The organism is Ramlibacter sp. Leaf400 (assembly GCF_001424545.1).
GTDB lineage: Bacteria > Pseudomonadota > Gammaproteobacteria > Burkholderiales > Burkholderiaceae_C > Ramlibacter.
Genome location: NZ_LMQL01000001.1, coordinates 222,694 through 330,409, shown reverse-complemented (window position 1 = coordinate 330,409; position 107,716 = coordinate 222,694). Strand labels below are relative to the sequence as shown.

Below are 107,716 nucleotides of genomic sequence, written 5' to 3'. Positions count from 1 at the left end.
GCCTCGCGCGCGGTGAGCTTGAAGGCCAGGCTCATGGCCTCGATCACGGCCGCATCGGACACCTCGCGCATCACGATCAGCCAGTCGCCGCCCTCCTCGTCCTGCCCGATCTGCTGGTGCAGGCGGAAGTTCAGGCGCCGCGCGCCCAGTTCGGCGGTGAACCGGGGCGGCTCGACCTGCTGCAACGCCAGCACGAGGTGCCGCCGCAGCCAGTCCACCACCGGCTGCGGCGCCAGCGGGCCGCTGCTGCCGTAGTACGCCTGCAGCAGCTCGCGCGCCAGCGGCGTCTGCCACAGCAGCCGGCCATCGCCCGCGCGCACAGCGATGCTGGCGTAGCCGAAGGCGTCGAGCGCGTTGCGCGTCTGGCGCGCCTGCCGGGCGCCCTGCATGTGCACGTTCATGCGGGCCAGAACTTCCTTGGGCTTGATCGGCTTGGTGACGTAGTCGACCCCGCCCGCGTCCAGCGCCGCCACCAGGTGCTCGGTCTCGGTGAGCCCCGTCATGAAGATGATCGGGATGTGCGCCGTGCGCGGCGTCGCCTTCAGCCGCCGGGCCACCTCGAAGCCGTCCATGCCCGGCATCATCGCGTCGAGCAGCACGATGTCGGGCAGCGCCTGTTCGGCACGCGCGAGTGCCGCGGCGCCACTGGTGGCCACCAGCACGGTGTAGCCGGACTCGTCCAGCGCATCGTGCAGCACCGCCAGGTTGTCGGGCACGTCGTCGACCACCAGCACCACGTCGCTGTTGGCGCGGTCCAGGGCCTGGTGCAGCGCTTCCTGCGTCACCGCGTGGCCTCCCCGGCGATCTGCCGCCCCAGCGCCTCGAACTGGAAGCCCTGGGCGAGTTGCCGCGCGGCGCGGCAGAAGGCGGCGGTGGCCGGCTGCGCGGCCTCGATCTCGTCGAGCTTGTTCAGCACGCCGCGCGGATAGCCCAGCTGCACCAGCTGCACCAGCGCCTCCAGCGAGCCCGCGTCGGGACGCGCCCCGGAGGGGGCGAAGACCGCCGGCGCGGGTGGCGTCGCCACCGGCTCGCCGTAGGTCCAGCGCAGGGCCAGCGATCGCTGCAGCCAGTCCAGCAGTTCGACGTGGCGCACGGGCTTGAGGATGAAGTCCTCCGGCCGGATGCCGGCGTCGTTCTCCAGCCCCTTGTCGAAGGCGTTGGCCGACACGATGGCCACCTTGGCGCGGAACCCGGACAGGCGCCGCGCCCGGCGCAGCGTCTCCCAGCCGTCGATGCCCGGCATGGCGAGGTCCATCAGCACCGCATCGGGCGCCAGGCCCGCGGCCAGCAGGTCCAGCGCGTCGTGGCCGCTGGCGGCGGTGCGCAGCTCGAAGCCCAGGGGCTCGAGCAGCTGCACCAGCAGCTCGCGGTCGGCCTCCTCGTTGTCCACCACCAGCAGGCGTCGGCGCGGGCCCTCGTAGCCGCGCGGCCGCGCCGGCGCCACGGCCTGCAGCGCCGGGCCGTGCACCTGCGGCAGGAAGAGGTGCACGACGAAGGTGGAGCCGCGCCCCGGCTCGCTGCCCACCGAGAGCTGGCCGCCCATCAGGTCGGTCAGCATCTTGGCGATGGTCAGGCCCAGGCCGGCGCCGGGCGCGGACTCGGTGGCGCCCTCGCCGCGCGCGAACGGCTCGAACACCTTGGCGATCTCGGCGGCCGACATGCCGGGACCGGTGTCCGCGATCTCCACGTGCGCCATCTCGCGCGCATAGCGCACGCGCAGCGACACGCGGCCCTCGGCGGTGAACTTCACCGCGTTGCCCAGCAGGTTGATCAGGATCTGGCGCACCCGCTTCTCGTCCGCCCGCACGACCTCGGGGATCGCCCCTTCCACGTCGAAGCGGAAGCCCAGGCCCTTGGCCGCGGCCTGCAGCTCGAACAGGCCGGCCATCTCGTGCACGCAGTCGGCGAAGCGCATGGGCTTGGCGCTCAGCGTGAGCTTGCCCGCCTCGATGCGCGCGATGTCCAGCGTGCCCTCGATCAGCGACAGCAGGTGCTCGCCGCCGCGCCGGATCACGTTGACGGCCTGGCGGCGGTGGGGAGGCAGCGCCGCGTCCTCGCCCATCAGCTGGGCGTAGCCCAGGATGCTGTTGAGCGGCGTGCGCAGCTCGTGGCTGATGGCGCTGATGTAGCGGCTCTTGGCCTGGTTGGCCTGCTCCGCCGCGCGGCGCGCCTCGTCGGCCGCGCGCTTGGCCTCCTGCAGCGCCTGGTCGGTCTGGCGGTGCGACTCGATCTCGCGCACCAGCAGGTGGGTCTGGCGGTTCGATTCCTCCTGCGCCACCTGCCGGCTCTTGTGCGCCAGCACCAGCCACCACGACACGATGCCGGCGATCACCAGCAGCGCGAAGTAGGCCTTGAGCAGGCCGCCGCCCAGCGCCTCGCGCGCGGTGTCCACCGCGTCCGGCAACAGCGCCTCCAGCGTGCGCAGCTCCTGGTGGTAGAGCAGGCCGAACACCGCGGCCAGCAGCGGCACGATCACCGTCATCAGCAGCAGGAAGTGGCCCAGGCCGGTGTCCAGGTAAGGCCAGACGCGCCGCGGCAGCACGGCGCGCAGCGCGGCGGACCACTGGGCGGCCAGCCGCGCCTCGGGCTTGCAGGCGTCGCCGCAGCGCGCGTCCAGCGTGCAGCACAGCGAGCAGATGCAGCCCTGGTAGGCCGGGCAGTGCGCCATGTCGGGCGCCTCGTATTCCTGCTCGCAGATCACGCAGCGCTGCAGCGTGGCGCCGTCCACGGGACGTGCCTCCGCCTTGCGCGCCAGGTAGTAGCGGCCGCGAGTGGCCCAGGCGATGGCCGGTGCGGCCGCGAAGGCCACGCCCATCGCGATCAGGGCGGAGAAGGCCTGCGCCAGCGTGCCGAAGGCACCCAGCCAGGCGGCGATGGACGCGGTGGACGCCAGCGCCATCGCGCCCACGCCCACCGGGTTGATGTCGTACAGGTAGGCGCGGCGGAACTCGATGCCGCGCGGCGACAGACCCAGCGGCTTGTTGACCACCAGGTCGGCGACCACGGCCATGATCCAGGCGATGGCGATGTTGGAGTACAGGCCCAGCACGTCGCCCAGCGCCTGGAAAACGTTCATCTCCATCAGCATGAAGGCGATCAGCGTGTTGAACACCACCCACACCACGCGGCCCGGGTGGCTGTGGGTGACGCGCGAGAAGAAGTTGGACCAGGCCAGCGAGCCCGCGTAGGCGTTGGTGACGTTGATCTTGAGCTGGGAGATCACCACGAAGATGGCGGTGGCCGCGACGGCCCAGCCGAAGTGGGGGAACACGTACTCGTAGGCCGCCAGGTACATCTGGTTGGGATCGACCGCGCGCTCGGCCGGCACCATGTGGCTGATCGCCAGCCAGGCGAGCAGGGCGCCGCCCAGCATCTTGAGCACGCCCAGCACCACCCAGCCCGGCCCGCCGGCCAGCACGCCCAGCCACCAGCCGGTGCGGCGCCCCGGTTCTGCGCGCGGCATGAAGCGCAGGTAGTCGGCCTGCTCGCCCATCTGCGTGATCAGGGCCACGCCCACGGTGAGCGCCGCACCGAAAGCGTGCAATTCGAAGCCTCCGGACGGGTTCTTCTCCCCGACGTAGTGCACGACGCCCGAAAACGCCCCAGGATCGCGCGCCAGCACGTACGCGAAAGGCACCACCAGCATCACCAGCCAGACCGGCTGGGTCCAGGCCTGCAACCGGCTGATGGCCGAGATGCCATGGGTGACCAGCGGGATCACGACCAGCGCGCACACCAGGTAGCCCCAGCTGGGCGGGATGCCGAGCGCCAGCTCCAGGGCATAGGCCATCACCGCCGCTTCCAGCGCGAAGAAGATGAAGGTGAACGAGGCGTAGATCAGCGAAGTGACCGTGGAGCCCATGTAGCCGAAGCCCGCGCCCCGCGTGAGCAGGTCCATGTCGATGCTGTAGCGGGCTGCATAGACGCTGATCGGCAGGCCGGCCAGGAAGATGATGAGCCCGGTGGCGACGATGGCCCAGAAGGCGTTGAGGAAGCCGTACTGCACCAGCAGCGTGGCGCCCACCGCTTCCAGGATGAGGAACGAGGCGGCGCCGAAGGCGGTGTTGGCCACGCGGAAGGCCGGCCACTTGCGAAAGCGCTGCGGCGTGTAGCGCAGCGCGTAGTCCTCCATGGTCTCGCGGGCCACCCAGCTGTTGTAGTCGCGCCGGACCTTCACCACCCGCTGGGGGGGATCGGCCGGCAGGATGGGGATGACCTCGCTCACGGGGCTGCTGTGCAAGCGCCGTGCCGGGGCCCGTTCCGGGGTAGCCCGGCAGGCACGGGGCTTGCACTAACATGGTTCGCACCATGGAACTCACCCCCCGCGAGAAAGACAAGCTGCTGGTCTTCACGGCCGCCCTGCTGGCCGAACGCCGCAAGGCGCGGGGGCTCAAGCTCAACTATCCGGAAGCCGTCGCGCTGATCTCGGCGGCCGTGATGGAAGGCGCGCGCGACGGCCGCACCGTGGCGCAGCTGATGTCGGAGGGCCGCGCGGTCCTCACCCGCGCCGACGTGATGGAAGGGGTTGCCGAGATGATCCCCGACATCCAAGTCGAAGCCACCTTCCCCGACGGCACCAAGCTCGTGACGGTGCACCAGCCGATCGTCTGAAGAACAAGGAGAAACGATGATCAAGTCCCGCGCCGCCGCCCTGCTGCTGTGCGCCCCCGCCGCCTGGGCGCACGAAGGCCACGGCCTGCCCGGCTCGCACTGGCACGCCAGCGACGCCTTTGGCCTGCTGCTGGTGGGCGGCCTGGGCGCGCTGGTGATCTACTGGCTCTTCGGCGGCAAGTGATGGCCGTGGTCCCGGGCGAACTGATCACCGAAGACGGCGAGCACGAGCTCAACCCCGGCCGCCGCACGCTGACCCTGGTGGTGCGCAACACCGCCGACCGGCCGATCCAGGTGGGCTCGCACTACCACTTCGCCGAGACCAACGGCGCGCTCGATTTCGACCGCACCGCCGCGCGCGGCATGCGGCTGAACATCGCCTCCGGCACGGCCGTGCGCTTCGAGCCCGGGCAGCAGCGCACGGTGGAACTGGTCGACTATTCCGGCGCGCGGGCCGTCTACGGCTTCCGCGCCCAGGTGCAAGGGAAGCTCTGAACATGGCGAAGATCGGGCGCCGCGCCTACGCGGAGATGTTCGGCCCCACCACCGGCGACCGCGTGCGCCTGGCCGACACCGACCTTGTGATCGAGGTCGAGGACGACTACACGCTGCGCGCCGGCGGCTACGGCGAGGAAGTGAAGTTCGGCGGCGGCAAGACCATCCGCGACGGCATGGCCCAAAGCCAGCAGACGCGCGCGCAGGGGGCGATGGACTGCGTGCTGACCAACGCGCTGATCCTGGACCACTGGGGCATCGTGAAGGCCGACATCGGCCTCAAGGACGGCCGCATCGCCGCCATCGGCAAGGCCGGCAATCCCGACACGCAGCCCGGCGTGGACATCGTCATCGGCGCGGGCACCGAGATCATCAGCTGCGAAGGCAGCATCGTCACCGCCGGCGGCATCGACAGCCACATCCACTTCATCTGCCCGCAGCAGATCGAGGAGGCGCTGGCCTCGGGCATCACCACCATGTTCGGCGGCGGCACCGGGCCGGCCACGGGCACCTTCGCCACCACCTGCACGCCCGGGCCCTGGAACATCGAGCGCATGCTGCAGGCGGCGGAAGCCTTCCCGATGAACCTGGGCTTCATGGGCAAGGGCAACGCCAGCCAGCACGCGCCGCTGCGCGAGCAGATCGACGCCGGCGCCATCGGCCTGAAGCTGCACGAGGACTGGGGCACCACGCCCAGCGCCATCGACACCTGCCTGGACGTGGCCGACGAGACCGACACCCAGGTGGCGATCCACAGCGACACGCTCAACGAATCGGGCTTCGTGGAGAACACGATCGCGGCCACCAAGGGCCGCTCGATCTGCGCCTTCCACACCGAGGGCGCGGGCGGCGGCCACGCGCCGGACATCCTGCGCGTGGTGGGCGAGGCCAACTTCCTGCCTTCGTCCACCAACCCCACCATGCCGTACACGGTGAACACGCTGGACGAGCACGTGGACATGCTGATGGTGTGCCACCACCTGGACCCGGCGATCGCCGAGGACCTGGCCTTCGCCGAGAGCCGGATCCGCAAGGAGACCATCGCGGCCGAGGACATCCTGCACGACCTGGGCGCGATCAGCATGTTCAGCTCGGACTCCCAGGCCATGGGCCGGGTGGGCGAGGTGATCCTGCGGTGCTGGCAGACCGCGCACAAGATGAAGCTGCAGCGGGGCAAGCTGCCGGCCGACGCCGAGCGCCACGACAACGCGCGCGCCAAGCGCTACGTCGCCAAGTACACGATCAACCCCGCCATCGCGCACGGCATCAGCCACGAGGTGGGCAGCCTGGAGCCGGGCAAGTGGGCCGACCTGGTGGTGTGGAAGCCGGCGTTCTTCGGCGTCAAGCCTTCGCTGATCGTCAAGGGCGGCAGCATCGCGATGGCTGCGATGGGCGATCCCAACGCCTCCATCCCCACGCCGCAGCCGGTGCACTACCGGCCGATGTTCGGCGCGTTCGGCGCGGCACTGGGCAAGGGCTCAATCACCTTCGTCTCCAAGTCGGCGCTGGCCGCGGGCGTGGGCCAGCGCTACGGTCTGGCCAAGCAGCTGTCGGCCGTGCAGTCGATCCGGCAGGTGCGCAAGCACCACCTGGTGCACAACGACTACCTGCCCCAGATGGAGATCGACCCGCAGACCTACGCCGTGCGGGCCGACGGCCAGCTGCTGACCTGCGAGCCGGCCAGCGTGCTGCCGATGGCGCAGCGATACTTCCTGTTCTGATGATCACCGTTTCCAAATGCCTGGCCGGCGGCCGGGGCCTGGCGCCTGCGCTGGTGCGCCGCGCCGCCACCGTGGAACTCGACTGGGACGTGCGGCAGAAGAGCCGCTTCGAGGCCACCGACTCCGGCGGACGCAGGCTCGGCGTGTTCCTGCCTCGCGGCACCGTGGTGCGCGGTGGCGACGTGCTGGTGGCCGAGGATGGCTCGCTGGTGCGCGTGGTGGCCGCGCCGCAGCCGGTGCTGAGGATCACGCACTGCTCCGCGCACGGCACGGCCTTCGACCTGACCCGGGCGGCCTACCACCTGGGCAACCGCCACGTGGCGATCGAGCTGAAGCCCGACCACCTGAAGATCGAGCCCGACCACGTGCTGGCCGACATGCTGCGCGGCATGCACCTGATCGTGGCGCAGGTGTCGGAGCCGTTCGAGCCGGAGGGCGGGGCGTACTCGGGCGGGCACGGTGGCCACGGCCACTCGCACGCCGAGGGACACGACCACGCGCACGAGCCGCACGATCACGAAGGCCACGGCCATGGACAGGACCACGGGCATTCGCACTGACGCCGCGCTGCTGCGGCTGATCTGGCTGGCGTCGCCCGCGCTGCCGGTGGGCGGGTTCTCCTACTCCGAGGGCCTGGAGGCCGCGGTCGAGGCGGAACTGGTCCGCGACGAAGCGAGCGCAGCGCACTGGCTGGTCGAGCAGCTTCACCTGGCGCTGGCCGAAGCCGACCTGGCCGTCGTCGCGCAGGCCGTGCCCGCCTTCCGCGCGGGCGACGCTGTGCGCGTGGCGGAACTCGACCGCTGGGTGCGCCGCACGCGCGAGACCAGCGAGATGCGCCTGCAGTCCGAACAGATGGGCCGCTCGCTGGGCGACTGGTCGCGCTCGCTGGAGGCGCAGCCGTCCGCGCGCGAGCACTTCACCTACCCCGTCGCCTTCGCCTGCGCCGCCGCGCCGCTGCAGGCTCCCGTGCACGACATCGTGCTCACCTTCGCTTTCGGCTGGGCCGAGAACATGATGCAGGCGGCGATCAAGGCCGTGCCCCTGGGCCAGGCCGCCGGGCAGCGCATCCTGCAGCGGTTGGCCGAGGAGATCCCGGCTGCCGCCGAGCACGCGATGCGCCTGTCCGACGACGACCGCCAGGCCTTCGCGCCGCGCCTGGCCATCCTGTCGGCGCAGCACGAAGCCCAGTATTCACGACTGTTCCGATCATGAGCACACTTCACCACATCCCCGACCGCACGAAGAAACTGCCGCCGCTGCGCGTGGGCATCGGGGGCCCGGTGGGCTCCGGCAAGACCACGCTGCTGGAGATGCTGTGCAAGGCCATGCGCGAGCGCTGGGACCTGGTGGCGATCACCAATGACATCTACACCAAGGAAGACCAGCGACTGCTGACCGTGAGCGGTGCGCTTCCGGCCGAACGCATCATGGGCGTGGAGACTGGCGGCTGCCCGCACACCGCGATCCGCGAGGATGCGTCGATCAACCTGGAGGCCATCGACCGCATGCTGGGCGAGTTCCCCGATGCCGACATCGTCTTCGTGGAGAGCGGTGGCGACAACCTGGCCGCCACCTTCAGCCCGGAGCTTTCGGACCTGACGATCTACGTCATCGACGTGGCCGCCGGCGAGAAGATCCCGCGCAAGGGCGGGCCGGGCATCACCAAGAGCGACCTGTTCGTGATCAACAAGACCGACCTGGCCCCGCACGTGGGGGCGGACCTTGCGGTGATGGAAGCGGACACCAAGCGCATGCGCAAGGACAAGCCGTTCGTGATGACCAACCTGAAGACGCGTGAGGGGCTGGACAGGGTGGTGAGCTTCATCGAGACGAAGGGGCTGCTGGGACAGGTCGGCTGAACGAAGGCTCGCAAGCAGCGAGCCGCTCTCAAGCGGCGGGCATCTGCCGCAGCCTTTGCGCACTGCCCTGCAGTCCCGCGAAGATGGGGTCCACGACGCGCTGGGGGAACCCTGCCGGCAGCTTCGCGTTCACCTCGTCGACCGCCGCGGCAACGCGTTCCAGGATGCCCTCGATCAGCGGTTCTGCGCTGGCGCCATACCCGCACTTGCGCGCCATGGCATTGAAGTGCCGGCGCTGGATGTCCTTCAGCAGGTAGTGCCTGTTCTTGGCCGACACCGCCATGGCCAGCTTCGACTTGTGCCACGTGAGCTGGTTGGGCCCGTTGCCGACGATCGGCCAGATCGACACGACGTCATAGACGGGCGTCAGCCGATAGCGCCCCTGGGGCAGCAGCTGGATGCTGAAGTTCTTGGCATGCCCGTCGGTGGCGGCCAGCATCCAGAACAGGATCTGGGCCTTCAGCAAGGTCGCGATGTCCTGCTCACCCCGCTCCGAGTTCGCAAGGATCCTGGCGATGTCAGGAAGGCCCGGGCCGCCTTCGGCCTCGTACTTGCGGGTGTGCGGCAGCCCGTGGACCTGGCAGAAGTCCTCTTGCGGCAATCTCATGATCCAGCGGCCGGACGAATGCAGCTGCCGGTCGAACCGCTCGACGCAGAGCACGCGCTGGCCCGCGAAGTCGAGCATCGATGCGTTCGCCACGGGCAGGCCGAAGGCCCGCAGGAGCTGCAGGCACAGCCACTCGTTCTCGACCGAGGTGGTCAGGTCGGCCTTCATGTGGCCCACCAGGCCGAGGGGGAGCTTCAGGATGTGGGTGGTCGGCGTGGATGCGCGCGGCATCTGCCAGCCACCGGCGTGCCACAAGAGGGCCGTCTTCTCCTGGGCGCCAGCGATGGAGATGCGGAACTCGCCCTCGGCGCCCTGCCCCGGAGCCGGCGGTGCCAGCATGCCCTGCAGGTGCGCGGCGATCGCTTCGCCGGACATCGGCGTGCCCCGGATGCGATCGAACCCCTTGGGGGAGTCCTCCAGCGGGAGGAGCTGGACGGCTCCGACGCAATCCCGGCCGATGGCCGACAGCAGGTCGAAGGGGTCGGTGGATCCGGTCTTGAACCTGCCTGCAACTCGCTTGCGCATGTCCGTGCTGTCCGGCAGCAGGTTGTCGAAGTAGTTCTGCACCACCTGGCCCCTGAGGGGCGCGTTGTCCACGCCGAAGGGGAGCGACAGCGACAGGGGGCGAACCCATTCGGATTCGCGCCAGGCCTCGTCGTACTGCAGTTCCATGTCGCCGCGGGCGGGGATGCGCCAGGTGGCGACCCGCACGCCATTGGCCCACACCGACAGTGCGCGCGCGTGCGATCTGCGGCCCACCCCTACCACTCCGCCTTGGCGGCTTTTGCGCCCTTGGCGGCCATGGCGACTTTGGCGCCTTCGGTGGCGGCCGGCTGAGGCTTGCGTTTCGCGTCGACCACCAGTTCCAGGCCAACGACCGCGCAAAGCCTCAGGAGCTGATCGGCCGTCAGGCGGCCCGGATCCAGCTCGATGGCAGAGATGCGCTTCTGGCTCAGGCCCAGGCGGGCGCCGACTTCGGCCTGCGTCAATTTCCGGGCCTTCCGCGCGGACTGCAGGAGCTGGCCGAGCTGCATGGTGGTCAGGAGAGGCGCCGGCATCGTTTACTCGTATTACGGGTAAACGTAGTTTAGTCGTATTACAAGTAAATTACCAATACCCGTATGACGAGTATCTTGCAGATGCTCGCGGACGCGAGCGGTGTGCTTCAGCCGCGGATGCGCAGCACCACGTTGCCCACCGGCTCCCCCGCCTCCACCGCCTCGTGCGCGGCGGCGATCTGCTCCAGCGGGAACACCGCGCCTATCGTGTGCGACAGGGCGTCGGCCTGCAGCAGCCGGCCGATTTCGGCGACCGCCGCCTCGCGGTCGGGCGGCAGCAGGTCGTACACCAGGAAGAAGAGGAACTGCAGCGATCCCCACAGCGCGGTGCGGAAGTCGATCGGCAGGTCGCCGCGCTGGTTGGAGCCGTAGCACACGAAGCGGCCGTGGGCCTTCAGCACGCCCTGCGGCAGCAGCTTCGCCGTGCTGGAGAAATCCATGTCGATGATGGCGTCCACGCCCGCGCCGGACGTGAGCGCCTTCACCCGCCCGGCCACGTCTTCGCGCTTGTAGTCGATCACGTGCGCGGCGCCGGCGTCACGTGCGTGCTCGCGCCGGCCGGGCGAGCCGGCGGTCGCCAGCACGGTCGCGCCGCGACCGCGCGCCAGTTGCGTGATGTAGTGGCCCACGGCGCTGCCGCCGCCCGTCACCAGCACCGTGCGCCCCTGCAGGTCGCCGGCCAGGCGCACCGCCTGCAGGGCGGTCAGCAGCGGGATGCCGAAGCAGGCCGCGGCCTCGAAGCCCACGTGCGCGGGCAGGGGCACGGCCTGCTGCTGGGCCAGCGCGATGTATTCGGCGGCCGTTCCCATCGGCCGCTGCCACTGGCCGTTCCACACCCACACGCGCTGGCCGATGCGCTCGCGCGGGACACCCTCGCCCACCTCGACGATGACGCCGGCGCCATCGCTGTGCGGGACGATGATCTTCGAGTCGAGCGGCCGGCCGACGCGTGACTTCACGTCCGAGGGGTTGACGCCCGAGGTGTGGAGCTCCACCAGGACCTCGCCGGCTTGCGGAGCGGGGCGGGGCAGCTCGCCGAGCTCCAGCACTTCACGGGCGGGGCCGAGTTTCGAGTACCAGGCGGCTTTCATGGGTTTCTCCGATTGCAGCGGGGGCTTGCGATTCTGGAGCGGCCGGGGGCCGAACGGCAGACGATCGCCGTTGGCGGAAGCGGTGAGATTCGAACTCACGGATGTCTTGCGACATCGCCGGTTTTCAAGACCGGTGCATTCAACCGCTCTGCCACGCTTCCGGAAGACCGGCATTCTAGAGGCGCGCGCGCCGCGCCACGGATGAGCTTGCGGTGGCGCGGCCGTGGGGCAAAATGTTTCCATGACCTACGGTGAACTTCTACAGCGCGCGCTCGGCCAGGGGATGGCCGTCGAACGCGCCCTGGAGTTCCTGCGGGGCAGCGGCGCGTCTCCCGCGGAGGCCGCCCGCGCGATCCAGGAGACGATAGGTGCCAGCGTCGACGAGGCGCGCGACCTGGTTGCGCGTACCCGGGCCTGGTCGGCGCCGCGCTCCGGCGTGCAGTTGCCCGGCCGGCCGCGCGAGGGATACGGCGCCATCGGCCAGCACGGCCGCTCGGGCCACGGCGCCGCCAGCGTGCTGCCGCATCTGGTGCGGCAGGCCCAGTCCCATGCGGGGTCGGGCAAGGGCGGCGGCCGCTAGTTCGCCTTCGGGCCGCGGTGCCCGTCAGCTGTCCAGGAACAGGCCCTGCAGGTCGCTGAGGAAGTCGAAGCCGCGCTCGGTCGGCTGCACCCAGCCGCCATCCACCAGCAGGAAGCCCTTGCGCTCGCCCTCCCCCAGCGCGCCCTGGATCGAGGACAGCGGCAAGCCCGTGCGCTCGAAGAAGGACTGCAGCGAAAAGCCCTGGCGCAGCCGCAGCGCATTGAGCATGAACTCGAACGGCAACTGCCGGCGCGGCACATCCTCTTCCTGCGCCACGGCGTTGCCGGCCAGGGCGTTGTCCATGTACAGGCGCGGCTCGCGAAAACGGATCTGCCGCACGACGCGGTGGGCGAAACTCAGCTTGCCGTGCGCGCCGGCGCCCAGCCCCAGGTAGTCGCCGAACTGCCAGTAGTTCAGGTTGTGGTGGCAGGCGTGCGCGGGCTTGGCATACGCCGAGACCTCGTAGCGCTCCAGCCCGGCGCCGCCCGTCATCTCGGTGATGCGGTCCAGCATCGCGTAGGCCAGGTCGTCGTCCGGCACCTTGGGCGGGAACTTGGCGAACACCGTGTTCGGCTCGATCGTCAGGTGATAGACCGACAGGTGCGGCGGCAGCAGCGCGAGCGCCTGCGTCAGGTCCTGCTCCAGCATGGCCAGGTCCTGGCCCGGCAGGGCGTACATCAGGTCCAGGTTGAAGGTGTCGAAGGCCAGTGCCGCCTCTTCCGCCGCGGCGATGGCCTGGCGGCTGTCGTGCACCCGACCCAGGGCCCGCAGGTGGCGGTCGTCGAAGCTCTGGACGCCGATGGACAGCCGCGTGACGCCGGCATCGCGGAAGGCGCGGAAGCGGTCCTTCTCGAAGGTGCCGGGATTCGCCTCCAGCGTGATCTCGCAGCCCGGCTCCAGCTTGAGCCGCGCGCGCAGGCCGGCGATCAGCGACTCGATCGCCTTGGGCGAGAACAGGCTGGGCGTGCCGCCACCGATGAAGATGCTGTGCACCGTGCGGCCCCACACCAGCGGCAGCGAGGCTTCCAGGTCGGCCATCACGGCGTCGAGATAACGCTGCTCGGGGATCTCGCCCTTGGACTCGTGCGAGTTGAAGTCGCAGTAGGGGCACTTGCGCAGGCACCAGGGCAGGTGCACGTACACCGACAGCGGCGGCAGCGCCGGCAGCTGCAGCAGCCCGGGCCGCATGTAGTGGGCCGGATCGGGTCGGGTCGCGTTCACAGCCAGCGCTCCCGCATCAGCTGCACCATCTGCCGGGCGGCCTGGCCGCGGTGGCTGTTCGCGTTCTTCACCTCGGGCGGCAGCTGCGCGAAGGTCTTGCCGAAGGCCGGGATGTACATCACCGGATCGAAGCCGAAGCCATGCTCGCCGGCCGGCTCGAGCGCGATCTCTCCGACCGCGCGGCCGACCGCGATCAGCGGCTCGGGGTCCTGCGGCGACCGCACGGCCACCAGCGTGCTCACCAGCGCGGCGCGGCGCTCCTGCAGGCCGCGCATCTGTTCCAGCAGCGCCTTGACGTTGTTGTCGTCACCCTTCTCGTAGCCGAACTGCGTGGCGTAGTAGGCCGTGTCCACGCCGGGCAGGCCGCCAAAGGCGTCGACGCACAGGCCCGCGTCGTCGGCCAGGGCCGGCAGGCCGCTGTGCTGAGCGGCATGGCGCGCCTTGGCCAGGGCGTTCTCGACGAAGGTGCGGAACGGCTCCTCGGCTTCGCCCACGCCCAGGTCGGCCTGCCGCACCAGCTCGATGCCCAGCGGCGCGAGCATGGCCTGCAGCTCCGCCAGCTTGCCGCGGTTGTTGGACGCCAGGACGATGCGCGACACCTGCAAGGCCGGCTCCTCAGGACGCCAGGGGCTGCTGCAGTGCGCGGCCCTGGAGTTCGACCAGTTCGGCGATGCCCTTCTCGGCCAGGCGCAGCAGCTGGTCCATCTCGGTGCGGGTGAAGGCCACGCCTTCGGCCGTGCCCTGCACTTCCACGTAGTGGCCGGCACCGGTCATCACGACGTTCATGTCGGTGTCGCAGCCGACGTCCTCCACGTACTCCAGGTCCAGCAGCGGCGTGCCCTGCACGATGCCCACCGAGATCGCGGCCACGGGCCCGGTGATGGGCGATGCGGCCAGCTTGCCGATCGACATCAACTGATGGACGGCATCCTGCGCCGCGACGAAGGCGCCGGTGATGGCGGCGGTGCGCGTGCCGCCATCGGCCTGCAGCACGTCGCAATCGAGGTGGATCGTGCGCTCGCCCAGCGCCTTGAGATCGAACACCGCCCGCAGCGAGCGACCGATCAGGCGCTGGATCTCCTGGGTGCGGCCGCTCTGCTTGCCGCGCGCGGCCTCGCGGTCGCCGCGGGTGTGGGTGGCGCGCGGCAGCATGCCGTACTCGGCCGTGACCCAGCCTTCGCCGCTGCCCCGCTTGTGCGGAGGCACCTTGTCCTCCACCGAGGCGGTGCACAGCACGCGCGTGAGGCCGAACTCGATGAGGACGGAGCCCTCGGCGTGGATGGTGAAGCCGCGCGTGATGCGCACGGGGCGAAGCTGGTCGGCGGCGCGGCCGCCGCTGCGGATGAATTGCATGGGGAAGGGGCTAGGGACTAGGGGCTGGGGACTAGGGGAAAAACAGATTCAGGCCGGCGGCCGGGAACACCCGATTTTCGGCTGTTTCCCTAGCCCCCAGCCCCTCGCCCCTAGCCCCTGGTTTTCTGCGCGGCCGAGCGCTTGATCGCCTCGTTGATCTCGGCGATCGAGCGCTCGATGGCGTCGTCGTCCAGGTCGTCGATCAGCGTGTCCATCACGCCGGCCTGGATGGTGGAGGCGAACACGCCGTCGGAGATGCTGTCGGTGGACACGCCGTGGGTGGACTCGAACGCGTCGGGCGTCTCCCACTCCAGCGCGATCACGGTGACGTTGTCGCAGGTGGCGCCGCCGTTTCGAAGCGCGAGCTCCACCAGGTCGGGCGTGGCCTCGGACACCGGCTTGGCGCTGAGGTGGCGCACGATCTCGGCGTCTTCCACCGAGCTCCACAGGCCGTCGGAGCACAGCAGCAGCTTGTCGCCCTCCTGCAGCACCACCGGGCCCGTGATGTCGTACACCGGCTTGGTGGGGGAACCCAGGCAGGTGAAGAGGATGTTGCGGTTGATCCGCTCCGTCCTCATCATGGCCGCCGCGTGCTGCTCCAGGTAGGAGTGGTCGCGGGTGCGGGTGAGCAGCTCGCCGCCCCGCACCACGTACAGGCGCGAGTCGCCGCAGTGCACCCAGCAGGCCGAGTTGCCCTGCAGGACGGCCGCCACCAGCGTCGTGCGGGGCGTGTCCAGCATGCCCTTCTCGCCGGCGTAGCGGATGATCTGGTGGTGCGCCGCCATCAGCGCGCCGGAGAGGAACTCGGCGGGATCGCGCACCACCGGGCGCGCGTCGCGCTGGTAGAGGGCCGAGATGGTCTGCAGCGCGAGCTGCGCGGCCACTTCGCCTTCCGGGTGGCCGCCCATGCCGTCGGCCAGCACGAAGAGACCCGACTCCCGCGTGTAGCAGTAGCCCATGCGGTCTTCGTTCTTCTCGCGCGAGCCCTTGCGGCTGATCTGGAAGACCGAGAATTTCATCTGGAGGGCCCGGTTACTTCAGCTTGGCGCCGAAGTGGGTGGCCTTGCGGATGTTCTTCTTGGAGTCCGACACCATGTTGTCGAACTGCAGGCGCATCTTCTCGCCGACCGTGAGCTTGGTGTAGCGGCGCTCGCCCTCGCGGCTGAGCTCCTTTTGCAGCGCGAACACCGATTGCGGGCGCGACAGCGGGTCGAGCGACATGCACCACTCCACCACCTCGATCAGGTTGTCCGAGTACACGCCGCGCAGGCGCGAGAGGGCCAGCGCCAGGCGGTCCTTCTCCAGCCGCTGGGGCGCGTCGTTGGGCGGGTAGCCCTGCATGCAGGCGTAGATGCAGGCGCCGATGGCATAGATGTCGGTCCACGGGCCCATCGACGAATCGCGCCGGTACATCTCGGGCGCGGCGAAGCCGGGCGTGTACATCGGGCGGATGAAGTTGCCTTCCTTGGACAGCACTTCGCGCGCCGCGCCGAAGTCGATCATCACCGCCTTGTTGTCGTCGGTGATGAAGATGTTGGCCGGCTTGATGTCCAGGTGCAGCATCTTGTGCTGGTGCACGATGCGCAGGCCGCGCAGGATCTCGTCGAACAGCGAGCGGATGGTCGACTCGCGGAAGACCTTCTGCTTCTTCAGTTCGCGCGCGGTGATGATGAAGTCCTGCAGGGTCCCGCCCTCCAGGTAGTTCATCACCATGTAGACGGTCTCGTTCTCGCGGAAGAAGTTGAGCACGCTCACCACCGAGGCGTGCGAGATCTGCGCGAGCGAGCGGCCTTCCTCGAAGAAGCTCTTGAGGCCGAGGCGGTAGAGGGAGAGTTTCTCGGGCTGCACCTGCGGCAGCAGCTCGCCGGGGGCGCGGGTGGCCAGGGAAGCGGGCAGGTATTCCTTGATCGCGACCTGCTGGCCTTCGTTGTCGACGGCCAGGTACACCACCCCGAAACCACCGGCGGAGAGCTTTCGCACCACCCGGTAGCCGCCGATGACGGTATCCGGAGGCAGGGGCGCCGGCTTGACCTTTGACATAATTTGCAGTCTAGGGCGGCGTGCTCCGCCCCTTTATCCTCGCAATCCCGCAACTCCCCCCAAGTCGATGCCAGTTTACAGCATGACGGGCTACGCCACCGGCCAGCACAACCTGGCCCAGGCCGCGCCCGGACAAGACACCAAGGCTCTCCCACAGGGCCGCCTGGGGCTGGAGATCCGTTCGGTCAACAGCCGCTTCCTGGACCTCTCCTTCCGGCTCTCCGAGGAACTGCGCCAGCACGAACCCGCCCTGCGCGAACTGTTGCAGGGGCGCCTCAAACGCGGGAAGGTCGAACTGCGCGCCGGCCTGGAGTCCACGCAGTCCGACGCTGTCCGCGATCCCAATGCCCGCATGCTGCAGCGCCTGGCCAGCGTGCAGGACACGGTGCGCACCTGGCTGCCCGACGCGCGCTCCCTGAGCGTGGCCGACGTCCTTCGCCTGGGCGCCGCCGAGGAAGCGCCGCCGTCCGACCTGGGGCCTGCGCTGCAGGCGCTGGCCACGAAGGCGGTCGACGACCTTGTGGCCTCGCGCGAGCGCGAAGGCGCGCGCCTGGCCAAGATGCTGCTCGGACACCTGAAGCAGCTGGGCGAACTCGCCGAGCAGGCGCGGCCGCTGGTGCCGCAGCTGGTGGAGCAGCAGCGCACGCGCTTCCTGGAGCGCTGGAAGGAGGCCATGGGCCTGGCCGAGGGCGGCGCGTCGCCCGAAGCGGCGCAGGACCGCGCCCTCACCGAGGCCACCGCGTTCGCCATCCGCATCGACGTGGCGGAGGAACTCACCCGCCTGTCGGCCCACATCGAGGAAATCGAGCGCCTGATCAAGAAGGGCGGCGAGGCCGGCAAGCGGCTGGACTTCCTGATCCAGGAGCTGCACCGCGAGGCCAACACCCTAGGCTCGAAGTCGGCGGCGCTGGAGCTGACCCGCATTTCCGTCGACATGAAAGTCCTGATCGAGCAGATGCGCGAGCAGGTCCAGAACATCGAATGAACATGGCCCCCCACGTTCGCTCACTTCGTGTAGCTCTCTGCCCCCCGCCCAGGCCTCCCAGAGGCGGCTCGTCGGAGGCCTGACGATGGACTATCCCGGCAACCTTTTCGTCGTCGCCGCCCCCAGCGGCGCCGGCAAGTCCAGCCTGGTCAAGGCGCTGATGGAGCTGGATTCGCAGGTCCAGCCGTCGATCTCGCACACCACGCGGGCGCCCCGCGGCCAGGAAAAGCACGGCCGCGAGTACTTCTTCGTGTCGGAGCAGGAATTCGACGCCATGGTGCTGGCCGACGCATTCGTCGAGTGGGCCTTCGTGCACGGGCGGCGCTACGGCACCTCCAAGCGCGCCATCGAGGACCGCATCGCCCGGGGCGCCGACGTGATCCTGGAGATCGACTACCAGGGCGCGCTGCAGATCAAGCGCATCTTCGCCAACGCGGTGCTGGTGTTCATCCTGCCGCCGAGCTGGGAGGAGCTGCGCTCGCGGCTGGAGCGGCGCGGCGAGGACGCGCCCGAGGTGATCGAGTTGCGGCTGAAGAACGCGGCCGAGGAGCTGTCCAAGGCGCCGGAGTTCGACTTCGTTATAATCAACGAGCTTTTCGAACGAGCGCTTTTCGACCTCAAGGCCATCGTTCATGCCCAGCGGCTGAAGTTCTCCGCCCAGCGCCGCGCCCGGGCCGCGACCTTCAAGGCCCTCAACATTCCCTGACACGCGAGAGAGAACCCCATGGCCCGAATCACCGTCGAAGACTGCCTCGACAAGATCCCCAACCGATTCCAGCTGGTGCTGGCCGCGACCTACCGCGCCCGCATGCTGAGCCAAGGCCACGCGCCCAAGATCGAGAGCAAGAACAAGCCGGGCGTCACCGCCCTGCGCGAGATCGCCGACGGCAAGGTGGGCCTGGAGATGCTGAAGAAGGTGCCTGGCTAAGCGCCAGCTCGCCAGGCATCCCCGCGCAGCCGGGGATCCAGAACCTAATCAAGCACCGCGCCGCGGTGCTTTTTTGTTGGCTCGGGCAGCGAGCGCACGCTCACGGTACATTTGTGGGCATGAGTGCCGTGCTCCCTCCGGCCACCGGCAAGGGCCAGCGCCCGGCCCCGGTGGCCATGCCCAGCCCGGCGGCCGTCAATGCGGCAGCCGCGAGCTTTGCCGCGCTCACCGCCAGGCTCGACTACCTGGAGCCGGCCGAGATCGAACAGGTCCGCCAGGCCTACCGCTTCGCCGACGAGGCCCACCTGGGGCAGATCCGCGCCAGCGGCGAGCCCTACATCACGCACCCGATCGCCGTGGCCTCGCAGTGCGCGGAGTGGAAGCTGGACGCGCAGGCGCTCATGGCCGCCCTGCTGCACGACGCCATCGAGGACTGCGGCGTCACCAAGCCCCAGCTGATCGAGCGCTTCGGCGCGGCCGTGGCCGAACTGGTGGACGGCCTGACCAAGCTGGACAAGCTGCAATTCAACACGCGCGAGGAAGGCCAGGCCGAGTCCTTCCGCAAGATGCTGCTGGCGATGGCGCGCGACGTGCGCGTGATCCTGATCAAGCTGGCCGACCGCAGCCACAACATGCGCACGCTGGAAGACGTGCCCCGCGAGAAGTGGGGCCGCACCTCCCGCGAGACGCTGGACATCTACGCGCCCATCGCGCACCGCCTGGGCCTGAACCAGACCTACCGCGAGCTGCAGGAGCTGGCCTTCCGCTACCTCATGCCCTGGCGGCACGACGTGCTGGAAAAAGCCGTGGCCAAGGCGCGCAGCCGCCGCCGCGACCTGATCCAGAAGGTGCAGCGCGAGGTGGAGGCCGCCTTCGAGCAGGCCGGCATGAAGGTGCGCATCGCCGGGCGCGAGAAGACCCTCTACTCCATCTACCGCAAGATGGACGAGAAGCACCTGTCGTTCGCCCAGGTCACCGACATCTACGGCTTCCGTGTCGTCGTGCCGGCGGTGACCGACTGCTACACGGCGCTGGGCGTGCTGCACCAGATGTACAAGCCGGTGCCGGGCCGCTTCAAGGACCACATCGCCATCCCCAAGGTCAACGGCTACCAGTCGCTGCACACCACGCTGGTGGGCCCGTCGGGCGTGAGCGTGGAATTCCAGATGCGCACCGAGGCCATGCACGTGGTGGCCGAATCGGGCGTGGCCGCGCACTGGCTGTACAAGGCCAGCCACCCGGAGAGCGACTACGCCGAGCGCCTGGGCACCAAGTGGCTGCAGTCGCTGCTGGACATCCAGCACGAGACGCGCGACGCCGCCGAGTTCTGGGACCACGTCAAGATCGACCTGTTCCCCGACGCGGTCTACGTGTTCACGCCCAAGAGCCAGATCATGGCCATGCCGCGCGGCGCGACGGTGGTCGACTTCGCCTACGCGATCCACAGCAACGTCGGCGACCGCACCGTGGCCGCCAAGATCAACGGCGTGCAGGTGCCGCTGCGCACCGAGCTGAAGAACGGCGACGTGGTCGAAGTGGTCACGGCGCCCGTGTCCACGCCCAACCCGGCCTGGCTGGGGTTCGTGCGGACGGGGCGGGCCCGCTCCAAGATCCGCCACCACCTCAAGTCGCTGGCCCAGGCCGAGTCGCAGGAGCTGGGCGAGAAGCTGCTCACGCAGGCGCTGCGCGCCGAGGGCATCGAGCGGCTGCCGGCCGACGACGAGGGCCACCACGCGGTGTGGGAGAAGCTGCTGCGCTTCACCGGCAACAAGAGCCGCGCCGAGCTGCTGACCGACCTGGGCCTGGGCAAGCGCATCGCCGGCATCGTGGCCAAGCGCCTCATGACGCTGATGGCCGAACTGGGCGAGAAGCCCGACGCGCTGCTGATCACGCGCGAGCGCTACACGGCGCACGAGAACGTGTCGCAGGGCGCGGTGGTGCTGGACGGCAGCGAGAACGCCTCGGTGCAGTTCGCGGCCTGTTGCCGACCGGTGCCTGGCGACGGCATCGTGGGCTACCTGGGGCGCGGTGAAGGCCTGGTGGTCCACCTGGACGACTGCGCCGTGGCGCGCCGCCTGCAGCACAAGGATGCCGAGCGCTTCATCGGCGTGGAATGGGCCGACGAGCCGGTGCGGCCCTTCGAGACCACCGTGATGGTCACGGTGGCCAACACCAAGGGCGTGCTGGCCCGCGTGGCCTCCGCCCTGGCCAGCGTGGAGGCCGACATCACCCACGTGGACATGGACGAGGAAAGGGCGCAGGACGCCACCGACCTGCGCTTCATCGTCGCGGTGCGCGACCGCGCCCACCTGGACACCGTGATGCGCACGCTCAAGCGCACGCCTTCGGTGATGCGGGCCCAGCGCCTGCGCGCCGGCCACTCAGGCCACGGGCGCTGAAGCTTCGCCGGGCGCGGGATAGCGCACCTCGATCACCTCGATCTCCTGCGCGCCGGCCGGCGTGACCAGCCGCACCACGTCGCCTTCCTGCGCCTTGAGCAGCGCGCGGGCGATCGGCGAGATCCAGCTCACCTGCCCCTTGAGGCTGTCGGCCTCGTCGATGCCCACGATGGTGATGGTGCGCTCGTCGCCGGATGCCTCCGCGTAGGTGACGGTGGCGCCGAAGAACACCTGGCCGTGGCCATGGTGCAGCGTCGGGTCGGCCACTTCGGCGATTTCCAGCCGCTTGGTCAAGAACCGGATGCGGCGGTCGATCTCGCGCAGCCGCTTCTTGCCGTACAGGTAGTCGCCGTTCTCGGAGCGGTCGCCGTTGCTGGCCGCCCAGTGCACCACTTCCACGACCTTGGGCCGCTCGTCGTCGATCAGTTGCAGCAGCTCGGCGCGCAGCCGGGCATACCCCTGCGGCGTGATGTAGTTCCGCCCACCCGCCGGCAGTGCCGGGGGGGCTTCCTCGTCGTCTTCCGCGTCGGTTTCGCGGGTGAACGCCTTGCTCATGCCGCAAGGATAGTCCGCCCGCGCGCAAACGGCCGCTCGCGCGGGCGCTGCGATCCAACGCGACGAAAGCCCTTTCCTACAGGGGGCGCGGTGATCGCCTGACGAGCCGCAACTGCCCCGCTGCAAACAATCGACGGGTGATGAATCCAGCAGTAACGACTACGCGGCCGCGGCCGGTGGGGACCTTTTCATGAGCGTCGTCACCTCGTCCCAGGGCGTCGCGTCGGCGCAGGCCGGCTCCAGCCGCCGCCCGCGAACCCAGGCGGAGGCGGCGCGCTACGGCGTGCTGCGCCGGCTGGCGCCCGCGCTCAAGCACGACATGGTCGTCAACCTGCAGGCCGTGGCCATGATGGCCGAGGTGCTCAGCGCCCGGCTGGAGAAGGGCACGCCCTCCCCCGCCGACTTCGAAGCCAGCGTCAGCAAGATGAACCGGCTGGCTCGCGATGCGGTGATGACCTGCCTGAAGGTGGCCACCTGGATCTCGCCTTCCGAGGACGAAAGCGTGCGGCTGCGCGACGGCGTGGACGAGTGCGTCGGGCTGCTGCGCAGCAGCTTCAACTTCCGCGGCTTCTCGCTGGTCAACGAGGTGCCCGACAACGAATTCGAGGTGTCGCGGGTGGCCGTGCGGAACCTGGTGACGGCCTCGCTGCTCTCGCTGGCGGACGCTGCCCCCGGGCCCAGCGAGCTGGCCGCCGGCGCCGAGGTGTCGCCCGGCTTCGCGGTGGTCACGCTGCGGGTCACGCCCAAGCCGCGCGACGACGACGGCCTGGCGCCCGACGTCATCGCGTCGGAGCCCAACTACCGCGCGCTCGACTGGACCGACGTGCAGGCCCTGGCCATTGCCGAAGGCATCGAGCTGTTCCGCACCCAGGACCAGATCGTCATGCGCATCCCGCGCATGGTGGCCACCACGCCGCTGCAGATCGCGCCGCTCTGAGCGCCGCGCCGCCCACTGGCGTCAGGCCAGCGTGGCTTCCAGCACCGGCACCCGGTCCATGAAGGCCTCCAGCTCGTCGATGGGCAGCGGCTTGCAGAACAGGTAGCCCTGGTAGGAGTGGCAGCCCTGGCGCTCCAGGAAGGCGCGCTGCTCCTCGGTCTCCACCCCTTCGGCGATCACGTCCAGGTCCAGGCTGTGGGCCAGGTCGATCACGGTGCGGGCGATGGCGGCGTCGTTGGCGTCCGTGAGGATGTCCTTGACGAACTCGCGGTCGATCTTGAGCTGGTCCAGCGGCAGGCGCTTGAGGTAGGACAGCGACGAGTAGCCGATGCCGAAGTCGTCCAGCGACAGCGTCACGCCCATGTCCTTGAGGCTGCCCATCTTGGCGATGGTGACGTCGATGCCGTCGGCCAGCAGGCTCTCGGTGAGCTCCAGCTTGAGCTTGTGCGGCTGGACGCCGGACTGCTCGATGGCCTGCATCACCTCGTCGACGAACTCGGGGTGCCGAAACTGCTTGACGCTCACGTTCACCGCGATGCTCAGGTGGCGCCGGTCGGGCCGGTGCTCCCACTGCGCCAGCTGCGCGCAGGCGGTATCGAGCACCCAGCGGCCGATCGGGATGATGAGCGACGTCTCCTCCGCGGCCGGGATGAACTGGTCGGGCGGCACGGTGCCGCGCTGCGGATGCTGCCAGCGCAACAGGGCCTCGACGCCGGTCATCCGGCCGTCGGGGCCCACCTGAGGCTGGTAGTCGATCCGGAACTGGGTCTCGCGCCAGGCCTGGCGCAGGTCGGCCGCCAGCGCGGCATTGGCGCTGACCACCGCCTGCATCTCCGGATCGAAGAAGCAGACCGTGTTGCGGCCCGCGCCCTTGGCCTGGTACATGGCCAGGTCGGCCTGCTTGAGCAGTTCGCTCACCGTGCGGTCGCTTTTGCTGAACAGCGTCACGCCGATGCTGCAGGTGCTGTGGTGAAGGTAGCCCGGCAGCACGTAGGGCTCGCCCAGCGCCTGCAGGATGCGCTCGGCCACGGCGCGCGCGCCCTTGGCCGGGTCCAGCGGCTTGTCGCCGCGGTTCTCCAGCAGGATCACGAATTCGTCGCCGCCCAGGCGTGCCACCGTGTCGCCCTTGGCCACGCACGAGCGCAGCCGCTCGGCCACCAGCTGCAGCAGCAGGTCGCCCTTCTGGTGGCCCAGCGTGTCGTTGAGCACCTTGAAGTTGTCCAGGTCGATGAACATCAGCGCGCCTTCGCGCGGCCGCGCCGGGTCGGCCAGGGCCGCATGCAGCCGGTCCATCAGCAGCTGGCGGTTGGGCAGCTTGGTGAGCGCGTCGTAGAACGCCAGGTGCTGGATCTTCTCCTCGGCCAGCTTGCGCTCGGTCACGTCGCGGCCCACCGCCACCCAGTGGGTGAGCTTGCGCTGCTTGTCCCACACCGGGGAGACGTCCAGGTCGACCCAGAACGGCTCGCCGTTCTTCTTGTAGTTGATCAGGTCGACGCGTGCGGGGCGCCATTCCTCCAGCGCCGCGCGGATCTGGTCGAGCGCGCGCCGTTGCGTGTTGGGGCCTTGCAGCAGGCGCGGCGTGCGGCCGATCACCTCGTCGCGCGTGTAGCCGGTGCGGCGCTCGAAGGCTTCGTTGACGAACACGATGCGCGGTCCCGGCTCGCTGAAGGGGCCCGCCTCCGTGATGATCACGATGTCGTTCAGCCGGGCGATGCTGCCCTCCAGCAGGCGCAGCTGCTCCTGCGCCTTGCGGCGCTCGGTCACGTCGCGGATGTGGATGGCCATGCCGCCACCGAAGGGGAAGCCGCGCACCTCGAACCAGTGCGACTGGCGCGCATCGAGCTGCTCGAATTCGAGCTTCACGCTGCGTGCGAGGGCCGTGCGGAACTGCTCTTCCAGCCGCAGGCGCACGGTCTTCTGGAAGGAGTTCCAGAACCGCCGCCCGATCAGCTGGTCGCTGGGCACGCCCAGCATCTGCTCGGCCTGCTCGTTGAGGAAGGTGTACTGGCCGTTGCGGTCCACCGTGGCGAAGGCTTCACCGCTGCCCAGCGCAGCGCCCATGCGCAACAGCGTGCCGGGCCGCAGGCCCCGAGGCGCGATCTCCTGCAACGCGCCCTGCACCGCGACGATGCCGCCCTGCACGTCATGGACCGGCTGCCCGATGGAGCGCACCCAGGAGCGGCGGCCATCCCGCAGGAGGATCTGCGCCTCCTCGTCGAAGGGCGTGCCGTCCTCCACGCAGGCCTTGAGCAGCGCCTCCAGCTTGGGCCGGCACCCGGGCGAGTAATGGTGGAGCGGATCGTCCGCGGGAGGCGCATAGCCGGCTGGCGCACCATGCATTTCCGCGAGTTGGTCGGACCAGCTGAGTTCGCGGGCCTGCAGGTCCAGGCGCCAGACGCCGATGGAGGCTGCGCGCTCGAGCATGCGCACGACGCTTGCGTCGTCCTGCGTCGGTCGGTCAATGGGCATCGATGGGAGGGGCAGCTCTGCGGTCGGCAACATGGGGCGCTCTGATGTTAAGTCGCCCATCCAGTCCACCCGGTAGGCGCGGTCCTACCCGACGGCGCAGGCCAATGGCGCCTCACCACGCGGGTGCGGAAGAGCTCAGCAGTTGGGCGAGCTCCTCGGCGGGAACCGGCGGGCTGTAGAGGAAGCCTTGGGCCAGGTCGCAGCGCAGCGCGCGCAGGACGCGGGCCTGCTCCTGCGTCTCCACCCCTTCGGCCACCACGCGCAGCCGCAGGTTGCGGGCCAGGTTGACGCAGGTGCCGACGATGTCGCGGTAGGCCGAGTCGGTGCCGATCTTGCGGGTGAAGGCGCGGTCGATCTTCACCTCGTCCACCGGCAGCGTGACGAGGTAGGCGAGCGAGGAGTAGCCGGTGCCGAAGTCGTCGATCGCCACCGGCAGGCCCAATTCGCGCACCTGCGTGAGCACCTCGATGGCCCGTTCCAGGTTGCCGATCAGCACGCTCTCCGTGACCTCGATGGACAACGCGGCGGGGTTGCCGCCGATGGCGTCGAGCGCCTCGCGCAGGTGGCGCACCAGGTCGCCGTCGCGCAGCTGCGCGGCCGCCACGTTCACGGCTATGCGTGGCGCGGGCAGGCCGGCGTCGCGCCAGCGCCGCCAGTCGGCGACCGCGCGCTCCAGGATGCTTCGGCCCACGTCGCGGATCAGGCCGGTCGCCTCCAGCGCGGGAACGAACTCCGAGGGCGGCACCAGCCCGCGCTGCGGATGCACCCAGCGGATCAGCGCCTCAACGCCCTGGATGCGGCCGGTCGCGAGATCCACCTTGGGCTGGTAGTAGTTGACGAACTCGTCGTGGACGAGCGCGTTGCGCAGTTGCGGCTCGAGCCGGTAATGGGTGCTCGTGGTGGCGCAGTCCACCGACTTGTCGAAGAAGGCCGTGGGCTCGTCGCGCTCGATCGCCAGCTGCAGGGCGGCGTCGGCCGCGTTCACCACCTCGTCGAGGGTGGCGCCGTCGCGCGGATGGGCGGCAAAACCCAGGTGCACGGGGCAGACCAGGGTGAGGTCGTTCACCATGTACGGCGCCTGCAGCTGCGCGGCGATCAGCTGCGCCTTGAGGCGGAAGGACTCGGGCTCCATGTCCGGGAAGAAGAGCAGGAACAGGCCGCGCTTGATGCGGCCGATGAACGCCCCGCCGGCCGCGATGGCGCGCAGGCGGGCCGCGGTCTGCTGCACCAGCGAATCCGCCACCCGGAAGCCGTGCGCGGTGCTGATGTGCGTGAGCGCCTTGAGGCGCACGAAGCAGGCGATCCCGCTGCGCGGCTTGAGGGCCTCGAACTCCGACTCGAAATGCAGCCAGTTGGGCAGCCCGGTGAGGCGGTCGGTCTGCGTGGCCAGCCGCAACTGGCGGCGCAGGGACAGCTGGGTGCAGGCGGCGCGCGCGATGCGCTCCAGGGCCGTGCGTTGCGCATCGGTGAGCCGCCGCGGCACCTGGTCCATGACGCACAGCGTGCCGATCGCGCTGCCATCCCGGGTGCGCAGCGGCGCGCCGGCGTAGAAGCGCACCGGCAGGCCGTCGGGGCCGTGCAGGCCGGGAGAGAACCAGGCCACCCGCGACGTGTCGGGCACTTCCAGCACCGGTTCGGTCGCGAGGATGGCCCGCGCGCACAGCCCCGCGTTGCGACCCACCTCGGCCACCGGGATGCCCACGCGCGCGGTGTAGCGCTGGCGCGCGCCGTCCACGAAGCTCAGCGCGGCCATGGGCGCGCCGCAGGTCGCGGCGGCCAGCTCGACCAGGGCATCGAAGTCCGCGCAAGCCTCGCCGTCGAGGACCGAGTACTCGCGCAGGTCGGACAGCCGCTCGGTCTCGTCGTGCGGCAACGGTGGCGCGGCGTGGAGCATGGCCAGCTGGTCGGGAGAGAGCGGCTCGCCGCGCCGCACCAGCGGCGCGGCCCAGGCGAAGCGGCGCCAGGACTGTTCGGGCCCGGTGACGAGTTCCATCATGGTGTTTTCCCTCCGTCGGCGACGCCGCATCGGACTGCCGCCCGCCCGCTCAGCGCAAGCGGGGTAGCTGGACCGTACGTAAGCAAATCTTTCACGACGCATCGAATGTAAGAAGCACGTTTTCGCGAAGCCTGTCGGAGACGGCGAGGTGCGCCTGTAGGACAGCGTTGACTCGGCGGTGGATTCCACGCCACGCGGCTCACGGTTGAGCTTCTTAGAATTGCCGCATCTGCTGACCTCTTGGGGAAACGATCGATGAGCACGCAACTCGGCAGGGCCGCTGTGGCCCTGGCTTGGCTGATGGCCTGCGGGGTGGTCCTCGCCCAGCCTCAAGAAGAAACCGTCGTGGTGAAGCAGGCCACCGAACTGCGCGAGCAGCCCGGCGCGAGCCGAAGCCTCGCTGCGCTCCAGGCCGATTCATCGGTGACACGGATGGCCGACCGCCAGGGGCCGTGGGTGCGCGTGCGGACCACCGCGGGTCTCGTGGGCTGGGTGCACCTGTTCGATCTGGGAACGCCCGGCAGCGCGGCGGCCTCGTCGGGCGGCGCCTCGGGCCTGCTGCGCGGCGTGACAGGGCTCTTCGGCAAGCCGTCCCCGACCACCGTCTCGACCTCCGCCGTCGGCATCCGCGGTCTGGGTGCGCAGGACCTCGCCCAGGCGCAACCGGACACGGCTGCCGTCACGCGGATGGAAGCGCTGCGCGCCACCGAGCCGCAGGCGCGCCAGTTCGCCCGCGATGCGGGGCTGGCGCCGCAATCGGTCGACCCCCTTCCCGCGCCGCCGCGACCTGCGTCCGCAAACCCGGGAGCACAGCAATGAACCTGCGCCAACTCACCGTGGCTGCGGGCCTGGCCCTCACCCTGGCGCCCGTCGCCGCGCAGAACAACGCCCTGGGCGCCCTGAACTCCCTGCTGAACGCGACGCAGCCCGGCAAGGCTTCGGCCAACCCGCTGGGGGCGCTGCTCGCGCCCGCCCCGGCGCCCGCCGCAATGTCCCAGCCTGGCGCGGTCGACATCGTCGCGCTGCTGTCGCAGGACGCCCCGATCGACGAGGCCAAGGAGATCGAGATCGGCCGCCAGCTCGCGGCCGTGCTCCTGGGCAGCAAGCCCATGCATGCGGACGAGGCGCTGCAGCGCTACGTCAACCAGCTGGGCCGCTGGATCGGTCTGCAGTCGAGCCGGCCCCAACTGCCCTGGACCTTCACGGTGCTGGACGACCCCGGCTTCAACGCCTTCGCCGCGCCGGGCGGCTTCGTGTTCGTCACCCGCGGGCTGCTGGACCGGGTGGACGAGGCGGAACTCGCCGGCATCCTGGCCCACGAGATCACCCACGTCACCGAGCGTCACCACCTGCAGGCGCTGCGGCAGAAGGCGCGGGCGGGGGCATTCACGCAGCTGATCGGCTCGCAGATCCGCACGGGCAACGCGGTGGGATCGCTGGTGTCGCAGCAGGTGCTGTCTCTGGCCCGCAACCTGTATGCCAGCGGCCTGGACCAGCAGGACGAGTTCGACGCCGATCGCCAGGGCGTGGTGCTCGCCGCCCGGGCCGGCTTCGACCCCTACGGCCTGCCCGGCGTGCTGCAGCAACTGCGCACGCAGGCGCCGGACAACCCGCTGTTCGCCCTGTCGCTGTCCACCCACCCGCCGGCGCAGCACCGGCTGGACGCGCTCGCCCAGGCCATGGGCAGCCGCCTGGACGCCTTCACGGCCCGGCCGGTGGTCCGCATCGAGCAGCGGGTGGCGCGCCAGCAGCGCTGAGCGCGGAAACGGGGCGGGGAAGAGAAAAGGGTCAGGCCTCTGAGAGACCTGACCCTTTGTTTTTGGCGCGGCTGGCAGGATTCGAACCCACGACCCCTTGGTTCGTAGCCAAGTACTCTATCCAACTGAGCTACAGCCGCGAAGCCAGCGAGTATAGCAGGTCCGGAAGGACCCCCGCCGGGGTGGTAGGGCGTGCTGGACTTGAACCAGCGACCAAGGGATTATGAGTCCCCTGCTCTGACCAACTGAGCTAACGCCCCACGAGGGGAATTGTAGGGATCGGGGACTGGATCCCCGCTTGCGCGGGGATGACGGCAAATCTCACTTGTGGTGGCTCAGCGCGTTGCTCACCAGCTTGGCCGTGATGTCCACGATCTGGATCATCCGGTCGTAAGGCATGCGGGTGGGGCCGATCACGCCCAGGGTGCCGACGATCTGGCCGTCCACCTCATACGGCGAGCTGACGACGGACAGCTCCTCGAACGGCACGACCTGGCTTTCGCCGCCGATGAAGATGCGCACGCCCTCGGCCTGGCTGGAGATGTCCAGCAGGCGCATCAGCTGCGTCTTCTGCTCGAACAGCTCGAATGCCTTGCGCAGGTGCGTCATGTCGCTGGAGAAATCCGACACCTCCAGCAGGTTGCGCTCGCCGGAGATGACCACCTCGCCCTGAGCCTGCTCCAGGGCCTCCGAGCTGGCGTCCACCGCCGTGTGCATCAGCTGGACGATCTCGCCGCGCAACTGCTCGACCTCGGTCTTCAGGCGCTCGCGCACCTGCTCGATCGCAAGGCCCGCGTAGTGGGCATTCAGGAAGTTGGCGGCCTCGACCAGCTGCTGCTGGGTGTAGTCGCTGTCGGTGAACACCACCCGGTTCTGCACGTCGCCGTCCGGCGAGACGATGATGACCAGGTAGCGCCGCTCGGACAGCCGCAGGAATTCGATGTGGCGGAACACCGACGTGCGGCGCGGCGCCATCACCACGCCGACGAAGTGCGACAGGTTGGACAGCAGCTGGGCGGCGTTGGCGATCACGCGCTGCGGCTGGTCGGGCGGCAGGCTGGGCGCGGCCAGGTGCTCGCGCTGCGCGGTGAGCATGGTGTCCACGAACAGGCGGTAGCCGCGCGCGGTGGGGATGCGGCCGGCCGAGGTGTGCGGGCTGGCGATCAGCCCCAGGTCCTCGAGGTCCGACATCACGTTGCGGATGGTGGCGGGCGAGAGTTCCAGGCCCGACGCCCGCGACAGCGTGCGCGATCCCACCGGCTGCCCTTCGGCGATATAGCGCTCGACCAGAGCTTTCAACAACAACTTGGCACGGTCATCGAGCATGGTGCGGAGGCCTCCGATGAATTTTAATGATGTAATTTGCCTCGATGAGCACTCGGTTCCGCCAGGTTGCGCTGATAGGCAAGTACCACGCCGGCGGCGCGGCGGCTGCCAGCAGCCGTGCGGCGCTGGAGGACATTGCCCAGTTCCTGGTCTCCGAAGGCTGCGACGTGGCCATCGAGCATGACACGGCCAGCACCTGCGGGATCGTCGGTTACACGGTTCTTGACGTGCAGGCCATCGGCGCGCAATGCGACCTGGGCCTGGTGGTGGGCGGCGACGGCACCATGCTGGGCATCGGCCGGCAGATGGCCCGCTTCGGCGTGCCGCTTGTCGGCGTCAACCAGGGGCGCCTGGGTTTCGTCACCGACATCCGGCTGGAAGGCTACCGCGACGTGCTCGGCCCCATGTTGCGTGGAGAGTACGAAGAAGACCGCCGCGGCCTGATGCTCGCGCAGGTGGTGCGCGACGGCCACTGCGTGTTCAAGGCCCAGGCCATGAACGACGTGGTGGTCAACCGCGGCGCCACCTCCGGCATGGTCGAACTGCGGGTGGAGGTCGATGGCCACTTCGTCGCCAACCAGCGCGCCGACGGCCTGATCGTGGCTACGCCCACCGGGTCCACCGCCTACGCGCTGTCCGCCGGCGGCCCGCTGCTGCATCCGGGCAACCCCGTGTGGGCGCTGGTGCCGATCGCGCCGCACACGCTGTCCAACCGGCCGATCGTGATCCCCGATTCGGTGGAGATCGCCATCGAGCTGGTTGCGGGACGCGACGCCAGCGCCAATTTCGACATGCAGTCGCTGGCCTCGCTGCTGCACGGCGACCGCATCCTGGTCAAGCGCTCGCAGCACCAGGTGCGCTTCCTGCACCCGCGCGGCTGGAGCTACTACGACACCCTGCGCAGGAAGCTGCACTGGAACGAGGGAGGATCGTGAGCCCCGCCCGGCCGCCCGAAGGGGCTCGCACCGCAGCGCGCAGCGCGGAGGTGATTCAATGACTCTCAAGCGCATCGCCCTGCGAGATTTCGTGATCGTGCGGGAACTCGAGCTGGAGCCCGGCGACGGGTTCTCCGTCCTCACCGGCGAGACCGGTGCGGGCAAGTCCATCCTGGTCGACGCGCTGCAGCTGGCGCTGGGCGCGCGCTCCGATGCGGGCGTGGTGCGCGAAGGCGCGGCCCGCACCGACATCAGCGCGGAGTTCGACCTGCCCGCGACGCTCGCCCCCTGGCTGGAGGAAGCCGGCTTCGAAGGCGGCGACACCCTGTTGCTGCGGCGGAGCATCGACAGCCAGGGCAAGAGCCGCGCCTGGATCAACGGCAGCCCCGCCACCGCCGCGCAGTTGCGCGAGGCCGGCGAGCAGCTGGTGGACATCCACGGCCAGCACGCCTGGCAGAGCCTGACGCGGCCCGACTCGGTGCGCGCGCTGCTGGACGCTTATGCCGGCGTCACCGGCAACTCCGTGCAGCAGGCCTGGGACGCCTGGCGCGCGGCGCAGAAGACCCTGGTGCAGGCCCGCGAGGCGCAGGACACGCTGCAGCGCGAACGCGAGCGCCTGGCCTGGCAGATCGGCGAGCTGGACAAGCTCGCACCGGGCGCCGACGAGTGGGAAGAGCTCAACACCAACCACACGCGCCTGTCTCATGCGCAGGCCCTGCTCGATGCGGCGCGCAACGCCCTGCAGGCGCTGGAAGGCGAGGACGCCGGCGCCACGGCATCGCTGTCGCAGGCACAAACGCTGCTGCAGGCGCAGGAGCAGCTCGAGCCCGAGTTCCAGTCCCTGGCCGAAGTGCTGGCTTCCGCGCTGGCCCAGGCCGAGGACGCCGCGCATTCGCTGCACACCTACCTGCGCAAGACCGACCTGGACCCGGACCGGCTGGCCGAACTCGACGAGCGCATGGCCCTGTGGCTGTCGCTGGCCCGCCGCTACAAGCGCACGCCGGCGGAACTGCCGGCCCTGCTGGCCGGCTGGCGTCAGGAGCTGGAGCGGCTCGACGCCTCGGCCGACCTGGCCGCGCTGGAGGCCGCCGAGAAGGAGCAGGGCCGCGCCTACACGGCGCAAGCCACGGCGCTGTCCAAGGCCCGCGCCAAGGCGGCGCCAAAGCTGGCCACGGCGATCACCCAGGCGATGCAGGGGCTGGGCATGCAGGGCGGCAGGTTCGAGGTGGGCTTGCAGCCGCTGCCGCAGCCGTCCGCTTCAGGCCTGGACGAAGTCAGTTTCATGGTGGCGGGCCATCCCGGCGCCACGCCGCGGCCGGTGGGCAAGGTCGCTTCGGGCGGCGAGCTCTCGCGCATCGCGCTGGCGATCGCGGTGACGACCAGCCGCCTGGGCACCGCGCAGACGCTGATCTTCGACGAGGTGGATGCGGGCGTCGGCGGCGCCGTGGCCGAGACCGTCGGGCGCCTGATGAAACAGCTGGGCCGCGACCGCCAGGTGCTGGCCGTCACGCACCTGCCGCAGGTGGCGGCCTGCGCCGACCACCACCTGGTGGTGTCCAAGCGCGCCGACAAGGCCGGCACCACCAGCACCGTCGAGCCGGTGCAGGGCGAGCAACGGGTGGCCGAGGTCGCCCGCATGCTGGGCGGCGAGCGCCTGTCGGGCACGACGCTGGCGCACGCCAAGGAAATGCTGGGCAGCGCGGCGGCATGAGCCTGGACCTGGTCCTCATCACCGGCATGTCCGGCTCGGGCAAGTCCGTGGCGCTGCGCGCGCTGGAGGATGCCGGCTACTACTGCGTCGACAACCTGCCGCCCGAGCTGCTGCTGTCCTTCGTGGCGCTGGAGCAGGCCAACAAGGGCAAGCACGTGGCCATCGCCATGGACGTGCGCAGCGCAACGTCGCTGCCGCAGGTGCCGGCGCAGCTGCGCGAGCTGGCCGCTCAGGGCGTGCGCATCCGGTCACTGTTCCTGGACTCCACCACCGACACGCTGGTGCGGCGCTTCTCCGAGACACGCCGGCGCCATCCGCTGTCGCAGCAGCCCGCCGCCGAGGAGGTCGATCCGCTGATCCGCCAGCGCGCCCTGGTCGACGCCATCGAGCTGGAGCGGGAACTGCTGGCCGACCTGCGCGAGCAGGCCCACGTCATCGACAGCAGCACCATCCGCCCCGCGCAGCTGCAGGCCCAGGTGAAGTCGCTTCTGTCCGCCCCGGACAGCCAGCTCACGCTGGTGTTCGAATCGTTCGCGTTCAAGCGCGGCATCCCGGTCGACGCCGATTACGTGTTCGACGTGCGCATGCTGCCCAACCCGCACTACGAACCGGCCCTGCGCGACCTCACCGGGCTGGACCAGCCCGTGGTCGACTACCTGCGGGCCCAGGCGGGCGTCGACCAGATGTTCGAGTCGATCGAGGGCTTCCTGAAGCAGTGGCTGGAGCCGCTGGCGCGCGACCACCGCAGCTACGTGACGGTGGCGGTCGGCTGCACCGGCGGGCAGCACCGCTCGGTGTACCTGGTGGAGCGCCTGGCGGCTTCCTTCGGCCAGCGGTGGACGACGCTCAAGCGCCACCGCGAACTCGACCGCTAGCCTTCCGCGAGCAGCTTGCGCACCGGCGCCGGCAGGCCCAGCCGGGGCCACTGCCCGCTGCCGAACCACTGGCCTTCCGGGCGATCCAGGGCGGAAGTCGCCAGGTCCACCGTGACGGGGTGCAGGTACAGGTCCTTGTGGGTCAGCACGTGCAGGAAGGCGGGCCCGTCCTGCAGCTTGTCCCGTGCGCGGGCGGGCAGCGCGGCGGCCAGCGCCTCGCGCGAGTCGAACACCGGCAGGCAGTACAGGCCGGCCCAGACGCCCGGCGTAGGGCGCTTTTCCAGCCAGATCGAGCCCTGGCGATCCTGCGCCCGCAGCAGCCAGAGCGACTGCGCCGTGCGGCGCGTCTTGCGCGTCTTCACCGGGAAGGCCAGCGGCGTCTGGAGCTTGCGCGCCTCGCACACCGGCGCCAGCGGGCAGATCAGGCAGCTGGGATTGCGCGCCAGGCAGACCGTCGCGCCCACGTCCATCATGGCCTGCGTGTAGGCGGGCATGTCGGCCGGCTCCTGCGGCAGCAGCTCCGTGGCCCGTTTCCACAGAGCCCGCTCGGCCGCGGGCTGGGACAGGTCGTCGCCGAAGGCCAGCACCCGCGTCAGCACGCGCTTGACGTTGCCGTCGAGGATGGCGGCGCGCTCGTCCCAGCAGAAGGCGGCGATCGCGGCGGCGGTGGACCGGCCGATGCCCGGCAGCTTCTCCAGCTGCGCCGCGGACGCCGGAAAACATCCGCCGTGCTCCTGGACCACCGCGCGGGCGCAGGCGTGCAGGTTGCGCGCGCGGGAGTAGTAGCCCAGGCCGCTCCACAGCGCCAGCACGTCGTCCAGCGAAGCCGCCGCCAGGCGGGCGACATCGGGGAAGCGGTCGAGGAAGCGCTGGTAGTAGCCCAGCACGGTGCTCACCTGGGTCTGCTGGAGCATGATCTCCGACAGCCAGACGCGGTACGGATCGCGGGTGTTCTGCCAGGGCAGGCTGCTGCGGCCGTGGCTGGCGTGCCAGCGCACCACCCGGCCGGCGATGCCGGCGTCCGGCCCTGTCATGCCTGCTGCAACAGGGGCTCGTCGTCGTCCGTCGTCTCGACCGCGGGCGTGGCGACGAGGTGGGCGGTCAGCTCGGTGAGCTTGGCTTCGAGCTCGTCGACGGCCGTGTCCTGCACTTCGATCTCGACGATGCGGTCGTCCAGGCCGGAGGCGGCCTGCTGGATGCGCTCGATCGCCTCGAGGCGCCGGCTGAAGTTGCGGCGGCGCTCGCGCAACTGGGCATCGAGCTGGGCCGCCGCGGCCTTGTTCCACAGCTCGACTTCGCCCAGCGCCGATTCGTAGACCGCGCGCAGGCGCGTGGCCAGCGCGCGAACCAGCCGGTCGGCGAATTCGGGCTGCGCCAGGCGCAGCGCATTGCCCACGCCCAGGTACTGCTGGTGGCTGCGCTCGACCAGGTCGAGGTCGCGCTCGAAGCGGGCGAGGTCCGGTTCCTTGGGCGGTTGCAGCGAGAAGCCGTATTCGGCATTGAGCTGGCGGAAGGTGCCGTTCAGCATCGACTGGATCTCGCCGCTGGTGGCCTGGGCCTTGCGCAGACCCTCGCGCAGGCGGTCGAAGGTGAGCGCGTAGGCGCGCCGCACGCCCAGCTTGATGCCCGGCTGGCGCAGCGCGTGGGTCAGCTGGGCCATCTCCTCCTTCATGGAGGCCGTGCCCAGCAGCGCGAACACCTCGCGCAGCAGCTTCAGATGCACCGAACGCACCGCGTGGATCTTGGCGCCGCTCACATCGAAGTCGCGCTGCTCCTGCTCGATGCGCAGGCGCATGTGCTTGATGACGGACGTGTTCTTGCCGCGCAGGCCCTTGAGCTCCTGCATCTGCTCGGCCAGGTCGCGCCGGCGGATGTTGAGCGCGCGGCTGGCTTCGGACCGCAGCTCGCCCACGGCCGCCGCGACGGCGATGCGCAGGATGGCCTGGCGCTGCCCCATCACGCCGTGGCTGAGCGCGTGCTCCAGCACGGGCAGCTGGCTGGCGACCAGGAGTTCGGCGTCGTTGTTGACCTTGGCGACCAGCCCCTTCTGGGCCGACACCGGGATCACCTGCTCGCGCCGCAGGCCCAGGATCTCGGCGGACGTGGCGCGCTGGCGGTCGATCTGGGCCTGCACCTGCGAGGGGGTGCTGAGGGAGTCCCACATCGTGTCGATCTTGTTCAGGACGACCAGGCGCGAGGCCGTGTCCTCGCCCTCGGAGATCAGGTGCTCGCGCCAGATCGCCAGGTCGGACCGGGTCACGCCGGTGTCGGCCGCCAGGATGAAGACGACCGCGTGCGCCTGCGGGATCAGGTTGACCGTGAGTTCGGGCTCAGCGCCGATGGCGTTCAGGCCCGGGGTGTCCAGGATGACCAGCCCCTGCTTGAGAAGCGGGTGCGCGATGTTGATCAGGGCATGCCGCCAGCGCGGCACCTCGACCTTGCCGTCGGCGCCCACCATCGGGTTGTCCTCGGGGGTCTCGTCGTGCCAGAAGCCCAGCGCCTTGGCTTCGTCCTTGGTGACGTGCAGCACCTCGGAGACCTTCTCGAAGGCCTGCGCGAGCTGCGCAGAGTTGTTGACGTCCAGGTCGACCCGGGTCCACTTCTCGGGCGCCAGGCGCCACTCCATCAGCGGCTGCGGCTGCAGGCGCGTCTCGATCGGCAGCAGGCGCAGGCAGGGCGGCACCTCCGCGTCGTAGCCCAGCTCGGTGGGGCACATCGTGGTGCGCCCGGCGCTGGCCGGCATGATGCGGCGCTTGTAGCCGGCGAAGAAGATCGCGTTGATCAACTCCGACTTGCCGCGCGAGAACTCGGCGACGAAGGCGACCATCACCTTGTCCGAGCGCATCTGGGTTTCCAGGCGGCGCAGGCGCTCCTCGACGGCGGCGTCGAGCAGCTCGTGGTCCTTCAGCCATTCGGACAGCAGTTTCAGCCGCAGGGCGAACTCACGCCGCCATGCGCCATGCTGATCGAACTGCTCGTTGAAGGAAGTGCCCACTGAGTCCCCTGTCGCGCTTGAATATAACCCGCACCCGTGGAGGCCTTCACGTCTTCTGGCAGGTGGGGCAGTAAAAAGTAGCCCTTTGCCCTTGGCGCAGGCTGCGGATCGTGGTGCCGCACACACGGCAAGGCTGGCCGGTCCGTCCGTACACCATGGCCTCGAGCTGGAAGTAGCCCGACTCGCCCTGGGCATTGGAGAAGTCGCGCAAGGTGCTCCCCCCCTGGGCCACCGCCCGCGCCAGGACGTCGCGGATTGCCCCGTGCAGGCGCAACGCCCGCGGCCGGCTGATGCGGGCCGCGCTCAGGGTCGGGCGGATGCCGGCGAGGAACAGCGCCTCGGACGCATAGATGTTGCCCACGCCCACCACCAGGTCGCCGGCCAGCAGCACCTGCTTGATCGGCGCCTTGCGCCTGCGCAGGCCGGCGTGGAAGGCTTCGGGATCGAAGCCCTCCTCCAGCGGCTCCACGCCCAGCGCGCCGAGCAGCTTGACCGCCCCGGGCGCCTGCTCCTCCTCCACGTGCACCACCGCGCCGAAGCGGCGCGGGTCATTGAGGCGCAGCACGCCGCGGGTGGTGACCAGGTCGAAGTGGTCGTGCGTGCCCGGTGGCGGCTGGGACGGCGCGAAGTTCAGGCTGCCCGACATGCCCAGGTGCAGCAGCAGCAGGCCGCGATCGAGGTCCAGCAGCAGGTACTTGCCGCGGCGGCGCACCGCCTGCACCTGGCGGCCGACCAGTTCGGCGGGCGGGCAGCCCAGGGGCCAGCGCAGGGGTTTGCCGAGCCGCACCTGTTCGATGCGCGCCCCCGCGATCCGATCGGCAAAACTCAGTCGGGTGACCTCGACTTCGGGTAATTCGGGCATCGGGCGGCGTGCGAGGGGGGTTGGATTATTATGGTTCGGATGAATTCCAGCACCCGAGCGGCCCTGGGCACGCTGCTGTCGTTGGCCTTGGCGACGTCGGGCTGCGCGCAGATCGCGCCCGCCGCTCCGGCTTCGCCTTCCGCACCGGCTCCCCCTACCGCCCCGGCTTCCCCTACCGCCGCGGCTTCTCCAGCCGCGCCTGCCTTGCAATCGACGGGCGTCAGCAACCTCGATGCCGAGCTTTTCTACCAGCTGCTGCTGGGCGAGCTCAACGCGCGTGGCGACGAGTCCGCCGCGGGCTTCTCGCTGGTCCTCGACGCAGCCCGCAAGACCAACGACCCTGCCCTTTACCAGCGCGCGGTGGAGATCGCTTTCCAGAACCGCGCCGGCGATGCGGCGCTGCAGGCCGCCCGCGCCTGGAAGCAGGCCCACCCCCAGTCACGCGAAGCCAATCGCTTCGTGCTCCAGATCCTGCTGGCGCTCAACCAGGTCAGCGAGAGCATCGAGCCGCTGCGCACCGAGCTGGCCTTGGCCGAACCGGCCGAACGCAATGCGGCCCTGAGCTCCATCCCGCGCCTGTACGCCCGCGTCAGCGACAAGAAGCAGGCGGTCGGCGTCGTCGAGCATGCGCTGGCCGACATGCTGTCCAACCCCGCGCATGCCGCCTCGGCCTGGTCGAGCCTGGGCCGCGTCCGGCTGGCGGCGGGTGACACGACGGGAGCATTGGAAGCGGCCCGGCGCGGCCAGGCGGCCAATGCGCGGTCCGAGGCGCCCGCGCTGCTCGCGCTGGAACTGATGGACCCGCGCGTGCCGCAGGCCGAGCCGATCGTGCGCACCTACCTCGATGGCAAGGGCCTGCCCGAGATCCGCATGGGCTACGCCCGCGCGCTGCTGGACGCCTCGCGCTACACGGAAGCCTCGCAGCAACTGCAGCTGGTCACCGCCGAGAAGCCCGACCTGGCCGAAGCCTGGCTGGCCCTGGGCACCCTGCAGGTCCAGGAGAACCAGCTCAGCCCGGCGGAAGCCACGCTCAAGCGCTACGTCGAGCTGGCGCAGACCCAGCGCAGTGGCCAGGAGCGCAGCCGCGGCCTGGCGCAGGCCTACCTGTCGCTGTCGCAGATCGCCGAGAAGCGCCGCGACTTCGCCGGCGCCACGGCCTGGCTGGACCGCATCGACAGCACGCAGGACATGGTGGCCACGCAGAACCGCCGCGCTTCCATCCTGGCGCGGCAGGGCAAGCTGGACGAAGCCCGCAAGCTGATCCGCGCGCTGCCGGAGCGTTCGCCGGGCGACGCCAAGATCAAGGTGTCGGCCGAGGTGCAGCTGCTGCGCGACCAGAAGCAGTACCGCGCGGCTTTCGACCTGCTGTCGCAGGCGGCAGCCAAGGACCCGCGCGACGTCGACCTGCTCTACGACCAGGCCATGATGGCCGAGAAGCTGAACAACGTGCCGGAGATGGAGAGGCTGCTGCGGCAGGTCATCGCCGCGCGGCCCGACTACCACCACGCCTACAACGCCCTGGGCTATTCGCTGGCCGAGCGAAACCTGCGTCTGCCCGAAGCCAAGCAGCTGATCCAGAAGGCGCTGGAGTTCGCGCCGGGCGACCCCTACATCAGCGACAGCCTGGGCTGGGTCGAATTCCGCCTGGGCAACCGCGACGAGGCCCTGCGCATCCTGGAGACGGCGTACAAGAAGCGGCCCGACGCGGAGATCGCCGCGCATTTCGGCGAAGTGCTCTGGACCACGGGCCAGCGCGAGAAGGCGCAGGCGATCTGGCGCGAAGGCCTGCAGCTCAATCCGGAGAACGAGACGCTGCAGGAAACGCTCAAGCGCCTGCGCGTCAAGCCATGAGCCTCGCGGCGGGCCGCCTTGGCGTCGCGCTGCTGGCCCTCCTCCTCGCCGCCTGCGCCCAATTGCCCAGACAGCCAGCGGATGGCGTGGCGCCGGGCGAGGTGCGCTCCGGCCGGCTCGCGTTGTCCGTGCAGGACCAGCCCGGGCAGTCGTTCTCGGCGGGCTTCGAGTTGCGCGGACGTCCGCAGGCCGGGCAGCTGACGCTGCTCAATCCGCTGGGTGGCACCGTGGCGGTCATGCAATGGCAGCCGGGCCTGGCGCAGCTGCAGTCGCCCGGCCAGCCGCCCCAGCAGTTCGCCTCGATCGACGCGATGGTCGAGCAGGCCGCCGGCGCCGCATTGCCGGTGGCGGCACTGTTCGACTGGCTGGCCGGCGTGAACACGCCGGTGCCCGGCTGGGAAGCCGACCTCTCCCAGTTGGCCGACGGCCGCCTGCGCGCGCAGCGGCGGGAACCGCCGCCGCAAGCCGACCTGCGGGTCGTGCTGGACCGCTGAGCCCATGCGAGCGCTCCTTGACGTGCCGGCGCCGGCCAAGCTCAACCTCTTCCTGCACGTGGTCGGGCGGCGCGACGATGGCTACCACCTGCTGCAGTCGGTGTTCATGCTGCTGGACTGGCAGGACACCCTCCATTTCGAGCTGCGCCCTGACGGCGCCTTGAGCCGGCAGGACATTGGCGAGCCGGTTCCGGCCGACGACCTGGTGCTGCGCGCGGCGCGTGCCCTGCAGGCGGCGACCGGCGCTGCCAACGGCGCCCACATCACGCTCGACAAGCGCCTGCCGGCGCAGGCCGGCATGGGCGGCGGCTCCTCCGACGCGGCCTCCACCCTGCTCGCCCTCAACCGACTGTGGCGCACGGGCCTGTCGCTCGACGAGCTGGAACGCATCGGCCTGGCGCTGGGCGCCGACGTCCCTTTCTTCCTGCGCGGACGCAACGCCTGGGTCGAGGGAATAGGCGAGCGGATCACCCCGGTGGAGGTCCCGCGCGGGCGCTTCCTGGTGGTCAAACCACCCCGGGGCCTGGACACCGCGGCGATCTTCCGTGACCCGGCGCTGCGACGTGACAGCACCGCTGCTATAATCTCGGGCTTTGCTGCAAACCCGCTGCAGTTCGGTCGAAACGACCTGCAGCCCGTGGCCCAGCAGCTTTGTCCCCAAGTGGGCGAAGCGCTGGATTGGCTGGCCCGGCAGGGCCTGCCGGGTCGGATGACCGGGTCGGGCAGTGCGGTGTTCGCGCCTCTGGCGGCCGGTCAATCGGCCGCCGCGGCGCCACCGCCCTGGCAGGGCTGGCGCATTCGGGAATGCAGCAATCTGGAAGTCCATCCTTTGGCGGGTTGGGCTTCCAGCGACAAGTCATCGGTGGGCCAGTGATTGCAGTGGTCAACCCGTGTAGGGGAGTCGCCAAGTTGGTTAAGGCACCGGATTTTGATTCCGGCATGCGAGGGTTCGAGTCCTTCCTCCCCTGCCAAAACCTTTCGGGGTCAGATCACTTTTTGTGGCGCCGGGCCGTGAGCGGCCTGGGCCGGTCGACGAGAAAACATGGCGTCTGACGACCCGAACACTGGTCCGCACATGCAGGCTCAATCCAATCCCGACTTCATGGTGTTCACCGGCAACGCCAATCCCGGCCTGGCGGCCGAGATCGCTGAGCACCTGGGCATCTCGCTCGGAGCGGCCAGCGTCGGCCGCTTCTCCGACGGCGAGGTGACGGTCGAGATCAACACCAACGTGCGCGCCCGTGACGTGTTCGTGGTGCAGTCCACCTGCGCCCCGACCAACGAGAACCTGATGGAGCTGCTGATCATGGTCGACGCGCTCAAGCGCGCCTCGGCCGAGCGGATCAGCGCCGTCATCCCGTATTTCGGCTACGCCCGCCAGGACCGCCGCCCGCGCAGCTCGCGGGTGCCGATCTCGGCCAAGGTGGTGGCCAACCTGCTGCAGACCGTGGGCGTCTCGCGCGTGCTGACGATGGACCTGCACGCCGACCAGATCCAGGGCTTCTTCGACATCCCGGTGGACAACATCTACGCTTCGCCGGTGCTGCTGCACGACGTGCGCTCGAAGAAGTACGAAGACCTAATCGTGGTGTCGCCCGACGTGGGCGGCGTGGTGCGCGCCCGCGCGCTGGCCAAGCAGCTGGGCACCGACCTGGCCATCATCGACAAGCGCCGCCCGCGCGCCAACGTCAGCGAAGTGATGCACGTCATCGGCGAGATCGACGGCCGCAACTGCGTGATCATGGACGACATGATCGACACGGCCGGCACGCTGGTGAAGGCGGCCGAGGTGCTCAAGGCGCGCGGTGCCAAGAAGGTCTACGCGTACTGCACGCACCCGATCTTCTCGGGCCCGGCCATCGATCGCATCGCCAAGGGCAGCGCGCTCGACGAAGTGGTGGTCACCAACACCATCCCGCTGTCGGACGACGCGCGCGGCTGCGGCAAGGTTCGCCAGCTCACCGTGGCGCCGCTGATCGCCGAGACGATCCAGCGCATCGCCAAGGGCGAGTCGGTGATGAGTTTGTTCTCGGAGCAGGAAAACTTGTTCTGAGTCCATGGCGTGCGCCGGCATGGGGCCGGCGCGCGCACAACCCCGGAGCCACACTGGTCGCGGTGGGCCCGTCAACGGAGAAGTCCATGAAATTCGTCGCTTTCGAGCGCAACAAGCAGGGTACGGGTGCGAGCCGCCGTCTGCGCAACACCGGCAAGACGCCCGGCATCGTCTACGGCGGCGAAGGCCAGCCGCAGCTCATCGAGCTGGACCACAACGCGCTGTGGCACGCCCTGAAGAAGGAAGCCTTCCACTCCACCATCCTGGAGATGGAACTGGCCGGCAAGTCCAGCAAGGTGCTGCTGCGCGACGTGCAGATGCACCCGTTCAAGCAGCTGGTGCAGCACATCGACTTCCAGCGCGTGGACGCCAAGACCAAGCTGCACATGAAGGTGCCGCTGCACTACGTGAACGCCGAGGAATCGCAGGCCGTCAAGTTCGAGCACTGCGTGGTCAACCCGGTGATGACCGAACTGGACATCTCCTGCTTCCCGGGCGACCTGCCCGAGTTCATCGAGGTCGACCTGTCGGGCCTGAAGAAGGGCGTGTCGCTGCACCTGAGCGACATCAAGCTGCCCAAGGGCGTGACGGCCGTGACCGGCGGCAAGAAGGACCCGGTTCTGGTCTCCGTGGTCGCCACCGTGGCCGAGGAAGCTGCCGAGCCGGGTGCGGCCGCTGCGCCCGCCGCGGATGCCAAGGCCGCTCCGGCCAAGGCTGCTCCCGCCAAGGCCGATGCCAAGGCGGCGCCCGCCAAGTCCGCCAAGAAGTAAGCCCCTTCACCTGAAGGACGAAGGCCCGCTCCGGCGGGCCTTTCCATTGGTGAAACCTGGAATGTTTGGACTTACCATCGCCCGATGATCAAGCTGTTCGTCGGCCTGGGGAACCCGGGCACGGAGTACGAGGGAACCCGCCACAACGCGGGCTTCTGGTGGGTGGACGCGCTCGCGCGCGAGCTCAAGCTCCAGCTCTCGATGGACAAGGGCTACCACGGCCTGGTGGCGCGCGGCACTGTGCACGGCCGCCCGGTCTGGCTGCTGGAGCCGCAGACCTACATGAACGTGTCGGGCAAGTCGGTGGCGGCGCTGGCGCGGTTCTTCAAGATCGCGCCGCAGGAGATCCTGGTGGCGCACGACGAACTCGACGTCACCCCCGGCCAGGCCAAGCTCAAGCTGGGCGGCAGCCATGCCGGCCACAACGGCTTGCGCGACATCCACGCCCAGCTGGGCACCGGCGACTACTGGCGGCTGCGCCTGGGCATCGGCCATCCCGGCGTCAAGTCCGAAGTGGTCGACTGGGTGCTGCGCAAGCCCGCGCCCGAGCAGCGCGAGGCCATCCACGAGTGCATCGATCGCACGCTGAAAGCCGCGCCGGCGCTGCTGGCCGGCGAGATGGACAAGGCGACGCTGATCGTCCACACCAGCAAACCGCCGCGGCCCAAGCCGCCGCGTCCGCCCGAAGCAGGCTGAAGTCCCCCGACCTGCGGGCATCCACAGGGAGGAGCCCGTTCCATGAGATCACTTGTGGCGCCCTTGGCGCTGGCCTGCGGCATGGCCGCCACGCAGGCGCAGACCATCTACCGTTGCGGTGACAGCTACGGCAGCCAGCCCTGCGCCGGCGGCAAGTCCATCGCGGCGGATCCGTCCGGGCCCAGCACCGACGAGAGCCGGCAGGCGACCGCCGCCGCGCAGCGCGACGCGAAACTGGCCGACGGCCTGGAGAAGGAGCGCCTGAAGCAGGAGGCGCGGCCGGCACAGATCTACGTGCCGCTGCCTTCGGCCCAGGAGAAGCCCGAGCCGCACAAGTGGCCAGAAAAGGCCGGCACCCGAAAGCTGGACGTCTTCACCGCCACCGGCCCCGGCACGGCGCCGCCGAAGAAGGACAAGGGTGCGAAGAAAGAGGGGAAGGCCAGCGGCGCCAAGGCCCCGTCCACTCACGCATCCAAGGACGCCAGAACGGCACCCGCCGGCCGATTGGCGAAATCCGCCGACCGCTGACTGCTCAGGGTTTGGAGGTCTGCGCCGCCTGCGCGGTCAGCCGGCGGTACTTCTGCCAGAGCGTCTCGCGGTCTTCCGTGTGCGCGGGATCGACGGGGATGCAGGCCACCGGGCAGACCTGCACGCACTGCGGCTGGTCGAAGTGGCCGACGCATTCAGTGCACTTGGACGGATCGATCTGGTAGATCTCGGGGCCGAGGAAGATAGCCTGGTTGGGGCACTCGGGCTCGCACACGTCGCAGTTGATGCACTCGTCGGTGATCATCAATGCCATGTGGGTGTCCTTGCCTGGAAATTGCTTGCGGGCTGATCTGGCATTATCCCCGCCTTCATGAGCGTCTTCCTCTTCAAGCGCCTGATCACCCTGATCGCCACGTTGGTGGGCGCCTCGGTGGTGGTCTTCCTGGTGCTGGAGATCCTGCCGGGCAACGCCGCGCAGATCCTGATGGGGCCCGACGCGTCCCCCGAAGCGGTACAGGCGCTGGCCGCCAAGCTCGGCCTGGACCGCCCCGCCTTCGAGCGCTATCTCTCCTGGGTCGCGGGCCTGCTCACCGGCGACCTGGGCATCAGCTACGCGTACAGCACGCCGGTGTCGGAGCTGGTGCTGGAGAGGCTGACGCTCACGGTGCCGCTGGCGGTGCTGGCGATGACGCTGACCGCCGTGATCGCGCTGGCCGCCGGCATCTACGCCGCCGCGCGCCACAACAAGCTGGGCGACGTCGGCGTGATGGCGGCCTCGCAGGTCGGCATCGCCATCCCGAACTTCTGGTTCGCCATCCTGCTGATCCTGCTGTTCTCGGTTCACCTGCAGTGGTTCTCGGCGGGGGGCTTTCCCGGCTGGGAAGAAGGCGTGCTGCCGGCGCTTCAGGCCCTGCTGCTGCCGGCGCTCTCGCTGGCCGTGGTGCAGTCGGCCATCCTGGCCCGCATCACGCGCTCGGCGGTGCTGGAGGTGCTGCGCGAGGATTTCGTGCGCACGGCGCGCGCCAAGGGCGTGTCCCAGCGCGCCACGCTCTGGGGCCACGTGCTGCGCAACGCCATGATCCCCGTCATCACGGTGATGGGGCTGCAGTTCGCGGAATTGCTGGCCGGCACCATCGTGGTGGAGAGCGTGTTCTACCTGCCGGGCCTGGGCCGGCTGATCTTCCAGTCCATCTCCAACCGGGACCTGATCGTGGTGCGCAACTGCGTGATGCTGCTGGCCGCCATGGTGGTCATCGTCAACTTCATCGTGGACGTGCTGTACGCCACCATCGATCCGCGCGTGAAGGCCAGCGACATATGAACGGCGTCGCCGCGGCCGTCGCGCCGCCCCCGCAAGGCCCCGCCTTCTGGAAGCGCGCGCTGCGCCACCACAGTTTCGTGCTGGGCGCGCTGCTGACCCTGCTGCTGGCGGCCGCCGCCGCGCTGTCGCTGGGGTGGACGCCGCACGACCCCTACGACGTCAACATCCCCGACAAGCTGAAGCCGCCGGGCGGCGCCTACCTGCTGGGCACCGACCCGTACGGGCGCGACGTGCTGTCGCTGCTGCTGGTGGGCGCCCGCGCGTCCATCGTCGTGGGCGTCGTCGCCGTGGGCATCGGGCTGCTGATCGGCACAGCGCTCGGCCTGCTGGCGTCCGCCCGCCGCGGCTGGACCGAGGAACTCATCATGCGGCTGGCCGACTTCGGCTTCGCCTTCCCCGCCATCCTGTCGGCCATCATGCTCACGGCCGTGTTCGGTCCGGGCATGGTCATCGCCATCGTCGCCATCGGCATCTACAACATCCCGACCTTCGCGCGCATCACGCGGGCCTCGGCCAACGCCATCTGGTCGCGCGAGTTCGTGCTGGCGGCGCGGGCCTGCGGCAAGGGCCGTTTCAGCATCACGATGGAGCACGTGCTGCCCAACATCCTGTCGGTGCTGATCGTGCAGGCCACCATCCGCTTCGCCATCGCCATCCTGGCCGAGGCGGCCCTCTCCTACCTGGGCCTGGGCACGCAGCCGCCGCAGCCGTCCTGGGGCCGCATGCTCAGCGAAGCGCAGAGCCTGATGTTCCAGGCGCCGCTGCTGGCGGTGTTCCCCGGCGTGGCCATCGCGCTGGCGGTGCTGGGCCTGAACCTGCTGGGCGACGGCCTGCGCGACCTGCTCGACCCCCGCCTGGCCCGCAAGCGCTGAACGCCATGGCCCTGCTCGAAGTGCGCAACCTCGACATCGTGCTGCAGACGCAGCGCGGTCCCGCGCGTGCCGTGCGCGACGTGAGCTTCACGCTGCAGCGGGGCGAGACCCTGGGCCTGGTGGGCGAGTCCGGCTGCGGCAAGTCCATCACCGCCATGTCGCTGCTGGGCCTGCTGCCGGACCAGTCGCGCGTGAGCGGCAGCATCCGCTTCGACGGGCGCGAGCTGGTCGGCCTGCCCGAGTCGCAGCTGTGCGAGCTGCGCGGCGACCGCATCGGCATGATCTTCCAGGAGCCGATGACGGCGCTGAACCCGGTGCACACCATCGGCCGGCAGGTGGCCGAGCCGCTGCGGCTGCACCGCGGCCTGTCCACCGCCGCCGCACGCAAGGAAGTCGTCGCGCTTCTCGACCGCGTCGGCATCCCCGACGCGGCGCGCCGCATCGACGCCTACCCCCACCAGTTCTCCGGCGGCCAGCGCCAGCGCATCACCATCGCCATGGCCCTGGCCTGCGGCCCCGACCTGCTGATCGCCGACGAGCCGACCACCGCGCTGGACGTCACCATCCAGCAGCAGATCCTGGACCTGGTGCGCGGCCTGGTGGCCGAGCGGGGCATGGCCCTGATCCTGATCTCGCACGACCTGGGCGTGGTGGCGCAGAACGTCTCGCGGATGATGGTGATGTACGGCGGATCGGTGGTCGAGAGCGGGCCGACGGCCGAGGTGTTCGCCGACCGGATCCACCCCTACACGCTGGGCCTGTTCGGCGCCCGCCCCAAGCTGGGCGCGGCGCGCGGCGGCCGCCTCACCACCATCCCCGGCACCGTGCCGGAACTGGCGGACCTGCCACCGGGTTGCCCGTTCGCGGGCCGCTGCCGCTACACCGTCCCCGAATGCCAGGTGACGGTGCCGCCGCCCCACGAGGTGGGCCCGGACCACCTGGCGCGCTGCATCCGCCTGGACGCAGTGGCAGCCGACAAGCAGCAGGCGGTGGCGGCATGACGGCGCCCCTGCTCCAGGTGCAGGACCTGGTGCGGCACTACACGATGCCGCGCGAGAAGCTGCTGGGCCCGCCGCCGATGGTGCAGGCGCTCAACGGCGTCAGCTTCACGGTGAACGCGGGGCGAAGCCTGGGCATCGTCGGCGAGTCGGGCTCGGGCAAGTCCACGCTGGCGCGGCTGGTGATGGCGCTGGACCCGCCCACCTCGGGCCGCGTGCTGATGTCCGGCCGCGACCTGCACGCGTTGCCCGCCGAAGAGCTGCGCCGTGCGCGGCGCGATTTCCAGATGGTGTTCCAGGACCCCTACGGCTCGCTCGATCCGCGCCAGACCGTGGAGCGCATCGTCACCGAGCCGCTGGCGGCCCAGGGCGGTACCACGCGCGAGGAGCGCCGACGGCAGGCCACCGAGGTGCTGGCATCGGTCGGCCTGCGCGCCAACGACCTGGGCAAGTACCCGCACGAGTTCTCCGGCGGCCAGCGCCAGCGCATCGCCATTGCGCGCGCGCTGGTCACCCGGCCCAAGCTGATCGTGGCCGACGAGCCGGTGAGCGCGCTCGACGTCTCGGTGCAGGCGCAGGTGCTCAACCTCATGCAGGACCTGCAGGCGCAGTTCGGCGTCACCTACGTGCTCATCAGCCACGACCTGGCGGTGGTGAACCACCTCTGCGACGACGTCGTGGTGCTCTGGCAGGGACGCATCGTGGAGCAGGGGCCGCCCGAGCGGCTGTTCCATGCCGCCGAACACCCCTACACGCGCGCCCTGCTGGATGCCGTGCCGCGCGCCGAGCCGCCGGCGCGCACAGCGCGCGGCACATAAGCTAATCCCTCTTGCATTGCCGCGCCGAAGTCCGCCATGATGCCTGCGCACTCTGCAGTGCGGCCCGCGCCCTGCGCAACCATCTTGATATCCCTGGAGCAATGACATGTTGAACCGACGGACCGTCCTCACCTCCGCCGCCGCCGCCGGCCTGCCCCTGGCCCTGCCCGAATTCGCGCTGGCCCAGGCCCGCAAGGACACGATGGTCATCGCCATGACGCTCGAGCCGCCGGGCCTGGACCCGACCGCGGGCGCGGCCTCGGCCATCGCCGAGATCACGCACTACAACATCTACGAGACGCTCACCAAGATCAACTCCGACGGCAGCGTCTCGCCCCTGCTGGCCGAAAGCTGGGAGGTCTCGCCCGACCTCACCACCTACACCTTCAAGCTGCGCAAGGGCGTCAAGTTCCACAACGGCGAGCCGTTCAACGCGCAGGCGGTGAAGTTCTCGTTCGACCGGGCCGGCGGCGAGAAAAGCACCAACAAGGACAAGCGAACCTTCGCCAACATCAGCACGCAGGCGGTGGACGAGCACACGGTGGTGGTGCTCACCAAGGAGATCGACCCCGACTTCCCGTTCCTGCTGGGCCAGGCCACGGCCATCATCGTCGAGCCCAAGAGCGCGGCCGAGAACGCCACCAAGCCGGTGGGCACCGGACCCTACCGCCTCGAGAACTGGATGAAGGGCTCGGCCGTCACGCTCAGCCGCTGGGACGGCCACCGCAACGCCGCCAACGTCAAGATCCGCCGCGCCACCTTCCGCTTCATCGCCGACCCCTCGGCGCAGGTCGCGGCGCTGCTCTCCGGTGACGTGGACGCCGCGCCGCGCGGCATCTCCGGCCGCACGGTGCCGCCGCTGCGCGGCAATCCCAACCTGCAGGTGCTGGTCTCGGGCTCGCGCGCCAAGACCATCCTGGCCATGAACAACAAGAAGAAGCCGCTGGACGACGTGCGCGTGCGCCGCGCCATCGCGGCCGCCATCGACCGCAAGGCGGTGATCGAGGGCGCCGTCGACGGCTTCGGCGTCCCGATCGGCAGCCACTACGTGCCGGGCGCCGTCGGCTACGTCGACACCACCGGCGTGAACCCCTACAACCCGGACAAGGCCCGCGCCCTGCTCAAGGAAGCCGGCATCAGCGGTCCGCTGGAGCTCACCATCACGCTGCCGCCGCCTTCGTACGCGCGCCAGGGCGGCGAGGTCATCGCCTCGCAGCTGTCCAAGGTGGGCATCACGGCCAAGCTGCAGAACGTGGAATGGGCGCAGTGGCTGTCGGGCACCTACGGCAACAAGAACTACGACCTGACGATCATTTCCCACGTCGAGCCGTTCGACCTGGGCAACTTCGCCAAGCCGGACTACTACTGGAACTACGCCAGCCCGAAGTTCAACGAGATCTACGACCGCATCAAGAAGTCCCCGCGCCCGGCCGACCGCGCCAAGCTGCTGGCCGACGCGCAGCGGCTGATCGCCGAGGACTGCGTCCACGCCTTCCTGTTCCAGCCGCAGTGGGTCACCGTGGCCAAGAAGAACGTGCGCGGGCTGTGGAAGGACATGCCCATCTTCGTCAACGACCTGTCGGCGTTGTCCTGGGCTTGATGTAATGCGCGCATGACGAAGCAGTCCCAGGACCATGCGCTGCATGAGCTTGCCGCCACCGACCTGATCGAAGGCTACCGCCGGGGCGATTTCTCCCCGGTGGAGGCCACCCAGGCCGTGCTCGGCCACGTCGAACGTTGGGAGCGCCACCTGCAGGCGCTCTACCTGCTGCGGCCGGAGAAGGCGCTGGAGCAGGCCCGTGCCAGCGAACGCCGCTGGCTGCGTGGCGAGCCGCTCGGCCCCATCGACGGCGTGCCGCTCACGCTCAAGGACAACATCGCCACCGAGGGCGACCCGACCCCGCTGGGCACGGCCGCGGTCGAGCTGGTGCCGGCGGCCGCCGACGCACCGCCCGCGGCCCGAGTGCGCGAAGGCGGCGGCGTGGTGTTCGCCAAGACCACCATGCCCGACTACGGCATGCTGTCCTCGGGCGCCTCCAGCTTCCATGCGCTGGCGCGCAACCCGTGGAACCTGGACATGACACCGGGCGGCTCCAGCGCCGGCGCAGGGGCGGCGGCGGCCGCCGGCTACGGCCCGCTGCACGTGGGCACGGACATCGGCGGTTCGCTGCGCCTGCCGGCCGGCTGGTGCGGCATCTTCACGCTCAAGCCCAGCCTGGGCCGCATCCCGATCGATCCGCCCTACACGGGCCGGGCCGCCGGCCCGATGACGCGCACGGTCGCGGACTCGGCCCTGTTCATGCAGGTGCTCGCCCGCCCCGATGTGCGCGACAGCATGGGCCTGCCCTGGCAGGACATCGCCTGGAAGGACGCCGACGCCGGCGCGGCCAGGCTCAAGGGCCTGCGCATCGGCCTGCTGCTGGAGGCGGGCTGCGGCCTGGCCGTGCTGCCGGAAGTGCGGGCCGCGGTGGAACACGCCGCGCGCCTCTTCGAGCGCGCCGGCGCGCAGGTGCATTCGATGCAGCCCTTCATGACGCAGGGGATGCTCGACGGCATGGACCATTTCTGGCGCATGCGCTCCCACGTGGACCTGAAGGCCCTGCCGTCCGCCCGCCGCGACAAGGTGCTGCCCTACATCCGGCGCTGGGCCGAGAGCGCGGCCGACCTGGGCGGCGAGGCCGTGTTCAAGGCGGCCAGCCAGTTCCACGCGACGCGCGTGGCGACGGTCAACGCGTGCCGGGGTTTCGACTACGTCATCTCGCCGGTGTCGCCGGTGCCCGCCTTCCGGGCGGAACTGCCCTCGCCCACCAACGACCCGCTGCGCCCGCTGGAGCACATCGGCTTCACCGTGCCCTACAACATGTCGGAGCAGCCGGCGGCGTCGATCAACTGCGGCTACACCGCAGACGGCCTGCCCATCGGCCTGCAGATCGCGGGACAGCGCTTCGACGACCTGGGCGTGCTGCAGGTCGCGCGCGCCTTCGAGCTGCTGCGCGACCCGCAACGGCCCTGGCCCCAGCCGCCGTCCGAGGCGCTGGATCATGTGGACTGACGCGCTCGGCAACCCCGTCACGATCGAGGCGGGGGACGGCTCGCTGGCCGCCCTGAACGACTTCGTCGAAGGCTTCATCGCCAGCGAAGCGCGAGCGGTCAACGTGCTCGCGGCCGCCGAGGACCCCTCGCCCATCGTGCAGGCCTGCATCGCCGCGGTCCACATGTTCGCGGAGTCGCGCGAGGCGCCGGCGAATGCGCGGCCCTTCATCGACCGCGCCCTGGCCGGCGCGGCGCGCACCACGCCGCGCGAGCAACGCTTCATCGCGGCCGTCCAGGCCTGGGTCCAGGGCGACGTGCCGCGGGCGATCTCGCTGCACGAGGAGCAGGCCCGCGAACATCCGCGCGACCTGGCCTCGCTCAAGCTCGCCCACTACCACCTGTTCAACCGCGGCGATGCGGCCGGCATGCTGCGCGTCGCGCTGGCCTGCGAGCCGCGCGCGCAGGACGTGCCCTACCTGCACGGCATGCTCGCGTTCGCCTGGGAGCAGTGCCACGGGCTCGAAGAAGCGGAGGCGCATGCCCGTCGCGCCATCGCCCTGCGGCGCAAGGAGCCCTGGGCCCACCATGCGCTGGCGCACGTGATGCTGACCCAGGGCCGCATCGTCGAGGGCCACGCGTTCCTGGCCGACGTCAGCGACACCTGGAGCGGCCTGAACTCCTTCATGGTCACCCACAACTGGTGGCACCAGGCGCTCTTCGCGATCGAGCTGGACCGCGGCGACGAGGCGCTGGCCGTCTTCGACCGGCAGGTGTGGGGCGTGGCCAAGGACTACTCGCAGGACCAGATCAACGCCGTGTCGCTGCTCGCCCGGCTGGAGCTGGCGGGCTTCGGCGTGGGCGACCGCTGGCAGGACCTGGCCGACCACCTGGCGCCGCGCACCGGCGACCAGGTGCTGCCCTTCCTCGACCTGCAGTACCTGCTCGGGCTGGCGCGGGCGGGCCGGCCCGAAGCGGACACCTTGCTCGCCAACATGAAGTCGCATGCGGCCGACGCAGCGCCTTCGCAGCGCGAGGTCTGGCGCGACGTCTGCCTGCCCGCGGCCGACGGCCTGCTGGCCTGGGCGCGCGGCGACCATGCGTCCGCGGTGCGCGGGTTGGGCCAGGCCCTGCCGCGGCTGCTGGAGATCGGCGGCAGCCACGCGCAGCGCGACCTGTTCTCGCAGATCCACCTCGACGCGCTGGTGCGCAGCGGCCACCTGGGCGGCGCGCAGAACCTGCTGCAGCAGCAGATCCGCTCGCAGCCGGAATCCCGGCGCCTGCGACGGCAAGGCGCGCAGCTCTATGCCGCGCTCGGGCTGTCACACGCGGCGGACCGCCTGCTATGACGACACTGGTGCTGATCCCCGGCCTGGCCGGCGACGAGGCGATGTGGCGCGACCAGCTTGCCGGCCTCGCGGACCTGCGTCCCGAAGTGAGCGACGTCCACATGCGCCATGCCAGCCTGCCGGAGATGGCAGCGGCGCTGCTGGCACGGCACCCGGGCCCGCTCGCGCTGTGCGGCGCCTCCATGGGCGGGATGGTCGCGATGGAAGCGGCCCGCCAGGCGCCGGGCCGGGTCGTGGGGCTCGCGCTCCTGGGCACCAGCGCGCGGCCGGAGGACGAGGAGATGCGAGGCGTGCGCGAGAAGGCCATCGAGCTCTTCGCGCAGGGGCGGGTGAAGGAAGTGATCGAGCCCAACGCCGGCCTGGCCTTCCACCCGGACCATGCGCGCGACCCGGAACTGGTCGGCCGCTACCTGGAATTCGTCCTGCGCGCCGGCGCGGGGCAGTTGATCCGCCAGAACCGCGCGGTGATCGGCCGCCCCGATGCGCGCCGGCACCTGCCTTCGCTGCGCTGCCCGGTGCTGGTGATCTGCGGCGACGACGACCAGCTCACGCCGCCCGAGCTTTCGCGCGAGATCGCGCAGCTCGCGCCCAGCGCCGAACTGATGCTGCTGCCCCGGTGCGGGCACATGCTGACGATGGAGCAGCCGCATGCGGTCAACCACGCCCTGCGGCGGTGGTACGCGCGGCTCGAGAGGCCTACGGACCGCCCAGGCTCCTGACCTTCTCCTGCAGGCGCCGCTGCACGGTGGGCGACACGAACTTGTCGATCTCGCCGCCCAGCACCGCGATCTCCCGCACGAAGGTGCTGCTGATGAACTGGTACTTGTCGCTGGGCGTGAGGAACACGGTCTCCACTTCCGGCATCAGGCTGCGGTTCATGCCGGCCAGCTGGAACTCGTAGTCGAAGTCGGTGACCGCGCGCAGGCCGCGCACCATGGCCTTGCCGCCGCGGGCCACGACGAAGTCGCGCAGCAGGCCGGAGAAGCTTTCCACCGTCACCTGGGGATAGGCCTTGACGACCTCGCGCGCCATCTCGATGCGTTCGGTCAGCGAGAACATGGCCTTCTTGTGGTGGCCGGCCGCGACGGCGACGATCACCTTCTCGAACAGCTGGATGGCCCGCCGCACCACGTCCTCATGGCCCAGGGTCATGGGGTCGAAGGTGCCGGGGTAGACGGCGATGACGGATTGGTTGGCCATGGCGGATGGAGGGACGAACCTCGGCGGATTATGGGCCCGGGTCGGCCGCCCGGCCGAGGAGGTGGGCATGGACCGCGCCGGCCTTGAGGTGGCGGTGGATCGAGAGGCCGGCGGCCGCCGCCTGCGCCGCCGACCAGGGCGCCGGCGATTCCAGGTAGACCAGCCCATCCGGACCGAGGGCGGGGACCGCAGCGGCCACGGCCTTGTCGAAGAGCCCCGCGTCGAACGGCGGGTCCAGGAACACCAGGTCCAGGCCGGCGCCGGCGAATTCCTTGAGCACCGACAGGCCGTTGGCGCGCCGCACCTCGACGGTGTCGGCTGCCAGCCTGGCCTTCAGGGCGCGAAGCGTGCTGACGAGCTCGGGGTCCTGCTCGACCAGCAGCACCTGGCTGGCGCCCCGCGAGGCGGCTTCGAAGCCGAGCGCGCCGGTGCCGGCGAACACGTCCAGGCAGCGCCAGCCGCCCAGGTCCTGGCCCAGCCAGTTGAAGAGCGTCTCGCGCACGCGGTCGGGGGTGGGGCGCAGGCCCGGCTTGTCGGCCACCGGCAGGCGGGTGCGCTTCCACTGGCCGCCGACGATGCGCACCTCGTTGGGGGCGCGGCGGGCGGCCGGGGCGGGACGGGCGGGACGGGGCATGGCCCGCGACTTTAAGCGAGGCCCCAAAAAAACCGGCGCGGCCCTTGCGGCACCGCGCCGTGATTCCTCTCTAGTTTTCTTGTGCCTGCTCTTGTTTCGACCGGTCTTCCGAGTCCCGTGTGACAGCTCGTGGCCGGATTCTTGGCGAAAACGCGCCGCGGGGAAAGGCCAGCCCTGTCAGAGTTGACAGGCTGGACAAGCGAGTTTTCTACGGGGCGGCGCCCACCGTGACCGTCACCATGCGCTCGGGCTGCAGCTTGCGCGCCATCGCCGCGCGCACGTCCTGGGCGCTGACCTTCGCGACCTGCGCCGGCCACGTGTCCAGGTAGTCCAGCGGCAGGTTGTTCCAGGCGATGGCCGCGACGTTGTCCAGCAGCTTGCGGTTGCTGTCGATGCGCAGCGGGAAGCCGCCGATCAGGAAATCCTTGGCTGCCTTGAGTTCGGCTGCGCTAGGGCCCTCGGCGACGAACCGCGCCACCACGTCCTTGGCCACCTGGACCGCCTGCCCCGCCTGGTCGGGCCGCGTCTGCAGGCCGACGGTGAAGGCGCCCGCGTGCAGCCCCGGCGAGAAATAGCTGTAGGCGCCATAGGAAAGCCCGCGCTTCTCGCGCACCTCGGTCGACAGCCGCGAGATCAGTCCCCCGCCGCCCAGGATGTAGTTGCCCACCAGCAGCGGGAAATAGTCCGGGTCGCTGCGCTTGTAGCCGGGCTGGCCGATCAGGACATGGGCCTGGGCCGACTGGAAGGGGATGGCCTGGGTGAAGGGCGCCGCCAGGGGCGGCACTTCCGCCACCGGGGGCAGCGCGGCGCACTCGCCGGCACCCTGGGGCAGCCGCGCCAGCATGCGGGCCACCAGCGCGTCGGCCTGGACCCGGTCGACGTTGCCGACCACGCTCACCTTGGCGCGGCAGGGCAGCACGTGGGCGCGGAAGAAGCGGCGCATGTCCTCCACGCCGAACGCGGCCAGCGAAGCTTCGGTGACGTCGGCGCCGTAGGGATGGCCGCTGTAGACCGCGTGCTGGTAGGCGCGCGAGGCCACCGTGGCGGGCCGGGTGTTCGCCTCGCGGATCGAAGCGGCCAGCCGCTGGCGGTCGCGCTGCCAGACGTAGTCGGGAAAGGCGGGCTCCCCGAGCTGGCGCGCCGCCAGGTGGATGGCGCGGTCCAGCAGCGTTGCATCGGTGAGCGAGCGCAGGCTGAAGCTCATCCGGTCGCTGCCGGCATCGCCGCCGAAGCCCGCGCCCAGGTCAGCCCAGGCCTCGCCCAGCTGGTTCTCGTCCAGCGCCGGCTCTGCTCCCTGGGCCAGCAGGCCCTTGCCGGTCATCGAGGCCGTCATGCTGGCCAGGCCGGCCTGCCCGGCGGGGTCGCGCCGGCCGCCGGCATCGAAGTCGATCTGCACGTCGACCATCGGGATGCTGCGGCTTTCCACCAGGTAGACCTGCGCGCCGTTCGGTTGTTGCCACTTCTGGATCGGCAGGGCCGCCCGGGCCATGGGCCCGAAGGCCAGCAGCAAAACGAGGCCGACGCCTTGGAAGAGTCTTTTTTTCGCGTTGAACATCGCCCAGCCTCCTAGTGCCTCAGGCCGGCCGGCGGCGTGCGCGGACGGGCAGCGGGATCGCGCGGCAGCGGCCGCAAGGTGCCGACGGTGAGCTGGTCGTCGCCGAAGTACTTGGCCGCGACCGCCTGCACCTGCTGCGCCGTCACGGCCTTGAGCCGGTCCATCAGGCGTTCGGCCGCATCCAGCGGCAGGCCCCAGGACCAGAACGTCCCCAGCTCCCGTGCCTGGCTGAACACCGAATCGCGTTTGTAGACCTCGGCGGCGATCCAGCGGGTCTTCACGCGCTGCAGCTCGCTCTCGCTCACGCCTTCGCGCGCGACCCGCGCGACCTCGGCGCGCAGCGCGGCCTCCACCTGCTCCGGCGTCTTGCCCGGGGCTGGCACGCCGTCCAGCGTGAACAGCTGCGGGCCCCGGCCCCAGAGGCCGTTGCCCGCGCCGGCGCTGTCGGCCACGCGGTCCTCGCCCTGCGTCAGCGCGCGGTCCAGCCGCGCGCCGCTGTAGCCGTCCAGCACCGCGGCCAGCACGGTGAGCGCCAGCGCTTCGTCCGCCTCGGCGCTGGGCTCGAAGCTGCGCAGCTGCGGCACCTTGTACGACAGCGCCACGTACGACTGCTCGGCCGGCGCCTTGTGCTCCACCCGGCGCACGCCGGCCTGGGGCGGCTCGGCGCGCGGCTTGCGCGCCGGGGCGGCCCGCGCGGGGATGCTCCCGTAGTGGCGCTCGGCGAGGCGCAGCACCTCGGCCGGGTCGACGTCGCCGGCCACCACCACGGCGGCATTGGCGGGCACGTACCAGCGCTGGTAGAAATCGCGCGCGTCCTGCGGGGTCATCGCGTCGAGGTCGCTCATCCAGCCCGAGATCGGCCGCCGGTAGGGCGAGGCCAGGAAGGCCGTCCCGCTGATCACCTCGTACAGCATCGAGCGCGGCGCGTCCTCGATGCGAAGGCGCCGCTCCTCCTTGACCACCTCGATCTCGCGCCGGAACTCCTCGTCCGGCCAGCGGTTGTTGGCGAAGCGGTCGGCTTCCAGGCGCATCACCTCGTCCAGCTTGCCGGCGGGGATCTGCTGGTGGTAGCCGGTGTAGTCGCGCCCGGTGAAGGCGTTCTCGCGCCCGCCCATCGCGGCCACGCGGCGCGAGAACTCGCCGGGTGCGAGCCGCGCCGTGCCCTTGAAGAGCATGTGCTCCAGCAGGTGGGCCACGCCGCTGGTGCCGTCGACCTCGTCCATGGCGCCCACGCGCACCCACAGCATGTGGACGGCGGTCGGCGCGCGGCGGTCGGGCTTGACGATGAGCGTCAGGCCGTTGGCCAGCGTGAACTGCACCGGCGCGGTGGCGGGTTCGGAAGCTGTGCGGGAGGTGGAGGTAGCCGGCGCCTGCGCGATCGCGCCGCCACCGGCGAGGAACAGCGTGGCACAGCAGGCGACGGCCACGCGTCTCAGGGGGTGTTTCATAGAATCCCTTGATTCTAGAAACCCACCCGATGTTCAGTTTCTTCCGCAGAAAACCGGCGGCCACTCCAGCACCTGCCCCGGCTGCGACGCCCCTTCCCCCCGAACCCGTCGCGCCGGCGCCTGTCGCACCGGTCGCGCTGGCCCCGCCGCCACCGGTGGCGCAACCCGCGCCTGTGCCCGTTCCTGTGGCGGCGCCTTCGCTCGCGCCCGCACCCGCGCCCGTGATGGCCCCGCCCCCCGCGCCCGCCCCCACGCCGACGCCGGCGCCCGCCCCCTCCGGCGGCCTCATCGGCAGCGCCCTGGTCAAGGCCATGGACGTCCCCGTGGCCCCGCCGGTGGCGCCGGAGCGCCAGAGCTGGATGGAGCGGCTCAGCGCCGGCCTGCGCAAGACCGGCTCCAACCTGACCCAGGTGTTCACCGGCGGCCAGATCGACGACCAGCTCTACGAGGAGCTGGAGTCGGCCCTGCTGCTGGCCGACACCGGCGTCAGCGCCACCCAGCACCTGCTGGACGAGGTCAAGCGCAAGGTCGCGTCCACCGGCGCCACCCGGCCGGTGCAGGTGAAGAACATCCTGGGCGACGTGCTCACGCAGCTGCTCAAGCCGCTGGAGAAGACGCTGGTGATCGGCCAGCAGCAGCCCACCGTGATCATGGTGGCCGGCGTCAATGGCGCAGGCAAGACGACCTCCATCGGCAAGCTGACCAAGCACCTGGCCGACGAAGGCGCTTCGGTGCTGCTCGCCGCAGCCGACACGTTCCGCGCCGCCGCGCGCGAGCAGCTGGCCATCTGGGCCGACCGCAACACGGTGGAGATCGTCAGCCAGGAAGGCGGCGATCCCGCCGCGGTGAGCTTCGATGCAGTGAACGCCGGACGCGCGCGCGGCAAGGACGTGGTGATCGTCGACACCGCCGGCCGCCTGCCCACGCAGCTTCACCTGATGGAGGAACTGCGCAAGATCAAGCGCGTGGTGCAGAAGGCCCAGCCCGACGCGCCGCACGAAGTGCTGCTGGTGATCGACGGCAACACCGGCCAGAACGCGCTGGCGCAGGTGAAGGCCTTCGACCAGGTCCTCGGCCTCACCGGCCTGGTGGTCACCAAGCTCGATGGCACCGCCAAGGGCGGCGTGCTGGCCGCCATCGCCCAGGAGAAACCCGTGCCCGTGTACTTCATTGGCGTTGGCGAGAAACTGCAGGACCTGGAAACCTTCAACGCCCGCGAGTTCTCGCAGGCGCTGCTGGGTTGAGGCTACCCATGAACGCACCCTCCCCCAATGAACCGCGCCTGACTTCCCTGTCGCATGGCGGCGGCTGCGGCTGCAAGATCGCGCCCGGCGTGCTGTCGGAGATCCTGAAGAACACGGCCCGCCTGCCGATGCCGCCCGAGCTGCTGGTGGGCATCGAGACCGCCGACGACGCCGCGGTCTACCAGCTCAACGACGAGCAGGCCCTGGTGGCGACCACCGACTTCTTCATGCCTATCGTGGACGATCCGCACGACTTCGGCCGGATCGCCGCGACCAACGCGATCTCCGACGTGTACGCGATGGGCGGGCGGCCGATCCTGGCGCTGGCCCTGGTGGGCATGCCGGTCAACGTGCTGTCCACGCAGACCATCGGCCGCATCCTGGCCGGCGGCGAGTCGGTCTGCCGCGCGGCCGGCATCCCCATCGCGGGCGGCCACACCATCGACTCGGTCGAGCCGATCTACGGGCTGGTGGCGCTCGGGCTGGTGCATCCCAAGCGCGTGCGCCGCAATGCCGACGCCCGCCCGGGCGACCGGCTGGTGCTGGGCAAGCCGCTGGGCGTGGGCGTGCTGTCCGCGGCGCTCAAGAAGGGGGCGCTCGATGCCGCCGGCTACGAGCGGATGATCGCCACCACCACGCGGCTGAACACCCCCGGCCCGGACCTGGCGGCGCTGGACGGCGTGCATGCGCTCACCGACGTCACCGGCTTCGGCCTGGCCGGCCATGCGCTGGAGCTGGCGCGAGGTGCCGGCGCGACGGTGCACCTGGAGTGGCGGCGCGTGCCCCTGCTCGCGGGCGTCGCCGAACTCGCGGCCGGCGGGCACATCACCGGCGCCTCGGGCCGCAACTGGGCGGGCTACGGCGAGCAGGTGGTGCTCCCCGACGGCTTCGGCGCCACCGCGCAGGCCCTGCTCACCGACCCGCAGACCAGCGGCGGGCTGCTGGTGTCCTGCACGCCGGAGAGCGTCGCGCAGGTCCTGGGCGTCTTCCGCGCGCACGGCTTCGCCGACGCGGTGGAGATCGGCGAAGTGGCCGCCGGGCCGGCGCGGCTCGTGGTCCGCTAGGCCGCGGCCACTTCGCCCCGCAGCCATTCGGCGTAGGCGGGGCTGGCGGCCATCGTCTGCCAGAGCAGCTGCGGCACGTCGTACGGGTGCTCTTCGGCGAAGAACGCCTGCAGGCGCGGCAGCAGCGAGGGCAGCGTCTTGACGGTCAGGCGCACCTCGGGATCGGCGCAGAAGGCGCCCTCCCAGCGGTAGTGCGACTGCACGCCCTCGTCGAGTTGCACGCAGGCGGCCAGCCGCTGCTCCACCAGCGCCCGGGCCAGGCGCTGGGCGTCCTCGCGTGTCGCCACGGTGGTGGTCAGGCTGAGAATGTCCATCTACAGTTCCACGAGCGGGGCAGGCCCCGGACTGCGGATTGTTCCAAAACGACCAGGAGACCGACATGCAGACCCTCACCGAACCGACTGCCGGCGCCGCCACGCGCCGCGTCGACGCGCTGCTCGCCCACTACGGCGAGAGCCACCGCAACCCGACCAACGAGGCCATCCACTGCGTGGCCATCCCGCTCATCATGCTCAGCCTGCTCGGGCTGCTGAGCGCGCTGCATCCCTGGGTGGCCTACGCCTTCGTGGCCGCCAGCCTCGTCTATTACGCCCGGCTGTCGGTGATGTTCCTGCTGTCCATGGCCGTGGTGTCGGCCGTCGGGCTGGCGCTGGTCCATGCGATGGGCCCGAACGTGCTGCCGATCTCGGCCGCGATCTTCGTCCTGGCCTGGATCGCCCAGTTCGTCGGGCACAAGATCGAGGGCAGGAAGCCCTCCTTCTTCGAGGACCTGCAGTACCTCTGGGTCGGCCCCCTCTTCGTGCTGAGCCTGCTGTTCCGCAAGCTGGGTGTCCGCTGGTAGAATGTTGGCGCACACTCACTGGAAGAGTTAGCTGGAGATTAGGCCCCTTCCGGTTTCGGGAACCCGTCGTTCGATCGGGGACTCCATCCCTCCGTGTCGGTTTTGTCCTATCGCAGGGATTGAACTTACGCCTTAGCACTCCCTCCAAGCGAGTGCTAACATGACCAATACATTGAAAGGAGCACCCGGTATGACAGCCTCGATCGCAGCCCCTAGCGGCGCATTGGCCGTCGCCAGCCCGTGGTCGGTCGTTCCTTCGCTGGGCAACCTCGACGCCTACATCTCGGCGGTGAACCGCCTGCCGATGCTCACTCCGGAAGAGGAGCGGGACTTCGCGCGCAAATTCAAGGATGAGAACGACCTGGAAGCGGCCGGAAAACTGGTGCTCTCGCACCTGCGGCTGGTGGTGTCGGTCTCCCGCAAGTACCTGGGCTACGGCCTGCCGCACGGCGACCTGATCCAGGAAGGCAACATCGGCCTGATGAAGGCGGTCAAGCGCTTCGACCCCGAACAGGGCGTGCGCCTGGTGAGCTATGCCTTGCACTGGATCAAGGCCGAGATCCACGAGTACATCCTGAAGAACTGGCGCATGGTCAAGGTGGCCACCACCAAGGCCCAGCGCAAGCTGTTCTTCAACCTGCGTTCGATGAAGCAGGGCTTCAAGGACGACGAGGACGCGCAGACCCACCGCGACACCCTCACCGACGCGCAGATCGACGTGATGGCCCGCGAGCTGAACGTCAAGCGCGAGGAAGTCATCGAGATGGAGACCCGCATGTCCGGCGGCGACGTCCTGCTCGACCCCACGCCCGGCGACGACGGCGAAGAAGCCTTCGGCCCCATCGCCTACCTGGCCGACGCCGCCCACGAGCCCACGGCCGTGCTGGAATCCCAGCAGCGCGACGCCATGGCCACCGACGGCATCGCCGCGGCGCTGGAGGAGCTCGATCCGCGCAGCCGCCGCATCGTCGAGGAGCGCTGGCTGAAGGTGAACGACGACGGCTCCGGCGGCATGACGCTGCACGAGCTGGCCGCCGAGTACGGCGTGTCGGCCGAGCGCATCCGCCAGATCGAAGTGGCCGCCATGAAGAAGATGCGCAAGGCGCTCACCGCGTACGCCTGACAGTCGTCCTGGCGACAGTCTCGTGGAAAGCCCGGCACCGCCGGGCTTTTTTACGCCTCATCCGTTTGGCGTAAGGCCGAGGCAGGAGACTGTCGGCGACACTCGGGTGGTGAGGCGACTGCTCATCATCTGCCGCACCCTGCTGTGGTCGTGGCTCCTGGCTTGCTCGGCGGCGATGGCCCAGCCCGCGTCCGAATCCATCGTCCTGGGGCCGGGCGGCGGCAAGCTGCCGCTCGACGGCCGGTCGCTCTACTGGGTCGACTCCGCGCGCATGAAGACCCCGCAGGACCTGGAGGTGCAGTCCGCCGAAACGCCCTGGGCGCTGCGCACGAAAGGGCTTCAGCACCCGCTGGACGGCCAGGCCCTGTGGGTTCGTTTCGACGCCGAGGTGCGCGACACCGAATCCTGGTACCTCGCCATCGGCTCCTCCGGCATCGACCGCGCGCAGCTGTTCTACCGCCAGGAGGACGGCAGCTGGCGCACGCAGGAAGCGGGCGACAGCGTGCCCGTGTCGCAGTGGCCGGTGCCCGGCCGCGTCCCCACCTTCGAACTCTCGCGCCCGACCGCCAAGCCGGTCACCTACTGGCTGCGGGTCGAGCACGAGCGGGTCAACTTCGGGGCGGAACTGGCGCTCTACAGCCAGGGCGAGCTGGTCGCCGTGCGCGAACGCGAGCAGTTCCTCCTGGGCGGCTACTTCGGCGTGGCCGTTCTGCTGGCGCTGGTGGCGCTGGCCAATGCGGTCACCTACCGGGACCGCAACTTCTCGGCCTACGCGGCCTACCTGATCGTGTTCACCCTGGGCCAGGCCGCCTACCTGGGTCTGGGGGCGCAGCACCTGTGGGACCAGTCGCTGCAGTGGAACGCCCTGTCCACCTTCCTGCTGCCGGGGCTGTCTGCCGTCGCGGCGTTGTGGTTCGTGCAGGTGGTGACCGAGCCCGCGCGTTTCTCGCGCCTTCTGAACCTGGCGGTAGGCGCCCTCATCGCCGCGCTGCTGGTGGCGGTGGTGCTCGACACCTGGTTCCCCAGCCGCGGCATCCTGCTCACGCGCCTGGGCCTCACGACGGCGGCGCTCGCGCTGGTGGTCGTGCTGATCGGGCTGGTCTGGCTCAAGGGCGACGACCCCGACATCCGCATCATCGCCCTGGGTTTCGTGCCGGTGCTGGTGATGGCGCTGTTCCCGATCGCGCGCGGCCTCGGGCTCACGCCCAACAGCGTCCTCACGCGCTACGGCCTGGCGATCGGCGCCGCGATCGAGATGCCGATCCTGTTCTATGCGCTCAGCCGCCGCGGCACCCGCCGGCGCGAGGCGCACCTGCGGGCCTCGGCGCTGCCGCACACCGACGCGCTCACCGGCCTGGCCGACCGGCGCAGCCTGCTGCAGCGGATGGAAGCGACGTTGCGCCGCGCCCGCGGCCAGAAGCAATCGTGCGCCCTGCTGGTGGTGCGGCTGGCCAACTACGAGGCGATCGCCAGTGAGTACGGCCGCGAGACGCTGGACCGGGCGCTGGTGGTGGCCGCTTCGCACATGCGCCGCTGCGCCACCGACATCGACCTGGCGGCCCGGGTCGACGAGCGCGATTTCGCCCTGCTGATCGAAGGGCCCACCACCCCCGACCAGGCCAACGCCCGCGCGCAGCTGCTGGTGGCCAGCGGCCTGCGCCAGGCCAGCGCGCTGCCGCCGGACCTCACGCTGCGCCTGCAGGTGGTGGTGGCGATGCTGCCCGGCCAGCAGCCGGACGCGGCGTCCGCGCTGCAGTGGGTGCTGGCGGCGGCCGCGCTGGTCAAGCCCGACTCGCGCAAGCAGATCCGGATGCTCTAGGGCCCGGCGGCCGGGTTCCTTTCCACCGTGCGCAGCGCCCGCCGCACGATGTAGGCGGTCTCGAGGCTGGAGGAGGCGCGCCGCCACTGCGCGCAGGTCTCGCGAACCCATTCCGGTTGCGTGCGGCTCGCGTCGTTGAGCCAGTTGGCGACCGAGTTGCGCACGTACAGGCTGGCGTCCGACTTCAGCGGCTCGAGCAGCGGCAGCGCCCGCCAGGGCTCGGCCTTCAGTGCCGGCACCGGCGCGCACCAGACGCCATGCGGCCGCGTGCACTCGCTGGCGAAGCGCCGCACGTTGGGGTCGCCCTCCAGCACCCAGTCGCGCAGCAGCTCCACCACGGCTTGCGGGTCGCGCACCACCTCGTCTCGCACGGCCATCCACGCCATCTCGCGCACGCCGAAGTGCGGGTCGGCCGCGAACCGGCGCACGGCCGCCAGCTTGGCCCGCACCTCGAGCCCGGAACAGGCGATCCACTGGGCCGCCCACGAGCGCGCCACGTCGCTGGGGTGCGTGGCCAGTGCGTGCGCGACGCGGTCCCGCTCGGGGTGCGCCGCCGCCAGGTCGTAGAGGGCCAGCGCGACGTGGCCGTGCCGCCGCATCGGCTTGAACGCGCCCAGCATCGCCAGCGTGTCCTGCAGGCGCTCGGCCTGCGGGTCCAGGCCGATCTGACGGGCCACGTTGCCGGCCAGGCGCGGCAGGTCCAGCGCAAGGAACTCGTTGAGGTTGACGGTGGCCAGCAGGCCTTCGTTCAGGGCCTCCAGCACCTCGGCCGGGATCAGGGCGATGCGCGCGGCACCGCGGCGTTGCAGCAGGTGCTGGACCAAGGGCCGCGCCCAGGCCTGCGTCAGGCCAGCAGCTGCTTCAGGTCGTTGGCCAGGGCCTGCGGGCCGCTGCCGTAGCGCGAATACAGGCGCAGCCGGCCCTGCGGGTCGTACACGAAGCTGGCCGCCGAGTGGTCCATGGTGTAGCTGCCCGGCGTCTTGCCTTCGACCTTCTTGTAGTAGACCTTGAAATCCTTGGCCACCGTGGCCAGCTGCTCGGGCGAGCCGCGCAGCGCGACGAAGTCGGGACCGAAATTCGCCATGTAGGCCTTGAGCACCTGCGGCGTGTCGCGCTCGGGATCGACCGTGACGAACACGCCCTGCACCTTGGTGCCGTCGGCGCCCAGGATCTGCTTGGCCTGCGCGATCTCGGCCAGCGTGGTGGGGCACACGTCCGGGCACTGGGTGAAGCCGAAGAACACCACCACCGCCTTGCCGCGGAAGTCCTGCAGGCTGCGCACCTTGCCCTCGGTGTCGGGCAGCTGGAAGTCCCTGGCGTAGTCGGCGCCGGTGAGGTCGACGGCGGTGAACTGCGGCTTGCGGTCACCGCAGGCGGCCAGCGTGGCGGGCAGCGCGGCGGCGGCGATCAGTCGAAGGGCGTTGCGGCGGTCCATGGCATCACCTTACAGCAGGTAGTGGTCCAGCAGGAGCGCGGCGAACAGCACGCTCAGGTGGATCAGGGAGAAACGGAAGGTCTTGCGCGCGAGCGCGTCGGAGTACTCGCGCCAGAGGCGAAAGCCGTACCACGTGAAGCCGGCGCTCAAGCCCAGCGCGGCCAGCAGGTAGAGCCAGGAGCTCATGCCAATCGCGAAGGGCAGCAGGCAGGCCGCGAACAGCACCAGCGTGTACAACAGGATCTGCAGCCGGGTGAACTCGCTGCCGTGCGTCACCGGCAGCATGGGCAGGCCCGACTTGCGGTAGTCCTCCACGCGATAGAGCGCCAGCGCCCAGAAGTGCGGCGGCGTCCACAGGAAGATGATGAGGAAGAGGACCAGCGCCTCCGGGCCCACGTCGCCGCGCATCGCGGCCCAGCCCAGCACCGGCGGCATGGCGCCCGAGGCGCCGCCGATCACGATGTTCTGCGGCGTGCGCGGCTTGAGCACCACGGTGTAGATGACCGCGTAGCCGACGAAGGTCGCGAAGGTCAGCCACATCGTCAGCGGGTTGACGGTGACGTAGAGCAACGCCGACCCGGTGGCGCACAGCACTGCGGAGAAGAGCAGCGTCTGCGTGTCGGACAGCTCGCCCTTGGCGGTGGGCCGCCAGGCGGTGCGCCGCATCTTGGCGTCGATGCCCTTCTCGATCAGGCAGTTGAAGGCCGCGGCAGCACCGGCGACCAGCCAGATGCCCAGCGCCGCGAACGCCGCGACGCGCAGCTCTTCGAGCGTGGGCGCACCCGGCACCGCCAGCACCATGCCGATGACGGCGCAGAACACGATCAGCTGCACCACGCGCGGCTTGGTGAGCGCGTAGAACTGGGCGACGCGGCTCATGTCCCGGCCCCCCTGCCCGTCGCCATCCGCAAGCCCGGCGCGGCCAACTCGCTGCCGCGCGCGGCGCGGCTCTCGCACAGCGCCCAGGTCAGCACGACCACCAGCGCCGCGGCGCCGCCCGTGTGGGCCAGCGCGCCGAGCAGGGGCCAGCCCAGCACCACGTTCGACAGGCCGCTCAGGAGCTGCCAGGCGGCCAGCGCCGCCAGCGCGCGGGCCTGCCGGGGCAGCGCGGCGCGAAGCTGCCAGGCGGTCGCGAGCAACAGCGGCAGCACGGCATAGGCCGCCAGGCGGTGCACGTAGTGCTTGGCCGTCAACGCGGCGAAGCTCACGTTGCCGCCGTCGGAGGTGACGCCCAGCGGACGCCAGATGTCGAAGGCCTGGGCGAAGTCCATCTCGGGCCACCAGCGGCCGTGGCAGGTGGGGAAGTCGGTGCAGGCCAGCACCGCGTAATTGGTGCTCACCCAGCCGCCCAGGGCCACCTGCAGCCAGACCGCGGCGAAGGTCGCCACCAGCAGCGTGCGAAGGCCCGCGCCCACGCCGACGCGAACCGACGCACCCTCCGCATGCCGATACTCCACGGCCTGCCGGCACAACAGCGCGAGCAGCACCAGCCCGCCCAGCAGGTGCAGCGTGACGATGGCCGGGAACAGCTTCATGGTCACCGTCAGCGCACCGAAGGCGCCGACCAGGCAGACCCACGCCAGGCTGGCGGTGGGCCACCAGGGACTCACCGGCAGCACGTGCCGCCGGCGCAGCACCCAGGTGGCGGTGGCCAGCGTGAGGATCAGCACGCCGACGCCCATCGCCAGGTAGCGGTGGACCATCTCGATCCAGGCCTTGGTGTGGGTGACCGGCCCGGTGGGCATCTGCGCCTGTTCGGCACTGATCTGGGCGTGCGCGCCGAAGGGGCTGGCGCTGGCATAGCAGCCGGGCCAGTCGGGGCAGCCCAGGCCGGAGTCGGTCAGGCGGGTGAAGGCGCCGAACAGCACCAGGTCGAAGGTGAGGAACAGCGTGAGGCCGGTGAGCATGGCCAGGCGCCGGGCCGGCGCCGCCTTGCGGCCGCGCACCCAGAGCCAGGCCAGCGGCCCGAGCGCCACCACCAGCCCCAGCAGCATCAGGCGCAGCGCGGGCGACAGGTCCACCAGCGCGTTCATTGGAAAACCTCCGTGCTGCCCACTGCGGTGCGAGCCCCTTCGGGCGGCCGGGCGGGGCTCATGGCGTGCGGCCGGCTTTGTCCCAGCCGGCGGAAGCGCGCAACAGGCGCTCGAGGTCGCGCTTGGCCTGGGCCGCGCCTTCGCGGTCGAGGCCGGCCGGGAACCGCATCATCCAGTGGCCCATCGGATCGACCACGTACAGGTGCTGGTCGATCGTGCCGCCGGCGGCCGGCTGCAGCCAGCGCGCCAGCTGCTCGCGCGGCAGGCGCAGCACGGTGGCCTGCGCGAGGGCGGGCTTGAGCTCCGGGCGCACCGGCGCGGCGTCGTCGACCAGCCAGACGCGGTCGACGCGGTCCTTGTCCTTGCCGAGCGCCTCGCGCATCTGCCGCTGCAGGTACAGGTGGTTCTCGCACTGCGCGTTGCAGGCGCCGCCGCCCACGACGACCAGCAGCCACTGGCCCTTGAGCTGCGCCAGCGGCACCGGCTGGCCTTCGAGTGTGTCGGCGGTGAGCGCGGGCACCGGACGCTGCGGTTCGATCAGCTCGCCGAAGTTGCGCCGGCCTTCCGGTCGCAGCACGTAGTAGGTGAAGTAGGACGCGATGACGGGGGCCGCGCAGATCAGCATCACCACGAACATCTTGAAGCGGCCGCGCGTGGTGCGCTGCGCTTCCTCGAGCTCGCGCGGGCCGGGCAGCGAATGGACGGTCAGGTCCAGCGGCTGGTCAAACCTGTCGGGGTTGGCGGCGGGGTTGGATGAACTGGAACCAGACATAGAGGAAGGCGATCAGGCCGCACAGGGCCCACCACTGGAATGCGTAGCCGTAATTGGTTGCGGGGCCGCGGCCGGCGACGGCCTCGGGCCATTCGCGCTGCAGCCCCTCGGAGGCCGGCCCCGTCTGCTGCACGCTCGCGTCGGTCAGCAGCTTCAGGCGCGTCTCGGCCGCGAACGGCGGCAGGTCGAGATTTTGCCGGATGGGCCCGGTGGCGGCCGGACCGAACTGGTATAGCTTGGCCGGCGGGGGGGCAATGCGGCCGCGGACCTCGACCTCGCCGGCGGGCGTCTCGATGGCCGGCAGCTGGTCGCGCTGCACGAAGTTGCGCGGCGCCCAGCCGCGCTGCACCAGCACGACCTCGTCGGAGCCCGCCAGCCGCAGCGGCGTGGCCACGTAGAAGCCCACCTTGCCGCCCATCTGCCGGTTGTCCAGGAACACCGTGTGCTCGCCGGCCCAGCGGCCGCGCAGCACCACCGGCCGGTAGCGCTGGGACGGCCGGTCGCCCACGAGGAACTGCGCCTGCGACAGCGGCGGCCGCTCGCGCTGGGCCGCCACCGCGGCGATGAGAGCCGCCTTCTGCTGGCCGCGCCCGAGCTGCCACAGGCCCAGGGCGAAGGTCGCGCCCATGCCCAGCGTGGCGGCCAGCGTGGCGACCCAGAAGCGCGAGCCCGTCATGCCCCGCACCGGATAATCGGGTCCATGAAATTTCTCGTGCTGCTGGCCTTTTTGGCCATCATCGGCAGCCTGGCGTCGGCCCTGTTCTTCATGCTGCGCGGCGGCCAGGAAGGCAAGGGCCGGTCCGGGCACATGGCCCGGGCGCTGGCGTTCCGCGTCGGCTTTTCCATCGTGTTGTTCCTGTGCCTGCTGCTGGCCTGGAAGCTGGGCTACATCCGGCCCACGGGCATCCCCGCCGGCGCCTGAGCCACGGCCGCCCTCCAAAGGACAAGGCGCCCCTCGGGGCGCCTTGTTCGTCGTGGCGAGGCCGGGGCGTCAGAGCCAGTAGACCAGTACGTACAGGCCCAGCCACACCACGTCCACGAAGTGCCAGTACCAGGCGGCCCCTTCGAAGCCGAAGTGGCGCTGCGGCGTGAAGTGGCCGGCCATCAGGCGCAGCGTGATGAACAGCAGCATCAGCATGCCGACGATCACGTGAAAGCCGTGGAAGCCGGTCAGCAGAAAGAAGGTGGAGCCGTAGGCGCCGGAGGTGAGCTTCAGGTTCAGGTCGGAGTACGCGTGGAAATACTCGTAGCCCTGCACGCCGACGAAGGTGGCGCCCAGGATCACGGTGATCCACATCCACAGGATCGTCTTGGTGCGGTTGCCGGCGATCAGCGCATGGTGCGCGATGGTGAGCGTGACGCCCGAGGTCAGCAGCAGCCCCGTGTTGATGGTGGGCAGCGGCCACGGACCCATGGTCTGGAACGGGTCGATGATGCCGCCGGGCGACGCAGTGGCGCCGGGCGCCATGGTCGGCCACACGGCCTTGAAGTCGGGCCACAGCAGCGAGTTGTCCAGGCCGCCCAGGGCCGGCACCGAGTGCGCCCGCATCCACCAGAGGGCGGTGAAGAAGGCGCCGAAGAACATCACCTCCGAGAAGATGAACCAGCTCATGCTCCAGCGGAACGACAGGTCGATCTTGCGGCCGTACTGCCCGCCTTCGCTCTCGCGGACCGCGTCGCGGAACCACTGGAACAGCACGCCGAAGAGCCACAGCATGCCGAACAGCACTGCCCACTTGCCCCAGCCGGCGCCGTTGATCCACTGGGCGGCGCCCATGATGACGAAGAACAGGCCGAAGGCGGCGAACGCCGGGTGCCGCGAGGGGTGCGGGACGAAGTAGTACGGCGTGCTGCCGCCGGTGGTGGAACTCATTTTTTCTCGACTCCTGCTTTCGATTCTTTTCGGGCCGCTAGGCGACCCAGTTGACCAGCGCGATCAGCCCGCCCACGAACAGCGCCACGGCCACCAGCGCCACGGCCACGACATGCAGGGGATTGAGCCGCTGCATGTCCTCCTCCAGCCCGCTTCGGCGCCGGATGCCCAGGAACGACCAGGCCACCGCGCGGAAGGTGCGCAACACGCTCATCCACGTTCCCCGCTCCGCTGGGGTGCCGGCGCCGCGGCCTGCGGGGCCGGCGGGATGCCCTTGCCCACCTCGAAGAAGGTGTACGACAAGGTGATCGTCGTCACGTCCTTCGAGAGCTTGGGATCGATGACGAAGGCCACCGGCCACTGCTTCTTCTCGCCCGGCGCCAGCGTGTACTGCTCGAAGCAGAAGCACTCCAGCTTGTTGAAGTGCGCGGCGGCCTGGCGCGGCGCGTAGCTGGGGATGGCCTGGGCCGACATGCGGCGGTCCTGCACGTTCTCGAACTCGTACATCACCGTGGCGAGTTCGCCCGGGTGGACCTGGATCGACGCCTTCTGCGGCTTGAACTGCCAGGGGCCGCGCGAGTTGGCGTCGAACTCCACCGTGATGGTGCGGCTGCGGTCGACCTGGGTGTTGGCGGCGGCGGAGGAATTGCCCGGCACCTGCTTTTCGCCCAGCGCCAGGATGTTGATGCCGGTGATCTCGCAGATGTGCTTGTAGATCGGGATCAGCGCATAGCCGAACACGAACATGCCGGCGGCGACCACCGCCAGTTTGCGCACCATCCTGCGGTTTTCCGACTTGAGCTTCACGCCCTCAGCCTCCGATCAGCAGCATCTTGGCCGCGAAGCCGATGGCGAAGACGAGCGCCACCGACGCCAGGATCAGTCCCAGGCGGCGGTTGGCCTTCTTCTGCTCTTCGTTGGCCATCGCCATGAACGTCAGTGGGCCGCGCCGGCGTTGCGGTTGATGGAAGCCGGCATCGCGTCCAGCACGCGGGTGGCGCTGGCGTCCAGCTTGGGCGGGACTTCGAAGGTGTGGAAGGGCGCCGGCGACGGCACTTCCCACTCCAGGCCTTCGGCGCCGCGGCCGTCGGCATCGTTCCAGGGACGCTGGCCGGCCGGCTCGCCGCGGCCGCGCATGCAGGGCAGCACGACGAACAGGAAGAAGTACACCTGGGCCAGGCCGAAACCGAAGGCACCGATGGACGCCCACATGTTGAAGTCGGCGAACTGCATCGGGTAGTCGGCATAGCGGCGGGGCATGCCGGCCAGGCCGAGGAAGTGCATCGGGAAGAAGGTGACGTTGAAGGAGATCAGCGACCACCAGAAGTGGATCTTGCCGCGCGTCTCGTTGTACATCACGCCGGTCCACTTGGGCGCCCAGTAGTAGAAGCCGGAGAACAGGGCGAACAGCGAGCCGGCCACCAGCACGTAGTGGAAGTGCGCCACCACGTAGTAGGTGTCCTGCAGCAGCAGGTCGATCGGGGCCATGGCCAGGATCAGGCCGGTGAAGCCGCCGATGGTGAACACGAAGATGAAGCCCACCGCGAACAGCATCGGCGTCTCGAACGTCATCGAGCCCTGCCACATCGTCGCGATCCAGTTGAAGATCTTCACGGCCGTGGGCACCGCGATCAGCATGGTCGCGTACATGAAGAACAGCTGGCCCGTCACCGGCATGCCGGTGGTGAACATGTGGTGCGCCCAGACGATGAACGACAGGATGGCGATCGAGCTGGTGGCGTACACCATGGAGGCGTAGCCGAACAGGCGCTTGCGCGCGAAGGCGGGCACGACCTGGCTGATGATGCCGAAGGCCGGCAGAATCATGATGTAGACCTCGGGATGGCCGAAGAACCAGAAGATGTGCTGGTACATCACCGGGTCGCCGCCGCCCGCCGGGTTGAAGAACGTGGTGCCGAAGTGGCGGTCGGTCAGCGTCATCGTGATGGCGCCGGCCAGCACGGGCATCACCGCGATCAGCAGGTAGGCGGTGATCAGCCAGGTCCAGGCGAACATCGGCATCTTCATCAGCGTCATGCCGGGGGCGCGCATGTTGAGGATGGTCACGATGATGTTGATCGAGCCCATGATCGAGCTGGCGCCCATGATGTGCATCGCGAAGATGCCGGCGTCCATCGAGGGGCCCATCTGCAGCGTCAGCGGGGCGTACAGCGTCCAGCCGGCCGACGGCGCGCCGCCGGGCATGAAGAACGAGCCCACCAGCATCAGGCCGGCCGGGATCAGCAGCCAGAAGCTGAAGTTGTTCATCCGCGCGAAGGCCATGTCGCTCGCGCCGATCTGCAGCGGGATCATCCAGTTCGCGAAGCCCACGAACGCCGGCATGATGGCGCCGAACACCATGATCAGGCCGTGCATGGTGGTCAGCTGGTTGAACATCTCCGGGTTCACCAGCTGCAGGCCGGGCTGGAACAGCTCGGCGCGGATGCCCAGCGCGAGCACGCCGCCGAACATCAGCATGAAGAACGAGAACAGCAGGTACAGCGTCCCGATGTCCTTGTGGTTGGTCGCGTAGACCCAGCGGCGCCAGCCGGCGGGCGCGTGGTCGTGGTGGTCGTCGTGCCCGTGCGCGTGGCCGTGGTCGTCGAGAACTGCGCTCATGGGGTTTCCTCGGGATGCTTTTCGTTTACTTGCCGCGCTGCGCCAGCACGTCGGACGGCTGGACCAGCTGGCCGGTCTTGTTGTTCCAGGCGTTCTTCGTGTAGCTGACCACCGCCGCGATCTCGGTGTCGGACAGCTGCTTCCAGGCCGGCATGGCGTTCTTGCCGTTGAGCACGATAGCGATCTGCTTGGCCTTGTCGGCATCGGTCACGATGGGCGAGCCGTTCAGCGGCTTGTTGGGGCCGGCGCCCGCGCCGGTGGGCAGGTGGCACACCGCGCAGTTCTTGTTGTAGACCTGCTCGCCGCGGGCCACGATGTCGGTGAGCGCCCAGGCCTTGTTGGGGTCGTCCTGCTTGGCGGCCATCTTCTTTTGCTGATCGGCCACCCAGGCGGTGTATTCCTGCGCCGTCACCACCTTCACGTGGATGGGCATGTAGGCGTGCTCCTTGCCGCACAGCTCGTAGCACTGGCCGTAGAAGTCGCCGGTCTTCTCGCTGCGGAACCAGGTGTCGCGCACGAAGCCGGGGATCGCGTCCTGCTTGATGCCGAAGGCCGGGATGCCCCAGGCGTGGATCACGTCGTTGGCGGTCGTGATGATGCGGACCTTCTTGTTGACCGGCACCACCACGGGGTTGTCGACCTTGAGCAGGTAGTTGTCCGGCACGTCGCCCTTGGCGCCCGCGTTGGAGATCTCGCGGTGCGTGCTGTCCAGCGTGGACAGGAAGGACACGCCGGCGCCTTCGCCGTTGAGGTAGTCGTAGCCCCACTTCCACTGGTAGCCGGTGGCCTTGATGGTCACGTCGGCGTTGCTGGTGTCCTTGGAGGCGACCAGCACCTTGGTGGCGGGCAGCGCCATCAGGATCACGATGACGAAGGGGATCAGCGTCCAGATCACCTCCACCGTCACCGACTCGTGGAAGTTGGCGGCCTTGGCGCCCACCGACTTGCGGTGCTTCCAGATCGAATAGAACATCACCGCGAAGACCACGATGAAGATCACCGTGCAGGTGATCAGCATGAACCAGTGCAGCCAGGCCTGCTCGACCGCGATGCGGGTGGCTGCCGCGTGCAGGTTCAACTGGCGCACCGCCGGCCCGCCGGGCAGGTCGTTGACGGCATGGGCCGCGCCGGCCGCCAGCACGCCGCCCAGGCCCGCCAGCATGTTCGAAAGGCTCTTCATCGTTCTCGGTTCCGATCTACTCAATCACAAATCCGTCCGCCCTCACCGGGCCACGACCCGTTCGCGCAGGGCGCTCCTGATCTCCTGCGCCAGCAGCGGCCGCAGCTCCGGCCTCACGTAGCGCCCCACGCTCACCGAGCGTCCGCGGCCGGACACCTCGATCAGCGACCGGCCATCCGCCCGCGGCTCCACTCTCACCCAGTCGGGGTCGAACTCGGTGCGCTGCAGGTGCCCCGCGCTCTCCAGTTCCACCACCAGACGCCGCCCCTGCAGGCTGATGCGCTCGCCGTCGGCGGCGTGCCGCGCATACGCCAGGAAGGCCAGCCCCACCGCTCCCAGCTCGAGCCAGGCGAACGGAAGGACCAGGGTCGCGCCTTGCAGCCAGAAGATCATGGCGATCGCCAGCGACACGACGCAAAGCGAGGCGTAGAACCAGCCCAGCTGGGCCGGCGTGACCGAGCAGTTGCGCTTGAGGAACCAGACGATCGCCTGGCCCTGGACAGTCGCGAAACGAAAAACCGGCATCGACGGTGACGTCCCAAAACAACCGGGCATTGTAGCCGCGTTGACCTGCTCTCCCTTCAGGCAGCCGACTATTGCGCGGGCCGCCGGCCCCCGCGCAACAGCCCGCGCAGGTCGTCCAGCGGGACCGAAGTCTGTGGCTGCATCCGCACGCGCGGCGCGGGCCGGATCGCGTGGCCGTAGACGATCTCGAAAGTCAGCGCCAGGCGACCGTCGGGCCCGCGCAACGCCGCCAGCTCATCATGGAGCCGCTCGCGCCAGCCGCGTCCCCGCAAAGCGCCGAAGCGGCTCGGATGGAGGTTGGCGCCCAGCTCCGCCAGCTCGGCCAGGAGGCGCTGCGGCGTCTCCCAGGTCAGGGTGATGCGCTCCATGTCCATCACCGGCTCGGCGAAGCCGGCCGCCACCAGCATGTCGCCCCAGTCGTGCATGTCGGTGAACTGCGGTCCGGGCGGCGGCCAGCCGAGCGAGCCGTACAGCGCATGCAGCTCGCGCAGCGTGTCCGGGCCGAGGCAGGAGAACATCAGGAACCCGTCGGTGGCCAGTGCGCGGTGCCAGCGGGCCATCAGCGCCTGCGGCTCCAGCGCGAAGTGCAGCGCCATGTTGGCCCACAGCATCTGGACCCGGCCGTCGCCCACCGTCTCGACGATGCGCCGGCGGGGGCCCCAGCGCTGCCACCACGGCCGCTCAAGCTGCGCCCGCGCGGCGGGGAGCCGCGCCGGCTCCGGCTCGACCAGCAGGCATTCGGCCTGCGGATAGCGCTGCTCCAGCAGCGGCTGCACCGCCAGGCCGCCGCGCACCGGCTCCCAGTGCGCCCACGCCAGGGGCGCGAGGCGGATCCACTCCAGCCGGTCGGCCATGCGCCGCGCGACTTCTTCATGCAGCCAGGGGGACCGCGGCGGCGCGGCGCGCTGCCAGCGCGCCGCGGCAACGGGATCAAGGGTGGGGGGATGCTCGCCGGGCACAGGAAAGTATATTGAGCCGCATGTTCCGCCAGCTCCTGCAAGGCCTTGCCGCCGCCACGCCCGCGCAGTGCGAGGTCTGCCTCGCATGGCCGGCGCGGCCCCTGTGCGCGGGCTGCAGCGCGCAGTTCGCGGCGCCGCGCCACCGCTGCCTGCGCTGCGCGCTGGCACTGCCGGAAGGCGTGGCCACCTGCGGCCGCTGCCTTCGCGCCGCACCGCCGCTGGACGCCTGCCACGCGGCGGTCAGCTACGCCTACCCCTGGGGCGGCCTCATCGCCCGCTTCAAGTTCTCGGGCCAGGCCGGCTGGGCCGACAGTTTCGCGCGGCTGCTGCTCGGTGCCGACGCAATCCGGCGTTGCGTGGACGCGGCCGACCGCCTGGTCCCCATGCCGCTGTCGGCGGCGCGGCTGGCGGCGCGCGGCTTCAACCAGGCGCACGAACTGGCGCAGCGCCTTGCCCCCGCCAAGGCCGATGCGCGGCTGGCGCTGCGCTTGCGCGAAACCCCGCCGCAGGCCGAACTCGATCGCGCCACCCGCCTGGCCAACGTGCGCCAGGCCTTCGCACTCGAACCCGCCCGCGCGCACGAGGTGCGCGGCCGCCGCATCGTGCTGGTGGACGACGTGATGACCAGCGGGGCTTCGCTGCATGCGCTGGCGGGCGTGTTCCGGGCCGCGGGCGCCGCCCACGTGGCCGCCGTCGTGATCGCCCGCACCGAAGACGCCTAGGGTCCTGTCCCATGTTCCACATCGTCCTGGTCGAGCCCGAGATCCCGCCCAACACCGGCAACGTGATCCGCCTGGCCGCCAACACCGGCTGCACGCTGCACCTGGTCGAGCCGCTCGGGTTCTCGATGGACGACCGCCACATGCGGCGGGCCGGGCTGGACTACCACGAGTACGCCGACGTGCGCCGGCACGCGGACTGGGCGACCTTCCTCGACGCCGGGAAGCCGGACCGGTCGCGCATGTTCGCGCTGACCACCCACGGCACGCGCCACGTGCACGACGTGCGCTTCGCGCCGGGCGACTGGCTGGTGTTCGGCGCCGAGACGCGCGGCCTGGCGCCTGAGCTGCGCGAGAGCTTCCCTGCGGAGCAACGGCTGCGGCTGCCGATGCGCGCCGGCCAGCGCAGCCTCAACCTGTCCAACGCGGTCGCCGTGACGGTGTTCGAGGCCTGGCGGCAGAACGGATTCGCCTGAGCGGCCCCTTACCGCGGCCACTGGTGCCATTGGCTGCGCTTGCGGAGACTGGAACGCTCATCCAACGAGGTTCCACATGCTCTGGCTCTACCTGCTTCCCGCCTTCGTCTTCGCGGCCTTCGCCATCCTGGAAAGGATCCGGCCGGCCCGTGCTGACACGGTCACCCAGCCTTCGACGCCCACGTGGAGGCTCCGGGGCCTGGCGAGCCTGGGCGTCTACATGGGGCTCGGCTACCAGCTGCCGCTGTTGTGGGATCCCCTCCTGGGCCAGTTCCAGCTGATCGACGGCACGGGGCTGGGCACCGCGGGTGGCGCCGTCGTCGCTTTCCTGGTGCTCGAGCTCGGGGTCTTCCTGTGGCACCGGCTCCTGCATGCGACGCCGCTCCTCTGGCGCCACTTCCACCAGATGCACCACAGCGCGGAGCGCCTGGACACCTACGGCGCGTTCTATTTCAGTCCGCTCGACATGGCCGGATTCATCGCCGTGAGCAGCGTGACATTCGCGCTGGTCATCGGGGTCACCCTCGAAGCGGCGATCATCGCCAGCATCTGCGGCACGATCCTGAGCGTGTTCCAGCACACCAACATCCGCACGCCCGAATGGCTCGGCTATTTCGTGCAGCGCCCGGAGAGCCATTTCCTCCATCACGAGCGAGGGGTCCACGGCAGGAACTACGGGGACCTTCCGCTCTTCGATCTCCTGTTCGGCAGCTTCAGGAACGGACGGTCGTTCGATGGTCAGGTCGGTTTCTACGATGGCGCCTCGTCCCGGATCGGCGAGCTCCTGCTGGGCAAGGATGTGACCCAGCCTTCCGGCGCGCCGTCGCAGGCCCGGCCGACAACCTGAGCAGCCCGGCGTGGGCGAGGCTTTGCCTCTGCGCCAGACACACACACCTGAAATGGCCGGTTGCGCCGCGCCGAGCTTGAAGATCGGCCTTGGTGCGGCCAACTACAGGGTTCGGCGCAACCGGGCCTGAGGCCGGCCTGTCGAACACTCCCTTGGAAGCCCGCGCCTCGTGCGCGGGCTCTTTTTTTTTGCGCGCCTCCGTGCGCGGGCTCTTTTTGCCCGCCGGGTCCGACGACTCAGGCGTAGCGGCGGGTGATGGACTCGGCCACGCAGGCCGGCCTCGGCGAGCCTTCCAGCTCCACCGTGACCTTCCAGGTCATCTGCATGCCGTTGCCTTCGATGGCCTCGCAGGCCAGCAATTCGAGCCGGCCGCGCACCCGGCTGCCCACCGGCACCGGCGCGGTGAACCGCACCTTGTTGAGCCCGTAGTTCACGCCCATGCGAGTGCCCTCGATCCGCAGCGCCTGCTCGAAGATCTTCGGCAGCAGCGACAGCGTGAGGAAGCCGTGCGCGATAGGCGCGCCGAAAGGCCCGGCACGGGCCTTGTCCACGTCGACGTGGATCCACTGGTGGTCGCCGGTGGCGTCGGCAAACAGGTTGACCTGCTGCTGGGTGATGACCATCCAGTCGCTGGTGGCGACTTCCTGCCCCACCAGGGGCGCCAGTTCGGCGAGGGACGAGAACGTTCTCATGCCGCCACTGTAGCGACGGCAGGGCTGGCGCGGTTGTCCAGCCAGCGACAGGACGTCTCCACCCACGGGTCGCAGGGCGCACATGCGCTAAGGTTCGGGACCATGGATGAGCCCGACGCTGCTGCCGCCGCCGACCCCGATGTCTACCTCGTGGCGGCCCACCCCCAATGGCGCGAGTCGCGCGTCAACCGCCGCCTCGTGGAAGCCGCCCGCGGCGTGCCGGGCGTGCGGGTGCAGGACCTGTACGGGGCCTACCCGGACTACGACATCGACGTCGCCGCCGAGCAGAAGCGCATGGCGGCGGCGCGGCTGCTGGTGCTGCTGCACCCAATCCAGTGGTATTCGATGCCGGCGCTGCTGAAGCTCTGGCTGGACGAGGTCCTCACGCACGGCTGGGCCTACGGCCGCAACGGCACGGCGCTGCAGGGCAAGGATCTGTGGCTGGTGGCCAGCACCGGCGGGCCGGAACCCTCCTACCACCCGCAGGGCTACAACCGCTACTTCTTCGATGCCTTCCTGCCGCCCTACGAGCAGACCGCCGCGCTGTGCGGCATGCGCTTCCTCCCGCCGCTGCTGCTGCACGGGGCGCAGCGCGCGTCCGATGCGCAGATCGCGGCCCACGCGGACATCTTCATCGAGCGGCTGCGCTCGCACCCGGACTGGCCCGAGATCGAGGACCTGCCCGCCTGCCCGGCCTGCGACGTGCCCGACACCGACCGGCCCGCCGACCACCCCGAGGACTGATGGAACACCACCTTCCGGCCTGGCTCTCCAGCAGCCTGATCTACCTGGGCGCCGCGGTCCTCGCGGTGCCGCTCTCGCGCGCGCTCGGATTGGGCGCCATCCTGGGCTACCTGGCCGCGGGCATCGCCATCGGCCCCTGGGGGCTGCGGCTCGTGGGGAACGTGCAGGACGTGCTGCACTTCGCCGAGTTCGGGGTGGTGCTGATGCTGTTCCTGGTCGGCCTGGAGCTGGAGCCGCGCCGCCTGTGGAGCCTGCGCCGGCCGATCTTCGGCTGGGGCAGCGTGCAGCTGTTCGGCTCGGCCGCGCTGATGTCGGCCGTCGCCATCGCCTTCGGGGTCGACTGGCGCGTGGCCGTCGCCGCCTCGCTGGCGCTGGCCGACTCGTCCACCGCCACCGGCCTGCGCGCCATGGCCGACCGCAACCTGATGCCCACCACCTCTGGGCGCAGCATGCTCAGCGTGCTGCTGCTGCAGGACGTGGCTGCCATCCCGATCCTGGCCCTGCTCCCGCTGCTGGCCGTCACCAGCGCACAGGCCGGCGGGGACGGATGGTCGGGCGCGGTCAAGGCCGTCGCCGTCATCGCGGCCATCATCCTGGGCGGCCGCCTGCTGCTGCGGCCGGCGCTGCGCTGGATCGCGCGCAGCGACTCGCCGGAGATCTTCACCGCCGCCGCCCTGCTGCTGGTGGTGGCGACGGCCGCGCTGATGCACTCGGTGGGGCTGTCGATGGCGCTGGGCGCCTTCCTGGCCGGCGTGCTGCTGGCCGAGAGCGAGTACCGCCGCGAACTGGAGACCGACATCGAGCCCTTCAAGGGGCTGCTGCTCGGCCTGTTCTTCATCGCCATCGGCATGACGATCGACTTCTCGGTCGTGATCCAGCGGCCGCTGCTGATCGCCGCCATCGTGGTCGGCTTCCTGGCGATCAAGGCCCTGGTGCTGTGGGTGATGACGCGCCTGATGCCCATCCCCGCCGGCGAGCGTCCGCTCTTCATCGCGCTGCTGGCGCAGGGCGGCGAGGTGGGCTTCGTGGTGCTGCAGACCGCCGGCGGCGCCAGGTTGCTGGACGGCCCGACGTCGTCGCTGCTGGTGGCTGCGATCACGCTGTCCATGCTGCTGACGCCGCTGCTGCTCATCGCCGCGGACCGCTGGTCGGCGCGCTACGCCGGCGGCACGCGCAAGCTCGAGGAACTGAGCGAGCCGCAGGACGCGCGCGTGATCATCGCGGGCTTCGGCCGCTACGGCCAGATCATCGGCCGCCTGCTCAGCGCCCAGGGCATCGGGTCCACCGTGCTGGACCACGACGCCGACATGGTGGAGGCCGCGCGCACCTTCGGCTACCAGGTGTTCTATGGCGACGCGACGCGGCTCGATCTGCTGCGCATCGCGGGCGCCGGGTCGGCCCGGGTGCTGGTGGTGGCGGTGGACGACGTGGAGCAGTCGCTTCGCATCGTGAAGCTGGCGCAGGAGCACTTCCCGCACCTGGAGCTGGTGGCGCGGGCGCGCGACGTGACGCACTGGAACGAGTTGCGCGACCTGGGCGTGATGCGGGTCGAGCGCGAGATGTTCGAGTCGAGCCTGCGCAGCGGGCGCACGGTGCTCGAGGTGCTGGGCGCCGCCCCATATGAAGCCCGCCGGCAGGCGCTGCGCTTTCGCCGCCACAACCTCCAGCTGTTCGAGCAGATGTACACGCACCACCGCGACCGCGCCAGGATGATCGCGGTGGTGCGCCAGGGCCGCGAGCAGTTCGAAGCCCAGATGGCGCGGGAGCGGGAAGAAGAGCAGGAACTGCGGCGCAAGGGCCGCGACCGCATGCCGGGGTGGGAGCGGGAAAGCCGCCCGGGCGAGCGCTGAAGCCTTGCTCGCCCCTCAGGCGAGGAAGCCGTCCCACACGAGCTTGATGCCGGTCAGCAGCATGCCCAGGTAGATCAGCCGGTAGAACAGCACCGGCTGGATGGTGTGGGCCAGCTTGACGCCCACGATCACGCCCACCGGCGCCAGCGGCAGCAGCGCGACCGACGTGGCCATGTTGCGCAGGTCCAGCAGGCCCAGCCAGGCGTACGGGATCCACTTGCTCAGGTTCACCGCGAAGAAGAACACGGCCATCGAGGCGGTGTAGACCGGCGGCGACAGCCGCATCGGCACCACGTACGCATTGACCGGCGGCCCGCCGGCGTGCGCGATGAAGCTGGTGAAGCCCGAGGTCGTCGTCAGGATCGCGCCCAGCCAGCGCGGCGGGGCCGGGCTGTCCGCCTTGGGCGGGAACAGCACCCGCTGCGCCAGGAAGGCCAGCGTGAACACGCCCACGATGCCGGCCACCAGCTTCGGGTCGAGCAGCTTGAACGACAGCGTGCCGACCACGGTGCCCAGCAGCCCGAAGGGCAGCAGGAACCGGATCAGCGGCCAGTTGAAGTGGCGCCGCCAGGCGTGCAGGCCGAGCACGTCCATCACGAACAGCAGTGGCATCAGGATGGCGGCGGCCTGCGGCACGGTGACCGAGAGCGCCATCAGCGGAACGGCCAGCGAGCCGAATCCGGCGCCGAAGCCGCTCTTGCTGATGCCCAGGAGCAGGACGGCGGGGATGGCGACGGCGTAGAAGCCGGGATCGGTGATGAGGGGGAAGTCCAAGGCCCGCGTATTGTCAGGCAGGCCGGCATCCAAAGCCCATCAGGCTAGGACTGCCGGGCGCTGGCGTCAATCGGGTTTCGCGCCGCTTGGCGGTAGCGCGGCGCGCGCGGTACAAGCGGGACAGCCCCACCCTTCGGAGGTCCGCCATGAACCAGGTCGAACGCGAGCGCCGCCACCGCGCCAACCTCGAACGCGTGAACCGGGTCCAGCTGGTGGTGGGCACCGGCGACAAGGCCCGGGTGGACCACGAAGGCACGCTGCTGGAGCGGGCCCGCCTGATGGTCGAGGAGATCCGCTCGCACGAGGCGGGCGAGCGCGGCCTGGCGGCCTTCGAGCGCCTGCTGCGCCTGGCCGAGGAAGGCCCGGGCGGGGGCGGACGCCAGGCGGGCGACTTCATCGCCGCGGTCTGGGACGACCAGCCCCTGCGCCCTTCGGCCCTGCGTGCTGCCGGTGCCGACCTGGGCGAGGACATGCTGGCCGTGCTGGACGCGCTGCGCTACGGGCGCATCTCGCTGTCCGAGCACGTGCGCGGCGGCCCTCGCCGCGTGATGCGCCTGCTGGACAAGCGCAAGGCCGCCCTGGCCTGAAGGCTCAGACGCGCTCGAGCACGAGCGCGATGCCCTGACCCACGCCGATGCACATGGTGCACAGCGCGTAGCGGCCGCCGCTGCGGTGGAGCTGGTTCACCGCCGTCGTGGCCAAGCGCGCGCCCGAAGCACCCAGCGGATGGCCGAGCGCGATCGCGCCGCCGTTCGGGTTCACGCGCGGATCGTCGTCCTTCAGGCCGAGCTGGCGCAGCACTGCGAGGCCCTGGGCCGCGAACGCCTCGTTGAGTTCGATCACGTCCAGCTGTTCCAGCTTCAGCCCGGTGAGCGCCAGCACCTTCTGCGTGGCCGGCGCCGGGCCGATGCCCATGACGCGCGGCGCCACGCCGGCGGTGGCCATGCCCACCACCCGCGCGCGCGGCGTGAGGCCGTGGCGCGAGGCCGTGCCCTCGTCGGCCAGCAGCAGCGCGCAGGCGCCGTCGTTCACGCCGCTGGCGTTGCCGGCGGTGACCGAGCCGTCCGGCTTGACCACGCCCTTGAGCTTGGCCAGCGATTCCAGGGAAGTCTCGCGCGGGTGCTCGTCCTTGTTCACGACGACGGGATCGCCCTTCTTCTGCGGGATAGTCACCGGCGTGATCTCGGCATCGAAGAAACCGGACTTCTGCGCGGCCACGGCCTTGAGCTGCGAGGCCAGCGCCATCCGGTCCTGCGCCTCGCGCTCGATCTTGTAGTCGCCCGCCACGTTCTCGGCGGTCTCGGGCATCGAGTCGACGCCGTAGCGCTCCTTCATCAGCTTGTTGACGAAGCGCCAGCCGATGGTGGTGTCGTAGACCGCGTTGTTGCGCGAGAAGGCCGACTCGGCCTTGGGGCTGACGAAGGGCGCGCGGCTCATGCTCTCCACGCCGCCGGCGATCATCAACGTGGCCTCGCCGGCCTTGATCGCGCGCGCGGCGCTGCCCACCGCGTCCAGGCCCGAGCCGCACAGGCGGTTGATGGTGGCACCGGGCACCTCGATGGGCAGGCCGGCCAGCAAGGCCGCCATGCGAGCGACGTTGCGGTTGTCCTCGCCGGCCTGGTTGGCGCAGCCGTAGAGCACGTCCTGCACGGCCTGCCAGTCGACCTTGGGATTGCGCTGCATCAGCGCCTTGATCGGGATGGCGCCGAGGTCGTCCGTGCGGACGGAGGACAGGGCGCCGCCGTAGCGGCCGAAAGGCGTGCGCACGGCATCGCAGATGAAGGCTTGCTGGCTCATGGGTTCTCTCCGGATGTGAGCGGTCGCCCCAATGGGCGGGGTGCGCCATTGTCCCGCGCCTCGCAATCCCTGCCGTCGCCGGGTGTTAGCCTTGGCCGATGTTCAATCCCTCGCAGGAAGACGTGCGCCGCTTCTTCTGCGGCGTGCACGCCAAGGCCCGCGGCGGCGCCCCGCTCGACGCACTGGAAACGCTGGCCAGCCAGTGGCTGCTGGAGCATCCCGAATACGACCCCGAGATGGCGGACGCCGAGGCCGCGGTGGCCCGCGTCTACGACGGCGCGGGCGGCCGCACCAACCCGTTCCTGCACCTGGCCATGCACCTGTCGATCAGCGAACAGTGCTCGATCGACCAGCCGCGCGGCATCCGGCAGGCGGTGGAACTGCTGGCCGCGCGCCGGGGTTCGCTGCACGACGCCCACCACGAGGCCATGGAGTGCCTGGGACAGATGCTGTGGGAGAGCCAGCGCGCCGGCCGCCCGCCCGACGGCGACGCCTACATCGCCTGCGTGCAGCGCCGCGCCACCCAGGACTGAGGGCCGCAAAGCAAAAAGGCCCGCGCGAGCGGGCCTTTCTTCATGCCGCCAGGGCGGCGGTGCTCAATGGTGGAAGCGCGAGTCCGGCACCGTCTTGAGGTCGCCGTCCAGGCTGCTGATGTAGTCGGCCATGGCCTTCAGTTCGGCGTTGCTGAACTGCTTGGCGATGCCGCCCATGATGCCGTTATTGCGGCCGACGGCCGGGTTGTTCTCCTGCTTGTACGCACGCAGCGCGACGTACAGGTAATCCTTGTGCTGGCCGCCGATCTTCGGGTAGTTGGGCGCGATCGGCTTGGAGAAGTTGGCGCCGTGGCAGGACACGCAGGCGGCCTTCTGCAGCAGCGCGGCGACCTGCGCGCTCGGCTCGCGGCTGGCCTTCTCGGCCACGGTGGCGGTGCCACCGAGCTTGCCGTAGTGGGCGGCGATGTCCTTGATGTCCTGCTCGGACAACTGGTCGGCGACGCCGCGCATGGTGGGGTGCTTGCGCTCGCCGCTCTTGTAGGCGCCCAGCGCCGACTCGATGTACGCGGGCGTCTGGCCGGCGATCATGGGCACGCGGTGCACTTCGGGGAAGCTGGCCTGGTAGCCGGGGATGTTGTGGCAGCCCAGGCACATGGCGATCTTGGCCTGCAGCGACGCCGGGCTGGCCGGGGCCGCGGCGGGCGCGGACGCGGCGGCCGCCGGTGCGGAAGCCGCGGGCGCGGCAGGCGCCTGGGCATGTGCGAATCCGGTCGCAGACGCGACAAGCAGGGCGAAAAGCGGGGTCAACAACTTATTCATTTTGCGCGCACAATCGACGAGCGTCCGTTTTCGAATCAACCGGCGATTATAGGGCCGCACCTCAACGGCCCTGGCGCCTCCCGCACCCTCCCATGAAATTCCAAGGCTCGCAGAACTACGTCGCCACGCAGGACCTGATGCTGGCGGTCAACGCATCCATCACGCTCAAGCGCCCGCTCCTGGTCAAGGGCGAGCCCGGCACCGGCAAGACGATGCTGGCCGAGGAGGTCGCGCAGGCGCTCGAGATGCCGCTGCTGCAGTGGCACATCAAGTCCACCACCAAGGCGCAGCAGGGCCTGTACGAGTACGACGCGGTGTCCCGCCTGCGCGACTCGCAACTGGGCGACGAGAAGGTCAAGGACATCCACAACTACATCGTCAAGGGCGTGCTCTGGCAGGCCTTCACGGCCGACCGGCCGGTGGCGCTGCTGATCGACGAGATCGACAAGGCCGACATCGAATTCCCCAACGACCTGCTGCGCGAGCTGGACCGGATGGAGTTCTACGTCTACGAGACGCGCGAGCTGGTGAAGGCGGCGCACCGCCCGCTGGTGTTCATCACCTCCAACAACGAGAAGGAGCTGCCCGACGCCTTCCTGCGCCGCTGCTTCTTCCACTACATCAAGTTCCCCGACGCCGACACGATGAAGAAGATCGTCGACGTCCACTTTCCCGCCCTGAAGAAGGACCTGCTCACGGCGGCGATGAAGACCTTCTACGACGTGCGCAACCTGCCGGGCCTGAAGAAGAAGCCCAGCACGTCCGAGCTGCTCGATTGGCTCAAGCTGCTGGTCGCGGAAGACATCCCGCTCGAAGCCCTGCAGAGCAAGGACGACAAGGTGGCGGTGCCGCCGCTGGTGGGCGCGCTGCTGAAGAACGAACAGGACGTCACCCTGTTCGAGAAACTGGTGTTCATGCAGCGTCACAACCGCTGACCGGAGCACCACGATGAACCGACTGCTGATCGAAGGCCTGACCGACGCCGTCGGCTTCCTGGCCGGGGTGTTGGTCGCGTGGGGCCTGGGCCGGCTGGTCGGCTTCGACCCCCTGGCCGCCGGCTATGGCGGCAGCGCCATCGGCGGCATCGTGCTGGCCGGCCTGGGCGGGGGCATCGGCCTGTCGCTGGCGCGCCGGCTGCGCAACCGCCGGCAGGAGAAGAACGAGGCATGAGGACGCCCGAGCCCTGCACCCTGCAGTCCCCGCTGGTCCGGCTGGAGCCGATGTCGGCCGGCCATGCCCAGGCGCTGGAAGCGGCCGCGTGCGACGGCGAGCTGTGGACCCTTCGCGTGACGTCGGTGCCCGCGCCGGGCGAGACCGCCGACTACGTCGCCGCCGCGCTGCGCGGCCAGCAGGAGGGCCACATGCTGCCCTTCGTGGTGCTCGACCCCGCCAGCGGCCGCGTGATCGGCACCACCCGCTTCCACGACATCGTGCGGCCGGTCGAGCGGCTGGAGATCGGCTATACCTGGTACGCCCGCAGCGCCCAGCGCACCCACGTCAACACCAGCTGCAAGCTGCTGCTGATGACCCATGCGTTCGAGGTGCTGGGCGCCCGGCTGGTCGGCTGGCGCACCGACAACTACAACTTCGCCAGCCAGCGCGCCATCGAGCGGCTGGGCGCCCGCAAGGACGGCGTGCTGCGGCACCACGCCCTGCGGCGCGACGGCACGGTCCGTGATACGGTGATGTACAGCCTGGCCGCGGGCGAATGGCCCGAGGTCAAGGCCCACCTTCAGTACCAGCTGGACAGGCCCCGCGACTGAACCGAAAAGGCTCGCGATGCTGATCGACTTCTTCTACACGCTGCGCAGCGCCAAGCTGCCGGTCTCGGTCAAGGAATACCTCACCCTGCTGGAGGCGCTGCAGGAAGGCGTGGTCGGCCCCGCCGGCGACAACGGCTGGTCGGTCGACGACTTCTATTACCTGTCGCGCACCGCGCTGGTGAAGGACGAGAAGCACTACGACAAGTTCGACCGCGCCTTCGCCGCGTACTTCAAGGGCGTGGAGATGCTGGCCGACTTCAGCAAGGACATCCCGCTGGAGTGGCTGCGCAAGAACCTGGAACTCGAACTCTCGCCCGAGGAGAAGGCCAAGATCGAGAAGATGGGCTGGGACGAGCTCATGGAGACGCTCAAGAAGCGCTTCGAGGAGCAGAAGGAGCGGCACGAGGGCGGCAGCAAGATGATCGGCACCGGCGGCACCTCGCCCTTCGGCGCCTACGGCTACAACCCGCAGGGCGTGCGCATCGGCCAGGACAAGGGCCGCAACCGCAGCGCGGTGAAGGTGTGGGACCAGCGCGCCTACAAGGACTACGACGACACCCAGGAGCTGGGCACGCGCAACATCAAGATCGCGCTGCGCCGCCTTCGCAAGTTCGCGCGCGAGGGCGCGGCCGAGGAGCTGGACCTGGACGACACCATCCGCTCCACCGCCGCCAACGCCGGCTACCTGGACATCCGGATGGTCCCGGAGCGGCACAACAACGTGAAGGTGCTGCTGCTGATGGACGTGGGCGGCACGATGGACGAGCACATCCACCGCGTCGAAGAGATGTTCTCGGCGGCCAAGGCCGAGTTCAAGCACCTGGAGTTCTACTACTTCCACAACTGCGTCTACGACTTCATGTGGAAGAACAACCGCCGGCGCTTCTCGGAGAAGTTCCCGACGCTGGACATCATCCGCAAGTACAACAAGGACTACAAACTGATCTTCGTGGGCGACGCCACCATGAGCCCCTACGAGATCCTGCAGCCGGGCGGCAGCGTCGAATACAACAACGAGGAAGCCGGCGCCGAATGGCTGCAGCGCCTGACGCAGGCCTTCCCGAAGTTCGCCTGGATCAATCCCGAGCCCCATGGCGTCTGGCAGTACCGCCAGAGCATCGCCGTCATCCAGCAGCTGATGAACCAGCGCATGTACCCGATGACGATCAAGGGGCTGGAAGAGGCGATGCGGCTGCTGTCCAAGTAGCACGGCGACGGGCCGAGGGCAGGCACCGGCAGTCGCCCTCCCCTCTACAATGCCGCTCTCCCGCCGCCGTAGTTCAATGGATAGAACGAGCGCCTCCTAAGCGCTAGATGTGGGTTCGATTCCCGCCGGGGGCGCCAAGGCCGGGTCTTCCTCCAGGCAGGCCGCACGGCTCGACAGCCACTTGCGCACCAACCCACCGGGCAGCGCTGGGCCTTGTCACCCTCCGGGTGGGCCATCTGCCCCACCTTCCGCGTGGATGAAGTCGCGCGATCGGGCCTTCTGCCGGCGCCCCCGCCGGTTCTCCTCATCCTTGCGCTGTTGAGCTTTCCCTGGCACAGGCGATGCGAGTGCGCAGGGCACCTTCTTGCGCCTGCAAGGCGCGAGGTGCCAGCTCCATCCGCCACCCACATGGAACGAATCAATGAGGATCACCTTGAAGCGCTGCGGCCTCCCCGCCGCAACGTCGTGATTCCCATTCCCGCTCCGATGCTTGCGCTGGAGGGCCTGCGGCCACCCTTCACCGACCCGGACTGGATCTACGAAAAGCAGTACGACGGCTACCGATGCCTGGCGGCTCTCGACCAGGGGCAGGTGCGACTGCGCTCGAAAGCCGGCCGCACATGCACCAGCTGGTTCCCCGAGGTCGCCAGGGCCCTGATGGATCTGTCCGGGGGGCCCCACATCCTCGACGGCGAAGTCTGCGTCCTCGACGAGGAAGGCGTCTCCCACCTGGACTGGCTCCAGGAGCGCGCCCGCAAGCGCCGGCTCCATCCGGTTTCGCCCGGGGTCACCTTCGCAGTCTTCGACATCCTGGTGCACGAGGGCCGTTCCGTGATGCACCTGCCGCTCACCACGCGCAAGAAGAGGTTGCAGGAGTTGTTGTCCAGCTCGGACGATCCGACCCTGCTCTTCGTCAGCGACGTGCCGGCCAGCACCGACTTGAAAGCGCAGGTCGAAGGCGTCATCGCCAAGCACCTCGACAGCCCCTATCGCCCGGGGGTGCGAAGCGAGGCGTGGGTGAAGATCGGCCGGCGGAGCTGACCCGGCGCCTGCTCAGGTCTTTCCGCCGCTGCGGGGGCTAGGGGCTGGCCAGTCGGATCAGTTCGATCCAGAACACAAGCGACAGGCCACCGCCGATCCAGAACCAGTCGCTGCAAAGCAGCCCGGGACCTTCGTGTTCCATGGTTGTCTCCATGTCGTTGTCTCAGCAGTGTGATCCTGCCGGGCAAGGTTACATGTAACAAATGGTCGGCGGGCGAGGGATCAGGACCGGCCCGGTGCGCGCGCCCTGCCGGAATCACTCCGGCTTCCAGCCGTCCGCTCGAGCCCCGGACATGCGCTGTTCCCGCTCGGCCTTTCCCAGGGCTTCCTGGATCTGCCGGGTCGACCTGGCCTGGGGGCCGTGCTCACGTTGCGCGATATCGCGCAGCTGCCGCAGGTCCCGGATGATGCGGGACTGGTTCGCTTTCGCGTTGGTGTCGGTGTCCGGCATGGTCGAGAAGGTCTGGGGTGGAGAAGCCGCGCATTTGAACCGCGTTCCTCCCCGCCTCACGCCTGCGGATACCACTCGCGGCGCCGCTTACGAATTCCAGGCATGTCGCTGAACCTGCGCGCGCCCTACGCCTTGGCCAGGTAGATCTCGCTGTGCATCGGGAACATGGTCCCGTGGTGGCGGAAGTCCGCGACCTGCAGGCCGTGCCGCTGCAAGGTCGAGAAGAGCCATGGCCTGCTGTACCGCACGACGGTGAGCGGCTCATTGCAGGCGTAGGGGACGTAGTCCGTCGGGTTGAACGTGACGTCGGGGACACCGTCCTCGACGAACGCAGTGAGGAAGCATCGGCCCTGGGGGCGAAGGATCCTGGCGATCTCGCCGGCATACGCTTCGACGTGCGCGGGCACCATGTTCGAGAAGACGCCCCAGAGGTAGACGATGTCCGCCGAGTCATCGTCCACCGGCAACCGCAGCTCGCTGCCATCCAGGGCGCCCGCGGGGTTGTACAACTCGTTGGCCATGTCCAGGTGGACGAATCGGAAGCTGGGATGCCGGCTCTCGATGTTGTCCTTGCACCAGCATACGAAATCCTCGTTGGCGTCGATGCCGAGGTAATGCACGTCGCCGAACTCCGCGAGCAGCCCGGTGGCCACCCGGCCCAGTCCGGACCCGATGTCGACCACACGCGAGCCCTGGGTGTAACCCAGCCTCTGCGGGAACTTCGTGGCCTCGAGCACGCCGGACAAAAAGAAGAAGCTGTTGGTGCGGAAAGCGTCTCCGCACATCCTGCCCCGCAGGCTCCTGGGCGGCAGTCGGTAGCCCCGGTGGAGTGCGAAGCCGCTTCTTTCGATTCCTTCGTCCTGGGTCCGTCCAGTGAGCTGGTGCACGCGCAGGCCCACGCTTCTCAGGACCCTCAAGACGAACTTCAGGATCAGCTGCCGCATCCGGGTCGCAGGCTTCGCGAGGTTGCTCACAGCGCAGCAGTTTAGGCCTGCGCAGCGTGCCTGCATCGACTCGGGTCATGGCCCCATCGGGCATGGCGCCCGCGCCGAAAATTGCGCTACGGTTTCTCGTGCCGGCGGCGGCCGTCGGCCTCCGCGGCGGCCAGTTCCTCGGCCGTGAGGACGTACGCCGGATTGCCGACCAGCCGCTCGACGGCCAGGTCGATGAAGGCGCGCACGCGGGTGGGTTGGGCGGCGCGGCTGCCGTAGTACACGAACACGCTGGAGCGGTCGGCGATGTGCTGCGTGAGCAGCGGCACCAGGCGCCCGGCGCGGATGTGGGACGTCGCGGCCACGCCGGTCAGAAAGCCGATGACGTGGCCGGCCAGCACGGCTTCGGTCTCGATGGCCTCGTCGTTCAGGCACAAGGCCGGCACCACCGGCAGCTCGATCACGCTCTCGTCCACCTTCACGAACCACGGAAGGATGCGGCCGGTGCCCGCATGGCGGAAGGTGCTGCAGCGGTGGCTGGCCAGCGCGCCCAGGCTGTCCGGCGCACCGTGGCGCTCGAGGTACGAGGGCGCCGCACAGATGATGAGCTGCAGGGGAAAGAGCCGTCGCGCGATGACGCCTTCCGCCGCGGAGATGCCGACCCGGAAGCCCACGTCCACCCGGTCCTCGACCCAGTTGCCCACGCGGTCGTCCAGTTCCACGTCGGGCTGCACCTGTGGATAGCGGCGGCAGAACTCATCCAGCAGCGGCCACAGCACCGGCGTGAAGACCGAGCGCGGACCGACGATGCGCAGCGGCCCGGCGATGTCGTCCTTGGCGCGGCGGGTGATCTCCAGCGCCCGCTGCAGCCCCGCCAGCGCGGGCAAGGCGGCCTCCAGGAATTGCCGCCCCTCGTCGGTGAGCGACATGCTGCGCGTGGTGCGGTGGAAGAGCCGCACGCCCAGGTGCGTCTCCAGCTGCGCCAGCGCCTGGCTCGCCGCCTGCGGCGTCATGCCCTGGGCCTGCGCCGCACGCCTCAGGCTGCCGAGTTCGGCCGTCTTGGCGAACGTGGCGATCGAACGCAGTTCGTTGATGGGCATGCGGTCGATTATCAATTCCGCGTTGCGAATCCATCAAGCCGGCGCCGGCTAGTGCGATGCCGCGGGGCTCCCTACAGTGCCCTTCCACCCTCGCGCGCCCTCCTCCTTTGCACCTCAGCATGAAATCACTTGCCATGGCCGTCCTGTCGCTTTCGATGGCGGCGGCCGCCAGCGCCCAGGCCGACCCGGGCCTGAAGATCACCCGCAACGGATCGCAACCGTCCGCGCCCGGACCGGCCGAGAACTTCACCGGCGCCGTGCGCGTCGACTCGCGCTTCAGCGCCGAGGCCCCCGCCCGCGTCGGCGGCGGCCTGGTCACCTTCGAGTCCGGTGCGCGCACGGCGTGGCACACCCATCCGCTGGGCCAGACCCTGATCGTCACCCAGGGCCTGGGCCTGGTGCAGGCCTGGGGCGGTCCGGTGCAGGAGATCCGGCCGGGCGACGTCGTCTGGATCCCGCCGGGCGCCAAGCACTGGCACGGCGCCTCGCCCACCCACGGCATGGCGCACTACGCCATTGCCGAGCAACTGGAGGGCAAGGCCGTCGACTGGCTCGAGAAGGTCAGCGACCCGCAGTACCGCGCGGCGCGCCAGGCCCCTGCCGCCTCATCGGCTCCAGCGCCGGCATCGCCGACGCCCGCCCAGCGATTGCTGGGCGACGTCAACCCCAAGCTCGCCCAGCTGACGGACGACGTGCTGTTCGGCGACGTGTGGGCGCGCCCCGGCCTGTCGCCGCGCGACCGCAGCCTGGCCACCGTCAGCGCGCTGATCGCGATGAACCGGCCCGACCAGCTGCGCTCGCACCTGCAGCGCGCACGCGACAACGGCCTGACCGAGCAGGAGCTCGTCGAGGCCATCACCCACCTGGCGTTCTACGCCGGCTGGCCCAGCGCCGTGACGGCCAGCACCGTCGCACGCGAAGTCTTCCGCCAGAAATGAGCACCGGAAAGCCCATGGACGAAACCAACCAACCCGACCTCACGATCTCCCGCCGCGACCTGCTGATCGTCGGCGCCGGCTCCGCAGCGGGCGCCGTGGCCACGCCGGCGGTGTCGGCCGCCGGCGCGCCCGGCAGCCCTGCCGCGGCCACGGCCACGGTGCCCACCGCGCGCGTGACGATGGAGGTGAACGGCAGCGCACGCACGCTGGACCTGGACACTCGCACGACGCTGCTGGACGCGCTGCGCGAGCACCTGCACCTGACGGGCACCAAGAAGGGCTGCGACCACGGCCAGTGCGGCGCCTGCACCGTGCTCGTGGACGGCCGGCGCATCAATGCCTGCCTGTCGCTGGCCGTGATGCACGAAGGCGCGAAGGTGACCACCATCGAAGGCCTGGGCACGCCGCAGCAGCTGCACCCGATGCAGGCCGCGTTCGTCAGGCACGACGGCTACCAGTGCGGCTACTGCACGCCCGGGCAGATCTGCTCGGCCGTCGGCGTGATCGACGAAGTGCGCCGCGGCGTGCCCAGCCACGTGAGCGCCGACCTCACGGCGCGGCCGCTGCTCTCGGCCGACGAACTGCGAGAGCGCATGAGCGGCAACCTCTGCCGCTGCGGCGCCTACTCCAACATCGTCGACGCCATCAGCGAAGTCGCGGGGGTGCGGACATGAAGCCCTTCACCTACGAGCGCGCGCGCACGCCGGCCGAGGCCGCGTCTGCCGTGGCCCGCCATCCGCAGGCGAGGTTCATCGCCGGCGGCACCAACCTGCTGGACCTGATGAAGCTCCAGATCGAAGCGCCCGCGCACCTGGTGGACGTGAACGGCCTGCCGCTGGACCGCATCGAGGCCACGCCAGAAGGCGGCCTGCGCATCGGCGCTCTGGTGCGCAACACCGACCTCGCGGCGGACGAGCGGGTGCGCCGCGACTATGGCGTGCTCTCCCGCGCCCTCCTGGCCGGCGCTTCCGGCCAGCTGAGGAACAAGGCGACCACCGCGGGCAACCTGCTGCAGCGCACCCGCTGCCCCTATTTCTACGACACCGACCAGCCCTGCAACAAGCGCCAGCCGGGCAGCGGCTGCAGCGCCATCGGCGGCGTCAACCGGCAGCACGCCGTGGTCGGCGCCAGCGACGCCTGCATCGCCACCCACCCCAGCGACATGGCGGTGGCCATGCGGGTGCTGGATGCGAACGTCGAGACGGTGCGGCCGGACGGGCGCGCGCGCGTGATCCCGATCGCCGACTTCCACCGGCTGCCCGGCAACACGCCGCACGTCGAAACGGCCCTGGAGCGCGGCGAGCTGATCACCGCCGTGACGCTGCCCCGGCCCGCGGGCGGCACCCACGTCTACCGGAAGGTGCGCGACCGCGCTTCCTACGCGTTCGCGCTCGTGTCCGTCGCCGCCATCGTGCAGCGTGACGGCAGCGGCCGCGTGGCGCTGGGCGGCGTGGCCGCCAGGCCCTGGCGGGCGGAGGCGGCCGAAGCCGCCCTGCCGCAAGGCGCCAGGGCCGTGACGTCCCGGCTGCTGGCCGGCGCGCGCCCGACCGAGCACAACGCCTTCAAGCTGCCGCTGGTGGAGCGCACGCTCGCCGCGGTGCTGGCCCAAGCGAGGACCTGAATGAAATTCGACACCCCTGCCACCACCAACCCGATCGACCAGCTCAAGGTGATCGGCCGGCCCATCGACCGCATCGACGGGCCGCTCAAGACCACCGGCGTCGCGCCGTACGCGTACGAGCGCCATGACGTGGCGCCGGAGGCGGCCTACGGTTTCGTCGTGGGCGCGGGCATCGCCAAGGGACGCATCGCTTCCATGGACCTGCGCGCCGCGCGCGCGGCGCCGGGCGTGATCACCATCGTCACCGCGCGCAACGCGGGCAAGCTGGGCAAGGGCACCTTCAACACGGCCACACTGCTGGGCGGGCCGGAGATCGAGCACTACCACCAGGCGATCGCGCTGGTGGTGGCGCAGACCTTCGAGCAGGCCCGCGCGGCGGCACAGCTGGTGCGCGTGCAGTACACCCACACGGCGGGCCGGTTCGACCTGCAGGCCGGCAAGGCTTCGGCGCAGCCGCCGCGGCAGATGCCCTTCGGCGGGCCAGCGGAAACGCGGACCGGCGACTTCGACGGCGCGTATGCCGCGGCGCCGGTGCAGTTCGATGCCACCTACAGCACGCCCGACCAGTCGCACGCGATGATGGAGCCGCACGCCTCCACCGCCGCGTGGCAGGGCGGCAAGCTCACGGTGTGGACGTCGAACCAGATGATCGACTGGAGCGTCACCGACCTGGCCAGGACACTGGGCCTGCCGAAGGAGGACGTGCGCCTGGTCTCGCCCTTCGTCGGCGGCGGCTTCGGCGGCAAGCTGTTCATCCGCGCCGACGCGCTGCTGGCCGCATTGGGCGCGCGCGCGGCGGGGCGGCCGGTCAAGGTGGCGCTGCAGCGGCCCCTGGTCGCCAACAACACCACGCACCGGCCCGCGACGATCCAGCGCATCCGCATCGGCGCCACGCGCGACGGCAGGATCACCGCCATGGCGCACGAGGGCTGGTCCGGCGACCTGCCCGGCGGCAGGGCGGAGACGGCCGTCAACCAGAGCCGCCTGCTCTACGCGGGCGCCAACCGCCTGACCGTCACGCGCCTGGCCGTGCTGGACCTTCCGGAGGGCAACGCCATGCGCGCGCCGGGCGAGGCGCCCGGCATGATGGCGCTGGAGATCGCGATGGACGAGATGGCGGAAAAGCTGGGGCTCGATCCCGTGCAGTTGCGCATCCTCAACGACACCCAGGTCGATCCGCAGCGGCCCGAGCGGCCGTTCTCCCAGCGCCAGCTGGTCGAGTGCCTGCGCACCGGGGCGCAGCGCTTCGGCTGGGACCGGCGCAACGCGCGTCCCGCGCAGGTCCGTGACGGGCGCTGGCTGGTGGGCATGGGCGTCGCGGCCGCCTTCCGCAACAACGCCGTGGCCAAGTCCGCCGCCCGCGTGCGCCTGGACCCACGGGGCGTCGTCACGGTGGAGACCGACATGACGGACATCGGCACCGGCTCGTACACCATCATTGCGCAGACGGCCGCCGAGATGATGGGCGTGGCGATCGAGAAGGTGTTCGTGCGCCTGGGCGACTCCGCCTTCCCCGTGTCGGCCGGCTCCGGCGGCCAGTGGGGCGCCAACAGCTCCACCGCCGGCGTGTATGCGGCCTGCGTGAAGCTGCGCGAGGCGGTCGCCGGCAAGCTGGGGATGCCCGCGGACGCGGTGTTCGCCGACGGCATGGTGCGCGCCGCCGACCGGCAAGTGCCGCTGGCCGAGGCCGCGGGTGCCGACGGGCTGGTGGCGCAAGACGCCATCGAGTTCGGCGAACTGAGCCGCAAGGCGCAGCAGTCCACGTTCGGCGCGCACTTCGTGGAGGTCGGTGTCGACAGCTACACGGGCGAGGTGCGCGTGCGGCGCATGCTCGCCGTGTGCGCCGCCGGCCGCATCCTGAACCCGAAGTCGGCACGCAGCCAGGTGATCGGCGCGATGACGATGGGCGTGGGCGGCGCGCTGATGGAGGAGCTGGCCGTGGACAAGCGGCGCGGCTTCTTCGTCAACCACGACCTCGCGGGCTACGAAGTGCCGGTGCATGCCGACATCCCGCACCAGGAGGTGGTCTTCCTGGACGAGACCGACCCGATGTCCTCGCCGATGAAGGCCAAGGGCGTGGGCGAGCTGGGGCTGTGCGGGGTCGGCGCGGCGGTGGCCAATGCCATCCACAACGCGACCGGCATCCGGGTGCGCGACTACCCCATCACCCTGGACAAGCTGCTCGACCGACTGCCGCCGGTCGCCTGAAGGAGTCGACGAAGATGGATCTCGTGAGCGCGGGCGCGCTTCACTTCTTCGGCGGCGAGCCCATCTTGCCCTGGAGCACCGCGACCAGGTGCTGCTTGGCTTCGGCGAGCTGAGCCTTGTCGGCGTCGTGCACCTTGCGGAAGAACGCCGCGCACTCCGGTGAGTTCGCCGCTTCCGCGTCCTTGATGTACTGGTCGTAGGCGATCAGCGCTTGCGCCTTGTTCTGCATGAGCGTGATCCAGTCGTACGCGAGGTCGCTGAGCGGATGCGGATCGGCAGACTTTTCCTGCATGGCGTTTTCCCTTTCGGAAGAATTCGAAAGGCAGGATACGGCAAGGCCCCGGCTCGCTGTGGCTCAGCCGCGGTGCCTTCGCGCCAGGCGCGACCTCACGCCAGCATGAAGCGCACGCGCTGCGCGCGGGCGCACTCCCCGAGCGTGCGCAGCGCCCTGTCCACGCCCTCGGTGCCGCGCACGTAGGGATTGCGGGCGCCCGGGTTCTGCCGGAGCGCGGCGAGGTTCTCGACCGTCCCGTCCCAGCCCGGGTGGTTGCTCAGGAAGACGTCGATCGGCTCGCGCCTGGCCACGCCCCGCATGCGCTCGGTCTGGGCGATGTACGAGTCCAGTCGGCCGAAGTCCTTGCCGAAATTGAACGACGTGCCGCCCCACATCAGCGCCTTGTGCGTGCGGCCTCCCGCCCTGGTCTCGATCACGGGGGACAGCGTTCCGAGCGTGTGGCCCGGCGTGACGTAGAACGTGATGGTGGTGTCGCCCAGCGTGAGCTTCTCGCCGTCCTGGACCGCGATGTCTCGCTTGGGCGGGCGTCCCCACTGCGGCGAATCGAACTCCAGCTGGGTTTCCATCATCTGCCAGTCGAGCGCGCTGGCCACCACGCGCATGCCGTACTTCTGCGCCAGCATGGAAGCGCCGCCGTAGTGGTCGCCGTGACCGTGCGTGACCACCAGGTACTTGATCTGCGCCGGGTCCAGCCCGAGCTTGCGCATCCCGCCTTCGATGAGGCCGCTGGCCTCCAGGGCATTGTTCAAGGCGTCGATCAGGATCAGCCCCTGGCTGGTCTTCACCACCCAGGCACTGACCCACGCCGAGCCCACGTAGTAGAGGTTGTCGAACACCTGGGCCGGTTCCGGCGCAGGGCGCGCGATCTGCCGCTGCAGCATCTGTTCGATCGCCGGATCGCCCGGCGCGGCGCGCTGGGCCGGTTGCGGCTGGCACACGGGCATCAGGAACTGCAGGTCGGTGCCGGCCAGCGCCCGGGCCCTCTCGACATGCGCGTCCACCGCGGCCTGCGAAGGTGGCGCGGGTGGCGCAGTGGGTGGAGTAGGCGCAGGGGGTGTGCCGCAGGCGGCGAGCATCGCGGCGGTGCAGATCAAGGTGCTGCGGAACATGGTTCCTCTCCTTTTCCTGATCGGATCCGTGCTCTCCCGGATCAGGACCAGTGGGCGCGTGCGGCGTCGTGGCCCGGTCGTGGCGTGAGCCCCTTGTCGGCGCCGCGCGTCAGCGAGTCCGCGTGTTCGGAGCGAACGAACCTGCGCCCGGAGCTCAGGCCCTCGAAGACGCCCGTGCGGATCTCCCTGAGCGACTCCCCGATGCCGAGCAGCTTGACGAACCTGCGCAGCGGGACGACCTGGAACGACGGCTGATCCTCTTCCGGACTGCCGGCCCAGTATTCGACAGCCGGCAACTCATTGCCCGAAGCGTCGACCACGCTGAAGTACCGCCTCGTCGGAGGTTCAACCTCATCAGTCCTAGCGATGCCCATTGCTCATTATGCTGCGCCGCAGCAAACAAGGGTTAGCAAACGTGAACACCTTGCGCAACCCGTCGGAAAGCGGACCGGCAATGGCCCCAGAATGCGACAGATCATGGTTCAGATCGCCCTGGAGATAAACCTCGAATACGACGTGCAGCATGCAGACGGTGCCGACTTCGTGTTCAACATCCACCCCGCCGTCACGGCGCACCAGAGCGTCGATGACGAAAACCTGCACATCAGCCAGCCGGTGGTGCCGCAGATCGCCGTCGAACCCTCCACCGGGTCGCGATTCATGCGGTTGCATGCGAACGCCGGTCCGTTGGTCGTGAGCTACTCGGCAACAGTCACCATCGACCACCACCTGGCCGAACCCGACACATTGGAAGAGGTCCCCGTGAGGTGCCTGCCGCTGGAGGTGATGCCGTACGTCTACCCCAGCCGCTACTGCGAGTCGGACCGGCTGCTGAAGCTGGCCTTCAGCGAGTTCGGTGGCCTCTGGCCGGGCTACAGCCGCGTGCTCGCCATCCAGCACTGGGTGCAACGGCGGGTGACCTTCGCGTCCAACACCAGCACCTCGACGACCTCCGCGCTGGACACCGTGCTGGACCAGGTCGGCGTGTGCCGGGATTTCACGCACCTCATGATCGCCCTGTGCCGCGCGCTCAACATCCCGGCGCGCATGGCCACGGGCACCGACTATGGCGCTCCCGAATCGCTCGGCCCGCCGGACTTCCACGCCTACGTCGAGGCGTACCTCGGGGACCGGTGGTACCTGTTCGATCCGTCGGGGACCGGCATCCCGATGGGCTTCGTGCGGATCGGGACCGGCCGCGACGCGGCCGACGTCGCCTATGCCACGATCTTCGGCGCCGTCCAGTCGAAGGCGCCGCTCGTGCGGGCGACGGCTTCGACCGCGGCCGGCTTCACGCTCCCCCGCCATTGCCGCGAGGCGCTTTCGACCGTCGCCGCATCACCGGTGTCAAGTTCCGGTTGCGCGCAGTTCGACGGCGCGACGGCTTTCACCGGCACCAGCGCCCGGCAGCTGCCCAACTAGGCGCCGGGCGTCAAGCACGCGTCACACGGTGGCGCGAACGGCCCAGGCGCGGGCCACCAGCGCGATGGTCCCGCCGGCCTCGATCGGCAGGCGCTCACGCAGACTTTCCCTCAGCTTGTTGCGCGCCTGCTCGTCGAGCGACATCGCGTAGGCCGGCGCCGGGCCCTGTCCTCCCAGGAAAGGTTCCCAGATGTCCTCGAAGCTGCCGAAGGGCGTGTCGACCTCGATGCCCGTCGTCTCCGCGCCGCTGAACCCGGCTGTCTGCACGGCCGAAAGCAAGGCCTCGGGGCGACACAAGGGGAACCGCCGGCCTTCGTCCAGCGCTGCGGCGGCGGGATCGAGCGCGACGGCCGCATCCCAGAAGTGCCGCATGAGCTGCATCTTCTCCGCGTAGTCCCAGACGTAGGCCGCGAACGTCCCGCCGGGCACGCACACCCTGCGCGCTTCTCGCAAGGCCGCCGGCAGGTCCGGCACGAAGTTCAGGACCAGCCCCGAGACGACCACGTCGGCCGAGCCTTCCGGCAGCGGAAGCGAAGCCGCGTTTCCCTGGCGCAGGTCGACCTGCGCGGGAAGCGTGCGCCGCGCCACTTCAAGGAACCCCTCGGAGGGCTCGACACCGGTCAGCGCCGCCGGCGCGCATCGGTCGACGATGGCCGCGCACAACGCGCCCGTCCCGCACCCCACGTCCACCCACCGCCTGGCCGGCGGCACGCCCAGCCATGACAGGAACGCAGGGGCAACATGCCGGCTCCAGCGGCCGACGTAGCGTTCGTAGGGATTGCCGAGCTGCCAGGAGTCGGAAGGTTGCTGGGGCATGGGCCTCAGCCCCGTCGCGCGGCCTCGATGGCCGCGACGTCGATCTTCCCCATCTGCATCATCGCTTCGAAGGCGCGCTTTGCCGCCGCGCGATCGGGATCGGCGATCGCCTCCGAGAGGACCCGCGGCGTGATCTGCCAGGACAGGCCCCACTTGTCCTTGCACCAGCCGCAGGCGCTTTCCTGGCCGCCGTTGCGCACGATCGCGTTCCACAGGCGATCGGTTTCGGCCTGGTCCTCGGTCGCCACCTGGAAGGAGAAGGCCTCGTTGTGCTTGAACGCGGAGCCGCCGTTCAGGCCCAGGCACGGGATGCCCATGACGGTGAACTCCACCGTCAGCACGTCGCCTTCCTTGCCGGAGGGATAGTCGCCGGGCGCGCGGTGGACGGCCCCCACGGCGCTGTCCGGAAAAGTCGCCGCGTAGAACTTCGCGGCGTCCAGGGCGGTACCGTCGTACCAGAGGCAGATCGTGTTCTTGCTGGTCACTTTCGCTCTCCCGTTTCACTCCGCCTTGATGCCCTGCTCCTTCACGACCTGCGTGAAGAGCTTGATCTCGTGCGAGACCAGCCGGTCCAGGTCCGCCGGGGGACCTGCGACGATGCTGACGCCCTGGGTGTCCAGCCGCGTCTTGACGTCCGGGTCGGCCAGCGCCGCGGCCGTGGCCGCATGCAGCTTGGCGATCACGGCCGGCGGCGTGCCGGCGGGCACGAAGGTGCCGATCCAGGTGTCGGACTCGTAGCCCTTCACCGTCTCCCCGAAGGTCTGGACATTGGGCAGCAGCGCAGAACGCTGGCGCGAGGTCACCGCGATGGCCTTGAGCTTGCCGCTGCGGATGTGGGGCATCATCCCGCCGAGCGTGCCGAGCACCGCGGGCACCTGGTTGCCGATCACGTCCGTCATCGCGGGGCCGGCGCCCTTGTAGCCGACGTGCACCAGCGGCTGCCTGGCCATGGTCTGCAGCACGGCGCCCGCGAAGTGGCCGGGCGAGCCCACGCCGCCGGTGGCGTACTGCTTGAACCTCGGGTCCTTCTGTCCCAGCGCCAGCCACTCCGACACGTTGTTGGCCGGCACCGACGGATGGACGGCCAGCGCCTGGGGCAGCAGCCCCACCAGCGTCACGCCGCGCAGGTCCTTTTCGGTGTCGAACGGCAGCGACGGCATCAGCGCCTGGTTGATGCTGTGCGAAGACACGGTGAACAGGACCGTGTAGCCATCCGGCGCAGCCTTCGCGACATGGCTCGTCGCGATGGTCCCACCGGCGCCGGGCCGGTTGTCCACGATCACGGTCTGCCCCAGCTTCTCTCCCAGCTTGTCGCTGATCGCCCGCGCGGCCGCGTCGGCGCCTCCGCCCGGCGCGAAGGTGACGACCAGGCGCACGGGCTGGCGCGCGGGGTAGTCCTGCTGCGCCCACGCCGGCGTGGCGGACACGGCGGCGCACGCCGCCAGCGATGCGGCAAGAAGCAAGTTCGACTTCATGGTTTGTCTCCGATTCCTTGTGCGGGGTCGCATGACCCCATGGCGTCCCACTATAGGGAGGCGCCCCGGCACGCACCACTATGAATTGCCGCTAGGGGTATTGCTGGCCGCTATGGCCGCCGCACGGCCGGGGTTGACGCGATGGACCAGGTGTCGGATGCGACCACCGCCTCCACCACTTCGCGCAGCACCTCCCGGACACAGCTCGCGGCCGGCGACAGGTAGCCGAGCCGCGAATAAGCCAGGGTCGCGCGGCGCACCAGCAGCGGGGTGATGAGGTTCACCTGCAGCAGGTCGGCCGCGGAATGCCAGGCCAGCGCGGACCGGGGCACGATCGTGCCGGCGCCGCCCTGCGCGACCATCAGCAGCAGCGTCTGGATGGAGCTCGCCTGCGCCTTGACCACCGGGGTCACGCCGGCTTCGGCGAACGCGCGGTCGACGATGTGGCGCAGCGTGGTGGCGTGCGTGGTCAGCATCAGGGGCACGCCGGCCAGCATCGGAAGCTCGACCTCCTCCGCCTCGACGACAGGACTGGTGCGCGGCTGCACGAAGTAGAGCCGCTCCTCCATCAGGGCCTCCGCATGGATGCCGGGGAGCGTGATGTCGTCGACCAGGATGCTGAGGTCCACCTGCTGGTTGATGAGGTGCGCCGCGAGGTAGGAACTCGGGCTTTCGTAGACCTCCAGGCCGATCCGGGGAAAGCGGTCCTCGAGCGCGGCGATGAGCGGCCCCACCAGCGCGAGGGCCAGACTGCTGGGCAACCCCAGCTTCACGGGGCCGCCCACCTCCTCGGTGGAATGGCGCACGGCGTCGCGCGTCTGGTCCGCCAGCTTCAGCACCTGCTGGGCATGCCGGTACAGGGCCTGGCCGGCCAGGGTCGGCTTGACGCCGCGCACGCTGCGGTGGAGCAGCTGCACCCCGAGCTCCTGTTCGAGCTGGCCCATCTGCTGGCTCAGCGCCGGCTGCACGATGTGGACCAGCGACGAGGCGCGCGAAAGGGAGCCGCATTCCACGACGGCGACGAAATACCGGAGCTGTCTGAGTTCCATGTGCGCCCGATTCTGCAATCCCGGGCGAGGCGCGAAGAGCTAGCGCGGGGTCAATGCCCGTCCTGCTGCATCACCACGCCGGCCTCCAGCCACTGCCGGATCTGGCCAGGCGAGTAGCCGAAGTCCGCCAGCACCTCCTGCGTGTGCTGCCCCAGCAGCGGCGGTGGCAGGCGGACGCTGCCGTCCCGCAGGCCGTCCATGCGCACGGGATTGCCCACCTGCCGCATGGTGCCGAGCGTGGGATGGGCGAACGTCTCGACCAGGCCGAGGGCCTCGACCTGGGGCTCCGCGAAGGCGTCGGCGATGTCGTTGATCGGTCCCGCCGGGATGCCGATGCCCACCATCTCCGTGGTCCAGGACGCGCGGTCCCGCTGCCCCAGCCGCTCCTCGAGCAGCGCCTTGAGCTCGGTGCGGTGCTGCACGCGGTCGGCGTTGGAGAGGAACCGCGGATCGGAGGCCAGGTGCTCCAGGCCGACGAGCCGGGCGAGCTTGACCCACTGGTCCTGGGTGGCCGCGCCCACGGTCAGCGGGCCGTCCTTGGCCTCGAACACGCCATAAGGGGCGATCACCGGATGCACGTTGCCGGAGGGGCGCGCCACCTCGCCGAGGGACAGGTAGCGCTGCCCCTGCACGCTCAGCAGCCCCATGAGGCTGGCCAGCAGCGACGTCTCCACCTGCTGGCCGCGGCCGCTCGCATGGCGCTGGATCACGGCGGCCAGCACGCCCATGGCGGTCCACATCCCCGAGGTGAGGTCCCCGATCGCGACGCCGACCCGCTGCGGGCCGGACTCGGCATTCCCGGTGAAGCTCATGAAGCCCGCGAAGCCCTGCGCCACCTGGTCGAAGCCGGGCCAGCTGCTCTTGGGCCCGACGCTGCCGAACCCCGTGATGCTCGCCACGATCAGGCCGGGATTGCCCGCATGCAGGTCGGCAAGGGACATCCCCATCTGGTCCATGACGCCGGGGCGGAAGTTCTCCACGACGACATCCACCTTGCCGGCCATCTCGCGCAGGATCCGCATGCCTTCGGCATTGCGGAAGCTGAGGGCCACGCTCTTCTTGTTGCGGTTGCCGCTGAGGTAGTAGACGCTGGTGTCGCCGGCGAAGGGGCCCCACTCGCGGACCATGTCGCCGCCGGGCAGGGGCTCGACCTTGATGACCTCGGCGCCGAGGTCGCCCAGGATCATCGCGCAGAAGGGCCCGGACAGCGCACGGGACAGGTCCAGCACCTTGATGCCGGCCAGGGGGAGAGGTTGGGTCATGGGCACAGTCGGGAGGAGGGACGGGATGCCGCGTCAGCGGCCCTTGAACACGGGCTTCTTCTTGTCCCGGAAAGCCTGCACCCCGATCCTGTAGTCCTCGGTGTCGGCGAAGGCGTAGCTCGCGTGCCGCTCCTCGCGGGTGAACGATGCGCCCGTCATGAGATGCCGAAGCTGGCGCTTGTTGGCCCGCGCCGCCAGCGGCGCGCCACTGGCGATGCGCCGCGCGCACGCGAAGGCCGCGTCCGCCACCGCGGTGTCGTCGACCACCCGCGTGAGCAGGCCTTTCGTGAAGGCCTCGTCGGCGCCGAGGATGGCCCCTTCGAAGACCAGTTCCGCCGTCACCGCGGGGCCCACCAGCCGGTACAGCCACTGCATCTCGGCAGGCGCGAGCGGGAACCCGAGCATGTTGACCGGCACGCCGAACTGGGCGCTGCGCCCCGCGATGCGCAGGTCGCACACCGAGGCGATCTCCAGCCCGCCGCCGACGCACGCGCCTTCGATGAGGGCCACGACCGGCACCGGGCATTCGGCGATGGCGGACAGCGCGCCGAACACGACCTGCTCGTGGAAGCTCTCCACCTGGGCCCGCGTCATCCGCACGGTGTCGAACTCCGCGATGTCCGCGCCCGCCGCGAATCCCTCGCCGGAGCCTCCCCGGATCACGACGCAGCGCAGCTCGTCATCGCCGGACAGCCCGCGAAAGGCGTCCTGGAGCGACTGCCACATCGCCACCGTGAGGCAGTTGCGCTTGCCGGGATTGGAGATGGTGAGCGTGGCGATCGCGCCGTCGCGCTCGACGGCAATCTTCCCTGTCGTCCCCGCCACCGCGGCTGCATTGCTTGCGCTCTCTGCACTCATGCCGGGATGGTATCGACGGCACGCCGCACGAGGCACTACGGATTGCCGATGCCGCTATCGGCGGAACCAATGGCCCGGCAGACCTGCAGGCGGTTTGCCCCCCAGCTCAGCCCCAGAAATGTAGCGGCCACGGTCGGCTTGCCCGCGCGGAGAATGCCGCCATGGCCGATGCACACGAATCCCTGGAAGCTCCCGTCCTGATCGCCGGCGGCGGCATCGGCGGGCTGAGCCTGGCCCTGACGCTCCACCAGATCGGCGTCCCCTGCCTGGTGTTCGAGGCGGTGCCGCAGCTGCAGCCGCTGGGCGTCGGCATCAACCTGCAGCCGAACGCCGTGCGCGAGCTGTACGACCTGGGCCTCACCGACAGCGTGCTCGACACCATCGGCATCCAGGCCCGCGAATGGGCCCTGGTCGGCCGCAACGGCAAGGAGATCTATGCCGAACCCCGCGGCCTGGTCGCCGGCTACCACTGGCCCCAGTACTCGGTGCACCGCGGCCGGTTGCAGATGCTGCTGTACCAGACCGTGCTGGACCGGCTGGGGCCGGACACGCTGCGCCTGGGGCACCGCGTCACCGGCTACCGAAACGAAGTCGACGGCGTGGTGGCCTCGATCGAAACGCGGGACGGCCGCCGGCTCGAGGCCCGCGGCTCGCTCCTGGTGGGCGCCGACGGCCTGCACTCGGCCCTGCGCGCGCAGATGCACCCGAACCAGCCGCCGATCCACTGGGGCGGCGCGATCATGTGGCGCGGCACGACATCCGGCGTGCCGATCCGCACCGGTGCGTCGTTCGTGGGCCTGGGCAGCCTCAAGCACCGCGTCGTGCTCTATCCCATCTCCAAGCCCGATCCCGCGAGCGGCCTGGCCACCATCAACTGGATCGCCGAGATCACCGTGGACAACAGCCAGGGCTGGACCCAGGGCGACTGGAACCGGCGGGTCGACGTGGCCGACTTCATCCACCACTTCGAAGGCTGGGACTTCGGCTGGATCGACATCCCGGCCATGCTTCGCGGCGCGACGGAAGTGTTCGAGTACCCGATGATCGACCGCGACCCGGTGCCCACGTGGGTGGACGGCCGCGTGGCGCTGCTGGGCGACGCCGCCCACGTGATGTACCCGGTCGGCTCCAACGGCGCCAGCCAGGCCATCGTCGACGCGCGCGTGCTGGGCGCGGCCCTGGTGGACCAGGGCATCCAGCCGGCCGCCCTGCGCAGCTACGACGACAAGCTGTGCGCCGACATCTCGGCCCTGGTGCTGCGCAACCGCGGCGCGGGCCCCTTCGGCCTGCTGGGCCTGGTGGACGAGCGCAGCGGCGGCGTGTTCGACGACATTGACAAGGTCATCCCCGCCGCCGAGCGCGAGGCCTACATGGCGCGCTACAAGGCAGCCGCCGGCTTCGCCATCGAGACGCTGAACGCGGCGCCGCCGACGATCCCCGCGGGGGCGCGCGTTCGCGGCTGAGGGCCGGTACCGGGCAGTGGCTTGCCCGCGGCGTCGGCTTGCGGCGGATAGCAGCCATCGGGGAAAAAAGGGATCCCCGGCTACTTATCGACCACAGCCAGCAGTGCCTTCGGATTGGTCCGCGCAATCGTAAGGAGCGTTCTGGCGGCACCACTCGGCTGCTTGCGCCCTTGCTCCCAGCCTTGCAGTGTGCGGACGGAGACTCCAAGAAGCACGGCAAATTGAGATTGCGACAGTCCGGTGCGCTCACGAGCCTCGACCGCCGGTGAGGACACGACCTGCGTCTTTCCAGCTTTCATTTGCTGCACCGACTCGAGCAGTTCGGCGGCCAAATCGCGCTTCGATTCATACGCGCGCAGTTTCGCTTCCGTAAGGGGCTTAGTCTTCGAGGGCACGACGGATCTCCTTCAACTTCGCGCCAGTGATGTTGTCCGTCTTCGCCTTGGCATACAGCGTGAGGAGGACGAGATCCTCCTGCGCGGTTCGGACGTAATAGATCACTCTCACACCACCGGACTTACCAGAACCCGCCCGACTCCAACGCACCTTGCGAATGCCACCAGAGCCAGGCACCACATCTCCGGCGTCAGGACGGTCCGCAATGTAAGCGGCAAACTCGCCCCGCTCCTCCTCGGTCCAGTAAAGCGGCCATTGCTTCTGGAAAAGGAGAGTCTCGACGACCGTGAGCACGCGCCCACTATACGCCTCGGGCGCATAGCTGTCCAGCCCTGCTTCCGCGCAAGCGCCTTGGGTTCGAACAGCAACGCCGCGCTGCCCTCAAGCCCGCTCGAAGTCGATGAAGCCCTGCGCGGCATCGAGGGCCACCAGCCGCACCTGCAGCGCGTCGCCGACATCCGCGCCCTCGTGCCCCCGGACCAGGCGCCCTTCCACCAGCGGGCGCGCGATGCGGACGTAGGTTCCCTTGGGCGACGCGCCGGTGACGATGGCCTCGAAGGCCTCGCCGATGCGGTCCCGCAGCAGCCAGGCGGCGGCGGCCTTCAGCACCTGCCGCTCGACCTTGCCGGCGTTGTCCTCCTGCAGCGTGCAATGGCGGGCGATCTGCTCCAGCGCGTCGAGCTCGTAGGGAGGCTGCTCCTCGGCGAGCGCGGCCTTCAGCAGGCGCTGGGTCACCAGGTCGGGGAAGCGCCGGTTCGGTGCCGTCGAATGCGCGTAGTCGCTCACGGCCAGGCCGAAATGGCCGAGTTCCCTGTCCCCCGGGGCGGCCGCGACATAGGAGCCGGGGCCGAGCATCTTCACGATGCGCAGCGAGAGGTCGGCAAAGCCGGCCGGGTCGGCCCGCCGCCGCTCGCCGAGGAAGCGGTCGAGCGCCACCGGGTCCGGGTCGGTCGGCAGCGTCACGCCATGGCTGGCCGCCAGGGCCTCGATGCGGTCCCAGCGCCGGGGCGATTGCAGGAAGCGGCGCAGCGAGGGAAAGCCCCGCTCGGCGAGGAATCGGGCCGTCGCGGCGTTGGCCGCGATCATGAGGTCGGCGATCAGGTCCTTGGCCCGGTTCCTCTCGTCGGGCCGCAGGTCGACCAGCCGGTCGTCCTCGAACACGGGCCGTGCTGACACGGTGGTCACGTTCAGCGCGCCGCGGCGCTGGCGCCACTGCCGCAACTGCGTGGCCACGGCATCGTGAACGCGCAGTTGCTCCTCCAGGCCGGGAACGGATGCGAGCTGCGGCAGCAAATTCGCATCACCCTCCAGCCAGCGCGACACCTGGTCGTAGCTGAGCTTGGCGCGGTTGAGGACGCTGGCCCGGTACAGCTCGGAAGCGGTCACGCTGCCATCGGGCTGCACCAGCATGTCGACCACCACCGCCAGCCGCTCCTGGTCCTCGTGCAAGGAGCTGCGGTCGGTGGACAGCACCTCCGGCAGCATGGGGAACACGCCCGCCGCCGTGTAGACCGAAGTGGTGTTGGTGCCGGCATGGGCGTCCACCGCCCCGTCCGGCGGCACCAGGGCGTCCACGTCCGCCACGGCGACCCGCAGGTGCACCGCGCCTGCTTCGACGGGCTCGACCATGCTCAGCTGGTCGAGGTCGCGGGTGTCGTCGTTGTCGATGGAGAACCAGCACAGGTGGCGCAGGTCGCGGATCTCCCCGCGCTGCGCCTGCGGGGGCGCGTGCGCAGCGGCGGCTTCCTGCAGCGCCTGCGGGCTGAACTCGGGAAGCAGGCCATGCGCCCGCATGGCTTCGACGGCGAATGGATGAAGGGGCAGGGAGGGCATCGGAGGATGGGGCCGCAGCGCGCTTGCTTGCACGCGTCAGCCCGATCCTTGCACGGATTGCCGCGTGGGTGGGGCCGGACTCCAGCGCGAATGCTGCGGCCGGTGCCGGCTCACCGCCCCAGCACCACCGAGGGCAACCACAACGAAAACGCCGGCACGTAGGTGACCACCAGCAGCGCCGCGATGAGCGCGCCGTAGAACGGCCAGATCGTGCGCATGACCTCCCCGACCGACACCCCGCCGATGGCGCAGCCGACGAACTGCGTGGTGCCCACGGGTGGCGTGTTCAGGCCCAGCGCGCAGTTGATCAGCAGGACCATCCCGAACTGCACCTCGCTCATGCCGTACTGCATGCAGATCGGCAAAAAGATGGGCGTGCACAGCAGGATGGTGGCCGCCATGTCGAGGAAGGTGCCCAGCAGGAAAAGGATGATGTTGACCAGGAGGAACACCAGCCAGGGCTCGGTGGTGATGGACGACACCAGCTGGCCCGTGAGCTGCGCCACGCCGTAGAGCGAGATCAGGTAGCCGAAGGTGGCCGAGATGCCGATCAGCAGCAGGATCACGCCGGTGGTCTTGACGGCCTTGGCCGCGGCCTTGACGAACTGCTCGCGGCGGAGCGAGCGGTAGACCACCGCCGTCAGCAGCAGCGCGTAGAGCACGGCGACCGCCGCCGACTCGGTGGCCGTGAACACGCCCGAGAGGATGCCCGCCAGGATCAGCACCACGACGAACAGTCCCGGCAGCGCGGCCACCAGCGAGCGGCCCACCGCCGCCCAGCCCGGGAACGAGCCCGCCGGGTAACCGCGCGCCACGGCCACCCAGTAGGCCGCC

At 69.9% G+C, this 107,716-nt stretch carries 114 protein-coding genes and 5 tRNA genes (2 of these 119 running past the window's edge); 59 read left to right on the top strand and 60 right to left on the bottom strand.

Annotated features, from left to right (window positions below; all coding sequences use genetic code 11):
• Both ASG30_RS01605 and ASG30_RS01600 read right to left on the bottom strand, forming a co-directional pair.
• Window positions 1-785: the 5' portion of a response regulator gene (locus tag ASG30_RS01605; protein ID WP_055891565.1), read on the bottom strand. It extends 190 nt beyond the left edge of the window; the window shows 785 of its 975 coding nt (coding positions 1-785); the start codon lies at window positions 783-785; the stop codon falls past the left edge of the window.
• On the bottom strand, window positions 782-4,132 hold the full coding sequence (locus ASG30_RS01600; RefSeq protein WP_082521832.1) for a hybrid sensor histidine kinase/response regulator: 3,351 nt from the start codon (window positions 4,130-4,132) through the stop codon (window positions 782-784). The genes ASG30_RS01605 and ASG30_RS01600 overlap by 4 nt, the downstream gene beginning before the upstream one ends.
• Window positions 4,133-4,308: 176 nt before the next feature.
• Here ASG30_RS01600 and ASG30_RS01595 point away from each other — a divergent pair, with 176 nt between their 5' ends.
• Genes ASG30_RS01595 through ureG form a run of 7 tightly spaced genes read left to right on the top strand, consistent with a single transcriptional unit; the run spans window position 4,309 to window position 8,686 of the window.
• Window positions 4,309-4,611, top strand: a complete 303-nt coding sequence (locus tag ASG30_RS01595) for an urease subunit gamma (RefSeq protein ID WP_055891941.1) — start codon at window positions 4,309-4,311, stop codon at window positions 4,609-4,611.
• Window positions 4,612-4,627: 16 nt separating this feature from the next.
• Entirely contained in the window at window positions 4,628-4,795 is a 168-nt protein-coding gene (locus tag ASG30_RS22315; protein ID WP_156385374.1) for a hypothetical protein, read from the top strand.
• Between the two features lie 5 nt (window positions 4,796-4,800).
• Window positions 4,801-5,106: an urease subunit beta gene (locus tag ASG30_RS01590; RefSeq protein WP_055891937.1), complete on the top strand. Its 306-nt coding sequence runs from the start codon at window positions 4,801-4,803 to the stop codon at window positions 5,104-5,106.
• A gap of 2 nt (window positions 5,107-5,108) precedes the next feature.
• Complete coding sequence (ureC, locus tag ASG30_RS01585; protein ID WP_055891560.1) at window positions 5,109-6,827, top strand: urease subunit alpha; 1,719 nt, start codon at window positions 5,109-5,111, stop codon at window positions 6,825-6,827.
• The gene (ureE, locus tag ASG30_RS01580; protein ID WP_055891558.1) at window positions 6,827-7,387 is read left to right on the top strand and encodes an urease accessory protein UreE; all 561 of its coding nucleotides are present in this window, start codon (window positions 6,827-6,829) and stop codon (window positions 7,385-7,387) included. The genes ureC and ureE overlap by 1 nt, the downstream gene beginning before the upstream one ends.
• Window positions 7,359-8,039 carry an urease accessory protein UreF gene (locus ASG30_RS01575; protein WP_055891555.1) on the top strand — a complete coding sequence of 227 codons (681 nt, stop codon included), beginning with the start codon at window positions 7,359-7,361 and terminating at the stop codon, window positions 8,037-8,039. The genes ureE and ASG30_RS01575 overlap by 29 nt, the downstream gene beginning before the upstream one ends.
• Window positions 8,036-8,686: an urease accessory protein UreG gene (ureG, locus tag ASG30_RS01570; RefSeq protein WP_055891552.1), complete on the top strand. Its 651-nt coding sequence runs from the start codon at window positions 8,036-8,038 to the stop codon at window positions 8,684-8,686. Before ASG30_RS01575 ends, ureG begins: the two co-directional genes overlap by 4 nt.
• 28 nt (window positions 8,687-8,714) lie before the next feature.
• Here ureG and ASG30_RS01565 read toward each other — a convergent pair whose 3' ends face one another.
• From ASG30_RS01565 to ASG30_RS01550, 4 genes are all read right to left on the bottom strand, one after another.
• Window positions 8,715-10,052 carry a type II toxin-antitoxin system HipA family toxin gene (locus ASG30_RS01565; protein ID WP_055891549.1) on the bottom strand — a complete coding sequence of 446 codons (1,338 nt, stop codon included), beginning with the start codon at window positions 10,050-10,052 and terminating at the stop codon, window positions 8,715-8,717.
• Window positions 10,053-10,054: 2 nt separating this feature from the next.
• Window positions 10,055-10,327: a helix-turn-helix domain-containing protein gene (locus tag ASG30_RS01560; protein WP_442965646.1), complete on the bottom strand. Its 273-nt coding sequence runs from the start codon at window positions 10,325-10,327 to the stop codon at window positions 10,055-10,057.
• A 131-nt stretch (window positions 10,328-10,458) separates the two neighbouring features.
• Window positions 10,459-11,442: an NADPH:quinone reductase gene (locus ASG30_RS01555; protein WP_055891546.1), complete on the bottom strand. Its 984-nt coding sequence runs from the start codon at window positions 11,440-11,442 to the stop codon at window positions 10,459-10,461.
• Window positions 11,443-11,513: 71 nt separating this feature from the next.
• Window positions 11,514-11,603 (bottom strand) — tRNA-Ser (locus tag ASG30_RS01550).
• 80 nt (window positions 11,604-11,683) lie between these two features.
• Here ASG30_RS01550 and ASG30_RS01545 point away from each other — a divergent pair.
• Window positions 11,684-12,022 (top strand): hypothetical protein, encoded by a 339-nt coding sequence (locus ASG30_RS01545; protein ID WP_055891544.1) that lies wholly within the window; start codon window positions 11,684-11,686, stop codon window positions 12,020-12,022.
• A 24-nt stretch (window positions 12,023-12,046) separates the two neighbouring features.
• Here ASG30_RS01545 and hemW read toward each other — a convergent pair whose 3' ends face one another.
• The 5 genes from hemW to ASG30_RS01520 all read right to left on the bottom strand — a co-directional run bounded on the left by hemW (window position 12,047) and on the right by ASG30_RS01520 (window position 16,636).
• Window positions 12,047-13,210: a radical SAM family heme chaperone HemW gene (hemW, locus tag ASG30_RS01540; RefSeq protein WP_082521812.1), complete on the bottom strand. Its 1,164-nt coding sequence runs from the start codon at window positions 13,208-13,210 to the stop codon at window positions 12,047-12,049.
• A 29-nt stretch (window positions 13,211-13,239) separates the two neighbouring features.
• Complete coding sequence (locus ASG30_RS01535) at window positions 13,240-13,785, bottom strand: non-canonical purine NTP pyrophosphatase (RefSeq protein ID WP_055891927.1); 546 nt, start codon at window positions 13,783-13,785, stop codon at window positions 13,240-13,242.
• Between the two features lie 73 nt (window positions 13,786-13,858).
• On the bottom strand, window positions 13,859-14,596 hold the full coding sequence (gene rph / locus ASG30_RS01530) for a ribonuclease PH (RefSeq protein WP_055891538.1): 738 nt from the start codon (window positions 14,594-14,596) through the stop codon (window positions 13,859-13,861).
• Between the two features lie 110 nt (window positions 14,597-14,706).
• Window positions 14,707-15,615, bottom strand: coding sequence for a PP2C family protein-serine/threonine phosphatase (locus ASG30_RS01525; RefSeq protein WP_055891534.1), 909 nt, complete (start codon window positions 15,613-15,615; stop codon window positions 14,707-14,709).
• 13 nt (window positions 15,616-15,628) lie between these two features.
• Window positions 15,629-16,636, bottom strand: a complete 1,008-nt coding sequence (locus ASG30_RS01520) for a serine/threonine protein kinase (RefSeq protein ID WP_055891530.1) — start codon at window positions 16,634-16,636, stop codon at window positions 15,629-15,631.
• Between the two features lie 67 nt (window positions 16,637-16,703).
• On the opposite strand from ASG30_RS01520, the gene ASG30_RS01515 reads away from it, so the two are divergent.
• The 4 genes from ASG30_RS01515 to ASG30_RS01500 all read left to right on the top strand — a co-directional run bounded on the left by ASG30_RS01515 (window position 16,704) and on the right by ASG30_RS01500 (window position 20,948).
• Entirely contained in the window at window positions 16,704-17,621 is a 918-nt protein-coding gene (locus ASG30_RS01515; RefSeq protein WP_055891527.1) for a YicC/YloC family endoribonuclease, read from the top strand.
• An 85-nt stretch (window positions 17,622-17,706) separates the two neighbouring features.
• A complete protein-coding gene (gene gmk, locus ASG30_RS01510) occupies window positions 17,707-18,327 on the top strand; it encodes a guanylate kinase (RefSeq protein WP_055891524.1) in 621 nt (206 codons plus the stop codon).
• Window positions 18,328-18,345: 18 nt separating this feature from the next.
• Window positions 18,346-18,549: a DNA-directed RNA polymerase subunit omega gene (gene rpoZ, locus ASG30_RS01505; RefSeq protein WP_055891521.1), complete on the top strand. Its 204-nt coding sequence runs from the start codon at window positions 18,346-18,348 to the stop codon at window positions 18,547-18,549.
• A gap of 119 nt (window positions 18,550-18,668) precedes the next feature.
• A complete protein-coding gene (locus ASG30_RS01500; RefSeq protein ID WP_055891518.1) occupies window positions 18,669-20,948 on the top strand; it encodes a RelA/SpoT family protein in 2,280 nt (759 codons plus the stop codon).
• Here the strand turns inward: ASG30_RS01500 and greB are convergent.
• Window positions 20,931-21,503 (bottom strand): transcription elongation factor GreB, encoded by a 573-nt coding sequence (gene greB, locus ASG30_RS01495; protein ID WP_055891516.1) that lies wholly within the window; start codon window positions 21,501-21,503, stop codon window positions 20,931-20,933. The genes ASG30_RS01500 and greB overlap by 18 nt on opposite strands.
• A gap of 190 nt (window positions 21,504-21,693) precedes the next feature.
• Between greB and ASG30_RS01490 the strand changes: the two genes are divergently transcribed.
• Window positions 21,694-22,440 (top strand): hypothetical protein, encoded by a 747-nt coding sequence (locus ASG30_RS01490; protein WP_055891513.1) that lies wholly within the window; start codon window positions 21,694-21,696, stop codon window positions 22,438-22,440.
• A gap of 21 nt (window positions 22,441-22,461) precedes the next feature.
• Here ASG30_RS01490 and ASG30_RS01485 read toward each other — a convergent pair whose 3' ends face one another.
• Together ASG30_RS01485 and ASG30_RS01480 are read right to left on the bottom strand one after the other, a co-directional pair.
• Complete coding sequence (locus tag ASG30_RS01485) at window positions 22,462-24,909, bottom strand: sensor domain-containing protein (RefSeq protein WP_055891509.1); 2,448 nt, start codon at window positions 24,907-24,909, stop codon at window positions 22,462-22,464.
• 112 nt (window positions 24,910-25,021) lie between these two features.
• Window positions 25,022-26,905 (bottom strand): putative bifunctional diguanylate cyclase/phosphodiesterase, encoded by a 1,884-nt coding sequence (locus tag ASG30_RS01480; RefSeq protein WP_055891505.1) that lies wholly within the window; start codon window positions 26,903-26,905, stop codon window positions 25,022-25,024.
• A 255-nt stretch (window positions 26,906-27,160) separates the two neighbouring features.
• Between ASG30_RS01480 and ASG30_RS01475 the strand changes: the two genes are divergently transcribed.
• Together ASG30_RS01475 and ASG30_RS01470 are read left to right on the top strand one after the other, a co-directional pair.
• The gene (locus ASG30_RS01475) at window positions 27,161-27,724 is read left to right on the top strand and encodes an SH3 domain-containing protein (RefSeq protein WP_055891502.1); all 564 of its coding nucleotides are present in this window, start codon (window positions 27,161-27,163) and stop codon (window positions 27,722-27,724) included.
• Complete coding sequence (locus ASG30_RS01470) at window positions 27,721-28,662, top strand: M48 family metalloprotease (RefSeq protein ID WP_082521810.1); 942 nt, start codon at window positions 27,721-27,723, stop codon at window positions 28,660-28,662. Before ASG30_RS01475 ends, ASG30_RS01470 begins: the two co-directional genes overlap by 4 nt.
• 63 nt (window positions 28,663-28,725) lie before the next feature.
• Here the strand turns inward: ASG30_RS01470 and ASG30_RS01465 are convergent.
• The 3 genes from ASG30_RS01465 to hrcA form a co-directional block, all read right to left on the bottom strand.
• Window positions 28,726-28,802: transfer RNA gene (locus ASG30_RS01465), tRNA-Arg, on the bottom strand.
• A 43-nt stretch (window positions 28,803-28,845) separates the two neighbouring features.
• Window positions 28,846-28,922, bottom strand: a tRNA-Ile gene (locus ASG30_RS01460).
• A gap of 61 nt (window positions 28,923-28,983) precedes the next feature.
• Window positions 28,984-29,988 (bottom strand): heat-inducible transcriptional repressor HrcA, encoded by a 1,005-nt coding sequence (gene hrcA, locus ASG30_RS01455; RefSeq protein WP_055891499.1) that lies wholly within the window; start codon window positions 29,986-29,988, stop codon window positions 28,984-28,986.
• Window positions 29,989-30,032: 44 nt separating this feature from the next.
• Here hrcA and ASG30_RS01450 point away from each other — a divergent pair, with 44 nt between their 5' ends.
• The 3 genes from ASG30_RS01450 to rapZ are packed head-to-tail and all read left to right on the top strand — an operon-like array spanning window position 30,033 to window position 33,509.
• On the top strand, window positions 30,033-30,923 hold the full coding sequence (locus ASG30_RS01450) for an NAD kinase (RefSeq protein ID WP_055891496.1): 891 nt from the start codon (window positions 30,033-30,035) through the stop codon (window positions 30,921-30,923).
• A gap of 58 nt (window positions 30,924-30,981) precedes the next feature.
• Window positions 30,982-32,634: a DNA repair protein RecN gene (gene recN / locus ASG30_RS01445; RefSeq protein WP_055891494.1), complete on the top strand. Its 1,653-nt coding sequence runs from the start codon at window positions 30,982-30,984 to the stop codon at window positions 32,632-32,634.
• On the top strand, window positions 32,631-33,509 hold the full coding sequence (gene rapZ, locus ASG30_RS01440) for an RNase adapter RapZ (protein WP_055891490.1): 879 nt from the start codon (window positions 32,631-32,633) through the stop codon (window positions 33,507-33,509). The genes recN and rapZ overlap by 4 nt, the downstream gene beginning before the upstream one ends.
• Here rapZ and mutY read toward each other — a convergent pair.
• Genes mutY through mutM form a run of 3 tightly spaced genes read right to left on the bottom strand, consistent with a single transcriptional unit; the run spans window position 33,506 to window position 37,366 of the window.
• Window positions 33,506-34,543, bottom strand: a complete 1,038-nt coding sequence (gene mutY, locus ASG30_RS01435) for an A/G-specific adenine glycosylase (protein ID WP_055891487.1) — start codon at window positions 34,541-34,543, stop codon at window positions 33,506-33,508. The genes rapZ and mutY overlap by 4 nt on opposite strands.
• Window positions 34,540-36,504, bottom strand: coding sequence for a dynamin family protein (locus ASG30_RS01430; protein ID WP_055891485.1), 1,965 nt, complete (start codon window positions 36,502-36,504; stop codon window positions 34,540-34,542). Before ASG30_RS01430 ends, mutY begins: the two co-directional genes overlap by 4 nt.
• 46 nt (window positions 36,505-36,550) lie before the next feature.
• Window positions 36,551-37,366 carry a bifunctional DNA-formamidopyrimidine glycosylase/DNA-(apurinic or apyrimidinic site) lyase gene (gene mutM / locus ASG30_RS01425; protein WP_055891482.1) on the bottom strand — a complete coding sequence of 272 codons (816 nt, stop codon included), beginning with the start codon at window positions 37,364-37,366 and terminating at the stop codon, window positions 36,551-36,553.
• Window positions 37,367-37,405: 39 nt separating this feature from the next.
• On the opposite strand from mutM, the gene ASG30_RS01420 reads away from it, so the two are divergent.
• From ASG30_RS01420 to ASG30_RS01385, 8 genes are all read left to right on the top strand, one after another.
• Window positions 37,406-39,217, top strand: a complete 1,812-nt coding sequence (locus tag ASG30_RS01420) for a tetratricopeptide repeat protein (protein WP_055891478.1) — start codon at window positions 37,406-37,408, stop codon at window positions 39,215-39,217.
• A complete protein-coding gene (locus ASG30_RS01415; protein ID WP_055891475.1) occupies window positions 39,214-39,711 on the top strand; it encodes a lipoprotein insertase outer membrane protein LolB in 498 nt (165 codons plus the stop codon). Before ASG30_RS01420 ends, ASG30_RS01415 begins: the two co-directional genes overlap by 4 nt.
• A gap of 4 nt (window positions 39,712-39,715) precedes the next feature.
• A complete protein-coding gene (gene ispE / locus ASG30_RS01410; RefSeq protein ID WP_055891472.1) occupies window positions 39,716-40,585 on the top strand; it encodes a 4-(cytidine 5'-diphospho)-2-C-methyl-D-erythritol kinase in 870 nt (289 codons plus the stop codon).
• 20 nt (window positions 40,586-40,605) lie between these two features.
• Window positions 40,606-40,682 (top strand) — tRNA-Gln (locus ASG30_RS01405).
• A 104-nt stretch (window positions 40,683-40,786) separates the two neighbouring features.
• Window positions 40,787-41,764 carry a ribose-phosphate pyrophosphokinase gene (locus tag ASG30_RS01400; protein WP_055891469.1) on the top strand — a complete coding sequence of 326 codons (978 nt, stop codon included), beginning with the start codon at window positions 40,787-40,789 and terminating at the stop codon, window positions 41,762-41,764.
• A gap of 86 nt (window positions 41,765-41,850) precedes the next feature.
• On the top strand, window positions 41,851-42,534 hold the full coding sequence (locus ASG30_RS01395; protein ID WP_055891466.1) for a 50S ribosomal protein L25/general stress protein Ctc: 684 nt from the start codon (window positions 41,851-41,853) through the stop codon (window positions 42,532-42,534).
• A gap of 84 nt (window positions 42,535-42,618) precedes the next feature.
• A complete protein-coding gene (pth, locus tag ASG30_RS01390; RefSeq protein WP_055891465.1) occupies window positions 42,619-43,230 on the top strand; it encodes an aminoacyl-tRNA hydrolase in 612 nt (203 codons plus the stop codon).
• Window positions 43,231-43,272: 42 nt separating this feature from the next.
• Complete coding sequence (locus ASG30_RS01385; RefSeq protein ID WP_156385372.1) at window positions 43,273-43,758, top strand: hypothetical protein; 486 nt, start codon at window positions 43,273-43,275, stop codon at window positions 43,756-43,758.
• A gap of 4 nt (window positions 43,759-43,762) precedes the next feature.
• Here the strand turns inward: ASG30_RS01385 and ASG30_RS01380 are convergent, their stop codons facing one another.
• Window positions 43,763-44,032, bottom strand: a complete 270-nt coding sequence (locus ASG30_RS01380; protein ID WP_055891459.1) for a YfhL family 4Fe-4S dicluster ferredoxin — start codon at window positions 44,030-44,032, stop codon at window positions 43,763-43,765.
• Window positions 44,033-44,089: 57 nt separating this feature from the next.
• Here ASG30_RS01380 and ASG30_RS01375 point away from each other — a divergent pair, with 57 nt between their 5' ends.
• The 8 genes from ASG30_RS01375 (at window position 44,090) to ASG30_RS01340 (ending at window position 52,826) form a co-directional block, all read left to right on the top strand.
• Window positions 44,090-45,040 (top strand): ABC transporter permease, encoded by a 951-nt coding sequence (locus ASG30_RS01375; protein ID WP_055891456.1) that lies wholly within the window; start codon window positions 44,090-44,092, stop codon window positions 45,038-45,040.
• Complete coding sequence (locus ASG30_RS01370; RefSeq protein WP_055891453.1) at window positions 45,037-45,912, top strand: ABC transporter permease; 876 nt, start codon at window positions 45,037-45,039, stop codon at window positions 45,910-45,912. Before ASG30_RS01375 ends, ASG30_RS01370 begins: the two co-directional genes overlap by 4 nt.
• A gap of 5 nt (window positions 45,913-45,917) precedes the next feature.
• The gene (locus tag ASG30_RS01365) at window positions 45,918-46,913 is read left to right on the top strand and encodes an ABC transporter ATP-binding protein (protein ID WP_055891450.1); all 996 of its coding nucleotides are present in this window, start codon (window positions 45,918-45,920) and stop codon (window positions 46,911-46,913) included.
• The gene (locus ASG30_RS01360) at window positions 46,910-47,728 is read left to right on the top strand and encodes an ATP-binding cassette domain-containing protein (protein ID WP_055891447.1); all 819 of its coding nucleotides are present in this window, start codon (window positions 46,910-46,912) and stop codon (window positions 47,726-47,728) included. The genes ASG30_RS01365 and ASG30_RS01360 overlap by 4 nt, the downstream gene beginning before the upstream one ends.
• Before the next feature lie 106 nt (window positions 47,729-47,834).
• The gene (locus ASG30_RS01355; protein ID WP_055891444.1) at window positions 47,835-49,328 is read left to right on the top strand and encodes an ABC transporter substrate-binding protein; all 1,494 of its coding nucleotides are present in this window, start codon (window positions 47,835-47,837) and stop codon (window positions 49,326-49,328) included.
• 12 nt (window positions 49,329-49,340) lie between these two features.
• Window positions 49,341-50,780: an amidase gene (locus tag ASG30_RS01350; RefSeq protein ID WP_055891441.1), complete on the top strand. Its 1,440-nt coding sequence runs from the start codon at window positions 49,341-49,343 to the stop codon at window positions 50,778-50,780.
• Window positions 50,770-52,107, top strand: a complete 1,338-nt coding sequence (locus ASG30_RS01345; RefSeq protein WP_055891438.1) for a tetratricopeptide repeat protein — start codon at window positions 50,770-50,772, stop codon at window positions 52,105-52,107. The genes ASG30_RS01350 and ASG30_RS01345 overlap by 11 nt, the downstream gene beginning before the upstream one ends.
• A complete protein-coding gene (locus ASG30_RS01340; protein WP_055891435.1) occupies window positions 52,104-52,826 on the top strand; it encodes an alpha/beta fold hydrolase in 723 nt (240 codons plus the stop codon). Before ASG30_RS01345 ends, ASG30_RS01340 begins: the two co-directional genes overlap by 4 nt.
• On the opposite strand, the gene coaD is transcribed toward ASG30_RS01340, so the two are convergent.
• The 4 genes from coaD to ASG30_RS01320 form a co-directional block, all read right to left on the bottom strand.
• The gene (coaD, locus tag ASG30_RS01335; protein ID WP_055891432.1) at window positions 52,804-53,307 is read right to left on the bottom strand and encodes a pantetheine-phosphate adenylyltransferase; all 504 of its coding nucleotides are present in this window, start codon (window positions 53,305-53,307) and stop codon (window positions 52,804-52,806) included. The two genes, ASG30_RS01340 and coaD, sit on opposite strands and share 23 nt — an antisense overlap.
• Window positions 53,308-53,335: 28 nt before the next feature.
• Window positions 53,336-53,941, bottom strand: a complete 606-nt coding sequence (rsmD, locus tag ASG30_RS01330) for a 16S rRNA (guanine(966)-N(2))-methyltransferase RsmD (protein WP_082521809.1) — start codon at window positions 53,939-53,941, stop codon at window positions 53,336-53,338.
• A 208-nt stretch (window positions 53,942-54,149) separates the two neighbouring features.
• Window positions 54,150-55,496, bottom strand: coding sequence for a M16 family metallopeptidase (locus tag ASG30_RS01325; RefSeq protein WP_055891427.1), 1,347 nt, complete (start codon window positions 55,494-55,496; stop codon window positions 54,150-54,152).
• Window positions 55,497-55,507: 11 nt separating this feature from the next.
• Entirely contained in the window at window positions 55,508-56,944 is a 1,437-nt protein-coding gene (locus tag ASG30_RS01320) for a M16 family metallopeptidase (RefSeq protein ID WP_055891424.1), read from the bottom strand.
• A 29-nt stretch (window positions 56,945-56,973) separates the two neighbouring features.
• Here ASG30_RS01320 and ftsY point away from each other — a divergent pair, with 29 nt between their 5' ends.
• Together ftsY and selD are read left to right on the top strand one after the other, a co-directional pair.
• Window positions 56,974-58,188 (top strand): signal recognition particle-docking protein FtsY, encoded by a 1,215-nt coding sequence (gene ftsY, locus ASG30_RS01315; protein WP_055891422.1) that lies wholly within the window; start codon window positions 56,974-56,976, stop codon window positions 58,186-58,188.
• Window positions 58,189-58,196: 8 nt separating this feature from the next.
• Window positions 58,197-59,252, top strand: a complete 1,056-nt coding sequence (gene selD, locus ASG30_RS01310; RefSeq protein WP_055891421.1) for a selenide, water dikinase SelD — start codon at window positions 58,197-58,199, stop codon at window positions 59,250-59,252.
• Here the strand turns inward: selD and cutA are convergent.
• Complete coding sequence (gene cutA, locus ASG30_RS01305; protein ID WP_055891418.1) at window positions 59,249-59,566, bottom strand: divalent-cation tolerance protein CutA; 318 nt, start codon at window positions 59,564-59,566, stop codon at window positions 59,249-59,251. The genes selD and cutA overlap by 4 nt on opposite strands.
• Before the next feature lie 65 nt (window positions 59,567-59,631).
• On the opposite strand from cutA, the gene ASG30_RS01300 reads away from it, so the two are divergent.
• The 3 genes from ASG30_RS01300 (at window position 59,632) to ASG30_RS01290 (ending at window position 63,035) form a co-directional block, all read left to right on the top strand.
• A complete protein-coding gene (locus ASG30_RS01300; protein ID WP_055891921.1) occupies window positions 59,632-60,093 on the top strand; it encodes an Mpo1 family 2-hydroxy fatty acid dioxygenase in 462 nt (153 codons plus the stop codon).
• A 190-nt stretch (window positions 60,094-60,283) separates the two neighbouring features.
• Window positions 60,284-61,216 carry an RNA polymerase sigma factor RpoH gene (rpoH, locus tag ASG30_RS01295; protein ID WP_055891415.1) on the top strand — a complete coding sequence of 311 codons (933 nt, stop codon included), beginning with the start codon at window positions 60,284-60,286 and terminating at the stop codon, window positions 61,214-61,216.
• Between the two features lie 109 nt (window positions 61,217-61,325).
• The gene (locus ASG30_RS01290; RefSeq protein WP_156385371.1) at window positions 61,326-63,035 is read left to right on the top strand and encodes a sensor domain-containing diguanylate cyclase; all 1,710 of its coding nucleotides are present in this window, start codon (window positions 61,326-61,328) and stop codon (window positions 63,033-63,035) included.
• Here the strand turns inward: ASG30_RS01290 and ASG30_RS01285 are convergent.
• From ASG30_RS01285 to ASG30_RS01260, 6 genes are read right to left on the bottom strand one after another with little or no spacing between them, the layout of a single operon-like run.
• Window positions 63,032-63,859: a DNA alkylation repair protein gene (locus ASG30_RS01285; protein ID WP_235579710.1), complete on the bottom strand. Its 828-nt coding sequence runs from the start codon at window positions 63,857-63,859 to the stop codon at window positions 63,032-63,034. The two genes, ASG30_RS01290 and ASG30_RS01285, sit on opposite strands and share 4 nt — an antisense overlap.
• Before the next feature lie 20 nt (window positions 63,860-63,879).
• Window positions 63,880-64,470: an SCO family protein gene (locus tag ASG30_RS01280; protein WP_055891408.1), complete on the bottom strand. Its 591-nt coding sequence runs from the start codon at window positions 64,468-64,470 to the stop codon at window positions 63,880-63,882.
• A 9-nt stretch (window positions 64,471-64,479) separates the two neighbouring features.
• Window positions 64,480-65,349 carry a heme o synthase gene (gene cyoE, locus ASG30_RS01275; RefSeq protein ID WP_055891405.1) on the bottom strand — a complete coding sequence of 290 codons (870 nt, stop codon included), beginning with the start codon at window positions 65,347-65,349 and terminating at the stop codon, window positions 64,480-64,482.
• Window positions 65,346-66,503: a COX15/CtaA family protein gene (locus ASG30_RS01270; protein ID WP_055891403.1), complete on the bottom strand. Its 1,158-nt coding sequence runs from the start codon at window positions 66,501-66,503 to the stop codon at window positions 65,346-65,348. Before ASG30_RS01270 ends, cyoE begins: the two co-directional genes overlap by 4 nt.
• Window positions 66,504-66,561: 58 nt before the next feature.
• Window positions 66,562-67,275 carry an SCO family protein gene (locus ASG30_RS01265; RefSeq protein ID WP_055891400.1) on the bottom strand — a complete coding sequence of 238 codons (714 nt, stop codon included), beginning with the start codon at window positions 67,273-67,275 and terminating at the stop codon, window positions 66,562-66,564.
• Window positions 67,226-67,951 carry an SURF1 family protein gene (locus ASG30_RS01260; RefSeq protein WP_055891397.1) on the bottom strand — a complete coding sequence of 242 codons (726 nt, stop codon included), beginning with the start codon at window positions 67,949-67,951 and terminating at the stop codon, window positions 67,226-67,228. The genes ASG30_RS01265 and ASG30_RS01260 overlap by 50 nt, the downstream gene beginning before the upstream one ends.
• Window positions 67,952-67,975: 24 nt before the next feature.
• Between ASG30_RS01260 and ASG30_RS01255 the strand changes: the two genes are divergently transcribed.
• Complete coding sequence (locus ASG30_RS01255) at window positions 67,976-68,197, top strand: twin transmembrane helix small protein (protein ID WP_055891394.1); 222 nt, start codon at window positions 67,976-67,978, stop codon at window positions 68,195-68,197.
• A 69-nt stretch (window positions 68,198-68,266) separates the two neighbouring features.
• Here the strand turns inward: ASG30_RS01255 and ASG30_RS01250 are convergent, their stop codons facing one another.
• From ASG30_RS01250 to ASG30_RS01225, 8 genes are all read right to left on the bottom strand, one after another.
• Window positions 68,267-69,148, bottom strand: coding sequence for a cytochrome c oxidase subunit 3 (locus tag ASG30_RS01250; RefSeq protein WP_055891391.1), 882 nt, complete (start codon window positions 69,146-69,148; stop codon window positions 68,267-68,269).
• A 37-nt stretch (window positions 69,149-69,185) separates the two neighbouring features.
• A complete protein-coding gene (locus tag ASG30_RS21990) occupies window positions 69,186-69,362 on the bottom strand; it encodes a DUF2970 domain-containing protein (protein WP_082521808.1) in 177 nt (58 codons plus the stop codon).
• Entirely contained in the window at window positions 69,359-69,955 is a 597-nt protein-coding gene (locus ASG30_RS01245; RefSeq protein WP_055891389.1) for a cytochrome c oxidase assembly protein, read from the bottom strand. The genes ASG30_RS21990 and ASG30_RS01245 overlap by 4 nt, the downstream gene beginning before the upstream one ends.
• Window positions 69,956-69,959: 4 nt before the next feature.
• Entirely contained in the window at window positions 69,960-70,073 is a 114-nt protein-coding gene (locus tag ASG30_RS22905; protein WP_235579718.1) for a cytochrome oxidase small assembly protein, read from the bottom strand.
• Window positions 70,074-70,084: 11 nt separating this feature from the next.
• Window positions 70,085-71,767: a cytochrome c oxidase subunit I gene (gene ctaD, locus ASG30_RS01240; protein ID WP_055891386.1), complete on the bottom strand. Its 1,683-nt coding sequence runs from the start codon at window positions 71,765-71,767 to the stop codon at window positions 70,085-70,087.
• Between the two features lie 25 nt (window positions 71,768-71,792).
• The gene (gene coxB / locus ASG30_RS01235) at window positions 71,793-72,947 is read right to left on the bottom strand and encodes a cytochrome c oxidase subunit II (RefSeq protein ID WP_055891383.1); all 1,155 of its coding nucleotides are present in this window, start codon (window positions 72,945-72,947) and stop codon (window positions 71,793-71,795) included.
• A gap of 42 nt (window positions 72,948-72,989) precedes the next feature.
• Complete coding sequence (locus ASG30_RS01230) at window positions 72,990-73,472, bottom strand: DUF2244 domain-containing protein (RefSeq protein WP_055891380.1); 483 nt, start codon at window positions 73,470-73,472, stop codon at window positions 72,990-72,992.
• Window positions 73,473-73,540: 68 nt separating this feature from the next.
• A complete protein-coding gene (locus tag ASG30_RS01225) occupies window positions 73,541-74,431 on the bottom strand; it encodes a class I SAM-dependent methyltransferase (RefSeq protein WP_055891378.1) in 891 nt (296 codons plus the stop codon).
• A 20-nt stretch (window positions 74,432-74,451) separates the two neighbouring features.
• On the opposite strand from ASG30_RS01225, the gene ASG30_RS01220 reads away from it, so the two are divergent.
• The 3 genes from ASG30_RS01220 (at window position 74,452) to ASG30_RS01210 (ending at window position 76,473) form a co-directional block, all read left to right on the top strand.
• Window positions 74,452-75,153, top strand: coding sequence for a ComF family protein (locus ASG30_RS01220; protein ID WP_055891375.1), 702 nt, complete (start codon window positions 74,452-74,454; stop codon window positions 75,151-75,153).
• Between the two features lie 11 nt (window positions 75,154-75,164).
• Window positions 75,165-75,626: a tRNA (uridine(34)/cytosine(34)/5-carboxymethylaminomethyluridine(34)-2'-O)-methyltransferase TrmL gene (gene trmL / locus ASG30_RS01215; protein WP_055891372.1), complete on the top strand. Its 462-nt coding sequence runs from the start codon at window positions 75,165-75,167 to the stop codon at window positions 75,624-75,626.
• Window positions 75,627-75,702: 76 nt separating this feature from the next.
• On the top strand, window positions 75,703-76,473 hold the full coding sequence (locus ASG30_RS01210) for a sterol desaturase family protein (RefSeq protein WP_055891369.1): 771 nt from the start codon (window positions 75,703-75,705) through the stop codon (window positions 76,471-76,473).
• 236 nt (window positions 76,474-76,709) lie between these two features.
• Here ASG30_RS01210 and ASG30_RS01205 read toward each other — a convergent pair whose 3' ends face one another.
• Entirely contained in the window at window positions 76,710-77,165 is a 456-nt protein-coding gene (locus tag ASG30_RS01205; RefSeq protein ID WP_055891365.1) for a MaoC family dehydratase, read from the bottom strand.
• A 102-nt stretch (window positions 77,166-77,267) separates the two neighbouring features.
• On the opposite strand from ASG30_RS01205, the gene kefF reads away from it, so the two are divergent.
• Both kefF and kefC read left to right on the top strand, forming a co-directional pair.
• The gene (gene kefF, locus ASG30_RS01200; RefSeq protein ID WP_055891363.1) at window positions 77,268-77,909 is read left to right on the top strand and encodes a glutathione-regulated potassium-efflux system oxidoreductase KefF; all 642 of its coding nucleotides are present in this window, start codon (window positions 77,268-77,270) and stop codon (window positions 77,907-77,909) included.
• Window positions 77,909-79,759 carry a glutathione-regulated potassium-efflux system protein KefC gene (gene kefC / locus ASG30_RS01195; protein WP_055891360.1) on the top strand — a complete coding sequence of 617 codons (1,851 nt, stop codon included), beginning with the start codon at window positions 77,909-77,911 and terminating at the stop codon, window positions 79,757-79,759. The genes kefF and kefC overlap by 1 nt, the downstream gene beginning before the upstream one ends.
• Before the next feature lie 15 nt (window positions 79,760-79,774).
• On the opposite strand, the gene ASG30_RS01190 is transcribed toward kefC, so the two are convergent.
• Entirely contained in the window at window positions 79,775-80,533 is a 759-nt protein-coding gene (locus ASG30_RS01190; RefSeq protein WP_055891357.1) for a sulfite exporter TauE/SafE family protein, read from the bottom strand.
• A gap of 146 nt (window positions 80,534-80,679) precedes the next feature.
• Here ASG30_RS01190 and ASG30_RS01185 point away from each other — a divergent pair, with 146 nt between their 5' ends.
• Window positions 80,680-81,120, top strand: coding sequence for a DUF7673 family protein (locus ASG30_RS01185; protein ID WP_055891354.1), 441 nt, complete (start codon window positions 80,680-80,682; stop codon window positions 81,118-81,120).
• 4 nt (window positions 81,121-81,124) lie between these two features.
• On the opposite strand, the gene pcaF is transcribed toward ASG30_RS01185, so the two are convergent.
• Entirely contained in the window at window positions 81,125-82,330 is a 1,206-nt protein-coding gene (gene pcaF, locus ASG30_RS01180) for a 3-oxoadipyl-CoA thiolase (RefSeq protein WP_055891351.1), read from the bottom strand.
• A gap of 98 nt (window positions 82,331-82,428) precedes the next feature.
• Between pcaF and ASG30_RS01175 the strand changes: the two genes are divergently transcribed.
• Window positions 82,429-82,863, top strand: a complete 435-nt coding sequence (locus ASG30_RS01175; protein ID WP_055891348.1) for a DUF1841 family protein — start codon at window positions 82,429-82,431, stop codon at window positions 82,861-82,863.
• A 63-nt stretch (window positions 82,864-82,926) separates the two neighbouring features.
• On the opposite strand, the gene ASG30_RS01170 is transcribed toward ASG30_RS01175, so the two are convergent.
• Window positions 82,927-83,643 (bottom strand): c-type cytochrome, encoded by a 717-nt coding sequence (locus tag ASG30_RS01170; RefSeq protein WP_055891345.1) that lies wholly within the window; start codon window positions 83,641-83,643, stop codon window positions 82,927-82,929.
• 92 nt (window positions 83,644-83,735) lie between these two features.
• Between ASG30_RS01170 and ASG30_RS01165 the strand changes: the two genes are divergently transcribed.
• From ASG30_RS01165 to ASG30_RS01140, 6 genes are all read left to right on the top strand, one after another.
• Window positions 83,736-84,578 (top strand): AAA family ATPase, encoded by an 843-nt coding sequence (locus ASG30_RS01165; protein WP_055891341.1) that lies wholly within the window; start codon window positions 83,736-83,738, stop codon window positions 84,576-84,578.
• Window positions 84,579-84,591: 13 nt separating this feature from the next.
• Window positions 84,592-84,813 (top strand): hypothetical protein, encoded by a 222-nt coding sequence (locus ASG30_RS01160; RefSeq protein WP_055891339.1) that lies wholly within the window; start codon window positions 84,592-84,594, stop codon window positions 84,811-84,813.
• The gene (locus tag ASG30_RS01155) at window positions 84,810-85,406 is read left to right on the top strand and encodes a GNAT family N-acetyltransferase (RefSeq protein ID WP_055891337.1); all 597 of its coding nucleotides are present in this window, start codon (window positions 84,810-84,812) and stop codon (window positions 85,404-85,406) included. Before ASG30_RS01160 ends, ASG30_RS01155 begins: the two co-directional genes overlap by 4 nt.
• A 16-nt stretch (window positions 85,407-85,422) precedes the next feature.
• Window positions 85,423-86,613, top strand: coding sequence for a vWA domain-containing protein (locus ASG30_RS01150; protein WP_055891334.1), 1,191 nt, complete (start codon window positions 85,423-85,425; stop codon window positions 86,611-86,613).
• A 62-nt stretch (window positions 86,614-86,675) separates the two neighbouring features.
• A tRNA-Arg gene (locus tag ASG30_RS01145) sits at window positions 86,676-86,750 on the top strand.
• Window positions 86,751-87,021: 271 nt separating this feature from the next.
• Entirely contained in the window at window positions 87,022-87,654 is a 633-nt protein-coding gene (locus tag ASG30_RS01140) for an ATP-dependent DNA ligase (protein WP_082521807.1), read from the top strand.
• Window positions 87,655-87,910: 256 nt separating this feature from the next.
• On the opposite strand, the gene ASG30_RS01135 is transcribed toward ASG30_RS01140, so the two are convergent.
• The 3 genes from ASG30_RS01135 to ASG30_RS01125 form a co-directional block, all read right to left on the bottom strand.
• Window positions 87,911-88,105, bottom strand: a complete 195-nt coding sequence (locus tag ASG30_RS01135) for a hypothetical protein (protein WP_055891331.1) — start codon at window positions 88,103-88,105, stop codon at window positions 87,911-87,913.
• Between the two features lie 125 nt (window positions 88,106-88,230).
• On the bottom strand, window positions 88,231-88,890 hold the full coding sequence (locus ASG30_RS01130) for a class I SAM-dependent methyltransferase (RefSeq protein WP_162243701.1): 660 nt from the start codon (window positions 88,888-88,890) through the stop codon (window positions 88,231-88,233).
• A 275-nt stretch (window positions 88,891-89,165) separates the two neighbouring features.
• Window positions 89,166-90,137: a LysR family transcriptional regulator gene (locus ASG30_RS01125; protein WP_200947216.1), complete on the bottom strand. Its 972-nt coding sequence runs from the start codon at window positions 90,135-90,137 to the stop codon at window positions 89,166-89,168.
• Between the two features lie 119 nt (window positions 90,138-90,256).
• Between ASG30_RS01125 and ASG30_RS01120 the strand changes: the two genes are divergently transcribed.
• From ASG30_RS01120 to paoC, 4 genes are read left to right on the top strand one after another with little or no spacing between them, the layout of a single operon-like run.
• Window positions 90,257-91,075 (top strand): (R)-mandelonitrile lyase, encoded by an 819-nt coding sequence (locus ASG30_RS01120; RefSeq protein WP_055891325.1) that lies wholly within the window; start codon window positions 90,257-90,259, stop codon window positions 91,073-91,075.
• 14 nt (window positions 91,076-91,089) lie between these two features.
• Complete coding sequence (gene paoA, locus ASG30_RS01115; RefSeq protein ID WP_055891321.1) at window positions 91,090-91,749, top strand: aldehyde dehydrogenase iron-sulfur subunit PaoA; 660 nt, start codon at window positions 91,090-91,092, stop codon at window positions 91,747-91,749.
• Window positions 91,746-92,696 carry an FAD binding domain-containing protein gene (locus tag ASG30_RS01110; RefSeq protein WP_055891317.1) on the top strand — a complete coding sequence of 317 codons (951 nt, stop codon included), beginning with the start codon at window positions 91,746-91,748 and terminating at the stop codon, window positions 92,694-92,696. The genes paoA and ASG30_RS01110 overlap by 4 nt, the downstream gene beginning before the upstream one ends.
• Complete coding sequence (paoC, locus tag ASG30_RS01105) at window positions 92,697-94,904, top strand: aldehyde oxidoreductase molybdenum-binding subunit PaoC (protein WP_055891315.1); 2,208 nt, start codon at window positions 92,697-92,699, stop codon at window positions 94,902-94,904.
• Window positions 94,905-94,944: 40 nt separating this feature from the next.
• Here paoC and ASG30_RS01100 read toward each other — a convergent pair whose 3' ends face one another.
• The 3 genes from ASG30_RS01100 to ASG30_RS01090 all read right to left on the bottom strand — a co-directional run bounded on the left by ASG30_RS01100 (window position 94,945) and on the right by ASG30_RS01090 (window position 96,628).
• Entirely contained in the window at window positions 94,945-95,196 is a 252-nt protein-coding gene (locus ASG30_RS01100) for a hypothetical protein (RefSeq protein ID WP_055891312.1), read from the bottom strand.
• A gap of 95 nt (window positions 95,197-95,291) precedes the next feature.
• Entirely contained in the window at window positions 95,292-96,308 is a 1,017-nt protein-coding gene (locus tag ASG30_RS01095; protein WP_055891310.1) for an MBL fold metallo-hydrolase, read from the bottom strand.
• Between the two features lie 41 nt (window positions 96,309-96,349).
• Window positions 96,350-96,628, bottom strand: a complete 279-nt coding sequence (locus ASG30_RS01090) for a hypothetical protein (protein WP_156385370.1) — start codon at window positions 96,626-96,628, stop codon at window positions 96,350-96,352.
• 157 nt (window positions 96,629-96,785) lie between these two features.
• On the opposite strand from ASG30_RS01090, the gene ASG30_RS01085 reads away from it, so the two are divergent.
• Window positions 96,786-97,730: a transglutaminase-like domain-containing protein gene (locus ASG30_RS01085; protein WP_200947215.1), complete on the top strand. Its 945-nt coding sequence runs from the start codon at window positions 96,786-96,788 to the stop codon at window positions 97,728-97,730.
• 21 nt (window positions 97,731-97,751) lie between these two features.
• On the opposite strand, the gene ASG30_RS01080 is transcribed toward ASG30_RS01085, so the two are convergent.
• The 6 genes from ASG30_RS01080 to ASG30_RS01055 all read right to left on the bottom strand — a co-directional run bounded on the left by ASG30_RS01080 (window position 97,752) and on the right by ASG30_RS01055 (window position 103,190).
• Window positions 97,752-98,546 carry a class I SAM-dependent methyltransferase gene (locus tag ASG30_RS01080; protein WP_055891301.1) on the bottom strand — a complete coding sequence of 265 codons (795 nt, stop codon included), beginning with the start codon at window positions 98,544-98,546 and terminating at the stop codon, window positions 97,752-97,754.
• A gap of 5 nt (window positions 98,547-98,551) precedes the next feature.
• On the bottom strand, window positions 98,552-99,031 hold the full coding sequence (locus ASG30_RS01075; RefSeq protein ID WP_055891295.1) for a VOC family protein: 480 nt from the start codon (window positions 99,029-99,031) through the stop codon (window positions 98,552-98,554).
• Window positions 99,032-99,046: 15 nt separating this feature from the next.
• Window positions 99,047-100,021 (bottom strand): tripartite tricarboxylate transporter substrate-binding protein, encoded by a 975-nt coding sequence (locus tag ASG30_RS01070; RefSeq protein ID WP_055891292.1) that lies wholly within the window; start codon window positions 100,019-100,021, stop codon window positions 99,047-99,049.
• A gap of 110 nt (window positions 100,022-100,131) precedes the next feature.
• Window positions 100,132-101,070, bottom strand: coding sequence for a LysR substrate-binding domain-containing protein (locus tag ASG30_RS01065; protein ID WP_055891290.1), 939 nt, complete (start codon window positions 101,068-101,070; stop codon window positions 100,132-100,134).
• A 50-nt stretch (window positions 101,071-101,120) separates the two neighbouring features.
• On the bottom strand, window positions 101,121-102,332 hold the full coding sequence (locus tag ASG30_RS01060) for a CaiB/BaiF CoA transferase family protein (protein WP_055891287.1): 1,212 nt from the start codon (window positions 102,330-102,332) through the stop codon (window positions 101,121-101,123).
• Window positions 102,333-102,365: 33 nt separating this feature from the next.
• On the bottom strand, window positions 102,366-103,190 hold the full coding sequence (locus ASG30_RS01055; protein ID WP_055891284.1) for an enoyl-CoA hydratase/isomerase family protein: 825 nt from the start codon (window positions 103,188-103,190) through the stop codon (window positions 102,366-102,368).
• Window positions 103,191-103,351: 161 nt separating this feature from the next.
• Between ASG30_RS01055 and ASG30_RS01050 the strand changes: the two genes are divergently transcribed.
• Window positions 103,352-104,653, top strand: a complete 1,302-nt coding sequence (locus tag ASG30_RS01050; RefSeq protein ID WP_055891281.1) for a flavin-dependent oxidoreductase — start codon at window positions 103,352-103,354, stop codon at window positions 104,651-104,653.
• Window positions 104,654-104,733: 80 nt separating this feature from the next.
• On the opposite strand, the gene ASG30_RS21985 is transcribed toward ASG30_RS01050, so the two are convergent.
• From ASG30_RS21985 to ASG30_RS01035, 4 genes are all read right to left on the bottom strand, one after another.
• Window positions 104,734-105,048 (bottom strand): helix-turn-helix domain-containing protein, encoded by a 315-nt coding sequence (locus ASG30_RS21985; protein ID WP_082521804.1) that lies wholly within the window; start codon window positions 105,046-105,048, stop codon window positions 104,734-104,736.
• Entirely contained in the window at window positions 105,032-105,343 is a 312-nt protein-coding gene (locus tag ASG30_RS01045; RefSeq protein WP_055891279.1) for a type II toxin-antitoxin system RelE/ParE family toxin, read from the bottom strand. Before ASG30_RS01045 ends, ASG30_RS21985 begins: the two co-directional genes overlap by 17 nt.
• A gap of 87 nt (window positions 105,344-105,430) precedes the next feature.
• The gene (locus ASG30_RS01040) at window positions 105,431-106,882 is read right to left on the bottom strand and encodes an RNB domain-containing ribonuclease (RefSeq protein WP_055891276.1); all 1,452 of its coding nucleotides are present in this window, start codon (window positions 106,880-106,882) and stop codon (window positions 105,431-105,433) included.
• 110 nt (window positions 106,883-106,992) lie between these two features.
• Window positions 106,993-107,716 carry the 3' portion of a TRAP transporter large permease gene (locus ASG30_RS01035; RefSeq protein ID WP_055891273.1) on the bottom strand. It continues 569 nt past the right edge of the window, so the window shows 724 of its 1,293 coding nt (coding positions 570-1,293); its start codon lies beyond the right edge, outside the window; the stop codon is at window positions 106,993-106,995.

What these genes read in the sequence shown, in the direction of transcription:
- rph (WP_055891538.1), bottom strand. Translation starts at nt 14,596, where the DNA reads ATGCAATTCATCCGCAGCGGCGGCCGCGCCGCCGACCAGCTTCGCCCC.
- paoA (WP_055891321.1), top strand. Translation starts at nt 91,090, where the DNA reads ATGGACGAAACCAACCAACCCGACCTCACGATCTCCCGCCGCGACCTG.
- ispE (WP_055891472.1), top strand. Translation starts at nt 39,716, where the DNA reads ATGCGAGCGCTCCTTGACGTGCCGGCGCCGGCCAAGCTCAACCTCTTC.
- ASG30_RS01270 (WP_055891403.1), bottom strand. Translation starts at nt 66,503, where the DNA reads ATGAACGCGCTGGTGGACCTGTCGCCCGCGCTGCGCCTGATGCTGCTG.
- ASG30_RS01360 (WP_055891447.1), top strand. Translation starts at nt 46,910, where the DNA reads ATGACGGCGCCCCTGCTCCAGGTGCAGGACCTGGTGCGGCACTACACG.
- ftsY (WP_055891422.1), top strand. Translation starts at nt 56,974, where the DNA reads ATGTTCAGTTTCTTCCGCAGAAAACCGGCGGCCACTCCAGCACCTGCC.
- cutA (WP_055891418.1), bottom strand. Translation starts at nt 59,566, where the DNA reads ATGGACATTCTCAGCCTGACCACCACCGTGGCGACACGCGAGGACGCC.
- ASG30_RS01600 (WP_082521832.1), bottom strand. Translation starts at nt 4,132, where the DNA reads ATGGAGGACTACGCGCTGCGCTACACGCCGCAGCGCTTTCGCAAGTGG.
- ASG30_RS01575 (WP_055891555.1), top strand. Translation starts at nt 7,359, where the DNA reads ATGGACAGGACCACGGGCATTCGCACTGACGCCGCGCTGCTGCGGCTG.
- ASG30_RS01325 (WP_055891427.1), bottom strand. Translation starts at nt 55,496, where the DNA reads ATGTTCAACGCGAAAAAAAGACTCTTCCAAGGCGTCGGCCTCGTTTTG.
- ASG30_RS01150 (WP_055891334.1), top strand. Translation starts at nt 85,423, where the DNA reads ATGCTGATCGACTTCTTCTACACGCTGCGCAGCGCCAAGCTGCCGGTC.
- paoC (WP_055891315.1), top strand. Translation starts at nt 92,697, where the DNA reads ATGAAATTCGACACCCCTGCCACCACCAACCCGATCGACCAGCTCAAG.
- selD (WP_055891421.1), top strand. Translation starts at nt 58,197, where the DNA reads ATGAACGCACCCTCCCCCAATGAACCGCGCCTGACTTCCCTGTCGCAT.
- ASG30_RS01395 (WP_055891466.1), top strand. Translation starts at nt 41,851, where the DNA reads ATGAAATTCGTCGCTTTCGAGCGCAACAAGCAGGGTACGGGTGCGAGC.
- pcaF (WP_055891351.1), bottom strand. Translation starts at nt 82,330, where the DNA reads ATGAGCCAGCAAGCCTTCATCTGCGATGCCGTGCGCACGCCTTTCGGC.
- ASG30_RS01260 (WP_055891397.1), bottom strand. Translation starts at nt 67,951, where the DNA reads ATGACGGGCTCGCGCTTCTGGGTCGCCACGCTGGCCGCCACGCTGGGC.
- ASG30_RS01205 (WP_055891365.1), bottom strand. Translation starts at nt 77,165, where the DNA reads ATGAGAACGTTCTCGTCCCTCGCCGAACTGGCGCCCCTGGTGGGGCAG.
- ASG30_RS01380 (WP_055891459.1), bottom strand. Translation starts at nt 44,032, where the DNA reads ATGGCATTGATGATCACCGACGAGTGCATCAACTGCGACGTGTGCGAG.
- ASG30_RS01370 (WP_055891453.1), top strand. Translation starts at nt 45,037, where the DNA reads ATGAACGGCGTCGCCGCGGCCGTCGCGCCGCCCCCGCAAGGCCCCGCC.
- ASG30_RS01470 (WP_082521810.1), top strand. Translation starts at nt 27,721, where the DNA reads ATGAACCTGCGCCAACTCACCGTGGCTGCGGGCCTGGCCCTCACCCTG.
- ASG30_RS01525 (WP_055891534.1), bottom strand. Translation starts at nt 15,615, where the DNA reads ATGAAATTCTCGGTCTTCCAGATCAGCCGCAAGGGCTCGCGCGAGAAG.
- greB (WP_055891516.1), bottom strand. Translation starts at nt 21,503, where the DNA reads ATGAGCAAGGCGTTCACCCGCGAAACCGACGCGGAAGACGACGAGGAA.
- ASG30_RS01120 (WP_055891325.1), top strand. Translation starts at nt 90,257, where the DNA reads ATGAAATCACTTGCCATGGCCGTCCTGTCGCTTTCGATGGCGGCGGCC.
- cyoE (WP_055891405.1), bottom strand. Translation starts at nt 65,349, where the DNA reads ATGAGCCGCGTCGCCCAGTTCTACGCGCTCACCAAGCCGCGCGTGGTG.
- ASG30_RS01210 (WP_055891369.1), top strand. Translation starts at nt 75,703, where the DNA reads ATGCTCTGGCTCTACCTGCTTCCCGCCTTCGTCTTCGCGGCCTTCGCC.
- ASG30_RS01385 (WP_156385372.1), top strand. Translation starts at nt 43,273, where the DNA reads ATGAGATCACTTGTGGCGCCCTTGGCGCTGGCCTGCGGCATGGCCGCC.
- ASG30_RS01480 (WP_055891505.1), bottom strand. Translation starts at nt 26,905, where the DNA reads ATGATGGAACTCGTCACCGGGCCCGAACAGTCCTGGCGCCGCTTCGCC.
- ASG30_RS01545 (WP_055891544.1), top strand. Translation starts at nt 11,684, where the DNA reads ATGACCTACGGTGAACTTCTACAGCGCGCGCTCGGCCAGGGGATGGCC.
- ASG30_RS01155 (WP_055891337.1), top strand. Translation starts at nt 84,810, where the DNA reads ATGAGGACGCCCGAGCCCTGCACCCTGCAGTCCCCGCTGGTCCGGCTG.
- ASG30_RS01175 (WP_055891348.1), top strand. Translation starts at nt 82,429, where the DNA reads ATGTTCAATCCCTCGCAGGAAGACGTGCGCCGCTTCTTCTGCGGCGTG.
- ASG30_RS01160 (WP_055891339.1), top strand. Translation starts at nt 84,592, where the DNA reads ATGAACCGACTGCTGATCGAAGGCCTGACCGACGCCGTCGGCTTCCTG.
- ureG (WP_055891552.1), top strand. Translation starts at nt 8,036, where the DNA reads ATGAGCACACTTCACCACATCCCCGACCGCACGAAGAAACTGCCGCCG.
- ASG30_RS01555 (WP_055891546.1), bottom strand. Translation starts at nt 11,442, where the DNA reads ATGAAAGCCGCCTGGTACTCGAAACTCGGCCCCGCCCGTGAAGTGCTG.
- ASG30_RS01040 (WP_055891276.1), bottom strand. Translation starts at nt 106,882, where the DNA reads ATGCCCTCCCTGCCCCTTCATCCATTCGCCGTCGAAGCCATGCGGGCG.
- recN (WP_055891494.1), top strand. Translation starts at nt 30,982, where the DNA reads ATGACTCTCAAGCGCATCGCCCTGCGAGATTTCGTGATCGTGCGGGAA.
- pth (WP_055891465.1), top strand. Translation starts at nt 42,619, where the DNA reads ATGATCAAGCTGTTCGTCGGCCTGGGGAACCCGGGCACGGAGTACGAG.
- ASG30_RS01450 (WP_055891496.1), top strand. Translation starts at nt 30,033, where the DNA reads ATGAGCACTCGGTTCCGCCAGGTTGCGCTGATAGGCAAGTACCACGCC.
- rsmD (WP_082521809.1), bottom strand. Translation starts at nt 53,941, where the DNA reads ATGCCCCGTCCCGCCCGTCCCGCCCCGGCCGCCCGCCGCGCCCCCAAC.
- ASG30_RS01560 (WP_442965646.1), bottom strand. Translation starts at nt 10,327, where the DNA reads ATGCAGCTCGGCCAGCTCCTGCAGTCCGCGCGGAAGGCCCGGAAATTG.
- ASG30_RS01085 (WP_200947215.1), top strand. Translation starts at nt 96,786, where the DNA reads ATGGTTCAGATCGCCCTGGAGATAAACCTCGAATACGACGTGCAGCAT.
- ASG30_RS01100 (WP_055891312.1), bottom strand. Translation starts at nt 95,196, where the DNA reads ATGCAGGAAAAGTCTGCCGATCCGCATCCGCTCAGCGACCTCGCGTAC.
- ASG30_RS01595 (WP_055891941.1), top strand. Translation starts at nt 4,309, where the DNA reads ATGGAACTCACCCCCCGCGAGAAAGACAAGCTGCTGGTCTTCACGGCC.
- gmk (WP_055891524.1), top strand. Translation starts at nt 17,707, where the DNA reads ATGGACTATCCCGGCAACCTTTTCGTCGTCGCCGCCCCCAGCGGCGCC.
- coaD (WP_055891432.1), bottom strand. Translation starts at nt 53,307, where the DNA reads ATGGCCAACCAATCCGTCATCGCCGTCTACCCCGGCACCTTCGACCCC.
- ASG30_RS01130 (WP_162243701.1), bottom strand. Translation starts at nt 88,890, where the DNA reads ATGTGCGGAGACGCTTTCCGCACCAACAGCTTCTTCTTTTTGTCCGGC.
- ASG30_RS01485 (WP_055891509.1), bottom strand. Translation starts at nt 24,909, where the DNA reads ATGCCCATTGACCGACCGACGCAGGACGACGCAAGCGTCGTGCGCATG.
- ASG30_RS01095 (WP_055891310.1), bottom strand. Translation starts at nt 96,308, where the DNA reads ATGTTCCGCAGCACCTTGATCTGCACCGCCGCGATGCTCGCCGCCTGC.
- mutY (WP_055891487.1), bottom strand. Translation starts at nt 34,543, where the DNA reads ATGACAGGGCCGGACGCCGGCATCGCCGGCCGGGTGGTGCGCTGGCAC.
- ASG30_RS22315 (WP_156385374.1), top strand. Translation starts at nt 4,628, where the DNA reads ATGATCAAGTCCCGCGCCGCCGCCCTGCTGCTGTGCGCCCCCGCCGCC.
- ASG30_RS01345 (WP_055891438.1), top strand. Translation starts at nt 50,770, where the DNA reads ATGTGGACTGACGCGCTCGGCAACCCCGTCACGATCGAGGCGGGGGAC.
- hrcA (WP_055891499.1), bottom strand. Translation starts at nt 29,988, where the DNA reads ATGCTCGATGACCGTGCCAAGTTGTTGTTGAAAGCTCTGGTCGAGCGC.
- kefC (WP_055891360.1), top strand. Translation starts at nt 77,909, where the DNA reads ATGGAACACCACCTTCCGGCCTGGCTCTCCAGCAGCCTGATCTACCTG.
- ASG30_RS01515 (WP_055891527.1), top strand. Translation starts at nt 16,704, where the DNA reads ATGCCAGTTTACAGCATGACGGGCTACGCCACCGGCCAGCACAACCTG.
- ASG30_RS01355 (WP_055891444.1), top strand. Translation starts at nt 47,835, where the DNA reads ATGTTGAACCGACGGACCGTCCTCACCTCCGCCGCCGCCGCCGGCCTG.
- ASG30_RS01055 (WP_055891284.1), bottom strand. Translation starts at nt 103,190, where the DNA reads ATGAGTGCAGAGAGCGCAAGCAATGCAGCCGCGGTGGCGGGGACGACA.
- ASG30_RS01125 (WP_200947216.1), bottom strand. Translation starts at nt 90,137, where the DNA reads ATGCCCATCAACGAACTGCGTTCGATCGCCACGTTCGCCAAGACGGCC.
- ASG30_RS01140 (WP_082521807.1), top strand. Translation starts at nt 87,022, where the DNA reads ATGGAACGAATCAATGAGGATCACCTTGAAGCGCTGCGGCCTCCCCGC.
- ASG30_RS01320 (WP_055891424.1), bottom strand. Translation starts at nt 56,944, where the DNA reads ATGAAACACCCCCTGAGACGCGTGGCCGTCGCCTGCTGTGCCACGCTG.
- ASG30_RS01490 (WP_055891513.1), top strand. Translation starts at nt 21,694, where the DNA reads ATGAGCGTCGTCACCTCGTCCCAGGGCGTCGCGTCGGCGCAGGCCGGC.
- ASG30_RS01420 (WP_055891478.1), top strand. Translation starts at nt 37,406, where the DNA reads ATGAATTCCAGCACCCGAGCGGCCCTGGGCACGCTGCTGTCGTTGGCC.
- ASG30_RS01280 (WP_055891408.1), bottom strand. Translation starts at nt 64,470, where the DNA reads ATGGACCGCCGCAACGCCCTTCGACTGATCGCCGCCGCCGCGCTGCCC.
- ASG30_RS01165 (WP_055891341.1), top strand. Translation starts at nt 83,736, where the DNA reads ATGAAATTCCAAGGCTCGCAGAACTACGTCGCCACGCAGGACCTGATG.
- ASG30_RS01135 (WP_055891331.1), bottom strand. Translation starts at nt 88,105, where the DNA reads ATGCCGGACACCGACACCAACGCGAAAGCGAACCAGTCCCGCATCATC.
- rpoH (WP_055891415.1), top strand. Translation starts at nt 60,284, where the DNA reads ATGACAGCCTCGATCGCAGCCCCTAGCGGCGCATTGGCCGTCGCCAGC.
- ASG30_RS01255 (WP_055891394.1), top strand. Translation starts at nt 67,976, where the DNA reads ATGAAATTTCTCGTGCTGCTGGCCTTTTTGGCCATCATCGGCAGCCTG.
- ASG30_RS01340 (WP_055891435.1), top strand. Translation starts at nt 52,104, where the DNA reads ATGACGACACTGGTGCTGATCCCCGGCCTGGCCGGCGACGAGGCGATG.
- ASG30_RS01400 (WP_055891469.1), top strand. Translation starts at nt 40,787, where the DNA reads ATGCAGGCTCAATCCAATCCCGACTTCATGGTGTTCACCGGCAACGCC.
- ASG30_RS01185 (WP_055891354.1), top strand. Translation starts at nt 80,680, where the DNA reads ATGAACCAGGTCGAACGCGAGCGCCGCCACCGCGCCAACCTCGAACGC.
- ASG30_RS01250 (WP_055891391.1), bottom strand. Translation starts at nt 69,148, where the DNA reads ATGAGTTCCACCACCGGCGGCAGCACGCCGTACTACTTCGTCCCGCAC.
- mutM (WP_055891482.1), bottom strand. Translation starts at nt 37,366, where the DNA reads ATGCCCGAATTACCCGAAGTCGAGGTCACCCGACTGAGTTTTGCCGAT.
- ASG30_RS01365 (WP_055891450.1), top strand. Translation starts at nt 45,918, where the DNA reads ATGGCCCTGCTCGAAGTGCGCAACCTCGACATCGTGCTGCAGACGCAG.
- ASG30_RS01300 (WP_055891921.1), top strand. Translation starts at nt 59,632, where the DNA reads ATGCAGACCCTCACCGAACCGACTGCCGGCGCCGCCACGCGCCGCGTC.
- ASG30_RS01170 (WP_055891345.1), bottom strand. Translation starts at nt 83,643, where the DNA reads ATGAATAAGTTGTTGACCCCGCTTTTCGCCCTGCTTGTCGCGTCTGCG.
- trmL (WP_055891372.1), top strand. Translation starts at nt 75,165, where the DNA reads ATGTTCCACATCGTCCTGGTCGAGCCCGAGATCCCGCCCAACACCGGC.
- rapZ (WP_055891490.1), top strand. Translation starts at nt 32,631, where the DNA reads ATGAGCCTGGACCTGGTCCTCATCACCGGCATGTCCGGCTCGGGCAAG.
- ureC (WP_055891560.1), top strand. Translation starts at nt 5,109, where the DNA reads ATGGCGAAGATCGGGCGCCGCGCCTACGCGGAGATGTTCGGCCCCACC.
- ASG30_RS01230 (WP_055891380.1), bottom strand. Translation starts at nt 73,472, where the DNA reads ATGCCGGTTTTTCGTTTCGCGACTGTCCAGGGCCAGGCGATCGTCTGG.
- rpoZ (WP_055891521.1), top strand. Translation starts at nt 18,346, where the DNA reads ATGGCCCGAATCACCGTCGAAGACTGCCTCGACAAGATCCCCAACCGA.
- ASG30_RS01220 (WP_055891375.1), top strand. Translation starts at nt 74,452, where the DNA reads ATGTTCCGCCAGCTCCTGCAAGGCCTTGCCGCCGCCACGCCCGCGCAG.
- ASG30_RS01265 (WP_055891400.1), bottom strand. Translation starts at nt 67,275, where the DNA reads ATGTCTGGTTCCAGTTCATCCAACCCCGCCGCCAACCCCGACAGGTTT.
- ASG30_RS01375 (WP_055891456.1), top strand. Translation starts at nt 44,090, where the DNA reads ATGAGCGTCTTCCTCTTCAAGCGCCTGATCACCCTGATCGCCACGTTG.
- ASG30_RS01050 (WP_055891281.1), top strand. Translation starts at nt 103,352, where the DNA reads ATGGCCGATGCACACGAATCCCTGGAAGCTCCCGTCCTGATCGCCGGC.
- ASG30_RS01500 (WP_055891518.1), top strand. Translation starts at nt 18,669, where the DNA reads ATGAGTGCCGTGCTCCCTCCGGCCACCGGCAAGGGCCAGCGCCCGGCC.
- ASG30_RS21990 (WP_082521808.1), bottom strand. Translation starts at nt 69,362, where the DNA reads ATGAGCGTGTTGCGCACCTTCCGCGCGGTGGCCTGGTCGTTCCTGGGC.
- ASG30_RS01110 (WP_055891317.1), top strand. Translation starts at nt 91,746, where the DNA reads ATGAAGCCCTTCACCTACGAGCGCGCGCGCACGCCGGCCGAGGCCGCG.
- ASG30_RS01350 (WP_055891441.1), top strand. Translation starts at nt 49,341, where the DNA reads ATGACGAAGCAGTCCCAGGACCATGCGCTGCATGAGCTTGCCGCCACC.
- ASG30_RS22905 (WP_235579718.1), bottom strand. Translation starts at nt 70,073, where the DNA reads ATGGCCAACGAAGAGCAGAAGAAGGCCAACCGCCGCCTGGGACTGATC.
- coxB (WP_055891383.1), bottom strand. Translation starts at nt 72,947, where the DNA reads ATGAAGAGCCTTTCGAACATGCTGGCGGGCCTGGGCGGCGTGCTGGCG.
- ASG30_RS01065 (WP_055891290.1), bottom strand. Translation starts at nt 101,070, where the DNA reads ATGGAACTCAGACAGCTCCGGTATTTCGTCGCCGTCGTGGAATGCGGC.
- hemW (WP_082521812.1), bottom strand. Translation starts at nt 13,210, where the DNA reads ATGCGGCCCGGGCTGCTGCAGCTGCCGGCGCTGCCGCCGCTGTCGGTG.
- ASG30_RS01080 (WP_055891301.1), bottom strand. Translation starts at nt 98,546, where the DNA reads ATGCCCCAGCAACCTTCCGACTCCTGGCAGCTCGGCAATCCCTACGAA.
- ASG30_RS01535 (WP_055891927.1), bottom strand. Translation starts at nt 13,785, where the DNA reads ATGCTCGCGCCGCTGGGCATCGAGCTGGTGCGGCAGGCCGACCTGGGC.
- ASG30_RS01060 (WP_055891287.1), bottom strand. Translation starts at nt 102,332, where the DNA reads ATGACCCAACCTCTCCCCCTGGCCGGCATCAAGGTGCTGGACCTGTCC.
- ASG30_RS01415 (WP_055891475.1), top strand. Translation starts at nt 39,214, where the DNA reads ATGAGCCTCGCGGCGGGCCGCCTTGGCGTCGCGCTGCTGGCCCTCCTC.
- ASG30_RS01475 (WP_055891502.1), top strand. Translation starts at nt 27,161, where the DNA reads ATGAGCACGCAACTCGGCAGGGCCGCTGTGGCCCTGGCTTGGCTGATG.
- ASG30_RS01520 (WP_055891530.1), bottom strand. Translation starts at nt 16,636, where the DNA reads ATGTCAAAGGTCAAGCCGGCGCCCCTGCCTCCGGATACCGTCATCGGC.
- ASG30_RS01070 (WP_055891292.1), bottom strand. Translation starts at nt 100,021, where the DNA reads ATGAAGTCGAACTTGCTTCTTGCCGCATCGCTGGCGGCGTGCGCCGCC.
- ctaD (WP_055891386.1), bottom strand. Translation starts at nt 71,767, where the DNA reads ATGAGCGCAGTTCTCGACGACCACGGCCACGCGCACGGGCACGACGAC.
- kefF (WP_055891363.1), top strand. Translation starts at nt 77,268, where the DNA reads ATGGATGAGCCCGACGCTGCTGCCGCCGCCGACCCCGATGTCTACCTC.
- ureE (WP_055891558.1), top strand. Translation starts at nt 6,827, where the DNA reads ATGATCACCGTTTCCAAATGCCTGGCCGGCGGCCGGGGCCTGGCGCCT.